Genomic DNA, 109,929 nt, shown 5'->3' with positions numbered 1-109,929 from the left:
AGCGCGGAGCGCACCGCCTCCTCCGTGATCCCGAGGATCCCGGCGATCGCCTCCACGTCGTGCCGACCCGTGTGCCGCAGCAGCCAGCACCGACGCTCGATCGCGGGCAGCGCGTGCAGGCGGCGGTGGAACCCCGAGCGGAGGAGGTCCTCCTCCCGCAGGCGCGGCGCGCCGGAGACCGCGTAGGAGCCCGCTCGCCGCGCTCCAGGCTCGCCCGGCCGATCTCGGTGCGCGCGAGCTCGAGCGCCGACGCCTCGTCGGCGACCTTCGGGGAGCCGCTGCGGAGTGTGACCCGCGGCGTTCTGCAGGGCAGCACCCGCCGCCTCCTCCGACGGGGTGAGCCGGTACGCGTAGGCGGCGTAGAGCACCGGCGCCGCGCGAGCGCGAAGGGCGCGTCCGGCGAGCATCTCGCGCTGCTGCTGGGCCTGCGTCGTGCCGACGGCGCCTACGGGCTTCCCCGTACGTGCTCACGGTCACCTCCTCGGATGAGATGGCCCTCATGGGGTCACGAGCACCGAGAGCAGGGCGGTGAGAACGCGCGCCTCTACCCTTTGACTTCTGTGAATCCTTCCATGCGGCTGCATGGAGAAACGGTTGCTTTCTGCAGCGGGGGCCGCCGCTGGTCGCGAGCGCTGAGGGATGCAAGTGAGCTCGTTCCCTCTCGGGGTCGGCGAGCACCACCCACGACTGCTCGCCTCTGACCCACGTCGACGCGGGTGGCGCCCTTCCTCGAGCAGTCGCTCGACCTCGGCGTCCTCGTCGTCCGGCACGAAGTCCAGGCGCAGGCGGTTCTTCACGCTCTTCGTGCTCGGGCACGCCGAGGAACAGCAGACTCGGTCCTCGGCGACCACGGCGGGCGAGGCGCAGCTCGATCCCCTCGCCGGCCCCGTCCACGACGTCCCAGCCGAGCGCCTCCTGCCACCAGTGGCCGAGCGTGCGGAAGTCGGTGCTGTCGATGATGATCTCCCTTCGAGTCGGAGGCCCATGACTCGACGCTATTCGCCGCTCCGGCCGTCGCGGAAGCCTTGCCCCGCTGCGGCCCCCCGACCCCGGGGATGCCGTCGCTGCATTCACCGTCGTGCCGTTCCGGCATCGGGACTCGCCCCGTGCGCCGGCGCGCGGCATCCTCGTCTCCGAGGAAGGGACCGCCGTGACCACTGCACGCGACCACTGGGAGGCCCGCTACGCCGACTCCGACCGCATCTGGTCGGGCCGGCCCAACGCCTCGCTCGTCGACCTCGTCCACGCGCTGCCCCGGGCCGCGCCCTCGACCTCGGCTGCGGCGAGGGCGGCGACGCGCTCTGGCTCGCCGAGCAGGGCTGGAGCGTCAGCGGACTCGACCTCTCCGAGACGGCGCTCCGGCGCGGTCGGGCGGAGGCGGAGCGCCGCGGCCTGGTCGTCGACCTCCGCCAGGCCGACCTCGGCGCCGAGTGGCCCGTCGACGGCCTGTTCGACCTGGTCTGCGCGAGCTTCCTGCATTCGGGATGGTGGTCGAGCTGCGCGCACCGCGATCCTCCGTCGCGCGGCGACGCAGGTCGCTCCCGGCGGCCGGCTCGCGATCGTGACGCACGCCGCTCCACCGCCGTGGAGCGCACCGGCACGCGCTGCAGCACCTGCCCGCGCCCCGGGAGGAGCTCGCCGAGCTCGCCCTCGACGCGGCCGACCGGATCGAGCGCGAAGTCGGCACCCGCGAGCGCTCCGTCACCGGCCCCGAGGGTCATGACGGAGTCCTGCTCGACGGGGTGATCCTGCTGGAGCGCCGCGCTCGGTAGCGTGGCGGGACACCCACCACCAGGAGGCACCGTTGCCGCTCGACCCGTACCTCGCCGCCCGCGTGCCGCTGCTCGAGGGCGTCCTCGACCCGGGCGACCCGGAGCAGGCGGCCCGCCTCGCCGAGTTCGCCGTCGATCCCGCGCCCTGGACGCTCCCCGAGGGAGTGGTCGTGTCGGACACCGCGATCGACGGCCCGCACGGACCCGTCCCGCTCCGCGTCTACGAGCCCGCCGAGCCGACCGAGCGCGCGCTGCTCTGGGTGCACGGCGGCGGATTCGGGGCGGGCGACCTCGACATGCAGGAGTCGCACGTCGTGTCGGCCGAGCTGGTCGGCCGCTCCGGAGCCCGCGTGGTCTCGGTCGGCTACCGGCTGGCGAGCGCGAGCGTCCGCTACCCCGTGCCGCTCGACGACGTGCACGCCGCCTGGCGGTGGCTGCGGAGCGGGACCCCGAGGCGCACCCTGTCGCGATCGGCGGAGCCAGCGCCGGCGCCGCGCTCGCCCTCGCCACGGCCCTGCGCGAGCGCGACGCCGGAGCGACGCCGCCGGACCACGTGCTGCTCGCCTACCCCTTCGCGCACTTCCCGAACCCGGCCGTCGACGATGACGTGGCCCGCGAGCTCCGTGGCGCTGCCCGCCGCGATGCGCTTCCCGACCTCGAGCATCGAGTCGATGGTGCGCAACTACGTCGGCCGGATCTCGGACCTCCCTGTCGACGCGCTGCCCGGCGCCGCACCGCTGGCCGGCCTCCCTCCGGTCACCGTGATGGTGAGCGAGTTCGACGAGCTGCGCGGCTCGGCCGAGCTCCTCCTGCGCCAGCTGGCGGAGGCGGGCGTCGCCGCGACCGGGTACCTCGCGGCGGGCATGCCCCACGGCCACCTGAACCGCACCCTCGCTGCCCGAGGTCGACCGCTCGCTCGCGGTCTTCGCGGCGCGCTGCGCGCTCGGCTGAACGTCGGCGTCATCGCCCGCGCGGTCGCCCGTCGGCGCGATGAGGTCCCCGAACCCGCCCTCGGCGACCGGCCAGCACATGGTGATGAGATGTCCTGCCTGCACGGTCACCGGTCCTGGGTGCTGGGCTGAGGAGTGACGGCCGGAGCCGTGACGCTGCCCACCGCGTCGACAGAGGGCCGGATGAACCGCCGGCCCGACGGTGCGTGCTCGCTCCGGGTGCGCCTACCGACTCACCGCGCTGCGTGTCAGAGGATCAGCTCGGCCTCCCAGTTGGTGCGCTGGATCGAGGCGTCGAGGTCGCGCAGCTCCCGCGCGATCTCGTCGGCCCGCGCCCGCAGCTCCTTCACGGGCAGGGCCGACAGCCGACGCAGCTCGCTGCGCATCTGCCGGTTCCCCCAGGACCCGGCCGCCGCATCGGCGGCTCGGACGAGGATGCCGTGGTGCGCGCGCAGGGTCTCGCGCCGGGCGAGGGCGGCGGTGACGGTCGCTCCGTCGGGCGTCGGCGTCGTCGTGTTGGTGATGTTGATCGCCGTGACGAGCCTCTCCAGAGCCGCCAGCGCGCGAGTGCACTCGTCGAGCAGCTCGGCCGGGTCCTCGGACGGCGCCTCTCCCTCCTGGTAGGACGCGTTCGCGACGATCCGCGACTGGAGGGCCTCGATCCGCTTCTGCAGGTCGGCGCGCTCGAGGAGGGCTTCGGCGAGTCTCATGCTCGAAGCGTCCCACGGGGGCCGACATCCGTCCCGACCCCGATCCGCTCCGGCGTCTAGGCTGCGACCGTGCCGCTGCAGAATCACCCGGGTGATGTCGAGTTCCCCGTCCGTCCCCGACTGCGGTTCGCGCGGCTCGCGGAGCAGCGCCGTCGCTCACGGGGCGGGGGAGCGGACGGCGCGCCCTCCTCCTCACCGCCGGGGCCGTGCCGTTCGGCGTCGTCGGGTTCGTGGTCGGACTGCTGCAGAGCTCGGACGACGACCCGGCCTTCCCCTTCTTCACCTTCGCGGTCGGCCTCGCGCTCGGCCTGGCCGCCGGCTCGATCGTCGGCACGATCCGCGACGCGGGCGCTCCCCGCCGCGAGCAGCTGTCGTACCTCGCCCAGGCGGGAACCGCCGCGCCGACCCCGCGGCAGCAGCAGCTGCTCGCGCTCGACGCGATCAGCGACTTCTCGTTCGGCAGGTGGAACTCGTCGCTCGCCTTCCAGCCGAGCTGGGCCGAGCTTCCTCAGCCGCTCCGGGCCCGCTTCTCGGACGGCGCGAAGGGATCCCCGTGGAGCGAGCTGCCGATCCCGCCGTTGAGCGAGCAGCGCGCCGCGCTCGACCGCGACTTCCGCATCGCGTCGGCCGAGGACGTCGAGCTGTTCGTCGCCGACGTGCTCGCCACCGGCCCGCTCTCGGCCCGCTTCGCCGAGGTGTCGGCGTCGGAGGAGGCCGAGCGGATGCGCTCCCGCGTCTCGGCGCTCACCGGCGAGAGCGAGTTCCACCTGCTCGAGCGGGCTCAGCCGATCGGCGGGCGAGCGCCGGTGCTGCTGCTGGCGGGCGACGCCGAGCGCACGATCGAGGCGATCCGCTACGCCTACGTCGCCGGCTACCTGCCCGCCGAGCGGGCCTGGCAGCTCCTCGCGAGCATCGGCGACCGCGTCTTCGAGCAGTACGACGGCTGGGACGACTACCGCCGCGACGCCGCGGTGGCGATCGCCTTCCGCACCGACTCGCTCAGCGCCGTGCAGCAGTACCACCGGCTGCGCTCGGAGCTCGCCGCGTCGTCGTGGCCCGCCGCCTCGCTGCCGTACCCGGGCTGACCCGACCCGGGCCGGGCCGCGCGGACCCGACCGCTCACGCCTCCGATCGCGGCGCGCGGACCCCGTCGAGGGCCGCCGCGAGCTCGGAGCGGGAGCGCACGCCCAGCCGCCGGTAGACGGTGCGCAGCTGCGTCTTCACGGTGTTCACGCTGACACCCCGCTCGTCGGCGATGTCCGCGAGGGTGGCGCCCTGCGCCGCCGAGAACGCGATCTCGCGGTGCACAGGGCTGAGATCCGATGCCCGGGGCGCGTCGGAGTCGCGGAGGATCCGCGCGATGCCGTGGTCGCCGAGCGAGGCGAGCTCGTCGGCGACCCGGCGTCTGCGGTCGGGGGGCAGGAGCGCGAGCACGCCGAAGCTGTCGTGGGCGTGCGCGAGGGCCGCCGCCTCCTCGAGCGTGCGCGTGGGGTGCGCGGAGGAGGCGAGCAGCGCGGTGATCAGCACGCGCGGCGACTCCCCGCTGTCGAGGAGGGGACCGGCGAGCCGCCGGGCGGTCGATTCGTCGCCGCGCAGGTTCGCGGCGAGGGCCTCGGTCGCGGCGGCGATCCTCGCGACGAGCGGGACGGTGTCGTCGATCGGCTCGGCCTCGGCGGGTCCGCCGGTGAACGCGTGGATCGCGCGGACCAGGTCGGACTGCCCGCGTCCGCTCAGGGCCCCCGTCGCCGCGAGGGTCGCGTCGATGCGGCGCCGGACCAGGTGCGAGGAGAACGGCCGCCCCGCCGCCGCGAACGCCCGGACGAAGTCGACCGCCGGTCCGCGCTCGCCCGCCGCCGCCCCGTCGAGCCCGTCGAGGAGGGACACGGCGCCCTCGGGGTCGAGGTGGTCGATCCTGAGCAGCGCCTCGGCCAGCACTCCGGCGACGTCGGATCCCGGCGCCCGCAGGATCCCCTCGGTGTCCGGGACCCGGGCGAGCCACTCCGCCGCCGACATGTTGCGACCGGCGACCGCGTGGAGGTAGGCGGCCGATCCGGCCGTCGCGGCCGCCATGCCCCGGTGCCCGATGACCGCCGACCACTCGTGGGCCGAGAGATGCAGGGCCAGCGCGTCCTCGGAGTCGGGAGTCCTGCTCGCAGGTCAGCGCCCACTCCTGCAGGATCTCGGGCAGACCGGCCGAGATCGACGCCTCCTCGATCGGCGGGAGGCGCCGCAGCAGGTCCTGCCCGGACTCCATCAACCGGAAGGCGTCGTCGAGCCGTCCCTTCGCCCGGGCGGCGGAGCCGCGCGCCGCCCACACGCCGAGCTGATCGGCGGGGCCCATCGGCAGGGGAGGGGCCGCCGCCCGGGCGCGGGGTCGATCCACGCGTCGCCGTGCAGGGTGCGACCGAGGTGCACCATCGCGATCCGCAGCCGCGGTGACCGGTCCATCACCTCCTCCGGCATCCGCTCGAGCGCGTCGAGGAGCCCGGCGGGCTCGCTCTGCGCCAGGTGCGTCCAGGAGGAGCGGAGCAGCTCCTGGACGGCGACCCAGTCGCCCGCCTCCACGGCCCTCGTCAGCCGGGCCCCGCGGACGCCGGTCGTCACGAGGACCGCTCGGCTCGGTCGGCGCCGTCACGGCCGACGCTCTGCAGCACCGCGAGGAGCTCGTGCCGCGAGGAGACGCCGAGCTTGCGGTAGACGCTGCGCAGCTGCGACTTGACCGTGTTCGCGCTGACGTGCAGCGCCGCGGCGATGCCGACGACCGAGTCGCCCAGGGCGGCGTGCTCGGCGACCTCGCGCTCGCGCGCGGTGAGCAGCGAGAGGGCCCTCTCCTCGGCGGGCTCGATGGCGCGCGGGACGACGACGCCTCGACCGCCGAGGAGCCGGGCGACCTCGTGGCGGTCCTCGCTCGGGAGCTCCGGCAGGAGCCAGAGGAGGCGGTGCTCCGCGAGGAGCTCGGTGATGCGCTCGAGGTCTCCGCACGAGCGCTCGGGGGCCGCCGCGAGGGCCAGGACCTCAGCGCGGGGCGCCGTCGTCCGCCCGCGCAGCGGCGCAGGAGCACGCGGGCCTCCGCGCGCCGCCCGCGCTGCACCAGGTCGTGCGCGCGGAGGGCGGCGGTGAACTGCTCGAGGAGGGTCCTCGTCGGGGAGTCGGGCCCCAGCGCATCGCGCGCCTGCTCCCTCCGTCCGTCCGCGGCGAAGAGGAGGTAGCGGATGATGCGCAGGTGCTCGGTCTGCGCGTCCGTCGCGGCCTCGGGCGGCAGGGCGGCGAGGTGGGTCTCGGAGCTCGACGGCGAGCCGGCGCGTCCCCTGCTGCTCCCACTCGACGGCGGCCCGGAGGTGGAAGTACGGCGCCCAGCGGTGCCCGATCGCCGCCCGGTCGATGCTCGCGATCAGCCGACGCGCCTCGGCCCGGTCGAGCTCGTCGAAGCGGAGGAACCCCTCGGCGAGGGTCGCCGACACGGCGCCCGCGAGCGGATCCTCCGCACCACTGCCCGTCGCGGCGTCGGCGAGGCCCTCACCGCCCGGGCGCGCTCACCGCGGAGGGCCGCGAGGAGCGCCGCCGCACCGCCGGCGAGCGACAGCATCCGCGGGGCGGAGCCGGACAGTGGTGCCGACCGCACCGCGGCCTCGTACTCGTCGAGGGCGTCCTCCGTCGCTCCGGCCTCCTCGGAGAGCACAGCCCCACTGGTAGTGCAGCTCCGCGCGGACGGCGTCGACGACGGCGCTCGACCCGCAGGGATCGAGCCGAGCAGCTCGCGCGCGTCCTGCAGAGCGGGGAGAGCCTCCGCGCCCGGTTCGCGCGCCGGAGCTCCGCGATGCGTGCCGTCGTCCGGAGGAGCCCGGCCGGCTGCTCCTGCGCCCCGACGGGACGCGCCTCCGGTGACCGGCTCCGCAGGAAGTCGCGGGCGCGGATCCAGCGCGGACGCTCGTCCAGGACGCTGTCCGGCACGCGATCGAGCGCGGCGAGCAGGACGGGCGCGTACTCGTGGACGGAGCGGGACCAGTGTCTGTCGAGGAGTTCGACGACGGCACTCCAGTGCTGCTCGTCGAGTGCCGCGGCGAGGCGGTCGAGAGCGTCGGCGGTGATCACGGGCAGATGCTTCCTCGGTGGATCGTCCTCGCGGGACCGACGTCCCCGGGGTCGGTGCGAGGAGAAGGGACGGCAGGCGCCCCAGAGTACGGCTGTGAATCCTTTCCAGTGCGCGGTGGCGCTCATCACTGCTCCCGCTGCTCCGGCTCGAGGCGGCGCAGGTCGCGCTGGAGGCGCTGGGAGCGCAGGTAGCCGCTGAGCGCGTGCCCGTGCGCGGGCGGAGTGGAGAGGTCGCCGAGGACCGCGCGGGCCGTGGCGAGCCGCGCCCGCCGGATCTCGTTGAAGACCGTCGTGCCGTTCGCCGCGAACACCCGCTGAAGCGTGCGCTTGGGCACGCCGAGGCGTTCCGAGACCTCGTGCACCGACAGCCCGGCGTCGGTCGACATCGCCGCGATCAGGGCGAGGGCGCGCGTGTGCACCGTCTCGGTCCGCTCCCGCGGGAGGGAGGTGGCGAGCACCGCTCCCGTGAGCTGCTCGACCGCTGCGCGCACGAGGGGAAGGCGGGCGACTCGGCGTCGAGCGCCGATCCGAACGATGGCGTTGACGGTCGAGAGCAGGATGCCGCGACCCGCGCCGTCCGCCTCCGTGACGAGAGCGCCCGTGTCGTCCCAGTCGAGGAGGCCGAGCAGCGGGCTCTCGGAGGCGATCTCGATGCGCGCGCTCGGGGCATCGGTCACGATCGTGAAGGAGTGGCTGCGGCGGAGGAGACGCGATGCATCCGACGCGCACGAGCACCTCGAGCGCCGACGGGTCGTCGGGCTGCACGACGATCTCGCCCTCGAGGGGGATGAGGAGGCGCACTCCCGATCCCGCGGGAGCGGCGCGGTGGAGCCGGCCGGGGGTGTGCCAGAGTCGCACGACGTCGAAGGAGCCGCTCCGGAGCACGTCGGCGACGACGCGCAGCAGACCGGAGGGCCTCGCCTCCAGCCCCATGCGACCGAGCCAGATCCTCGCGTCCTGGTCTCGGCGGGTCACGCCCCGCTCGATGGACGTCCGTTCGATCGGCATGCTGTTCACGGTGGTGCCTTCCTGTCGGCCGTTCGGGCGGCGCGACAGGCGCAACACTGCACCCGGAGGAGCAGGTGCCGTGGGGATTTCACCCGTCGCGGCCCGGGAAATCACCCGCTCGCCGCGCCGAGCCGGTCCTTCGAGTCGAAGGGCCCTCCCTTCGGGTCACAGCAGGAACAGCGCGGTCACCGGACCTGCGGCGGCCGCTCCCGCGCCACCGTGACGCGCACCTGGGCGTGCCCGCTGACGGGGGCGCCGTCCGCTCCGGTTGCCCCGCACGACGATCGTGTTGAGGAGGGTCCTCGCGCGCGGGAGCACTCTCGCCGTGTACCGCGCCACGGCCACGAAGCCGGCGCCCGGCTCCATGCGCTCGTCCGGTCCGGCCAGGACGATGGGCGCTGCGTCGTACTCGAGGTCGGTGTCGACGTCGTCCGAGGCCGCCCTGCAGGAGGTGCAGGTCGTGCAGCGGCCCGGCGGTGTCGTTGCGGACGTGGAACCAGAAGGCCAGGACCAGCGCGTCCGCACGGCGGGCGGGACCCCGGCCGGAGTGCGAGACGGAGAGATCGAGGTGGAGGCGGGGTACGGAGCGACCGGGGGCGACCGTGCCGCCGGACGGCGCCGCGAGGATCGAGGTCAGGGGCATGGGGGTCTCCTCGGGGTGGACGGGCGGCGGCGGGACGATGATCGGCGGGCCCCGCACTCCGCGTCGCGCCGTCGGCGCGAAGCCCCGGATCCGGGGCGCGAGCGGGCGGGATCCGCGGCGGGTCGCGCCCCGACCCGCGCCGGACGTCGTGCGCCGGAACCACTGCGGATCGCGCCATCGCGTCATCAGGAGCGGGCGGCGGAGTCTCTTCACCGTGCCCCTTCCCCGACTCCTGCCGCTCCCCGCCCGCCGCCCCGCCCGCCGCCCCGTCCGCCGCCGCCCTCCGGCCCGCCGACCCGATCTGCTCGCCGTCGCCGCGGCCGCGCTCGTGAACGAGCGCTACGCCGATCGGCACTTCGGTCCGGCCGGCCTCGCCGCCGAGCTGCACGTGCCGGCGCTCACCCTGCGCGTGCGGTTCCGCCGCTTCTACGGCTTCCCGCTCGACGAGCTCCTCGCCCAGCGCCGCCTCGGGCTCGCGACCGTCCTGATGGCGAGCACTCCGCACCGCCTCGGCGCGCTCGAGGAGATCGCGCGCGCCTCCGGCTACCGCGGCGTCCCGGCCCTGGACCGCGACTTCCTCCGCTGGCGCGGGACGCCGGCGCTCGCCGCGTGGTTCCGGATGGGATCGAGTCGCGGCTCCGCCGCACGACTCGGGTAACGGCAGGCGCCGACCGGCGCGGTCAGATCCGGTCGCTCCGCCACTCCGTCGTGAGCTCCTCGCCGCGGTCGAAGGCGGCCTGCTCGCGCTCGCGCAGCTCGACCCGGCGGATCTTGCCCGAGATGGTCTTGGGGAGCTCCGCGAACTCGGGGCGCCGCACGCGCTCGAAGGACGAGAGCACCTCGCGGGTGTGGGCGAAGATCGAGGCGGCCGTCCCGGCGGTGGGCTCCCAGCCCTCGGCGAGCGCGACGTATGCCTTCACGATGCTCTGGCGCACGGCGTCCGGAGCGGGCACGACCGCCGACTCGGCGACGGCGGGGTGCTGCAGCAGCACGCTCTCGACCTCGAACGGCGAGATCTTGAAGTCGGAGGACTTGAAGATGTCGTCGGTGCGGCCGACGAAGGTGATGGTGCCGTCGACGGCGCGCACGGCGACGTCGCCGGTGTGGAAGTAGCCGTCGGCGCGGGCGAGCGCCGTGCGCTCCTCGTCGGCGTGGTACCCCGACATGAGGTTCACGGGCTCGGTCGAGAGGTCGAGGCAGATCTCGCCGGTCGACGCGCTCTCGCCCGTGAGCGGGTCGATCAGCGCGATCGCGACTCCGGGCAGCGGGCGGCCCATCGCCCCCGGCACGATCTCGGAGCCGGGCGGATTCGCGATGATCGCGGTGGTCTCGGTCTGGCCGTAGCCGTCGCGGATCCCGAGTCCCCACCCGCGCTCGATGGCGGCGATGACCTCGGGGTTCAGCGGCTCGCCGGCCGACAGGATCTCGGTCAGCGCACGCGGCTTCGCGCCGAGCTCGGACTGGATCAGCATCCGCCACACGGTCGGCGGGGCGCAGAAGGTGGTGACGCCGGCGCGGTCGAGCTGCTCGCGCAGCGCGGTGGCCGAAGCGGCTGTAGTTGTAGACGAAGACCGTCGCCTCGGCGTTCCACGGCGCGAAGAAGCAGCTCCACGCGTGCTTGCCCCAGCCGGGGAGCTGATCGCCGAGTGGACGTCGCCGGGCTGCACGCCCAGCCAGTACATGGTGCTCAGGTGCCCGACGGGGTAGGACTCGTGTGTGTGGACGACCATCTTGGGCCGGGAGGTCGTGCCCGAGGTGAAGTAGATCAGGCACGGGTCGGTGCTCTCGACGACCACCGCCGGGCTGATGCCGAAGGGCTCCGCGGAGTCGGCGAAGTCGAGCCAGCCGTCGACGGCCCCGCCGACCGAGATGCGGCCGAAGCCGCCCTCCACGTCGTCGAACTTCGCGGTCTCGGAGACGTCGGCGATCACATGCGCGACCTCGCCGCGCTCGGGGCGGTCGGCCAGGTCGGCCGGCGAGAGGAGCGTCGTGGTGGGCAGGATGACGGCGCCCAGCTTCATGATCGCGAGCATCGACTCCCAGAGCTCGACCCGGTTGCCCAGCATGAGCATCACGTGATCGCCCTGCTCCACGCCGACCGAGTGCAGCCAGGTGGCGACCTCGTCCGAGCGCCAGCGCATCTCGTCGAACGAGACCTTCTGCTCCGAGCCGTCCTCCTCGACGATCCACAGCGCGGTCCGCTCGTTGCCGATCGCGATCGCGTCGAACCAGTCGACGGCCCAGTTGAAGCGGGGGCCGACGTCGGGCCAGCGGAAGGCCTCGGTCGCGGCGGCCGCGTCGGTGCGGTGCTGGAGCAGGGTGTCGCGCGCGGCGCGGAAGCTCCCGGTGGGATTCATGGACTCATTCTCCCCCGACGCGCGGCGCACACCGCCTGCTCAGTACTTGATGGACTGGCCGCCGTCGATCGGGAGGACGACCGCGTTGACGTAGGCGGCGTCGTCCGACAGCAGGAACGCGACGACCGAGGCGATCTCGGCGGCCTCTCCGTAGCGCTTGGTCGGGTTGACCTGGATGAACTCCTCCGCCGCCTCGCGCGGGTTCTCGGGGTCGAGCTGCTTCATCGAGTTCTCGACCATGGGGGTCCAGATGGCGCCGGGGGCGATCGCGTTGATGCGGATGCCGTACTGCCCGTACTCGATGCCGGAGTTGCGGGTGAGGCCGACGACGCCGTGCTTGGCGGCCGCATAGCCGGACTGGTTGCCGATGCCGGTGATGCCGCCGACGCTCGCGGTGTTCACGACCATGCCGGAGCCCTGCTCGCGCATGACCTTCAGCACCTTCTCCGAGGCCGAGGAACACGCCGCGCAGGTTGATCGCGACGACCTTGTCGAACTCGGCGGCGGTGAAGTCCTCGGTGAGGTTCTGCCGGCCCTCGATGCCGGCGTTGTTGAAGAAGCCGTCGATGCGGCCGAAGCGCTCGAGGGTGGCGGCGACGTAGGCGTCGACGTCCTCCTCCTGCGACACGTCGGCGGTCACGGTGAGGACCTCCGCGTCGGGGACGACGGTGGTCACGGCCTCGACGGTGGCGGAGAGGCCCTCTTCGGAGATGTCGACGAGGGAGAGGCGCGCGCCCTCCTCGGCGAGGCGGACGGCACTGGCGCGGCCGAGTCCGGATCCGCCGCCGGTGATGAGGACGACGCGGTCGGTGAAGCGCTGGGCGGTGGACGGCTGGGTGGTGGACATGGTGACCTCCTGCTCGACGAGCGAAGGGGTCGGCGGGGCCGGCGAGTCCGGCTCCGTGCTCGTTCACGGACGCCCTTCGACTCGCTCCCAAGTGTTACTCGGTTTTCTGGGTGCCGGCTCCGTGCCGGGGTGCGGCGCCGCTCCGGCGGACCCTGGCAAGGGCCGCAGAGACCGTCCCGCCGGATGCCGACCTCGGGTAGACCGGAAGGACCGAGACGGACAGGGGGATCCGCGATGGTGATGAGAAGGACGACCGCGACGGGGGCCGCGACGGTGCTCGCGGTGCTCGCTGCTGGCGGGCTGCACGGCACCGGCCGAGGACGAGGCGGCGACGCCGACCGCGACGGCCACGGAGACGTCGACTCCGACTCCGGGTCCGATCGGACCGCTGGATCTGCCGGAAGGCCAGACCGCGGCGGTCACCTGGACCGACCAGGTCGGAGCACCGGAGCCGCAGACCGTCCGCCTGGTGGGCGAACCGCTCTCGATCCGGCTCGCCGTCGCCTGCGACACCGCGGACGCGGAGGTGACCGTCGAGATCGAGGGCCTGATGACCAGCGCACTCGAAGTGCTTCTCCGACGAGGGCATCACGCGCGGCGACCCCCACGAGGGCAACGGCGCAGGCATGCAGATCTCCGTCGACCAGGACGCCCGCATCGTCGTCACGACCGTACCGGCGGACGCCCGCTGGTCGAGGACCGTGTCGACCGGACCGCGGACGGTGCCGGGTCCGGGTCCGGGCTGAGGCGAACGCTCCGACGTAGTCGACCGCCGGTCAGCCCAGCGGCACGCCCAGCGCGCTCATGAACGGCACGGCGTCGACCGCCTCTCCGTCGACGCGGGTCTCGAAGTGCAGGTGGCAGCCGGAGGAGGCGCCCGTGCTCCCGAGGAGCGCGATCACGTCGCCGGCGGCGACCGTGTCGCCGACGTCGACGAGGACTCGCTGTTGTGGGCGTAGCCGGTCTCGATGCCGCCCCCGTTGTCGATCAGGATCCAGTTGCCGTAGGTGCCGAAGTACGTCGACTCCTCGACGACTCCGCCCGACGCCGCGACGATCGGGGTGCCGCACGAGGCGGCGAGGTCGGTGCCCTTGTGGAACAGGTTGACGCCCGAGACCGGAGCGTCGGGGCGTGGGCCGTAGCTGCTGCTGATGCGACCGGACACCGGGATCATCCAGCTGCCGGACGCGCCGTCCGCGGCGGCGGTCGACTCTCCCGCTCCGGCGGTGATCGCGTCGAGCGACTCGGTGGGCACGAGGACCTCGGGCTTCGCCTCGGCGGCGAAGGCGTCGCGGGTGACGGTGTGCTGCACGGCGCCGGCCGCGACGAAGCTCTGCGGACGCGCGGCCGCCACGGCGCTCGTCGTGTCGCGCACGACCTCGGGGTCGGAGGCACCCTCGACGGCGAAGGCCGGCATGGTCGTGGTGACCGCGATGCCGACGACGAACGCGTCATGGCCGCCATGGCGGAGGCGCGGGGCTTCGACGGTCGGCGGGAGGCGCGACGTCCGGCGGTCCGCTGGGCCTCCTGCTGGGCGCGCAGCAGGCGCCGGGTCGGCAGAGCGGTGGAGCTGTCGGTCTGCCCGACTCCCCGGGGGGAAGGGGTCGGGGCGAGATCCTCGTGGTGCACTGCAGTCAGAGTTTCCGGGTCGTTCGCAGCGCGGGGGCGGGGCGCTGCTGGGGCTGGGAACCGTCACGGCCGCGGTCTTCCGCGCCGTACGACCCTCCAGATTGCCCGAGGTGCTCGGGATTCGACCTGGGAGAGTGCTCAGCAGTCAAGCCCCTCCTCGGAGAGGCCTCGCCTTCGGACCCGTTCTGCGGGCCCGGTCTAGTACGACCCGCCGGTGAACACCAGCAGGGCGATCAGCCCGCCGACGGTGGCGGCGACGCCCGCGCCCAGGCGCCACCACATCCAGCGGTCGCGCCGGGGGCCGCGCATCGGGCGCCGCTGACCGTGCGTGCCGAGGAAGCCGGTGGGGTCGGAGGAGAAGACCATGCGTCCAGACTGCCGTGCTCACTCCGAGCGCGCGCGACTCTCGAACGCGACTCCCAGACGCCCGCGGGTTCCAGCTCAGTCGCCCTACTCGCTGTCGTCGCGCCAGGGAGCCACGTCGACCTCGTTGCCCTCGGGGTCGGCGAGCGTCCACCGCTCGGGCGCGTGGTCCCCGTTCGCGATGCGGCCTCCTGCGGCGAGTGCGGCGGCGATCCTCGACTCGACGACGTCGCGGGGGACGTAGAGGTCCAGGTGGATCGTGTTGCGCTCGGGGCGCGGGGCGGCGATCCGCTGGATCCAGACGTTCAGGCTCAGGGCCCGGGGGTCGGTGAGGTCGGCGTCCTCGACGGGGGAGTAGCCGAGCACGGCCCGCCAGAACGGACGCACCGCCTCCACGTCGACCGCGTCGATCGCGATCTGCAGACTCTGCACGAGGGACGGGGCGCCGCTGAGTCCGAGCTCGCGGGCGGCGGCAGAGATGCGGACGGCCAGTGCGGCGTCGCGGCCGCTGATGTCGCCGACGTCGTGGCTGATCAGGCGCACGGCGACGCCTCCATAGCGCAGATCGACGTCGGGGTGGTGGTCCGCGGCCTCGGCGATCTCCGCGACGGCGGCGACGAGGGCCGCCGTCGGCGAGGAGCGTGTCGGGAACCAGGCTCGCGCTCCGTCGCCGGCGAGCGCGCCGGTCTCGGTCCAGGGACGGCGCGGAACGCGCGGGCGAGAGTCGATCGGTCATGCCGCAGTTGTACGCCGGATCCGACGCGGCGCGCCACCGTCACCCGCGGACTCGTGCAGGCGCCGTACGGGACCGGCTCGGTACCGTGGGGGAGGACGGCCCGTCGAGGCCGACGAGCAGGACGACCATGGCGCAGACCAAGGGCGGCAAGGCCGGCAGCGACAAGGCGGTCGAGAAGCGGGCGAAGAAGGCTCTGAAGAAGGCCGAGAAGTCGGTCCGCGCGGCGCACGAAGCGGTGCGCGACTCCAGCAAGAAGCTGCGCAAGAAGGCGCGGAAGCTCGCCGAGCAGACCGAGAAGCTGCAGCGCAAGCAGGCCAAGGCCGCGAAGAAGGCGGAGTCGGCCGAGCAGGGCGTCCACCAACGAGCCGAAGCACGCGGCACCGGTCGCGGTCGCGGCGCCGAACACCGATCCGGAGCGGACCCCCGACCTCACTCCGCCGCTGCCGAGCGCGCCGCACGAGGACGAGCCGTCGTCGACTCCGACCCCGAGCACACTCCGGACCTGACTCCGCCGCTGCCGTCCGGGCACCGGCCTCCGCGGGTCTCTGCAGAACCTCGGCCGGGAGTGCTCGTCAGCCACAGTCGTGCGCGACGACCCCTCCTGGCCGAGGTTCTGCGCCACGCCGCCGGCGAAAGTGAATAGCCGGTAAATACATCCGGTGAGGTCGCCACGCGGCCCTCCGGCAGGCGCATCATTCCTGCGTGGATCCCTTCGTTCTGCTCGTCCTGGTCGTCGTCACCGCTCTCGCGTTCGACTTCACCAACGGCTTCCACGACACCGCCAACGCGATGGCCACGTCCATCGCGACCGGTCGCCGAAGCCGAAGGTCGCCGTCGCACTTTCCGCGTCCCTCAACCTGGTGGGTGCGTTCCTCAGCATCGGGGTGGCGCTGACCGTCACCAACGCGGTGGTGAAGATCCAGGACTCGTCCGGCGCACCGGACCCGGCGCTGCTCGAGGGCGGCGGATCCGCTCTGCTGCTGATCGTGCTCGCCGGGCTCATCGGCGGCATCATCTGGAACCTGCTGACCTGGCTGCTGGGACTGCCGTCGAGCTCGTCCGCACGCCCTCTTCGGCGGGCTGATCGGCTCGACGCTCGCCGGCCTCGGCGTCGACGGGGTCAGCTGGGCCGGCGACGGCTCGAAGCTCGACGGTGTCGTCGGCGAGGTGATCCTGCCGGCGCTGATGTCGCCCGTGCTCGCCGGAGCCGGTCGCGGCGATCGGCACCTGGCTGGTCTTCAAGGTGGTCGGCAACCTGGCCTCGAAGAGCCTGGACCACGGCTTCCGCATCGGCCAGATCGGCAGCGCGTCCCTCGCCTCGCTCGCGCACGGCACGAACGACGCGCAGAAGACCATGGGAGTGATCACGCTGGCGCTGATCGCGGCCGGCGGCTGGAGCGACACCGGCTCGGTGCCGTTCTGGGTCAAGCTCAGCTGCGCCCTCGCCATCTCGCTCGGCACCTACATCGGCGGCTGGCGCATCATCCGGACCGTCGGCAAGGGCCTCGTCGAGATCGACACCCCGCAGGGAATGGCGGCCGAGAGCTCGTCGGCCGCGGTCATCCTCGCCTCCAGCCACCTCGGCTTCGCCCTCTCTCGACCACGCACGTCGCGACCGGCTCGATCCTCGGCTCCGGCGTCGGACGCCCCGGCGCCCAGGTGCGCTGGCGCGTGGCGCTGCGGATGGTGATCGCCTGGGTGATCACGCTGCCCGCCGCCGGGCTCGTCGGCGCGGTGATGGTGGGGATCGGCCACCTCGCGGGCGGGGCGCTGGGCGGCCTGCTGATGGCGGCGATCCTCGTCGCGGTGGCCGTGCTGATCTACGTCCGCTCGCGCCGCGACGCGATCGGCTCGCACAACGTCAACGACGAGTGGCAGGACTCCCGCCGCCCGTCGGCCGAGACCCTGAACGTCTGACCCCCCCGAGATCTGAGGAGTAGCACCGTGCTCGCACTGTTCTTCGAGGCCGCCGGTCAGGTGGCGCTCGTCGCCGTCCTCCTCGGGGCCGGCCTGCCCGTCCTCTTCGCGCTGGGCGTCCGCTCGTTCGCGGTCGCGGGCGGTGCCTCCGGCGAGCAGCCGCGCCTCCCATGCCGCTGCTGCGCGTGCTCGGAGTCGCCTGCTTCGCGATCGTCGTGCTCGCGGTGGTCGTGGGGCTGAGCATCATCCTCGCCACGGGCTTCGGCCAGGAGGTTGACTTCACGCACGTGATCCCCGTCTTCGTCCCGAAGGACTGAGCATGAGCGAGCAGGTGACCGAGGGCGGTCTCGTCGCCCGCGTCGTCGGCTGGCTGCGGGCGGCTACCCGGCCGGTGTCCCCGAGCAGGACTACGTGCCGCTGCTCGGCATCCTGCGCCGCAGCCTCACGCCCGAGGAGGTCGAGCAGGTCGTCGAGCGGCTGGTGCACGACGCGTCCCGAGCGTCCGCGGCGGGCGTGCCGCTGGATCGCGCGCGGCTCCGACTCCGCATCGAGGAGATGCTGCTGGGCCCCGCGCTGCCCGAGGATCTCGTGCGCGTCTCCGTCCGTCTCGCGAGTGCGGGATGGCCGCTCGGGCTGCCGGAGGCGGACGCGCCGCGGGTCGGACTCGTCACCCGGATCGTGCGCTGGCTGCGCGCCGGCTACCCGGCGGGGCTGCCCGAGCAGGACTTCGTGCCGCTCGTGGCGCTGCTGCGCCGGCGGCTGACCGACGAGGAGGTCGCGGAGGTCGCCGCGGGGCTCGACGCCGAGGGCGCGCTGCCCGCGAGTCGGATCGACGTGGCGGCGGCGATCGCCCGCGTCACCTCGGAGCTGCCGTCGGACGCCGACGTCGAGCGCGTGCGACGCTCGCTCGCGGAGCGCGGCTGGCCGGAGGACTTCCCGGGCTGAGCTGCGGCACGGCGATCCCGCCTCGAGGAGGAGCGCCGGAACGCGACTCTCGAACCCTCGAGGGGGACGGGCGCCGCTGAAGGTGTTCGCTGACGAGGAGGGAACCGCGGATCCGGCCTCCGAGGCACGCGTGAACAGCTCTCACCCTCGGTTGCGAACCGCTCTCCCCGCAGAAGCGAGGTCTGCAGCCTCGAGGTCCGGCTGATTTCTCCGGATCCGCGGGCGAGCGACGGGGGTGGGGATCATCCGGGCACGGTGCATCGGCACCGGCGCTCAGTCGAGCAGCACTCGCGACGGGTACGCGTCGTGGCTGAAACAGAGGGTGAGGCCCGACGCCTCGAGGCCGCAGCAGCTGCTCGGAGGTGCGGTGGTGGGCCGCGGGGTCGTCGCTGATGAGGCGGGGGAGCGGGCGCAGGCGGTCGGACCACTCCAGGAACTCGCGGCCCCAGGCGGCGTCGCCGGCGAGCAGGAACCGGCCCTCGACGAGCGCGCCGAGGTGGCCGAGGGCGTGGCCGGGCGCAGGGCCACCACGTACCGGCCGTCGCCGAAGAGGTCGGCGCCGCTCACTCCGGCGACGGTGACCACGGGCTGCTCGTCGACGACGAGGCGCTCGGAGTCGGCGAACCGGGGCGGGATCAGCGCCGAGAACACGCCGTCGGTGAGGCGGCTGCGCTCGATCCGCTCGAGCTGGCCGCGCGAGAGGACGAGCGTCGCGTTCGGGAAGTACCGCAGTCCGCCGAGATGGTCGGGGTGCAGGTGCGAGAGCACGACGACGTCGATGTCGTCGGGCTCGAGCCCCCTCGCAGCGCAGCCGGGCGTCGATCGTCTCGGCGGGAGTGACGCGCCGGCAGGATCCGCCGGTAGAGGGCGCCGACGGGGCCGGTGCCCTGCAGGGACGGCGGGTAGCCGGTGTCGAAGAGCACGCGGCGGCCGCCGGGGTGCGCGTACAGGAAGACCGACCGACGGGAAGGTGCGGCGGGGAGGCCCTCGCCGCGGAACACGCGGGCGAGAGGAAGGTGGTGTCTCCGCACGCGAAGACGCGCAGGGCGGGCTCGCGCTCAGGCACGGGACGCGGCCCGGTAGTGCTCGCCGACGCGGCGGATGCCCTCGGCCAGCGGCACGGTCGGCTCGTAGCCGAGCTCGGCGCGGGCGCGCGAGATGTCGAGCGTCTGCGCGTAGGCGAGGGTGGCGACGGTGTAGCGGGTGAAGGGCGGCTCGGCGCTGCCGGGCAGCCTCGCGTAAACCCGCTCGAGCACCTCGGCCAGAGCGGTCAGGAGGCGCAGATCGACGGTGAGGAAGCGCGGGTCCTCTCCCATCGCGGCGAAGAAGGCGCGGAGCAGGTCGCCGAACGGGGTCGGCTCTCCGTTGGTGATGTTGTAGACGCTGCCGCGGGCGTGCTCCGTGCCGGCGGCGAGGACCAGCGCCCGGGCGGCGTTCTCGACGCAGGTCACGTCGACGACGTTGCGGCCGCCGTCGAAGAGCGGGATGCCGCGGCGGCGGTTCGCGGCGACGAAGCGGGGGATCAGACTCGGGTCGCCGACGCCGATCAGGCCGCGCGGACGGAGGATCACGAGCTCCCGGATCCGCCCGGCCGCGAGAGCGTGCTGCAGCACCTGCTCCGCCTCGATCTTGCTGCGGATGTAGAGGCTCATCCGGCTCGCGGGATCGAACTGGTCCTCGCGCACCAGGTGCTGGTGCCGGCGGGCCGAGTAGATGCTCGGCGACGAGACGAAGACGATGCGCGGGATGCCGGCGCGCTCGGCGAGGCCCACCATCGCCTCCGTGCCCGCGACGTTCGCCTCGCGGAAGTCGCTCCAGCGGCCCCACGGGCTCGACAGGGCGGCGGAGTGGACGAGCACGTCGGCGCGTACGGGGAGCGTCGCGAGGTCGGCGAGGTCGGCGGCGATCGTCTCGGCTCCGGCGGCGGCGAGGCGCTCGAGGGCGGGGGCGTTCCGGCCGGAGGCGATGACCTCGTCGCCCTCGGCGAGGAACGCGCGCACGGCGTGGCCGCCGAGGAAGCCGGTGGCGCCGGTGACGAGGACGCGGCGGGGGCCTGGTGCACGCTCAGCGGACATCGACGACCTCCAGGCCCTTCTTGCGGCCCCAGTACCAGAGCAGGATCCCGAGGTAGCCGAGCGCCTTGCCCTTGCGGATCGAGCAGCGGACGATCGCGCGGCGGTTCAGCCTCGCCTGCGAGCCCGGGATCACCCGGCAGACCTTCAGGTGCAGCTCGAGGTCCTCGTCGGTGTCGTCGATGCTCGAGCGCGGGAAGCCGCCGACCTCGAGGTAGAGCTCGGCGTCGATGGCGAGGTTGAGGCCGGCGATCATGAACATCCGGTAGCGCTGGCCCGGTCGGCGGTAGACGACGCCGGGCGCCCGCTCGAGGATGCGGATGAGAGCGGTGCCGATCACTCCGTCGTACCAGCGGTAGTCGGGCTCGTCGGTGCGCGGCGCGACGCGTCCGCCGACGAAGCGGAAGCCGGCGCGGAAGTCGGCCTTCAGCAGCTCGACCCAGTGCTCGTCCGGCAGCGAGTCGGCGTCGGTGCGCGCGACGACCCTCGCGCCGTGCGCGATCGCGTGCCGGAAGCCGGTGTCGGAGGCGGCTCCGGTGCCCTTCTGCGGCTCGTCGATCGTGAGCACGGGCCGCTCCGGACGCTCGGCGGCGAACGCGGCGATGACCTCGCGCGAGCGGTCGGTGCTGCCGTTGTCGACGAGCAGCAGGGTGAAGTCCTGGTCGGTCTGCGCCGCGAGGGCGTCGAGGGTGCCCCGGAGCAGCTTCTCCTCGTCGAAGAGGGGCACGACGACCCAGAAATCCACTCGGACCCCCTCCTGCCGTGACCGCTCCACCCTAACGAGCACGGAGGGCGCATCCCCGCTATACAGGGGGAGCGGCGACCTCCGACGCGGCCGGCGCAGGAGGGACGCGATCGTGTCCGACGTGCTCCCCGTCCGGCTCCTGGGCACCGGAGGCGCTGCCTCGGCGCGTCGTGCCGACCGCCGAGATCGCCGGACTCTGCGGTCTGGACGTCGACGAGGCGATCCGCCGCACCGGAGTCGTGACGCGGCACTGGCTCGCGGACGACGAGGACCCGCTCGAACTGGGGCTGCTGGCGGCCCGCAGGGCGCTCGCCGCAGCCGAGCTCGAGCCGCGCGATATCGACGTGGTGCTGAACGCGTCGGGCACGCAGCTGCAGGCGATCCCCGACGGGGGCGCGCTGCTCGCCGCCGGACTGGGCATGACCGGCGTCTCGGCGTACTCGTTGAACGCCACCTGCCTCTCGTTTCTCTTCGCGCTGCAGGAGGCGGGGTTCCTGCTCGCCACGCACCGCGCCGAGCGCGTGCTGATCGTGTCGACGGAGGGCGGCAGTCGCGGCATCGACCTCGGCCAGCCCGAGAGCGCCCTGCTGATCGGCGATGCGGCCGCGGCGGTCGTCGTGGGGCGCGCAGCGACTCCGGGGCAGGGGATCACGACGTCGCGCTTCGCGACGCGCACGAGCGGGTGGCGCACGCCGAGATCCGCGGGTTCGGCTCGCGGATCCGGATCGAGGAGGCGGCGGACCGGCTCGGGGACTTCCGCTTCGACATGGACGGGATCCGGCTGCTGATCGACGCGCTGCGGCACTTCCCGGCGTTCCTCGAGACCGTGCGGCCGGGGCTCGGCTCGGGCCTCCCGGGCATCGACCGGGTGGTGCCGCACCAGACGAGCGGCGCGGGGCTCGAGGGCATGGCGCGGCTGTGGGGGCGCGAGCGGATGGTGGTCACGCTGCCCGAGGTCGGCAACACGATCGGCTCCGCTCTGCCGCTGGCGCTGCATCGCGCGCGGGCGCAGGAGGAGTCGCTGCTGCTGGTCGGGACGGGCGCGGGGACGCACTACGGCGCGGTGGTGCTCCAGTGCTGAGGCGCGAGGCGCTCGAGGGAGGTGCGACGTCGTGGATCTCGAGGTCGGCCGCGGTCTGACGATCCCGGCGTCGGAGCTGCAGTGGCGGTTCTCGCGGTCGTCGGGGCCGGGCGGGCAGCACGTGAACACGTCGGACAGCCGGGTGCAGCTGACGTGGGACGTGGCGGCATCCGCGGTGCTGGACGAGTCGCAGCGGGAGCGGATCCTCGAGCGGCTGGAGCGGCGGCTGGTCTCGGGGACGCTGACCGTGACGGTGTCGGAGCAGCGGTCGCAGCTGCGGAACCGCGAGGTGGCGCTCGAGCAGCTGCGGGGGCTGGTGAGCTCGGCACTGGCACCGCCGGCGGCTCCGCGCCGACCGACCAGGCCGACGCGGGGGTCGGCCCGGCGGCACGCCGCCGCCAAGCAGCAGCGGTCGGCGACGAAGAAGCAACGGCGGCGGCCGACGGGGGAGTAGCGGCTCGAGGGTGCCGTCGAACGCTGCGTGGTGGTGGTGGTGGTGCGGCGAGGGTGGCCGGGCGCGTCGAGGCAGCACGGAGCGATGGAGCAGCAGGGCGGAATGGAGCAGCAGGGCGGCGCGGAGTCGGAGGCGCCCGGCGATGCGCGAGCCGACGCGCCTCAGACCGGCGCCGGCGGGTCGACGAACCGCGGTCGAGGGGTCGGCTCGGGTGGTCCTCCGGGGAGAGGCGCCGGTCGGGTGGTGACCCGGCGGCCGGTGGGAGTGATCCAGTCGGCGACCCCGTCGGGATGGAGGACGTAGGTCCACCGGTCGCCGTGGCGGACGTGGTGGTGCGCGACGCACAGGGAGGCGAGGTTGTGCACGTCGGTCGTGCCGCCGTGGCGCCACTCGAGGGTGTGGTCGGCCTCGGCGGTGGACGCGGGACGTGTGCAGCCGGGGAACCGGCGGGTCCGGTCGCGCAGCTGCAGGAGCAGGCGCATGCGCGGAGGCGGAACCCGGAGGGTGCGCCCGACGTCCAGGACCGTGCCCGTGCCCGGTGCTGCCGTGACGCAGGTGAACGTCGTTCCCGGGCCCGCGAGCTGCTGAGCGACGGCGGCAGGCACGGGTCCGTAGCCGTCGAGGTAGGCGGGGTGGTCGTCGAGCCCGGCAGCGGTGCTCGCCGAGAGCGTCACCCGCACCTCCGCTCGGATCCCCGGCACAAAGGTCGGAACGGCGGACGAGTCGCCGTCGACGGGCGTGGTGCCCGAGACGTCTCCGTCGCAGAGCAGATCGATGAGAGCGTCGGCGCGCAGCTGGGCGAGAGTGCGCCCGTCTCCGCTGACGGAACCGTCGCCGTCGCGGAGGCTCCGGGCGATGCGGTCCAGGCGGTGGAACGCGCCGACGGCAGCGGCGGCCGGCAGGTACGCCGACAGCGTCGCCATGCCGTCCACCTCGGGCGTGATCCACACCGATCGGTCCTGGCGGGCCCGGGCGTGGCGGTCGGCGAGCGGTTGCTCGTGCAGCTCCTCGCGGAGCCGCGCCACCGCGCGCCGCAGCTGGGTCGGCGTCATCGACACCGCGACCTCCGCGGCGCGCTCGTCGAAGGCTGCGCGCGAGGCCACGGGCAGGGTGGCGGCGGCGGAGCAGATCACCTGCCCGGCCTCCCAGCGGATCCGCGCCGCAGCGAGAGCCGCACGTGTGCGGGGAAGATCCTCGGTGAGCAGCTGCGCCTGCTCCAACTCCCGCGAGGCGACGCGCTCGGAGACACCGAGCGCGACCGCGAACTCGGCGCGGATCGATCGCTCGACCAGGTCCGCCGCCTCGCTGCGGCTCGCGCCTGCGCCGGGACCGCCTGCACCGCCCCGCGCGAACGCCTCCGGACAGGCGAGGGCCGCCCGATACCCGGCGTACAGCGCCTCGGCGGCGGCCAGGAGCACGGGAGCCGCGGAGCGCTACGAGTCGGGACGCCTCGTCCCCGCACTCGTGCACCTGCGTGAGGGCCGCCTGCGCTGTTCCGATCTCTGCCATACGCGTATTGAATCAGGGACCACCGACACCAAGGGGGCGGTCTTCGCCCGTCGACGACGATCCGGCCTCCGGACCACCCTGTGGAGGAGACCCGCGTCGCGATCCGCGACGCGGCGGGATCGATCGTCCGGACCCGTCACCCTCGAGGACGTCGGGGCTCGGCCGTTCGTCGGCCTCTCGGCTGGAGCGCTTCGGGCGTCGGGTCCGATGCGAGTCCCGACAGTGCTACCGCCCGCCGAGGCCGACGCCGCTGTCCTCGCACGAGGCGGTCCCCGCGGCGTCCTCTCGGAGGCAGGCGCCGTCGACGAGCGCGCGCTGTCCGAGGGGTTCGCCGAGCTGAACGGTGACGGGAACGAGGTCGTTGGCGGGACAGGTCCCCCCGGACGTCCCGTTCCAGGACGCGTCCACACGGATGACGACGTCCGCCTCACCGAGGGAGACGACGGGCGGCAGGGTCGCTCCGGTGACTCCTGAGGCGCACTCGGGCGGCTGACGAGGAGATCCACCTGCTCGATCCGCGGCGACACTCCGGACGGATCGGCGAGCTCCCAGACCGCGGTCTCGCCGACCGGAGACTTCTCGACGACGGGATCGTCGCTCTCAGCCGGAAGCGAGCATCCGGCCGGTGAGAGCAGCGCCGCGAGGACTGCGGAGGAGAGCGGGATGCGCCGGCCGGGGAGTCACGGAGCCACCATCTCCCACTTCTCCGGCGAGCGCCAGAGCGGCGAGACGGCCGACGCTCGAGGTGGACGTCCGCTGCAGCGCTCCCGACCGCCCCGCTTCACCGGGGGCGCCCGCGAGCTCCTGCGCCCGCCGCGTCCACGCGGACACGAGCAGTCCGAACCCGACGAGGGGAAACGCCGAGAGGTCGCGCTCCGACGGCGCTCGGGCGGACGGGTCCGGCCCCTCCCTCGACCTCCTGCGGATCGGGTCGCCCGGCGCTTGTCGCTCTCTTCACCTCCGGCGAGCGGTTTCCTCCGATCGGCGGGACGAAGCCAGACCGATGAGCCCACTGATCACGCAAGGGGCGCGGTGCCGGACTTCTCGTTCCTCCGGCCGCGTCGCGCGGCGGGAAGCTCTGCTCTCCGGGCTCGCCGCGACCGCGAGGCCTGCGCCTCGACGGGCCCGACGTCCGAGGTGACCAGCGTCACCGTCAGCGATCGCGAGGTCGAGCCGGGCGGCCTGTTCGCCGCGCTGCCGGGCCGGGGCGCTCCACGGTGCCGACTTCGTCGAGCGGGCGCGGGCGGCGGGGGCCGTCGCGGTGCTCACCGACCGAGGACGGCCGGCGGCGGGTCGACGGTCTGCCCGTGCTCGTCGCTCCGGATCCGCGCCGGGTGCTGGGCCCCGTCGCCGCGCGGGTCTACGGCACCGACTCCGCCCGCCCGCCGCTCTTCGGCGTCACCGGGACCAACGGCAAGACGACGACCGTGCACCTGCTCACGGCGGTGCTCGAGCAGCTCGGGCTGCGCGTCGGGCACAGCTCGACGGCGACACGGCGCAGCGGCCCCGTCGAGATCGCCAGCCGGCTCACGTCGCCCGAGGCGCCCGAGGTGCACGCGCTGCTCGCGCGCATGGTCGAGGACGGGGTGGACGCCGCTGCGCTAGAGGTCAGCGCGCAGGCGCTCACGCGGCACCGCGTCGACGGGCTGCGCTTCGAGGTCGCAGGCTTCACGAACCTCAGCCACGACCACCTCGACGACTACGCGGACATGGACGAGTACCTGCGGGCGAAGGCGCGGCTGCTGCGTCCGGAGCTGTCGGAGCGCGCCGTGGTGCTGCTCGATTCGCCGGCGGGCGGGCGGATGCGCGACCTCGCCGAGGTGCCGGTGGTCACGGTCGCGTCCGTCCCGGGCGCGGACGCCGACTGGCGGGTCGAGGTGCTCGAGGCGACGACCGACCGGACCCTGTTCCGGCTCAGCGGGCCCGACGGGTCGCTGACCACCTCCGTCCCCCTGGTCGGCCGGCACATGGCGGCGGATGCGGGACTCGCCCTGGTGATGCTGCTGTCGGCCGGGCATCCGTTCGCGGCGCTCGCCGAGGCGGTGCGCGACGGCATCGACGCGCGCGTGCCGGGCCGGTCGCTCCTGGTGTCGGGCGAGCGCGGGCCGCGGGTGTGCCTCGACTTCTCGCACACGCCCGACTCGATCGAGAAGACCGTGGCGGCGCTGCGCGAAGTGACCCCGGGGCGCGTGATCGTGGTGCTCGGAGCCGACGGCGACCGGGATCCGTCCAAGCGCGGGCCGATGGGGCGGGCCGCGGCGGAGGGGGCCGACGTGGTCGTCGTCACCGATCACCACCCGCGGTCGGAGGACCCGGCGCGGATCCGGCGCGCGCTGCTCGACGGGGCGCGCGACGGGAGCGACGTGCGCGAGATCGCGGAGCCCGCGGAGGCGATCCGTGCGGCGCTGGGCTCGGCCACCGACTCCGACAGCGTGCTCTGGGTGGGGCCGGGCGACACGGACTACCGGCTGGTGCGGGGCGTCGAGGTGCCGTACTCGCCGCGCCGCGACGCACGGGAGGCGCTGGCCGAGCTCGGCTGGGGTGAGGGCGCCGCCTGGACGGGGTCCGGCGGGGCGTGATCCGTCAGGGACGGTGGTCCCCGGGGGTGCGAGGCCGCCGTTCGTGACGGATGGGGGCGGTCCGTGATCCGTGGCGGAGGAGCAGAGCGGAGGGACTCGACAGGAGCCCGACAGCGGGCCGGAACGGGTGGTCAGGCGGTCGCGCGGAGGAAGGCGACGGCGCGGAGGTCGGCGTCGAGCAGTGCCGCCGGGCCGGGCCCGGGATCGTCGGCGTCGACGACGTGGAGGTCGTCGCCGAGGAGGGTGATCGGTGCCGTGACCGTGGGGCCGAGGAAGCCGACGCGCGAACCCGCCCAGGACCCGAGCGAGTACGCGTCGATCGCGCCCGCCAGGAGCCTCCGGCACGCCGAGCGCAGCGCGAGGATCGCGGTCTCGTCGCTGCCCTCGACGAGATCAGGCTCTCCCGCTTCCGCGAATGCCGCGTTCAGGGCGTCGAGCACCTCCCAGACCGACGCGTCGGAGTAGAGGGAGGCGAGAGCCAGCAGCCGCTCGCCCGGAACCCCCGCCGCGACCCGTTCGACGGCCGCCGCGACGACCTGGCGGGGCCGGCAGCCGCCGAGGAGGAACTCGGCCGCGGCCTCGCGAACGGGGTCCGCGGAGGGTTCCGGCGCGAGGGCGATCGCCGCCCGCACCTCCGCCGTGATCCGCCCCGCGAGCTGATCGGCGACCTCGACGTCGAGCACCGTGTCGAACAGCGCCGCCCAGCAGGTCCGCACGTGCAGACCGAGGCAGGCGCCGTCCTGGAGCAGGAGCCGGGCGAGGTCGACCGCCTCGGGCAGGTATTCGTCGGCCGGCGCCTCCGGAAGCAGGCCCCAGAGGTCCTCCTCCGTCAGCACGGCGAGGACCGCGTCGCGCACCAGGTCCCACTCGGGATCGGCGAGCTCGGGGAGCGCCGGTGCAGCAGCTCGCGGTGCTGCCTCTGCAGCCGTCGCAGCTCGCGGCCGTCCACTCCGATCCCCACCCCTCGAGCATGCCAGGGCCGGCGGAGGCTCAGGCCGCCGGGCGCTCCTGGAACCAGCGGACCAGCTCGCGCAGGGCGGGCAGGGTCATGCTCGTGTCGCGGTCGCCGGCGAGGTCCTCGAACGTGGTGCGGAAGCCCTCGGGCTGGCCCTCGGCGTCGGGGACGGCGGCGTAGGCCATCGACCACTCGGGGAACAGGCGCTCGGTCGTGGACTCCTTCAGCAGGATGCGGATCGACTCGTGCCGGGGATCGTGGGCGATCGCGTCCATCCGCTCCTGCACCGCGTCGTCGGGCCCCTCGAGCACCTGGAGGAACCGGCCGTCGCGGTACAGGAGCATGCCGGTGAGATCGACGCGCCCGTTGTCGGCGCGGCTCTGCTGCAGGAGCGACGCGAGGTGCGCCTCGTCGAACGGGGCGGTGGCGCGGCTGGCGTACACGAGGGAGAGCATGGGACCGGCTTTCGAGCGGGGACGTGTCCGAGCAGTCGACCACGATCGCCCGCCCCGCGCAGGGACTGGCTGCGCGGGGCGGGTGCTGCTATCGCGGCGGGTGGGGCTCAGACGCCCTGGTCCGGCTCGTACGAGACCGAGTAGCGGCTGCTCATGCCGGGGGACGCGTGCTGGGCGGCGGTCGTGACGACGCCGTAGCCGTCGTCCTCGTACGGGTCGCTCCCGTCGACGGTGCCGCTCCCGTCGGGTGCATCGCCCTCCTCGGGCGCCTCGCCGCGCTCGCCCGGACTGCCGAGCAGCAGCCGCGTCAGCGACTCCGCCGACGAGAGCAGGGTGTCGAGCGCCGCCGCGAGGTCGTCGTCGGTCGGAGCCGCCCCGCGCAGGGCCGCCGCGAGCACGCTGCGGCGCATCAGCTCCTTGGCGAAGGAGCCGGTGGTCCCCTCCGCGCGCTCGGCCGCGGCGTCGAGGGCCGCCTCGCTGAACGGGAGGGAGGCGGCGTACCGGCGGAACAGGCGGCGGCGGGCGTCGGGACCCGGCAGCGGGATCTCGACGCCGAGGTCGACCCGGCCCGGTCGGGCGGCGAGAGCGCGCTCGAGGACCTGCACGCGGTTGGTGGTCATCACGAAGGCCACGTCGGCGTCCCCGTCGAGGCCGTCGAGGGCGTCGAGCACCTCGAAGAGCAGCGGCTGCAGGCTGTGCGCGCGCTCCATCGCGACGAGGTCGATGTCCTCGAGGACGACCAGCGCCGGCGGGAAGGTCCGCGCGATCTCGGCCGCGGCTCCGATGAACCGGATGCTCGATCCGGTGAGGACGACCGCGGTCGTGCCCGGGGTGCGGGAGAGCAGGTGGCGCACGGTCAGCGTCTTGCCGGTGCCGGGAGGGCCGTAGAGCAGCAGCCCGCGCTTGAGGTGCTGGCCCGCCGCGAGCAGCTCGTCGCGGTGCTCGCCGATGCCGACGACGTGGTCGACGACGGACTCGAGCACGCCGTCCTCGAGCACCACGTCGCCCGCCGCGACGTCGGGCCGCGGCAGGAAGGTCGCACCCGCGTGGCGCCCGAACTCGGAGCCGGCGAACGACAGCACCTGGCCGCGCAGCACGCTGTGCTCGACCATCAGGGCGTGCAGGCGCCGGACGAACGCGGGCACGGCGTCCTCGTCGGCCGCGAGGATCTCGAGCGACGCCGCCTCGCGCCCGGTCTGCGGCATCGCGTCGCGCTGCAGCACCGCGAACGGCACGCCCTCGACGCGGAGGAGCCGCACGCCGAACGCGATCACGCGGCGGTCGGTCAGGGGGCCGGTCGCGCGGGTGGCGTAGGTCACGGGGCCCGGGGCGAAGCGGGTGTGCGGGTTGCCGAGCATCTCGCCGATGGAGGAGTGGAACCGCTGCTCGCCGCCGCCGACGCCCAGGACCGACGCCTCGGCTCCTCCGAGCGCGTCGAGGGCGAGGTCGGCGTCGACCAGGCGGTGCGGCAGGACCTCCTCGGTGGTCACCGCGAGCGTCGTCGCATCGGTGCCGAGGTGCTCGCTCACCGCGTCGCCGAGCGGGGTGCGCTCGGCCGTCTGCTCGGTGGCGGCGAGCGCCTCGACGCGCTTCAGGTAGCGGGACACGACCCGCATCAGCTCCCGGTCGGACTCCTCGAGCATGCGGACCTTCCCCCTGGCGGTCCCCCGCCGTCAGGAGCGACGCTAGCGCGCCCGGCCGCGCGGTGAGGGAACCCCGGCCGGTCGAGGGAGCCCGCAGATGCGGGTTCCCTCGACGGTCGGGGGTTCCCTCGGCGCAGGCGCTCGGCGGCGGCGGCGGGACCGCGGGCGGAGCGTGCGCGGAGGAGGCGCGGAGGAGGCACGGAGGAGGCACGGAGGAACAGCGCAGACCCGTCCCCTACCGTGAGGAAGGACGCACAGGAGGAGACATCATGACCGAGCAGATCGGGATCCCCGAGGCCGCCGCACTCGAGCGGACGCGGCGCACCGTCGCGATCCTGGGCGCGGGAGGCGACCTCACCGAGCGGCTGCTGCTGCCGGGACTGGGCCGCGTCGCCGAGCTCGCTCGCGACTCGGAGGTCACCCTCATCGGAGCCGCCCGGACGCCGCAGAGCGACGAGGAGTGGCAGGCGCTCGTGCGCCGCAGCCTCGAGGACGCGGGGATCGCGGCGAGCACCGTCGACGACCTCTCCTCGCGGGCCCGCTTCGTCGCGACCGACGCCTCCGATCCCGAGCAGCTGACGGCCTTGCTCGACGCCTGCCCCACGACGCCCGTGCTCTACGTGGCCCTCCCGCCCGCGATGGGCCACGCCGTCGCGGAGTCGCTGGCCGCGATCGAGCTGCCCGAGGATCTCGTCGTCGCGATCGAGAAGCCGTTCGGCGAGGACCTCGACGACGCCGTCGCCCTGAACGCCGCACTCGCGGCCGTGATCCCGGAGGACCGGCTCTGGCGCGTCGACCACTTCCTCGGCAACGCCACCGTGATGGGGATGCTGGGCCTGCGCTTCGGCAACGCGCTGCTCGAGGCGGGCTGGAGCGCCGAGCACGTCGAGAAGGTCGAGATCGTCTACGACGAGACCCTCGGCATCGAGGGGCGTGCGAAGTTCTACGACGGCACCGGGGCGCTGCGGGACATGCTGCAGAGCCACCTGCTGATGGTGCTGGCGCTGACCGCGATGGAGCGCCCCGACGAGGTCTCGCCCGAGGACGTCCACGCGCGGATGGCCGAGGTCCTCGGGGCCGTCCGGCTCTGGCGCGACGACCCCGACACGGCCCGCCGTGCCCGCTACACGGAGGGGCGGATCGACGGCCGGCTCCTCCCCTCCTACGTCGACGAGCCCGACGTCGATCCCGACGCCGGCACCGAGACGCTCGCGCAGCTGCTGCTGCAGGTCGACACGCCGCGCTGGGCGGGCGTGCCGTTCGTCCTGCGCTCCGGCAAGGCGATCGGCGACCCGCGCTCCGAGGTCGCCGTGCACTTCCGCCCCTCGACGCCGCCCCGCGGCCTCCGCTCGACCGAGGCCGGCGCGGGGACGGTGCTCAGGATGTCGCTCACGGGCGGCGACGTCGCGCTCGACCTGCTCGTCAACAGCGCCGACGACCTGACCGGCCTCGAGCGCACGACGCTGCGGGCCGAGCCCGGCGCGGCGACCCTCGACGCCTACGCGCAGGTGCTCGCCGGCATCCTGCAGGGCGACACCCTGCTCTCGGTGCCGGGCGACGTGGCCGAGCAGTGCTGGCGCATCGTGACCCCGGTGCTCGCGCACTGGGCCGACGGCGCCGCTCCGCTCGAGGAGTACGCGGCGGGGAGCGCCGGTCCCGAGGGCTGGTGAGCGCCGACGTCCTGGCGGCTTCCTCGACGGTGATCGTCCGTCGCCGCCCCTCGGGCGGCGCGGCGCGCTGGCACTGTGGAGCGGTGCGGAGGATCCGCACGCCGGAGGACGGCCGACCTCGCGAGGGGGAGCGATGCGCAGGACCACGACGCCGGAGCGGCACGGGCGGACGCGAGGGGGACGCTCGTGATCACGATCCACCTGCGCTACCGGATCGATCCGGAGCAGATCGACGTCTTCACGGACTACGCGAATCGCTGGATGGTGCTGGTCGAGCGCTTCGGCGGACAGCACCACGGGTACTTCCTCCCGTCGGAGGGGGACAGCGACGAGGCCTTCACGCTCTTCACCTTCCCGTCCCTGGCCGACTACGAGCGGTACCGGATCGAGTCCCTCACCGATCCGGAGTGCCTCGCGGCCTACGAGCTGGCCCGCGACTCCCGGTGCATCCTGCGCTACGAGCGCCGCTTCCAGCGCCCGCTCTTCCCGGCCGGGGCCTGAGGCCCTCCCGCGCGGTGAGGGAACCCCGGAACGTCGAGGGACCCGCTGTTCCGGGCTGTCTCGACGGTCCGGGGTTCCCTCACGGAGGGGGGCGGGGGATCGGCGGGGGGAGCGCGGCGGGACGTCAAGTCCCCTCCGGACGAGGGGCGGGTGGGGTGGACTGGGAGCGACGGCCCGAGACCCGGCCGGGGAGCAGCAGGAGACCATGCCCGATCAGTACACCTTCACGAACCCCGCGACGCAGTACCCGAACACCACCCCTCCCGTGCAGCACCAGGAGGAGCCCGGCCTGCAGTCGCGGCTCGACCCGCGGCCCGACCTGGGCGAGGACAGCTACCGCGGCACCGGCCGGCTGACCGGGCGGCGCGCGCTGATCACGGGTGCCGACTCCGGCATCGGAGCGGCGGTCGCGATCGCTTTCGCGCGCGAGGGCGCCGACGTGGCGCTGGCCTACCTGCCCGAGGAGGAGGAGGACGCGCAGCACGTGATCGAGCTGATCCGCGCGGCGGGCCGCACCGCGGTGCCCCTCCCGGGTGATCTGCGCGACCAGGGCTACTGCACCGACCTCGTCGAGAAGGCCGTCGAGGGGCTCGGCGGGCTCGACGCGGTCGTGAACGTCGCGGGCAAGCAGGTGTGGCAGGAGGACGTGCTGCAGCTCAGCGACGAGCAGTTCCTCGAGACGTTCCAGGTCAACGTCCTCGCGATGTTCCGCATCGTGAAGGCGGCGGTCCCGCACCTCGCCCCCGGGTCCACGATCATCACGACCGCGTCGGCGGAGGCGCACACGCCCGCGCCCGACCGGCTCGACTACGCGATGACGAAGGGCGCGATCAACAACCTCTCGAAGGGGCTGGCGCAGCGGCTGGCGCCGAAGGGCATCCGGGTGAACGTCGTCGCGCCGGGTCCTACCTGGACCGTGCTGCAGGTGACGGACGGCGTGGACCCCGAGAGCCTGCCGGACTTCGGCTCGAGCGAGTCGCCGATGGGCCGTCCAGCCCAGCCGGCCGAGCTCGCGCCGGCCTACGTGTTCCTCGCGTCGGCCGAGTCGAGCTTCGTCGCGGGCGAGACGCTCAACGTGAACGGCGGCATGCCCACGCCCTGACGTCCCGGCACCGACCGCCCGTGCGCGTCCGCCGAGGCCGCCCTCCTGCTGCTGGTCGAGCAGCCCCGCAAGGGCGATGTCGAGACCCACCCGCTCCAGGCACGTGGATCTCGATACCGCGCGCTCCGCGCGCTACTCGATCAGCGAGGGGGGCGAGGCGTCCGCGCGCGCCGGGGGTGGGCCGTCGGCCGATCCGTCGCGAACGGCTCCTGCCGCTCGCTCGGAACGACCGTTCGCGACCGATCGAGGGCACGGGACGACCGTTCGTGACGAACGAGAGGCGGAGACGACCGATCGAGAGGCGGGGACGACCGTTCGCGACGGTTCAGCGGCCGGGGCCGCGCCCGCTCACACCGCGCGCGTCAGCACCAGCACCGTCACGTCGTCCTCGTTCGTCCCGTCCTCGGCCCCGGCGCTGATGCGCGCGACCGCGTCGGCCGCGTCCGTCGACTGCGCGACGAGCGCCGCGACGTGGCGGAGCGACTCCACCCGTCCGTCGTAGAGATCGAGGATGCCGTCGCTGCAGCTCACGAGCGAGTCTCCCGGCAGCAGGGTCAGCTGCGCGGTCGCCCACGGCTCGTCCGAGTCGATGCCCACCGGCAGGTTGTGCGAGGCGAGGCGATCCCAGGTGCCGTCGGCGCGCACGTGCAGGGTGAGGCCGTGCCCCGCGTCGAGGTAGCGGACCGTGCCGGTCGCCTCGTCGAGGCGCGCGTGGAACAGGGTGGCGAAGGAGGCGGTCTCGCCCAGGTCCGACGACAGGCTCTCGGAGGCGCGCGACGCGGCCACCGAGAGGTCGTCGTGGCCGCGCGCGCTGCGCACGACGGCACGGACGGTCGCGGCGATGATGCCGGCTCCGACTCCCTTGCCCATCACGTCGCCGACCGTGAAGGCGGCTCCGCCCTCGATGTCGTACCAGTCGAAGAAGTCGCCGCCGATGGCGCGCGAGGGCAGGCAGACGCCGGCGAAGGCGTAGCCGAGGACCTGCGTCCGCTCCTTGGGCAGCAGCGCCTGCTGCACGACCGAGGCCTGGGTCAGCTCGAGGTGGGTGAGCTTCTCGCGGGCGCTGATGTCGGCCACCCGCTCCCGCGCCATGCGGGCGAGGTCGTTGACGACCGCGGCGGCCAGCCCGAAAGCGCCCGCCGAGAAGAACCCGCGGGCGATCTCGTTGGGGTTGTCCTCGAGCGTGGATCCGAGGACGAACGGCAGCACCAGCCCGGCCCCGACGCCGAGGCAGGCGAGGGCGACGTGCCGTCGGCCCGGTCCCGCCGCGACCCACACGGTCGGCAGCACGGCGAGGGAGGCGAAGATCGACGCGTCTCGCCGGTCGCGAAGCGCAGCACGCCCACGACCAGGAAGTCGAGGGCGGGGATCAGCAGCGTCGCCCGCCCGAGCGGATCCACGCGCGGCAGCACGGCCGCGAGCACCGTCGCCCCCAGCATCATCACCACCGAGCCGATCAGCGCCGGCGCGCTCGTCACCTCGATCGTCGGCACCGTGACGCTGAGCACGACGGCGAGCGAGGAAGAGCCCGAGCACGGGCAGCTGCTTCACCAGCGGGATCTGCCGGTCGAAGCCGTTCGCGGTCAGGGCGACGGAGTCGACCGCGGGGAGCGTGCGTGCGCGCCGGTGCGCGGGGTCGGACTCACGACGCGGAGGAGGGCCGGTGCTTCGCGATGGTCCAGACGTTCCGGCCGTGCTCCCGCTCGTGGTCGAACGAGTCGACCAGGGCCTGGATGAAGGGGATCCCGCGTCCCGACTCGGCGAACTCGTCCGGCATCTCGACGACCGTGTCGGTGTCGACGAGCGGCGGGTCGGCGGTGTCGACCAGCACGGCGCGCAGGACGCTCTCGTCGGCCTCGAGGCGCAGCTGGCAGATGATCGTGGTGGTCGAGGAGGCGTGCTGCACCACGTTCGAGACGAGTTCGATGAGCGCGGTCTCGAACATCATCCGCTCCATCTCGTCGACGTCGGTGCGGTCCTGCCACAGCGTCTCGAGGGCGTCGTGCACGGCCTCGACACCGTCCGGAGGAGTCCGGAAGACGATGGAGCGCTCAGACACGGTAGGCGTCCTCGGCGCTCTCGAAGCTCGCCAGCACGCGGTCGAGGTTCGAGAGCTTGAGGACCATCGACACCTGCGGGCTCGGAGCGGCGATGCGGAGGTCGCCCCCGGCCTGGCGGGCGCTCTTGAGGCAGCCGACGAGGGCGCCGAGTCCGGAGGAGTCCATGAACTCGATGCCGCTGAGGTCGACGACGACGCGGTTCTCGCCCTCCTCGATCACGCGGAGCACGAGGTTGCGCAGCTCGGGGGCCGAGACCATGTTGAGCTTGCCCTCGCCGCGGACGACGGCGATGTCGGGCTCGATCTTCTCGGTGGTGAACGTCATGCGGACTCCTTCTCGGGAACGGGGGACTCCTCGGGGAGAAGCCCTGGTAGTGGACGGCCTGGAACAGGACGCTGAGCACGACCAGATCGTAGACGGCCCAGGCGATGTTGACTCCGGTGCCGATCGGCTCCGCCCCGTTCACGACGAGGTGGAAGACGCCGACCACGATCGCGATCACGAGCAGCACCATGACCACCAGCTGCACCTTGATCAGGCGCCACGGCGTGCCGGTCGACTCCTGCCGGGTCTTCAGGGTGACGGCGAAGCCGAGCGGGATGCGCAGGATCACGTTGTTGACCGCCGTCCGGCAGGCCTCGAGCCAGACCGGGAACAGCGCCAGGCTGTACTGCTGGCCGCGCCAGGTGGGCGTGCCCTTCGCCGAGACGAGGAAGAGCAGCTGGTTGGCGATCATGAACGGGATGAACCGGACGAAGAAGTCCGCCGCCAGCGAGGTGACCGGCAGGATCCCGAGCACCAGGAACACGATCGGCGCCGCGAAGTAGACGACCGCCGCGTAGCCGCTGAGGTAGCTCCACATCGTGGCGAAGTACATCAGGCGCTGCGGGATCGAGAGGGCCCGCTGCAGCAGCGGGTTCTCGCGGAGGAACACCTGCATGGTGCCCTGCGCCCAGCGCAGCCGCTGCACCAGCATGGTGCCCGCGTCCTCGGGGGCGAGGCCGTCGGCGAGCAGCTCGTGGTGGTAGACGGTCTTCCAGCCGAGGCCGTGCAGGCGCATGCAGGTCGCCATGTCCTCGGTGACCGAGATGGTGGCCAGCGGCATGATCGGCTGGGCCTCGTCGGGCCGGTCCACCGCGATGCCCTGCAGGACCGCCTGGACGGACTCGAGCGCGTTCAGCGGCGAGAGCTCGCGATCGGCGAGCGACGAGACGATCGCCTCGATGTCGACGATCGTGTCGCCGTCGCCTCCGTCGGCCCGCGCGAGCGCGCGGATCTCGGCGAGGTCGTTCTCGAGTCCGGCGACGTCGGAGGCGACGAGGGAGTAGCTGGCCTCGTCGACCGCGCGGTGCAGGTCGTAGGTGATCGAGCCGATCGGCTCCCCGGAGGCGAGGGCGGTGCGCCCGTGGGCGATCGCGGCCGACACGTCGTCCAGGGCCTTCGCCACGGCGGCGTCGCGGGCGGCGGGGTGGCTGCGGGCCTTGGCCACGGCGCGGGAGGCGGTGCGCAGGGCCCGGGCGATGCTCCGGTCGAGCTCGCGGATGTAGCCGGTGATGCCGAGCTGCATCAGCGCCTCGCGGCGGAGGATCGCGTTGGAGCCGCAGAAGAAGGCGGCGTTCCAGCCGTCCTTGCCCTGCTGGATCGGCCCGTAGAAGAGCGGCGCCTGGCTGCCGAGCGGGTCCCCGGTGGCGACGTTCGAGAAGACCTGCGGAGTCTGGACCAGCGCCACCTCCGGGTCGCGGAAGTAGCCGAGCGTGTGCTCGAGGATCTCGGGCCGGGGGATCTGGTCGGCGTCGAGGATCAGGAGGAACTCGCCCACCGTCTGCTCGAGCGCGTTGTTGAGGTTGCCCGCCTTGGCGTGCCGGGGCATGTCCTTCCACGCCTGCGACCGGGTGATGTAGCCCAGCCCGGCTCCCTCGGCGGCCGCGCGCATCTCGGGCCGGTCGCCGTCGTCGAGCACCCAGGTCGAGTGTGGGATCCGCGCGGCCTGCGCCGCCAGCGCCGTCTCCATGACGAGCTCGATCGGCTCGTTGTAGGTCGTGATGAAGATGTCGACCGTGGCCTCGGGGTCGGGCTCGGGGGGCGCCGGCCGGCCCCGCGCGCGCCACATGGTCATGCCGTAGAGGCAGACGTCGATGAGGCTGTAGGTCTCGGCCGCGATCAGCGGCACGGCGATCCACCAGGCGTCCCAGTTCAGGGACGCGACCCAGCGCCAGGCGACGTAGTTCACGCCGAGCGCGATCGTGAGCAGCACGATGATGCGCAGGAGCAGCATGCGCCCCGGCGAGACGAGCGTGCTCTCGGTGCCCGGCCCCGTCACTCCGCTCTTCTTCTTCTTCCCGCGGGCGCTCATCGCGGCACGATCCCGAACAGGAACCGCGTCTTGACCATGACCCAGAGCAGGGCGAGGACGACGACATAGGCGAGCGTGTCGATCACGATGCTCCCTCGATCGAGGAACGGGACGTTGGCGACGATCAGCACGAAGAGCACGTGCATCACGAACACGTAGAGGGTGGCCTGGCCGAGCGGGATGAGGAACCACCCGAGGACCCGGTGGATCGGCTTCCACAGGACGCTGAGCAGCGCGTAGCCCGTGATCGTCACGAGGAGCACGTTGAGCACGCGGCCGAGGTCGAGCGTGGTGCGCTCGAACGCGAACGAGTAGATCGACGTGAACGTGTTGGCCGGCACGAGTCCGAGCCGCAGGTCGTAGGCGCTGGAGAGGTACGGGTTGTTCCACGAGAACAGCGCGAGCGCGACCGTCGCGATCACCGAGACGGCCAGCACGACGCGGCCGGCGCGGGTGGCGAACCAGCCGAGGATCTCGCGCCGGTAGAAGCCCGCCACCATGCCCGTCACGAACAGGGCCTGCCAGGTCAGCAGCGGGAACGAGTCCTCGAACTGCGAGGGCAGCAGGCGCAGGCTCAGCAGCGACTGCACGGCGTAGAGGCCCCAGCTCACGGCGAGGACGAGGATCCAGCGGCGCCGCGACAGGGCCCACAGGATCAGCGGGGCGATCACGAGCATGACGACGTAGAGGCCCAGGACGTTGACCTGCCACGGGCCGATCCGCAGGAGCGCGATGTCGACGATCGTCTGCGGATCGACGGGGTAGCGCAGGAGGGAGTCGAAGCCGGTGTACAGGTCGTAGACGCGACCGGTCGCCTCGCTGCCCGCGGCTCCGGTGCCCTCGTCGACGTAGGTCGTGGCCGGCACCGCGTTCACGAACGGCACCAGGCTGGCGAAGCCGACGATCAGGGTCACGACGACCGCTGTGACGTAGAGCTTCCAGGCCCGCGCCCCGGTGCGCAGGGTGACCTCGCCGAGGCCCCCGCCGACGATCTTGGGGCGGTGCACCAGGCCGAGCACCGCGCCCGAGAGCAGCACGAACAGCTCCGCTCCCGAGACCATGCCGATCGCCTCCTGCGTCGCGTTCTGGAAGAACGAGACGAGAGCGAGGTGGTTGATGACGACGAACACGATGGCGCCGCCGCGCAGCAGGTCGATGCGCAGATCGCGCGAGGGCGAGGCCGGAGTAGGCGAGACGGCTCGTGCGGCCGCGCAGGAGCCCCAGAGCGTGAGCGCGACGGCCGCGAGCAGCACGCCGGCGACGACGATCCAGGCCGCCGCGCCGTCGAGGGTGCCGCCGTCGGTGCGCACCGGACCCGCCGTGCCGTACGGCGAGTAGAGCGGGCCGAACACCAGTCCGCTGCCGGCCGCGTCGGCACGGAACGCCGCGGCGGTCTCGGCGTCGGTCGAGATGCTCCAGTCGATGACGACCTCGCCGACGACCGCGCGGGCCGACGAGGAGTCGCGCCACAGCACGACGTCCAGGAGCGGGTACTGCGGCCCGGACACCGCGGCGATGACCTGCCGCCACCACTCCTGCTTGATCTCGAGCGCACCGGGTCCGCCCGCTCCGGGGCTGAAGAACGCCGCGGTCTCGAGCAGCATCGGGGTGCCGGTCGCCTCCGAGAAGCGCTGGTAGAAGTCGAGGTCGCCGCCGCCGGCGAGGGCGGTGTCGAGCGCGCCGGGCCGGGGGACCTCGTTCAGCGGCTGTCCGCCGCCGCTGGGGTCGTGGTAGGCCGAGAGCCCTACCCGGTCGACGTACTCGTCGCCCGGGTAGTAGGGGCCGTAGGGGTCGTCACCCGAGGCGACCAGTCCGTCGCCGTCGGTGTCGAGGGCGGGGTCGGTGCCGCCGCGCGCCGCCTGGAACGGGTATGCGGCACCGGCGACCGGCGACCACACCACGGCGGCGTCGGGCAGGTCCGAGTGCACGGCGTCCGAGAACGCGCGGAAGGCGCCGATGTACGCCTCCGGAGCCTGGCCCCACTGCACCCAGTCCGCGTTCATGTCGGGGGCGAAGCGGAGGTAGAGCGGGAGCGCGTCGTCCTGGCGGGCGTCCGCGAGAGCGGCCACCGCCTCCTCGGCATCGCTCTCGTCGAACCCGACGAGGTCTCCGGAGGGGCGCAGCGTGATCGCGGCGAGCGATCCCTCGCCCTGGGCCTGGCGCAGGAACTGCGCGAGGTAGGTCGTCTCGGCGCTGGAGAGCGGGAGGGTCGCGGAGTGCTCGAGGACCGCGGCGGGCGCTCCGAGGCGCTCGCTCTGCTGCGCGGCGCTGTCGATGCTCCAGTCCAGGCTGGCGCCGAAGTACGCGCCCGACTCGGGCGTGAGCACGTCGGGGGACGGCGCCCGGTCCGCGGCGGCCGCGGCGGGGGCTCCGAGGAGCGCGAGGGCGACGGCCGACGCGGCGACCAGGAGCGCGCGTGCTCGGTGGGGCTTCCCGCGCCTCACGTGCGGGTCACCACCAGGACCGTGATGTCGTCCAGCGCCTTGCCGGAGTCGGCGAGCGCGCGGATCGCGGCGAAGAACTCCTCCGTGCTGCCGCCACGAGCGGGCCAGCTCGGTCGCCTCGGTGAGGGAGTCGAGCGTGCCGTCGTACAGGTCGAGCAGCCCGTCGGTGAACGAGACGAGGGAGTCGCCGGGCGCGAGCTCGACGGTCTGGTCGACCCAGCCGCCCTCGGCCGCGATGCCCAGAGGCAGGCCGAGCGAGGCCAGGCGCTGGAACGAGCCGTCCGGGCGCAGGAGCACCGACAGGCCGTGACCGGCGTCGACGAAGGAGAGGCGCCCCGTCTCGGTCTCGAGGCGCGCGTGGAAGAGCGTGGCGAACGTGCCGGTCGCGGCGAAGTCGTCGAGCAGCTGCTCGTTGACGGCCGACACGGCGTCGGTGGCGGAGGACCCGGTGCGCGCGTGGAAGGCCGAGCGGACCCCTGCTCCGACGATCGCCGCCGCGGTGCCCTTGCCCATGACGTCGACGAGGGTCAGGTCGACGACGTCGCCGCCGCGCCAGCTGTAGAAGTCGCCCGCGAGACCGCGCATCGGGATCGAGAGGCCCGAGAACTCGTAGCCGGCCGGGTGGGTCTCGTCGGCCGGAGCCAGTCGCAGCTGCACGTCCGCGGCGCGGTCGCGCTCGAGCCGGTCGCGCAGCTCCCGCTCCACCCAGTCGCCCAGCTCGTCGAGCAGCGCCTCCTGGTCGGCGGTCAGCTCGCGCGGCACGAAGTCGAGGAGGCACAGCGTGCCGACCGCGAGGTCGGCCTCGACGATCAGCGGACGGCCGGCGTAGAAGCGCACGTGGGGTGCTCCCGCGACGTTCTCGTGCGCGGCGAACTCGCCGTCGGTCTCGAGATCGGGGATGACGAGCATCCGCTGCTCGCGCAGCGTCGCATCGCAGAACGTGCCGGCCCTCGGATACTGGAGCGGCCAGCCCGGCACCTGCGGCGACTTCGTGAAGAGCGTGGTCTCGTCGAGGAAGTGGATCTCGGCCAGCGCGACCCCGAAGAGGTCCTTCGCCATGCGGGTGATGCGGTCGAAGCGCTCCTCGGGCGGCGTGCCCATGATGTCCAGCTCGCCGAGCGCGGCGAGCCGCGGATCCGGTGCGAGGTCTCCGAGCATGGCTGACTCCTCCGGTCGTCGTTCCCGAGCACGGGCGATCGGCACCGGCGTACCGGTGCACTCCCGACTCTGCACGGGTGTTCGGTGCCGGACGAGGAATAGACGGGAATCCGCACAGAAACCCCCACAGACGGGGGGATCGGCTGCGACGGCGCCGGAGCCGTCACGCGGAGACCGGTCCCGTCACTCCACGCGCGGCCACTCGCTCGTCAGGGATGCCTCGATCGCGCGGTGCCGGAACCCGTAGGGCTTGCCGCGGTCGATGATCCCCCGCACGGTGTCGAGGCGCTGCGCGGTCGTCCCGGCCTCGGTGGCGCGGGACAGCCCGATCGCCTTCGCGATCCGGGTGAGGGTGCGGTCTGGGGCGGGCAGGGCCGCCATCGCCTCGAGGAAGTCCCGTTCCCGCGCGGGCAGGCGACCCAGGATCCGCTCGACGTGGGCCGCCGCCTCCTCTGCGCCCCTCGCCAGCCGGCGAGCACCTGCTGCCGGGTGATGGTGGAGCCCGTGCCGGCGTACCAGGCGCTCTCGCCGGCCAGTTGGAACAGGAACGGCTCGCCGCGGCAGAGATCGACGATCGTCGAGACGGCATCGGTCTCCATGCGGATCCGCTCCGTTCCTCCGCGGTCGTCGGCGACCTCCCAGCCCGGCAGCACGAAGTCCTGCAGCGCAGCGACGATGTCGTCGTCGTCGATCGCCGTGAGGATCGTCGTCTTGAATCGGCGCGCGAACGTGGCGCCCTTCTGCGCACCCGCCCGATCCTCGAAGTCGGGGAGGCCCGAGAGGTAGACCGCGAGCGGGAGGAACCGGGTCACCCGCGCCCCGCCGGGCAGCTCGACGGTCTCCTCGTGGGTGATCGCGTCGCCGAGGGCGATGAGGAGCTGCGAGAGGGCGCTCTCGTCGACGATGTTCTGCACCTCGTCGAGGTGGACGAGAACGACGACGTCGTGGGCGATCGCCGCGCGACCCACCTCGACGAGCAGCTCGGTCAGTACGGCGTGCGGCTCGGGCCCCTCCTTCCCGCGGAGGGTCAGCGAGAGCCCCGATGCCGCAACAGCCTGGACGCGATCGATCAGGCTCGCGATCCGCTTCTCGCGGGCTGTCGAGAGCCCTGCCGACTCGGCCAGCGCGAGCAGGGCGGCCGCGAGGAGCTTCAACGGATCAGCGCCGGACGGGATCCGCAGCTGCGGTGTCACCCAGTCGCCTCCCGCGGCGGCGTCCCGCGCGATGCGCCTGACGAGCGACGACTTGCCGAGCCCGGGCTCGCCGAGGACCGTGCGACCGCGCTCCGGAAGGCCCCGGTTCAGTCGGGGCCGGAGGACGTCGCGCCAGTCGCTGAGCTGCGAGGTCCGACCGGCCCAGATCTCGGGAACGGCGTCGGACCCGGGGCTGAACGGATTGTCGAGGGCGTCGCGCATGCTGATAACTTTACCGTCTGATGCGGATGTCGATAAAGTTATCAGCTCCGATTGAGCGGCCCCACTCTGCGGGAGCGGGGGATCCGGAGACGGCCGCCGGGCGGCCTGCTCGATCGGCGGAGGCGGAGAAGGGGCGTGCCCGGCTCGCTCGCGCGGGCGGCACGGGGACGAGCCCGCTCAGCGGGTCGGCGGAGGCGGCCCCGTCGTCGCGCGCTGCACCAGCTGCGTCGGCAGCCGCACGTGGAGCGAGCGCGGGGTCTCGCCCGCCATCAGCGCCGTCAGCATCTCGGCGGCGGTCGAGCCCAGCGTCTGCATGGGCTGCCGGACGGTCGTCAGCGGCGGATCCAGTCGCGACGCCTCCGGCACGTCGTCGAAGCCGACCACCGAGAGGTCCCGGGGCACGTCGAGCCCGATCCGCGCCGCGATCTCGATGATGGCGATGGCCGAGACGTCGTTCGCGGCGAAGACGGCGGTCGGCCGGTCCGGGAGCGACAGCAGTGCCGAGGCGGGGCGGCGCGCGGTGTCGTGCTGGTACAGGCCCACGTGCACGAGCCGCTCGTCGAACGCGATGCCCGCCTCCGAGAGTGCGGCGCGGTAGCCGGCCTCGCGCAGTCGGGCGGAGCGGAGGTCGGGGCGGCCCGCGACGAAGCCGATGCGGCGGTGTCCGAGCTCGACCAGGTGGCGCGTCGCCTGCAGGGCCCCGCCGTAGCTGTCCGCCTCGACGGTCGGCAGGTCGGCGCGGCCGGTGTGCGGGTCGATCGCGACGAGCGGGATGTCCGAGGCCGCGGTGAGCACCGTCGGCGTGACCATGATCGCGCCGTCGATCAGCGTGCCGCTCAGACGGCTCAGCGAGCGCCGCTCCCAGCCCTCGCCCTCGCCCTGGTGCGAGCCGCTGTAGGCGAGCAGGTCGAAGCGCGAGCCGCGCAGCTCGGCGCCGACGCCCTTCAGGATCTCGGCGCTGAACGGCTCGAAGTCGGCGACGAGCACGCCGATCACCCCGGTCCGGCGCGAGCGCATGCTGCTGGCGACGAGGCTCGACTCGTAGCCGAGCTCGCGCACCACGTCGAGCACGCGCGTGGCCGTCGCGGCGGCGATGCCGTACCGGCCGTTGACCGCCTTCGAGACCGTCGCGACCGAGACTCCGGCCGCAGCGGCGACGTCGTGGATGGTCGGACGGTGACTCACAGGACCGACCGTAACCCTCCGCAGGGCTGTTTGGAAAATGATTTCGAAAACGTTTGACGCTCCCGCCGAGCAGTACGGAGACTGACCTCGCCCACCGGATGAACGGCGGGTGCACCTCGGCGCCGCCTCCCCTGGCGGCGCCCACTCGATGAAGAGAACAGGTCGAACGATGAAGTTCAGAAAGATCGCAGTGGCCACCGTCGCCCTGCTCGGCGCGGCCGCGGCCCTGAGCGGCTGCTCCGCCCAGGAGTCCGGCTCCTCCGACGGCACCGTCTCGATGACCCTCTGGCAGAACTCCACCACGGGCCCCGGCCAGGAGTTCTGGGACAAGACGGTCGCCGACTTCGAGGCCGCGAACCCCGGAGTCACCATCACCCCGCAGGCCATCCAGAACGAGGACCTGGACGGCAAGCTGCAGACCGCGCTCAACTCCGGCGACGCGCCGGACATCTTCCTCCAGCGCGGCGGCGGCAAGATGGCGGCCATGGTCGCCGGCGGCCAGCCTGATGGACCTGACCGACAAGATCTCGGACGAGGCCAAGAGCGAGATCACCGAGGGCTCCTTCGGCGCCAACACCCTCGACGACAAGGTCTGGGCGATGCCGGTCGCGGTGCTGCCCGGCGGCGTCTTCTACAGCCAGGACCTCTTCACCGCGGCGGGCATCAGCACCCCGCCGTCGACCCTCGAGGAGCTCGACTCGGCCGTCACCGCCCTCAAGGGCAGCGGCACCCAGGCGATCGCGCTCGGCGGCAAGGACGCCTGGCCCGCCGCGCACTGGTACTACTTCTTCGCGCTCCGCGAGTGCAGCCCCGAGACGATGGCCGAGGCGGCCGACTCGAAGGACTTCTCGGACGAGTGCTGGGTCAAGGCCGGCGAGGACCTCCAGACCTTCTCCGAGACCGAGCCCTTCAACGAGGGCTTCCTCACCACCGCCGCCCAGCAGGGCGCCGGCAGCTCGGCGGGCCTGCTCGCCAACCGCCAGGCCGCCATGGAGCTCATGGGCGCCTGGAACCCCGGCGTCATCGCCTCCCTCACCCCCGACGAGAAGCCCCTGCCCGACCTGGGCTGGTTCCCCTTCCCCGAGGTGGACGGCGGAGAGGGCGAGCCCGGCTCGATAATGGGCGGCGTCGACGGCTACTCCTGCTCGGTCGACGCTCCCGCCGAGTGCGTGGACTTCCTGAACTACCTCGCGACCGCCGACGTGCAGAAGGAGTACTACGCCGCCTTCAACGCGCCTCCGGTCAACCAGGTCGCCCAGGAGGCCGTCACCGAGCCCTACCTGCAGGACATCCTGGCCGCTTACAACTCGGCGCCCTACGTCTCGCAGTGGCTCGACACCGTCTACGGCCTCAACGTCGGCAACGCGCTGAACGTCGGAGTCGTCGACCTGCTCGCCGGCAAGAGCGACCCGGAGCAGCTGGTCGAGGCCGTCAACGCCGCTGCGAAGAAGGCGTAACCATGGCGCTTCGCGAGAGCCCGCTCCTCGGAGCGGATGCGCCCCGCGATCGCGAGAACACCGGGGTGCTGCGGTCGTCGCAGCACCCCGGTGCGCCGGCACCGCCGCAGCCTCGGCTGGGCGGGCCGGCTCGAGGTCGCGATCCTGGTCGGCCCCGCGCTGATCGTGTTCCTCGCCTTCGTGATCTTCCCGGTCGTGATGGCCGCCTACTACGGCTTCTTCAGTTGGCAGGGCTACGGAGTGCCGACGGATTTCGTCGGCTTCCGCAACTACCTCACGATCCTCCAGGACCCCACCTTCCACGAGGCGCTGTCCCACAACGGCACGATCGTGATCCTCTCGCTCGTGCTCCAGGGCCCGGCCGCGATCCTGATCGCGCTCCTGCTCAACCGCAAGCTGCGCGGCCAGTCGTTCATCCGCGTGCTGATCTTCGTGCCCTACGTCATCTCGGAGGTCGTCGTCGGCACCGGCTGGAGCCTCATGCTCCAGACCCGCGGCGCCGTCAACGGCATGCTCGAGAACATCGGACTGGGAGCGCTGCAGCAGGACTGGCTGGCGAACCCGGCGATCGCGATGTGGACGCTGATGCTGATCATCACGTGGAAGTACATCGGCTTCGCCGTGATCCTCTTCCTCGCGGGTCTCCAGGGCATCCCCGAGGAGCTGTCCGAGGCCGCGGCCATCGACGGCGCGTCCTACTGGCAGGTCCAGCGGCGCATCACCCTGCCGCTGCTCGCCCCGACCCTGCGCATCTGGGCGTTCCTGTCGATCATCGGCGCCCTGCAGCTGTTCGACCTCGTCTACATCATCTGGGGCCAGTACGTCTCGTCGACCGCCGGCACCTCGACGATGGCGACCTACCTCGTCACCAACGGCCGCAATGCCGGCAACTACGGGTACGGGAACGCCGTCGCGGTGATCCTGTTCCTGATCTCGCTCGTGGTCGCCCTGCTCTACCAGCGCTTCGTGCTGCGGCGGGACACCGAGGGCGCACTCACCGGAGGCAAGCGATGACCACCACGATGACGGCCCCGCCGATCACCCCCGAGACTCCCCGGCCCTCGCCGTGAAGCGCCGCCGCCCACCGGCGGGCCGCGGCACGATGATCGCCTACGTCGTCGCGGTCGTCGTGATCGCGCTGATGCTCGCCCCGGTCGCGTACATCATCATCGGCGGCTTCCGCACGAACGCGCAGATCACCACCGACCCGGCCGGGTTCCCGTCGCCGTGGAACGTGCAGAACTACATCGACGTCATCACGGGCGGCATCTTCTGGCGCGAGGTGGGCAACTCCACGATCGCGGCGCTCGCCACCACCCTCGGCGTCGTCGTGCTCGGCCTCATGGCCAGCTACGTGCTCGCCCGGTACGACTTCTCCAGGCCGCGGAGTGTTCTACGCGCTCTTCGCGGCGGGACTGATGTTCCCGATGACCGTGGCGATCACTCCGCTCTACCTGGTGATCAAGAGCCTCGGCCTGATGAACTCGCTCGCCGGAGTGGTGCTGCCGCAGATCGCGTTCGGCCTGCCGACCACGATCATCATCCTGGTCCCGTTCCTGCGGGCCATCCCGGACGAGATCCAGGAGGCGGCCTTCATCGACGGCTGCAGCCGGATCGGCTTCTTCTTCCGCATGGTGGTGCGCCTGGCGATGCCCGGCGTGATCACGACCGGCATCCTCGCGTTCATCGCGAGCTGGAACAGCTACCTCCTGCCGCTGTTCATCCTCAACGACGAGTCGAGCTTCACGCTCCCGCTCGGGGTCCAGGCCTTCTCGTCGCAGTACTCCGTCGACACCGCCAAGGTGCTCGCGTTCGTCTCGCTGTCGATGATCCCCGCGCTCATCTTCTTCAGCGTCTTCGAGCGCCGCATCGTGGGCGGCCTCACCGGGGCGGTGAAGGGATGACCTCCACCCCGCCGCCCGCTTCCAGCAGAGAGGGTCACGCCGTGGCCGAACCGCACGTCCCCTCGGCCCGCGTCGCCGAGCTCCTGGAGCGCCATGACGCTCGAGGAGAAGCTCGCCCAGCTCGTCGGCTACTGGGTCGACCAGGGCGGGGAGGTCGTCGCGCCGCTGGCCGGCGAGATGGCCACCTCCACCCGCTACGAGGACGCGACGACGCACGGGCTCGGGCACCTGACCCGCGTGTACGGCACGCGCCCCGTCGATCCGATCGAGCGGGCGCAGTGGCTATGGGCCGAGCAGCGCCGCCTCGTCGAGGAGACCCGGCTGGGCATCCCGGCGATCGTGCACGAGGAGTGCCTGACCGGGCTCGCGGCGTGGAAGGCCGCGACGTTCCCCACTCCGCTGGCCTGGGGCGCGTCGTTCGACGCCGAGCTGGTCGAGGAGATGGGCCGCCTGATCGGCTCGTCTATGCGCGAGCTCGGGATCCACCAGGGCCTCGCGCCCGTGCTCGACGTGATCCGCGACCCCCGCTGGGGCCGCGTCGACGAGTGCATCGCCGAGGACCCGTACGTCGTCGGCACGCTCGGCACCGCCTACGTGCGCGGCATGCAGTCGGAGGGGGTCGACGCGACGCTGAAGCACTTCATCGGCTACTCCGCCTCCCGCGGCGGCCGCAACCACGCGCCGGTCCACGCCGGTCCGCGCGAGATCGCGGACGTGCTGCTGCCTCCGTTCGAGATGGCGATCCGCGACGGCGGCGCTCGCTCGGTGATGAACTCGTACGCCGAGATCGACGGCGACCCCGTCGGCGCGACCCCCGCCTACCTCACCGACATCCTGCGCGGCGACTGGGGCTTCGACGGAGTGGTGGTCTCGGACTACTTCTCGGTCGCGTTCCTGCACCTCATGCACGCGGTCGCCGCCGACCTCGGCGAGGCCGCCGAGCTCGCGCTCGAGGCCGGGATCGACGTGGAGCTGCCCACGGGCGACGCGTTCCTCGCGCCGCTCGCCGCCCGCATCGCCTCGGGGGAGATGAGCGAGGAGCTCGTCGACCGCGCGGTGCTGCGCCTGCTCGCGCAGAAGGAGCGCCTCGGGCTGCTCGACGCCCGCTTCGACGACGTGCCTGAATCGATCGACCTCGACTCGCCCGCGCACCGCGACGTCGCCCGCCGCCTCGCGGAGGAGTCGCTCGTGCTGCTCTCGAACGACGGCGTCCTGCCGCTCGCGGCGCCGCGCCGGATCGCGCTGATCGGCCCGAACGCCGACAGCGCGCAGGCGCTGATGGGCTGCTACTCCTTCGCCAACCACGTGCTCGCCCACCACGAGGGCGTGCCGCTGGGCTTCGAGATCCCGACCCTGCGCGAGGCCCTCGCCGACGAGTTCGCGGGCGAGATCCTCGTGGCCGAGGGCTGCGCGGTCGAGGGCGACGACGACTCCGGGATCGCCCCCGCCGCCGACGTCGCACGGACCGCCGACGTGGCCGTGGTGGTCGTCGGCGACCGCGCCGGGCTGTTCGGCCGCGGAACCGTGGGCGAGGGGAACGACGTCGAGAGCCTCGAGCTGCCGGGCCGCCAGCGCGAACTGGTGGAGGCGGTCGTCGCCACCGGAACGCCCGTGGTGCTCGTGCTGCTCACCGGTCGCCCCTACGCGATCGACTGGGCCCTCTCGGGCGCCTCGGCCGTGCTGCAGGCCTTCTTCCCCGGCGAGGAGGGCGCCGGCGCGATCGCCGGCGTCGTCTCGGGCCGCGTCGTGCCGTCGGGGCATCTGCCGGTGTCGCTGCCGCGCTCGGCCGGGGCGCAGCCGTTCTCGTACCTGCACCCGATCCTGGGCGGCCCGTCGGACGTGACGAGCGCCGACAGCACCCCGGTGCTGCCGTTCGGCCACGGTCTCTCGTACACGACGTTCTCGCGGAGCGAGCTCTCGGTGGGATCGGACGAGGTGGCGACCGACGGAGTGATCACCGCCTCGGTCCGCGTGCGCAACACGGGCGACCGCAGCGGCGTGGATCTGGTGCAGCTCTACGCGCGCGACGTGTACGCGAGCGTCACCCGGCCCGTCGCCCAGCTGCTCGGCTACGCCCGGGTCGAGCTGGCCGCGGGCGAGGAGGCGCAGGTGCGCTTCGAGGTGCCGGCCGCCCGGCTGGCCTTCACCGGCCGCTCCGGCGACCGCATCGTGGAGCCCGGCGCTCTCGAGCTGTGGGTCGGGCCGGACTGCGCGTCGAAGGAGACGACCGCGTCGCTGGCGCTGGCCGGTCCGGTGTCCGTGGTGACGGCCGCCTCCGAGCGCCTGGTGCGCACGAGCGTGCTGCTCGAGGAGACGACACTGGCGTGACCCGCCCTCCTGCTGGTCGAGCAACCCCGGAGGGGCGTCTCGAGACCCGCCGACTCCGGATCTCGTGGATCTCGATACGCGCGCTCCGCGCGCTACTCGATCAGCAGGGAGGCGCTCCGGGCCCCGCCGGGAGGGCGGCTGCCGCAGAACCTCAGCCAGGAGCACCCCTCAGCCACCGTCGCGGCTGAGCAGCGCTCCCACTGAGGTTCTGCATCCTCCCTGCTGGTCGAGTAGCCCCGCAGGGGCGTCTCGAGACCCACCGACTCCGGACATCGCGGATCTTGATCGCTCCGTGCGCTACTCGATCAGTGGAGGAGCGCCCCGATCCGTCGCAGACGGCCGCTCGCGCTCTCGTGCGGCGACCGTTCGCGCCGGATCGCGCCGCCCGCAAGGGGTTGCCGCTCCCGGCCGCCGGGCGTGGGATGGACGCAGGAGAAAGGAGTCCCATGACTCAGACCTTCCCCGCATGGCTGCGGGACCAGAGCACGCGCGACGACGAGGTGGGCACGATCGCCCAGGAGTTCGCCGCACGCACCGACCTGCCCGAGCACGGCGGCCGTTCCATCTACGAGGGCTACTTCGCGAGCGAGCCCGCCGAGGCGCAGTCCGGCTTCGACCGGGCCTGGTCCGAGTTCGAGGCCGACGTGCAGCCGTCGCCCGCCTCCGACGACCCGGACGGCCTCCGATGAGCGACACGACGTCCCCGGTCCAGGACCCGGACGACCAGTCCGACAAGCCGTCGCAGGCCGAGGGCGAGGACTCGCGCGACACCCCCGTCGAGGTCCAGCCCGCCGATGGGAAGCCGTCGAAGGCCGAGGGCTGACACCACTCGCGTGCACAACGAAGGAAGGATCCGCCCCGACCTCCCGATCCGCGCGGATCCGGAGCCGCGGGAGCGGATCCTTCCTTCGTTGTGCACAGGAGTCGCACCGGAGCGGGGACTCACCGCGGCGCGACGACCACCCGGCCGACGCCCCGCGACACGCACGGCATCACCGCCGACTCCCGCTCCTCGGACGTCAGGACCAGGTCGCGGTGGTCCACGTCGCCCTCGACGAGCCGCAGCCGGCACGTCCCGCAGGTGCCGCTGCCGCAGGAGCTCGGCACGTCGATCCCCGCGTCCTCGAGCGCGTCGAGCATCGTCCGTGACGCGGGCACCGCGATCTCGTCGCCGGTCGGCCGCCACTCCACGGTGAACGGCGCGGTCAGCCCGCCGAACGCCGGTACTCCGCGAAGTCCTCCGCGTGCACCCGGCTCGGCCGCCAGTGCATGGTGAGCGCGCAGATCTCGTCCTGCAGCGCCTCGGGCCCGCAGACGTAGAGGTGCCGCTCGCCCGGCTCGGCGAGCAGCGACCACCAGTCGACCGGCCCGAGCTCGCGGCGGTGGTGGACCCTCAGCGCCGGCAGTGCGGCGGTCAGCTCGTCCAGGTACGGGGACTCCTCGCGGGAGCGGGTCAGGTAGAGCAGCTCCACCTGCGGCGCCCCGCGGTGTCCCAGCTCCGTCAGCATCGCCCGGATCGGCGTGACGCCGATCCCCGCCGCGATCAGCAGGTAGGCGGGTGCCTCGACCAGCTCGAAGGAGTTGCGCGGGCCCTCGACCTCGAGCGCGTCGCCGGCGGCCACGGAGTCGACGAGGCTGCGCGATCCGCCGCGACCGTCCTCGGAGCGCCGCACCGCGATCACGTACCGGGACCGGTCGCGGAGGTCGCCGGTGAGGGAGTAGCTGCGCTTCGCTCCCGAGGGCGTCGCGACTGCGAGGTGCGCGCCCGGCTCGGCGGCCGGCAGCGGGGAGCCGTCCGGGTGCCGGAGCACGAGCTCGCAGACGTCCGCCGTCAGCATCCGCCGCGTGGCGACGACGAGCCTCACGCGGCGACCCCCGGGTCGGCCGCGGCCACAGGGTCACCCGGAACGACCGCATCGCCCGGCCGCAGCACGCCGCCCGAGAGGACCTCCGCGAAGACCCCGACGTTCTCGTGCCCGCAGTGCTCGTGCAGCAGGCGCACCACCGGCACGTCGCGCCGCGCGGTCGTCGGATCGACCTCCGTCGCCGCGCAGCGCCCCGTCTCCTCCAGGACGCGCACGCGCACCTCGCCCAGCTGCAGCTCGCGCCCGACCCAGTCCCGCTCCGCCCACGGCTCGAGGCCGTCGAGGTACACGTTCGAGCGGAAGCGCAGCGGATCGAGGTCGTGCCCGATGCGCTCCGACAGGTCGCGGACCGAGGCGAGCGACACGAGCGAGATCGCGTGCATCATCCGCGGCCCGTTCTTCGCGTTGTCGGTGAAGTTGTAGCCGGCCTGCTCGGCGAGGACCGGCCGCACCCCGTCGGGCAGATCGGCGACCCGCGCGTACAGCTCGACGAACGCCTCGCGCCCGTCGGCCGTCGTGAGGTCGGCCTCGAGCACCCGATGGCCCTGCACGGTGACCTCGACGGTCCTCGCGTCGTCGTCGAAGCGGGTGCGCAGCCCCGCGAGGCGCTCGGTGTTCAGCAGCACGAAGTACTCGCGCTTGGACAGCGGCGCGAACGCGTCGGCCCGGTAGGCCCCGTCCGGCTTCGCGAGGGCGTACCGGCGGTCGGTCGGGACGCCGCGTCCGGGCTGCAGCGCAATGCTCTCGAGACGCTCCGGCGTCAGCCCCTTCACCGGGTAGCGGTAGAGGGAGTCGAGTGTCGTCGGCACCGTGCGAGAGTACCCCGCGCCTCCCGCGGCCCGAGCGGTCCGCCCGTCAGCGCGCGGCCTGCGCCACCCGCTCGGTCAGGAGGGCGGCTCCGTCGTCGTCGAGGTGGTCGATCGCGTACGACGTCGGCCAGAGCCCGCCCTCGTCGTCGAGCGCAGCATCGACGCTGAACCCGAACGTCGAGTACCGCGCCTTGTCGACGAGGCCGCTGCGGAAGAACACGATGATCCGGCCGTCCTTCGCCCAGCCCGGCTGCCCGTAGTACAGCTTCGGGCGCAACTCCGGAGCCGCCTCCGTCACGAGCGCGTGCAGCCGCTCGGCGAGCGCGCGGTCCGGCTCCGGCATCTCGGCGATCTTGTCCTCCTGCGCCGTCCGCTCGGCCTCGGCCTTCTCGGCCGCCTTGCCGGCGCGCGCTTCGGCCCGCAGCTCGGCGGCCCGCGCCTTCATCGCCGCTCTCTCCTGGGCCGAGAAGCCCGTGTCGTCGCCCATGGTCCGTCCCCTCGTCGTCCCCGCCACGCTAGGCCGTCGGGCGTCCGCGCCGGAAGAGGACCTCGGTGGGGTGGCCGCCGCGCGGGCACCTCCGGCTCGCAGAAACCGGTTCGGCTCGCACGATCCGGCGATTCCTGCGAGCCGAACGCGATTCGACGAGCCCGAGGTCACCGGAGCCGCGCGGCCCGCGTCACTCCTCCCGCACGCGCACCGTCCGCCGCACGTCCACCGCGATCACCGCGCCCGTGATCACCAGCGAGAGCGCGACCGAGCCGGCCGTGTCGCTCAGCCAGTGGTACCCGAGGTAGAGGCGGCTGACGATCTGCACGACGATCAGCGTCACCGCCACGGCGATCGCGGTCACGGTGAACCAGCGCCGCTGCAGCCTGCTGGCCAGCAGGTAGGTCGTGATCAGGAGGAAGTCGGCCGTGCCGAGCACGTGCCCCGACGGGAACGAGAACGTGTGGTCGGGCCCGAAGAGCATCTCGGCGACCGGCGGGCGCGGGTGCTGCACGAGCGGCGCGATCACCTGGGCGAGGATCACGCCGGTCGCCATGCCGACCATCAGCAGCAGGGGCCGCCAGAGGTGCTTGGCCAGGATGATCCACGCGATCAGCACGACGAGGACGACGATCGGCAGCACCACCGGCCCGAACAGCACGGCGAGCACGATCATGGGTCGGTCCGGTCGCGCTCGACGCGGGCGTCGAAGAAGTCCTCGACCGGCCCGTCGAGGCGCTCGACCCCGGTCTGGGTGAGGACGCCCAGGAGGATCGCGACGAACGCGATCCCGCCGAGCAGCATCAGCAGGCCCGCGGTGATCAGGAGGCGCCGCCGGTCGGCCGCGGTGAGCGTCCGCTCCTCGACGACGAACTTCTCGTGCCAGGCCGAGAGCCGGGCCGTCTTCGAGCCGCTCACTGTCGGGCCCGAGCGGTCGGGAACGGGGCGGTGCAGGTGGTCATCGGCGGGCTCCCTCATCGGCGCTCGCGGCGGTGCGGGCACGAAAGTATGGCGCGCCCCGACCGCGCCGGTCGGGAGGCTTGCGCGGGGGCACCGGGGTGCTGTCCCGACGGTGCGGCCTGGTGGCGACGCGCACCGCGCGTCATCCTGGACCGATGATCGACGAGAAGCAGACCCTCCTCCTGTACCTGCAGGAGGGCCGCGACGCCCTGCTGTCGAAGCTCGAAGGAGTGTCGGAGTACGACGCGAGAAGGCCGCTGGTCGCCACGGGCACCAACCTGCTCGGCCTCGTGAAGCACATCGCGGGTACCGAAGCCGGGTACCTCGGCCTCGTGTTCGGACGCCCGTTCCCCGAGCCGCTGCCCTGGATGGAGGAGGACTCGGAGCCCAACGCCGACATGTGGGCCACCGCCGAGGAGTCGCGCGACGGCATCGTCGCGCTCTACCGCCGGGTGCACGCCCACTCCGACGCCACCGTCGCCGCGCTGCCGCTGGACGCGCCCGGCGTCGTGCCGTGGTGGACGAACCGCGACACCACTCTTCACCGGATCCTCGTCCACATCGCGGTCGAGACGCACCGGCACGCGGGGCACGCCGACATCGTCCGCGAGCTGATCGACGGCCGCGTCGGCCTGCGGCGCGAGGGCGACAACCTGCCCGAGGGCGACGCCGCCTGGTGGGAGGCGTACCGCGCCCGCCTGGAGTCGGTGGCGCGGGACGCGCAGTCGCGGACGGCCGATCCGCAGACGTGAGACCCCTCCTGGTGATCGAGCAGGCCGTGCAGCGGCCGTCTCGAGATCCGTCCCGGTCGATCGCGGATCGCCCCGGTTCGCACCCGCGTCACCGCCGCGTCGCCCGCCCGTCACCCGAGTGGGCGACACTGCCGGGATGGGGCGCGGACCGACGGCACGACTGACGGCGGCGCTCGGCCTCCTGCTCGGGCTCTCCGGAGCAGCGCTGCTCCCGGCCGTCGCGCGTGCGTGGCGGGTCTGCTTCGAGGCGAGGGCGTTCGGCGGGCGCGAGTGCGGAGCGCTCCAGTCCGATTTCGACTACACCCTCGTGCTGTCGGTGTGGGGAGTCGCGCTGCTCCTCGTGATCGCAGGCCTCGTCCTCGCTCGCTCGCGGCGCAGCCCGTTCGCGTGGGCGCTGCTGCCGCTCCTGCTCGGCAACGGCATGACCGACTACGCCGCGGCTCCGCTGCTCAACGGCGGCTACTCGTCGTGGGACTTCCCGCCGGGGATGGGCTTCTGGGCGGCGGGCTGCCTGCTGGCGACGGGCGCGATCCTCATCGTCGGGGCGCTCTGGCCCCGGCGCGCTCGGCCGAGTACGAGCCGGAGTCGGTCGCCGCCTGACCGCCGACGCCGCTCAGCGCTCCGGCTGCTCGTCCTCCGCGGCGGCGATCGCCGCCCGGCCGCCCACCGCCGCGCCGTAGAGCGCGAGCGCGAGCATCGCGAGGCAGCCGACGAGGACCGAGACGAGCAGCGCCTCGATCGGCACGGGCAGCACCGCCGGCACCGCCGACGCGATCGCGACCGCCCCGCCCCCACCGTCGGCCTCTCGGCCCGCCGGTGCGCGGCCAGCCAAGCGGCGTCGCTCGCCAGAGTCGACGGCAGCCGGATCCCGGCGACCGGATTCCGGCCGAGGCGACCGCCCGCCGTGGCCCGCGCCATCCAGACGAGCAGCACGCCCGATCCCGCCATCACGGCGCCCAGCACGATCCGTCCGATCACGTCCTCCATCCCTCGAGACTACGGACGACCCGGCTCCGTCCCGCGCAGGCGTCCCGCCGTCAAGGGGTGGGGCCCGATACGGCCTCGCCTTAGCGTCGACAGCGACGGATGCGGGGACCCCGCGTCGCGCGGGATCGGGAGGACACCATGCAGAAGCTCTACTACGCCAGCGGATACGTGCTCCTCGGCGACGCCATCTGCACCGCGGTCGTGGAGTACGCGCAGGCGCTCGCGAACGTCGGCAAGTCGGATCTCGTCGTCGTGCCGTCGTTGTCGGACGAGGGCATGCTCGGCGAGACGCGCCTGCTGCTGGGGCCGGCGAGTCAGCTCTTCGCGAGCCCTGCGCTCGACCGCGGCGTCGACCTCGACGATCCCGCGGCCGTCGAGTCGATGCGCGAGAAGACCCGCCACCTGCAGCCCGCCCGACCGCAGGCGCAGCCGGCGGAACCCGACGAGGACGACTTCCTCTGAGCCCGACCTGCTCGTCGAGGCCTACTTCTCGAGCGTCGTGCTCGGGCTCTCGCCGAAGCGGTGCGCGTACGACGCCGAGAAGCGCCCGAGGTGCGCGAAGCCCCAGCGGTGCGCGACCTCGGTCACGGTGACCGCTCCGGAGTCTCCCCGCGCAACTCCTTCTGCACCGCGTCGAGGCGGATGCGCCGCAGGTAGTCGAGCGCGGTCATGTCGAACTCGCGGCGGAACTCGCTCTGCAGGGTGCGCAGGCTCATGTCGGCGGCCTGAGCGATCTCCTCCGTGCGGATCGGCAGGTGCGCGTTCGAGTACATGAACTCCACGGCGGAGCGGAGCCGTCCGCTGCGCGGCACGAGGAGGTCGTTCTGCGCGGTGAGGACCGCGTGCGGGAACGTCTCGAGCAGGGCGACGGCCGCGGCGCGGTTCGCCTCGCTGCGCAGGAGAGGCGTGCTCTCGTCGGAGTAGATGACGCGCGCGATCGCCGCGACGGTCGCCGACCAGCGGCGCAGTCTCTCCCCGGTGGGGCGCGCCGTCGAGTCGAAGAGCAGCGGACCGGGCTCGACGTTCTCGACGTCCTGAGCGATGCCCTCGAGGTAGGCGCCGTCGAAGTGGATGAGGTTCTGCCGGTAGTCGTGGAACTCGAACGCCGTCGGCCGGTCGTTCACGAACATCGCGGGCTGCCCGAGCTGCAGCGCGACCGGGTCGCCGTCGATGTCGGTGACCCCGGTGCCCGATGTCAGCCACGAGACGACGTACTCGCCCTCGGTCTGGATGCGGCCCTGCACGGATCCGGCGAAGTAGCTCCCCGGAGCGTCACGTCGGCGTCGCCGACCGAGGTGTAGCGGTAGGCGAAGTCGTCGCCGGGTTCGACGGCGAAGCGGTGGCCGTTGTAGGCCCCCTCGAACATCAGGCGGGCCTCGTCGATGTCGTGGCCGCTGATGTCGGAGCGGACGACCTCGGGGGAGGAGTCGTTCATTCCGATCAGCGTCCCACGCGCAAGGCGCCTGCGTCGACGCCGGATCCCACGAGTTCGTTAAGCGGATAAACGATTCAGGGGGCCGTACGCCCGCGTCATCGCGTGCACCGTCGCACTGCGGAACTCCGAGAGCAGGACGACCGAGTGGCGGTGCCTCCCCTGCACGGCCAGCGAGAAGGCGTCGCCCGAGGTCGAGTCCCACCAGGCGTCGACCTCTGCGGCCGGGATGCGGACGGTCCCGTCGTCCTCGCTGAGCACGAGCGCATCGGGCAGCACGAGGAGCGTGCCGGTCACTCCGTGCACGCGGGAGGAGCAGGTGAAGACCGACTCGGGGTCCTCGCGGCCGGCGAGCCCCAGGAAGTCGGTGATCCCGTCGAGCGGCGAGTGGTCGGTCACGTCGTCCCTCCCCGCCCCGGGGGCTCCGCCGACGTCGCGGTCGGCGTCACCGGTGGAGTTCATCGTGTCTCAGGCCGCGTGCGTCAGGCCGACGCTCTCGGGCTGGGGAGCCGGCTCCGGGATGACGCGCAGGCCGCGGCCGCTGTTGGCCTCCTCCATCAGCGATCGGACCCACGTGGGGTTGATCGCCGGCATGCGGCTCCCGTTGAACGAGAACTGCAGCGGGATGGCGGGGTGCAGCCAGAGGGTCTGACGACCGGTGCCGTGGGTGTTCGACGCCTCGATCTGGAAGGCGAACGCCTCGTTGCGGCGGAACTTGTTGATCATGACGATCTGCAGGTGCGCGAGCGCGCGGTCGTCGATGTCGTGGGCGGTGGCGGGAGTGCCGTAGAGGAGGGAACCCATGTGCGGAGTCCGTTCTGTGAGATCGCCGCGGTGTCGGCCGCGACTCGTGCAGGGCGTCCCGACGGATCCGTCGGGGGTGGGGAGTTCGGGGGCGGTGCCCGCTGGGGGAGCGGCATCCGTAGGTCGCCCGGGTTCCGGAGTGCGGAGTCGCGGGGCGGTGGCAGGCCGGCGGGGACCACTCGTCCTGCCGTGACACCAAAGTAGGGGAGGCGCTGCGGACGCCCCCGATTCGTATCCGTTTTGCGAAACGCGCACCCGGGGCCGGGTGGAGGCTCGCGTGCTGCGGCTCAGCGCGGCCGTCGGACGGTGACCGCGAACCAGGTGACGACGGCGGCGAGGCCGAGCAGCGCCAGGGCGGTCATGTCCCAGCCGGTGTGCTCGACGAACAGGAGGTCGCCCGAGTTCGCACCGCGGTGCTCGCAGCGGACGCCGAGCGGCCACCACGTCGGTGCACCGCTGACGACGTCGCCGGTCGGCCCGCGGGACGGGAAGTCCTCGACGCAGACGTCTCGCCAGCCGCGTCGGCCCGAGGCGTAGACGCTGAAGAAGGCGGAGACGATGCAGACGAGGCCGATGATCAGCAGGGCCCCCGGTACCGGGTCCCGGCGTCCGCGTCCGTGCATCCGCCCATCCTGGTGCACCGCCCCCTGGACGCGGCGATGGGGTCGAGAGCGCGCAGAGGACGCGGCGACGGGGTCGGAGCGCGCAGAGGACGCGGCGATCGGGTCAGAACGCGTAGCGGACGCGGCAGTAGGGCAGCTCCTGCCCGAGCAGGGCGAGGAAGCGCTCGAGGGCGGCGCGCTTGAGATCGCGGCGGTAGCGGATGTTGACCGCCCCGTTCTCGGAGACCTTCGACTCCTGCATCCCCGGCGTCCAGAGCAGCTCCTCGGCCTTCGGGTGCCAGCCGGTGTTGACCTCGTGCAGGCGCTCGTTGTGGGTCAGGAGGATCACCTCGGCCGCGAGCTGCGCCTTCGCTCGCGGGTGGAGGGCGGCATCGAGCTGCTGGAAGAGCTCGGCCCAGTCGCGCTGCCAGGTGGGGGTGAGGATCACGGGTGAGAAGTTGACGTGCACCTCGTAGCCGGCGTCGACGAAGTCGTTGATCGCGGCGATCCGCTCGGCGACGGGCGAGGTGCGGATGTCGGTGACCTTGGCCGTCTCGGCGGGCATGAGGGAGAAGCGGATGCGGGTGCGGCCGAGCGGATCCCACTCGAGCAGCTCGCGGTTGACGTACTTGGTCGCGAACGAGGCCTTGGCCGTGGGGGACATGCGGAACAGCTCGCAGAGGTCGCGCACGTTCCCGCTGAGCATCGCGTCGACGGAGCAGTCGCTGTTCTCGCCGATGTCGTAGACCCAGGAGTCGGGGTCGCACTGGTTCGCCTCGGTCTTGGGGCCCTGCTTGGCGATGTGGCGGGCGAGGTGCCGCTGGATCTGCTCGATGTTCGTGAACACGGTGACCGGGTTGCTGTAGCCCTTCCTCCGCGGCACGTAGCAGTAGACGCACGCCATCGCGCAGCCGTTGGCGTGCGAGGGGGCGATGAAGTCGGCCGAGCGCCCGTTGGGCCGGGTGACCAGCGACTTCTTCACTCCCAGCACGAGCGCCTCGGTCTTGATGCGCACCCACCGCGAGACGTTCGTCTCGTCGCCGTGCACCTCGGGGATCATCCAGTGCGAGTCGACCGGCACGATCTCGGCTCCGGGCCAGCGCGCCACGATCTCCTGCCCACGCGGCAGCTCGAGCGCCGCCTGCTCGGCGTAGATGCGCCGCACGTCGAGGAGCGTGCGTTCCCGGGTGTCGGACATGAGTCCGTTCTACCGGCGACCACCGACATCGGCGTGCCCGGGCCGTCCCGCAGGATGGGGGCATGGACTCCACCGCCGACCGGTACCGCCGCGCCGCCCGCGAGCTCGCGCAGACCTCCGAGCTGCAGGTGCGCCGGGCCCTCGCGGTGGCCGGGAGCGACGCGCTGCTCGCGCGGATCGACGAGCTGCCGAGCGCGCACCGGCAGCCGTCGCTCCTGTTCTCGGTCGCGCGGTACCTGGGCTCGCCGCGGGACCCCGAGGAGTTCGTGGCCTGGATGCTGGCGGAGTGGCCGCGCGTCGCCCCGGTCGCCGCCGAGCGCCTGACGCAGACGAACGAGGCGCTGCGCTGCGCCCCGCTGGTCGCGGCCCTCGAGCGGATCACCGAGCCGGACGAGCCGATCGCGCTGATCGAGATCGGCGCGTCCGCGGGGCTGTGCCTTGCACCGGAGCGGTACGCCTACTCCTTCCCGACGGCGGGCGGTGACGGGAGCGCGGGCGGTGGCGGGAGCGCGGTCGCCTCGCGGCTCGGCTCGGGCGGACCGCTTCTCGAGTGCGTCGTGACGGGCGGAGCCTCGCCCATGCGACTCCCGCGCATCGCCTGGCGGCGAGGCCTGGACCTGCGGCCCCTCGACGCCCGCTCGGCCGAGGACCGCGCGTGGCTCGAGGCGCTGCTGCCCGAGGACCGCCCGGAGCGGACGGCCCGTCTGCGCGAGGCCGTCGCGGTGCTGCGGGAGGACCCTCCGCTGATCGTCGCGGGCGACGCCGCCGAAGCGCTGCCGGCGCTGCTCGCGGAGGTGCCGCATGGGATGCGCGTCGTCGTCGTCTCGCTCGGGACGCTCGTCTACCTGCCGCGGGCCTCCCGCGAGCGGGTGCTGGCCGCGGTCGGCGCCGCCGGCGCGAGCCTCGTGACCCTGGAGGCGGAGTCGCTGCTCGCGCACCTCGTGGCGCCGCGCGCCGCTCTGTCGGCGCCGGAGCCGACCCCGTTCCTGCTCGCCGCCGACGGCGTCCCCTCGCCTGCGCGACGCCGCACGGCGGCCGCCTGTCCTGGCTCGCCTGAGTCGCCGCTGCTCGAGTGTCTCCACTCCGCGGAAGTCGTCGTACTCGAGCGCGAGTACGACGACTTCTGAGGACTCGAGCGCATCGCGCCTCAGGGACGCGCGCACGCGGAGCGCGAGTGTCCACACGTTGGCGTACTGGGCTTCGAGTACGACGACTTCTGAGGAGTCGAGCCGCCCCTACAGCTCGTCGACGAACATCTGCGTCGCCTGCGGCACGTACGACTCGTTCGTCGCGGGGTCCCAGCCCACCAGCGCGACCACGTTGCCGCCGACCCGCGCCGTGATGCCCACCAGGGTGAAGGGGCTGCCGCCCACGTCGCCCGTGACCGTCCAGCCGACCGCGTCGTCCGTCCCGGTCAGCGCCGGCTCCGTCTGCTCCACCGTCGTCCGCACCGGCTCGCCCTGCATCGCGAAGAGGTCGGAGCTTTCGGCGCAGCGCTCGAGCGCGTCCTCCGCGTCGGCGACCAGCGAGGACGCGACGTCGGCGTCGCCCGTGCTGGCCACGACCGACGTCATCGAGCGGTCGTTGCTCGTGCCGAACTCGACCTCGGAGTCGTCCAGCGTCTCGTCCTCGTCCCAGCCCAGCCCGAACGGGGCGAGGCAGCTCGCGTCGGTGGCGGTGAGCCCCGGGTAGATCGAGTCGAGCATCTCCTGCGTGCCGTCGTACTGGTCCGGCACGAACTGGATCCCGGTCAGCACCGCCGACAGCTCGTCCTCGCTCAGCTGCGGAACCGCCTCGGACGTGGCCTCGGGCTCGCCGCCTCCCGTGCATCCCGTCAGCGCGAGCAGCAGTGCTGCCGCCGCCCAGGCTCCGGCCGTCGTCGTGCGCGTCATCGTGTCCCCGTCCCCCTCCGCCGCGGCGGGGAGCCGGACGGACCCTCCGACGCTAACAGCTGCCTCCGACCCGGTCCGCGCCGGGCCGGAGGCTCGACGTGCGGCCGCCGATCAGGTAGCGGCGTAGGGGGCGGAGACGCTCGCCCGCGACGATCCCGAGACGGCCGTGAACGTCGCCGTGCCCGCCGGGATCGACGTCTTCCCGGTCCGGAACGCCTTCGACACGGTGGCGCCCGGAGCGACCGCGAGGGCGGTCGCGGATCCGTAGGCGGTGACGACGGTGATGTCGGCCGGAGCCGGCCCGGTGTTGGTCGCCGTCGCCGTGAGGACGACGCGCCCCGAGACCAGTCGGGTCGTCGCCTTCGCGGTGAGGGAGGCGCCGGCGGTGACCGTCGCCCCGGCGAGCCTCGCCGTGGCCGCGTCGGCGCGCGCCGTGATCGCGACGGTCCCGGAGGAGGAGCCGGTGCGGATCCGCGGCAGCGCCGCCATCCCGTCGGCTCCCGAGAGCACCGCGGCGGTCGTCGCTCCGCTCTCGAACGTCGCCGGCCCGGTGAGCGCGAAGCCCACGCTGCGCCCCGCCAGGGGCGCCCCGCCGCGTCGCGCACCACGACGGACTGCGCGAGATCCCGCGTCGTCGAGGCGGGCACGCTCGACGCGGCCCCGCGCGCCTCGAGCGACGCGGCGACGGCCACGCCGTTCACGGCGAGCTCGGCGACACCCGTCGATCCGCCGTACTCGGCGGCGCCCCAGGCCGTGAAGACCAGGCGCAGCGCCGTCGTGGTCACCGGAGCGAACGACGCGGTGTTCAGCACGTCGCGGGCCCGCCCGGGCGCCGCTCCGCTCACGGGGGTCCAGGCGCCGCCGACGAGGTGCTCGACGCGCCACGACCGGGCGGGGATCAGGCCGCGCCCGTCGGCGTCGGCCGCGTCGCTCGCGAAGCGCACCGAGGCGCTGTCGACGGTGACGGCGGAGGGCCACTGCAGCTCGACGGACTGCTCGCCGACCCGGGGCCAGGTGCCCCAGATCGTGCCGGTGTCGCCGTCCACGGCGGCGCCGACCGAGGTCCACGGCGAGCTGTACGAGGCGGTCGTCGACGAGGCGAGCGGAGCGATGTCGCCGACGTACTGCGTGCACGGCACGGTCACCGTGACGGTCGCGCGACGCGTCACCGCGTCGATCCGGTCGACCCGGAGCGACATCCCGGTGTTGAGCGAGGCGGTCTCGCCCGCGAGGACGAACTCGTTCGCCTCGCTCGCGTCGCCCGGCCGCTCGAGCAGGTCGCCCGCGTACGGCTGGCCCGGGTTCGACCGCAGGATCTGCACGCCCGAGACGTCGCGGCGCACCTGGAAGGGGCTGCTGTACGCCCCGCCGTCCGACGTGGTGTCGGCCTCGTCGTTGTACTGCGCCCAGTAGCGGATCGTCGCGTCCTGCGGGTCGGTCCACGTCAGAGCGCGCTGCGCGGCGACTCCGGCCCCGAGCGTGTCGATCGTCGCGGTGCGGGGAGCGCCGCAGACCGGCTGGCGGGTGTTGGGCAGCGTCCCCAGTCGCGCGAGCGACGGAGCAGAGAGGGCAGGAACGACCACGAGTCGCCCATCACGTCGGTCCGGTTGCCGTACTCCTCGCGGCGGCAGTCGGCCGGCAGCGGGGTCGAGTAGTCGCGGGTCGTGCCGCAGTGCACGCTGTACGCGTGCGGCAGCGACAGGTTGTGGCCGAGCTCGTGCGCGAGGAAGTACGCGTCGGGCCCCGGCTGGAAGGTGCGCCCGCCGTCGTCGGGGTCGCCCGGCTGCTCGCCGTTGGCCCAGTTCGGGCACGGGTCGCCCTCGGGCACCATCGCGACCAGGTGCCGGGCGGGGCCTGGCTGCCAGCCGTTCGTCCGGCTGATCCAGTCCTGCAGCCCGCCGGTGTTCGTGCAGCCGATCGGCTCGTCGACCACCTGCCAGTCGATCACGCGCTCGAGCTCGAAGCGGATCGCGCCGCCCGTCTCCCGCGCGTAGAAGTCGTCGACGAGCTCGAGCGAGCGCACGGCGTCGGCCGTCGTGAAGGCGCCGGGAGTCGTGCCCTGCGGAGCGACGAGCGCGATCGTCACGCGGTGCGTCCGCACCTCGGCGCGGGCGGGGATCTCGACCCCCACGAAGTCGGCGTCGAGGGCGAGCGCTGCCTGCTGGGAGGTGGCGTCGGCCTGCGGCTCGACCAGGGTCGGCTCGGTGTCCGGAGCCGCGACCGGGCGATCGGGAGCGGGAGCCGGGGCCGGAGCGGCGGCGGTCGGGGCAGTGGCGGCCGGCGCCGCCGCGGCGGCCCTCCGGCGGCGAGGCCGGTGAGCAGGAGGAGTCCGGTGAGTGCACCGGGGAGCAGGGCCTGGCGTCGCATGGGGTCCTTCCGAGGAGGTCGCGCCCCGAGCGGCCGCGGGGGCGCGAGGAGCACCTTCCGCGGACCTTCTCCGCTGAAGGGTCGCCCGCACGTTACCGTGAACATCCGCGCCGCGACGGGCGGATGTCCTCCCGATGCGGCCCCCTTCAGGGTGCCGAGATCCTCCCTGCACGGACGACGGAGGCCGGGTGCCCGCAGCACGCGGTCACCCGGCCTCGGCGGGAGTGTCAGACCTCGGTGTGCCCGAGGTCGGCGGTGGCGAGCAGCCGGATCTCGGGCTCGGCGAGCCCCTCCAGCTCGAGCACCACGACCTCGTTCCGCCCGGCGCGGGTCACCGGCGACGGCACGATCAGCGTGCGCTGCGGACCCCGGCGCCAGTAGCGGCCGAGCAGGAACCCGTTCACCCAGACCAGGCCCTTGCCCCAGTGCAGCGTGTCGAGGAAGAGGTCGGCCGGCTCGTCGAGCTCGATCGATCCGGAGGCGAGCGACGGCCCGGCCGCGACGCCCTCGGCCGGCGACGCGAGCGACGGGACCCGCGACAGGTCCAGCGGCCGGGCCGTCCATCCGGTGAGCTCGGCGCCGTCGAGGGCGACGCCGCCGATCAGGCCCTTGTGCTCGCCGATGCGCACGCCGTAGTTCACTCGCCCCTGGTTCTCGACCAGGATCGCCAGCGATCCGCGGCCGCGCGGGAGCGTCAGCGCACGCTCGTGGTGATCGCGCGCCAGCACGCCGACGGGCACGCCGTCCAGCAGCACCCAGGCGCGGTCGCGCACCTCGTCGCCGACGACCAGGCGGGCGAGGAGTCGGAGCCGACGAGCTCGGTCTCGAACAGCACGAAGCCGTCGTCGTGGCCCAGTTCGTCGAACGACGCCATGCCCTCGAGCCCGGCGGCGGCGCCGAACGCGTCCAGGCCCAGCAGGGCGGGCCCCGGCAGCAGCGGCGCCGTCAGCGCGGGCGACGGAGCGCGCGGGGCGGGCGACGCCTCCGGAACCGGCGCGTAGCGCGCGATGACCTCGCGGAACGCCCAGAACTTCTCGGTCGGATGCCCGGCCTCGTCCAGCGGCGCGTCGTAGTCGTAGCTGGTGGTGATCGCGGCGTAGCGGCCCTTGTCGTTCGCTCCGCTGGTCAGGCCGAAGTTGGTGCCGCCGTGGAACATGTAGACGTTGACGGAGCCGCCCACCGCCAGCAGCGCGTCGAGCTCGCGGGCCGAGGCGGCCGCGTCCGTCGTGGTGGTGCTGGGTGCCCCAGTCGTCGAACCAGCCGCACCAGAACTCCATGCACATCAGCGGGCCGGTGGGCTGGAACTCGCGCAGGGTCGCGAGGCGCTCGGGGGTGCGCGAGCCGAACGAGCCGGTGAGGGTGGAGGCCGGGCAGGCTGCCGTCGGCGAGCATCTGCGGAGTCGGCTGGTCGATGGTCGTGAGCGGCACGGTGATGCCGGCGTCGCGGGTCACCCGGACGAGCTCGGCGAGGTACTCCTTGTCGGAGCCGTACGCTCCGTACTCGTTCTCGATCTGCACGAGGACGACCGGGCCGCCGGCGTCGATCTGGCGCGGAGCGACGATCGCGTAGACCTCGCGGAGGTAGTCGCTGACCGCGGCCACGTAGTGCGGCTCCCACCGGCGCACGCCCACCTCGGGGTCGCGGAACAGCCAGGCCGGGAGCCCGCCGTTGTCCCACTCCGCGCAGATGTAGGGCCCGGGGCGCACGATCGCGTGCATGCCCTCGGCCGCCACGAGGTCGAGGAAGCGGCCGAGATCGAGGCCGCCGTCGGCGCGGAAGGAGCCGCGGACCGGCTCGTGCGCGTTCCACGCGACGTAGGTCTCGATGGTGTTCAGGCCCATCAGCCTCGCCTTGCGGATGCGGTCGGCCCAGAGGTCCGGGTGCACCCGGAAGTAGTGCAGCGCGCCGGACAGGATCCGGTGCGGCCGCCCGTCGAGCTCGAAGTCGGTGGCGCCGATGGCGAAGCGGCTCTCGGGTGCGGTGGTCATGATCATCCCTCGGATCAGGAGAAGCGGGTGGTACGCGAGGAGGCCGGCCGGAGCGATCCGGCCGGCCTCCTCAAGGTGTCGGATCTACTCGGAGACCGTGAAGCCCTGCTCGTTGCCGTACTGCACGAGCTTGCTCTGCCAGCTCTGCAAGTCCGTCGTCGAGGCTGGTGCCGTTCGCGTAGGCCTGTCCGACGGTGTCGCCGAAGACGCTGTTCGCGTAGACCTGGTAGGGCAGGTAGGACCAGCCAGGGCGGACGTCCTCGGAGGCCTGGGTCAGCACCTCGTTGATCTTCTGGCCGCCGAAGTACTCGGACTCGGCTCCGACGAACTCGGGGTCGGTCAGATCCGCGGTGGTCGACGGGAATCCGCCGCTCTCGAGGAAGACGTCGACCGAGGCCGGGTCGCTGTTCAGCCAGCGCAGGAACGCGGCGGCCAGGGCCGGGTTCTCGCTCTGCGAGGTGACCGACTGGCCGCCTCCGCCGTTCTCGGCGCTGACGGGGGTGCCGTCGTAGGTCGGGATGGGCGCGACGGCCCAGTCACCGGCCGCGTCCGTGACGCTGGACTCGAGCACGCCGGGCATCCATGCGCCGGTGATCAGCGAGGCGATCGATCCGTCGCCCAGGCCCTTGTACCACTCGTCTCCCCAGCCGGGGGTGTCCGAGAGCAGACCCTTCTCGACGAGCTGGTTCCAGACGCCGGTCCACTTCTTCGTGCCCTCGTCCGCGACGTCGACGGTGATGTCCTCGCCCTCGAACTGGAACGGCTGTCCGCCGGCCTGCCAGATCATGCTGGTCGCGAAGCCCGCGTCGCCGGTGTCGGCGGTGATGTACTTCGAGGGGTCGGCGGTGTGCAGCTTCTCGGCCGCGGCGACGTACTCGTCCCAGGTGGTCGGCACGGCGATGCCGTACTGGTCGAAGACGGCCTTGTTGTAGAACATCGCCATGGGGCCCGAGTCCTGGGGGAGACCGACGAGCTTGCCGTCGACGTTCACGCTGCCCCACGTGGAGGCGCTGAACGTGTCCTCCAGGTCGCCGAGGCCGTACTGCGAGAGGTCCAGGAGCGAGTCCGACAGCGCGAACTGCGGCATGGCGTAGTACTCGATCTGCACGACGTCGGGGGCGCCCGAGCCGGCCTTGATCGCGTTCTGGAGCTTGGTGTACTCGTCGGTGTTCGTGCCGGCGTTGACCAGCTCGACGTCGACCTCGGGGTACGCCTCCTCGAACGCGGCGACCTGCGCCTCGGCGCTGGGGGTCCAGCTCCAGTAGGTGAGCTTGCCGCCCGCCTCGAGGGCGGCGTCGAGGTCGGCGGCGCTGCCGCCGGCGCTCGCTCCGCCGCCGGCGGAGGGGGAGGAGCAGGCGGCCAGGGAGCCGGCGGCGAGGGCGGCCGCGGCGGCCACGGTCAGGGTCCGCCGGAGGGCGGAGCTCGTGAACTTCATAGGGGGATCCTTCACTTCTTCGTGCTGCGGGTGGTGGCGACCGGCGCGGGTGCTCCGGTGCAGGGGAGGTCGAGGGCGTCAGCCCTTGACGCTGCCGGCGCTCAGACCGGACTGCCAGAAGCGCTGGAGTCCGAGGAAGGCGACGACGATGGGGATGATCGTGAGCAGCGAGCCCGTGATCACCAGGTTGTAGATCGGCTGCGCACTGACGCCGGTGGCCTGGGCGTTCCACTGGTTCAGACCCACGGTGAGCGGGTACCACGAGGGGTCGCTCAGCATGATCAGCGGCAGGAAGTAGTTGTTCCAGGTGGCGACGACCGAGAACAGCAGCACGGTCACGATGCCCGGGGCCAGGAGCCGGATGGAGATCGTGAAGAACGTGCGGAACTCGCCCGCCCCGTCCATCCGCGCCGCCTCGAGCAGCTCGGTGGGCACCGACTCGACCGCGTACACCCAGACCAGGTACAGCCCGAAGGGGCTGATCAGCGAGGATGATGATCGCCCACGGGGTGTTGGTGAGGCCGAGCTGGCTGAACATGAGGAACGTCGGGACGGCCAGGGCCGTGCCGGGGACGGCGATCGCTCCGAGGACCACCGCGAAGACCGCCTTGCGGCCGGCGAAGCGGAACTTCGCGAGGCCGTAGCCGGCGAGCGTGGCGAGCAGCGTCGCTCCTCCTGCGCCGACGACGACGTAGAGGAGGGTGTTGCCGAGCCAGCGGAGGAAGATGCCGTCGCGGTAGGTGAGCGTCTCGGCGATGTTCTGGAAGAGGACGAAGTCGCCGTCGAACCAGAGGCCGAAGCTCGAGAGCAGTCCGGCCTGCGTCTTGGTCGCGTTGATGACGAGCCACGCCAGCGGCACGAGGCTGTAGAGGATGAACGCCGACATCAGCAGGGTGAAGGCGATCGACTTCTTCGGGTGGACGGAGGATCCGCGGCGGGGAGCGCGGCGGGACCTGGTCGGGCGGGAGGCGGTCGTGACGGCCATCAGTTCTCCTTGCGCGCGCCGCGGAGCTGGACCACGTAGGCGATCACCGCGGTGATCACGCCCATCACGATCGCGACCGTGGCCGACGCGTTGTACTGCTGACCCGCGAAGGACAGGTTGTAGGCGTACATGTTCGGGGTGAAGTAGGTGGTGATGATGTTCGGCGCCAGCGTCCGGAGGATGTTGGGCTCGTTGAACAGCTGGAAGCTGCCGATGATCGAGAAGATCGTGGCGATGACGATCGCACCGCGCAGGGCGGGCAGCTTGATCGAGCGGATGACGCGCATCGGGCCGGCTCCGTCGATCTCGGCGGCCTCGTAGAGCTCGCCGGGGATCGTCTTCAGTGCGGAGTAGAAGATGAGCATGTTGTAGCCCACGAACTCCCAGGTCACGATGTTGCCGATCGAGACGAGGATCCAGTCGCGCGAGAACGGAGCGACGAGGTCCGAGCCGAGCAGGTCGTTGACGTTGGCCGCGAGGCCGAAGTTGTCGCCGTAGATGAAGCCCCACATCAGCACGGCGACGACGGCGGGGACCGCGTAGGGGAGGAACACCACGATGCGGAAGAAGCCGGTGGCGTGCAGCCGGCCGCTGTCGATCGCGAGCGCCGCGACGAGGGCGAGGACCAGCATCACCGGGACCTGGACGGCCAGGAACAGGACGACGCGGACGAAGCCCTCCCAGAAGTTGGGGTCCCCGAACAGCGTCAGGTAGTTGTCGAACCCGACGAAGGCGGTGCCTCCGACGAGCTGCTCGCGGAACAGGCTGAGGTAGATCGAGTAGATCACCGGCGCGATGAACACGAGCAGGAACACGACCAGGAAGGGCGCCACGAAGGCGAGGCCCTTCCACTCGCTCTTCGCTCGCGAGCGCGGCACCTGCTTCAGCGGCGCCAGGGGAGGGTCGACCTCGCGCAGGGGGACGGGTGGAGACGTCGTCGTCATCAGTGACTTCCGTTCGATTTCGGCCACGGTGGGGGAGGCGGAGTGTTCACGTCAACATGGCAGATCGCCACCGTACCATGTTCACGTCAACACGTTCAGTATCGATCGGATCACGGTGGTTTCCCGTACGGGGGCCCCTGGTCGCCCCGATTATGTTCGAGGACGCGCTATAAACGAGGGACCATGGCTGCCGACGCGACTCCGACGACGAGCGCCGCCCCGCGTCGCCGCGGGCCCTCCATGGCCGACGTCGCCCGGCTCGCGAAGGTGTCGGGTCAGACCGTCTCGCGCGTGTCGAACGGGCGGTCGAACGTCGACGGCGAGACCCGCGAACGGGTCCTCCAGGCGATGCGGCAGGTCGGCTACCGCCCCAACAGCGCCGCCCGCGCCCTGCGGACCGGCCGGTTCCACAGCATCGGCGTGATCATGTTCACGCTGTCCTCGTTCGGCAACATGCGCACCCTCGACGCGATCGCCGTCTCAGCGGCCGACGCCGGCTACTCGATCACCCTCATCCCGGTGCCGCACCCGACGCAGGGCGAGGTCTCGGTGGCGTTCCACCGCCTGAGCGAGGAGGCGGTCGACGGCGTCATCATCATCGTCGAGGCGCACCTGCTCGACGAGGCCGACATCGTGCTGCCGCCCGATCTGCCGGTCGTCGTGGTCGACTCCGCCGGAGACGACACCCACGCGGTCATCGACACCGACCAGATGTCGGGAGCGCGCCAGGCCGTCGAGCACCTGCTCGACCTCGGGCACCGCACTGGTCCACCACATCGCCGGTCCGCCCCGCTCCTACTCCGCCGAACGGCGCCGCGAGGCCTGGGAGGCGACCCTGCGCTCCTGGGGCGCCGAGGTGCCCGAGGTCCTCGTCGGCGACTGGTCGAGCGCCTCCGGCCACCGCCTGGGCGCCGAGCTGGCCGCCGATCCGACGGTGACCGCGATCTTCGCCGCGAACGACCAGATGGCCCTCGGCGTGCTGCGCGCGCTGCACGAGGCCGGCCGCGCCGTCCCCGGCGAGGTCAGCGTCGTCGGCTTCGACGACATGGAGGAGTCGGCGAGCTTCTGGCCGCCGCTCACCACCGTGCAGCAGTCGTTCGCCGACACCGGTCGCCACTCCGTCGAGATGCTGCTGCACGAGCTCGAGACGGGCGAGCGCACCGGAGCGGTGCTCGTCCCGACGGGCCTCGTCGTGCGGGCGAGCACGGGGCCGGCCCCGGCCTGACGGCTGCGGGTCGACCGACTCGGGTCGCCTCGCCGAGTCGCCCGGAAAGCCGTGCTCCTACGGCGTGTCGGGAGCCTTCCGGGCGACTCAGTGGGCCGGCGCGGAGAAGAGGCTCAGGGCGCGGCGGAACGACGCGCTGTCGGCGCGGGTGGCGGCGGTCGTGAGGAGGCAGCCCGTCCCGATCCGGCGCGACCACTCGCCCCGGCACGGCACGGTGACGATCGTCGTGAGGCCCGCCCGCCAGGCCGGGACCAGCGCGATCAGGTCGCGTCGCTCCGGGTGGTCCTCGAGAGCGGTCGGCATCTCCGGGACCTGGGCGGCCCTCCACTGCTCGAAGGGCTCGCCGAGGACTTCCGTCCCGAAGCGGTCGCCCCAGCGCGGGCCGATCAGCCGGGCGAGGAGGTCGGCGCGCTCGGCCGACCCGTCCTCGGTCAGGATCAGCCGGTCGAACAGGGTGGGATCCTGACCGGCCGCGGCGTGCTCGAGGGCGCTCCGCCAGAGGCCGGCCCAGGCGTCCTGCTGGAGGATCCGGTCCGGGAGCCATGATCGTCGCCGGAGGATCCACGAGCAGCGGAGGCAGGTCGTCGCCGACCGGCGCCAGTCCGAACCGCTCGCGGACCCAGAGGAGCTCGAGCAGCGCCGCCGAGGACTCCTCGACGCGGATCGTCATGTCGTGCGGCCAGGGGTCGCCGGGGATCGGCCGATCGGATCTCATGCTCCAGCGAAGCACGCGCAGCGGTGCCGCGCACGGATCCGCCCGGAACGCACCCCCTCGGCGCGACCCCGCCCGGTGGTGTGCGCGTCGGTACTGTGGACGTCGTCCCGGTCGAGCGGCCGGGCGAGACGATACGGGAGAAGAACATGTCGGTCGGTCTGCTCGCGGTGGTCGATGACATCCTCACCGCCGCCCTGAAAGCCAGCGCGAAGACGGCGGGAGTCGTCATCGACGACGCGGCCGTCACTCCGCAGTACGTCCAGGGCCTGACGCCGGCGCGCGAGCTGCCCGTCGTGTGGAAGATCTCGCTGGGCAGCCTGTTCAACAAGTTCATCATCATTATCCCGCTGGCGCTGCTGCTGTCGGCCTTCGCGCCCGCGGTGCTGCCGTTCCTGCTGATCATCGGAGGCACGTTCCTCTGCTTCGAGGGCGCCGAGAAGGTGTCGGAGTGGTTCGGACTGCACCACGCGGCCGCCGAGACCGAGGCGCGGGACGAGAAGAAGCTGGTGTTCGGGGCGATCCGCACCGACCTCATCCTCAGCACCGAGATCATGCTGATCGCGCTCGACGGGCTCGACCCCGACTTCGGCTTCGGTCCGACGCTGGGCGCGCTCGCGATCATCGGCCTCGGCATGACCGCGCTGGTCTACGGCGCCGTGGCGCTGCTGGTCAAGATCGACGACGTGGGCCTGGGGATGATGAAGAACTCCTCGCGCGGGGTGCGCCGCGCGGGCGTGCGCATCGTCGCGTCGATGCCGGTCGTGTTCCGGGTCATCAGCATCATCGGCACGCTCGCGATGCTCTGGGTCGGCGGGCATCTCGTGATCTCGAACCTCGCCGAGACCTTCTGGCACCTGCCGTACGACCTCGTGCACGTCGTGACCCACGCGGTCGAGGCGGCCGGCCCGGTCGTGGTGTGGCTGGCGGACACGTTCGTGTCGATGATCTTCGGCCTCGTGCTCGGAGCGATCGTGGTCGCGATCGTCACCGGTGCTCGTCGCTGCGCCGCAAGGGCGAGCCGGCGTCGTCGGGGCACTGACCTCGGCCTCCCGCTGACCGGGCCTCCGCGCCTTGCTGATCGAGTAGCCCGCGCAGCGCGTCTCCGAGATCCCCGTCCTCCAGGGCGGCGGTCTCGATACGCGGCATGCCGCCGCTACTCGACCAGCAGGGGGACGGGTGGGCCCGTGTGCTGAGGTTGCGCGCCCCGCTCCCTCCTTCTGCTGATCGAGTAGCCCGCGCAGCTTCGCGGCTATCGAGATCCACGTCCTCCGAGCGTGGGTGGGTCTCGATACGCCCCTTCGGGGCTATCGACCAGCGAGGCCGGCCGGGCGGTGAGGTGCGGAACGTCAGCGGGGTGCGGCTCAGCGACGATGGTGGCTGACGCGAGCTCTCGGCTGAGATTGTGCAGCTCTCTGCTGATCGAGTGGCCCGCGTTGCGGGCGTCTCGAGATCCCCGTCCTCCGGGCGATGGTGGGTCTCGATACGCCCCTTCGGGGCTACCTCGACCAGCAAGACGGGGGTGAGACGACGCGACCGCCCCCGCCCCGAGGGGCGGAGGCGGTCACTAGGGGAGCGGACAGGAGGTCGGCAGGAGCGCGCCGTGTACGGCGCCGTGACGACCGTGGTCACGGTCTTCCCGTCGACCGTGCCCGTCGCGGTGACCGAGACCTCGCCCGCGGCGACCGAGGCCGCACGGGTCGAGAACGCGGCCGTCGCGGACTTGCCGGGGGCGACTCCGGTGAACTGCTTCGAGCCGAACGCCGAGGCGACCGTCATGCCCACCGGCACCGCGGAGTCGTTCCGCGCCGTCGCGGTCAGCGTCACCTTGCCGCCGATGCAGCGGGTCGACGCCGTCACCGTCAGGGCGAGCGCGACGGGCGGCCGCAGCTCGACCGTCACCCGGGTCGTGGTGGTGCTCGACCCGTCGGCGGAGGTCACGGCCACCGTGCCGACTCCGCCGTTCGCGGTGGTGGGCTGGGTGACGCGCACCTGGGCGGCCGAGTCGGTGGCGACGGCGCCGAGCACCGGCATCCGCGTGCCCTCGACGACGACCGCGTACTCGGTGCGGGCCGGATCGAACCCGGCCACGCCGACTCCGTCGACGCGCAGGGCGCCGAGGGTGCTCACCGCGGCGGGGGAGGCCGTCGAGTCGAACAGCTGCACCTCCGACACGATCATGTGCGTGTTGGCGTAGGCGTTCATCGACGCGGAAGCCGGTCGCGGTGATCGGGGCGAACGTCGCAGGTAGGTCGGCGCGGTGCCGTCGGCGGGGAGGGCGACGGGCTGCGCCGTCCCCAGCCGGGGACCGAGGTCCACGTGCCGTCGGTGCCGCGGGCCTGCGGCTGGATCGACTGCGCCCGGCTGTTCGTGCCGTCGCGGTAGAACTGCACGCTCGCCTTCTCGACCTGCTTCGCCGCCGGGAAGGTGTAGGTCAGCGTGCTCTGGGTCGCCTTGTTCGACGAGACCCAGTTCGACCAGCCCTTGTCGCCGAGCACGCCGTTGCGGGTGCGCTCGGGACCGTAGCCCGACTCGGACGAGGACGCGGTGGCGGTGATGCCGGCGTCGGGGGCGAAGTTGCGCAGCGTCCCCGCGGTGACCAGCACCGTGAGGGTCGCGGGCAGCGTCGCTCCGTCGGCGGTCGCCGTGCCCGTGATGCGGACCGACCCGGTCCTGCGCGAGCGAGGCGGTGGTCAGCGGCGTCCAGTCCACGTGACCGGCACGGCGAACGTGCTGGTCGAGGCCCCGACGCGAGCCGGGACCGTGGTGGGTGCGGCGGCGCGGACGGCGGTGGTGGAGGCTCCGCTCGCGACCCGTGACCGATACGGGGTCGGTCGCGGTGAGTCCGCCCACATCGACGAGCGCGGTGACCGGGATCGACTGACCGTAGAGGTCGGTCGCGGTGCCGGGCACGTCGACGCGACCGGCGGTGCCCCACGCGGAGGACGCCGGCTGCTGCCAGGTCACCGCGACGGGAGCGCCCGCGCCCCACTGGTACTGCGGCGTGATCGAGGCGGGCAGGGTCGGCGCGACGCCGACCGTGGTCCGCACCGGGACCGTCTGGGCGGCGAGCGGCGCGAGGTCGCGCAGCTGCCACGACTGGTTCGCTCCGCCGTTGGAGCCGTAGACGCCCACGGTGGTGTTCTCGGCGGTCGACTGGCCGTTGACGTCGAGCGAGAGCGCGAGCGCCTCGTTCACGAGGGTGTAGCGGGCGCCGTCGGTGGTGCTCACGATCCAGCGGGTCGCGGCGGTGCCCTTCGCGGAGTCGGCGGAGACGCTGCGCAGGTCGGTGCCGGCGCTGGTCGCTCGAGCACCCGGCCGTCGCCGTTCTCGAGGACGACTCGGCGGGTGGCCTCGCGCTCGCCGGCCGGCACCTCGTGCGCGGTCCAGGTCTGCTTGGCGGCCGTGGCGGAGTCGGTGTGGCGAGCGTGGTGATCGCGGTCGGCGAGGTCGTCGCCGTCAGCGCCTTGCCGCTCTGGGTGCCGACCAGCTGGTAGTCGTGGCCGTCGCGGAACGCGAGGCCGTGTCGGCGACTCCCGAGACTCCGTCGATCGAGAACGTGGTGACCGACTTGGCGGGCACCGTCACGGTCGCGGTGCGCGACTCGCGGTCGATGACGACGGGCACCTTCTCGACGAGTGCGTTGCCGGAGGGGCTGCGGCCGAGGCGGCCTGGGTCGTGACGAACGGAGTGACGTCGGCGCCCGCGGCGATCGTGCCGAAGCGCGAGAGGTCGAGGGTGACGGTGCGCTCGGCGGTGGCGGTGTTGGTGTGCACGACGGTCGCTCCGGAGCCGTCCGCGCGGGTGGCGGCGGTGGTCGCGGCGTCGTCGACGGCGATCAGGTGGTCGCCCTCGTGGATGAACTTGGTGAAGTTGCGGATGGTGTTGAACTTCGAGTTCGTCTCGACGCCGCAGACGGGCGCCTTGGTCGAGTCGCCGCCGGCGTCCGCGACGCGGCGCACCGACTTCCAGACCTCGGCCCCGCCCTCCTGGTACGGCTTGCAGTCGAGGTCGATGAAGACGGAGCCCCAGTTGAGGTTCTCGCCCTGGGGCTTGGGCTTCTCCATGTTGTAGAAGTCCTCGACGGGCTGCCAGAGCACCCACGCCTTCGGCTCGAGCTCGCGGAGGTCGTCGGTGATGCGGCCGGCGATGCCGAGGCCGTTCTCGATGCTGGTGGGGTTCCAGCCCTGCACCCAGTTGCCCTCGATCTCGCTCATCCACAGGTCCTTGTCGGCCTGCGTTGGCGAGGTCGCGGACCACGCGAGGCGGTCGCCGGTGCCGTAGGTGTGGACGTTCATCCGGTCGACGAGATCGCGGGCCGACTGCGGGTACGCGGCCCAGTTCGTCTTGAAGATGCTGGGGTTGGTCTCGTCCATCGCGGCGATGCCGGCGTCGGAGTCCGAGGCGGCCAGCGCGGTGGCGACGTCGGGGAGCAGGCTCACCTGGGCGGCGGGGCCCATGTGCATGCCCTCCTGAGCGGCCGCCGGTGGGGACGCCGTTGGTGAGGGTGGTGCCCCAGTAGTTCGTGTTCGGCTCGTTGAACGGGTCGAGGGTGTCGAACTGGATGCCGTACTCGGCCTCCATCCGCTCGGTGACGGTCGCGAGGTACTCGGCGAACTTCGCCTCGGCGGCGGGCTTGAGCTGCTCGGCCGTCGAGCTGAACCCGCCCGAGACGTAGCCGCTCTCGGTCATGAAGTAGGGGGCGGAGTTGGCGAACGACTCCCAGTGCGTGATCTGCTGCTCGGCGGCGAGCTTCTCGACCCACCAGCGCTGCGTCTCGTCGGCGGTGAAGTCGTAGGAGGCGGGGTCGGAGGGGTCCCACTTCGCCAGCAGCGCGTCGCGGTCGGCGAGGTTCGTGGAGGTGCCGCCGTAGACGGACGGATCGCCGGTGGGGTTCTTCGCCCACCAGCCCTCGACCGCGCCGCCGGGGCGGAGGTAGTCCTTCACGTCGGAGGCGTTGCCGCCGCCGATGTTGTAGCGGGCGATGTTGAGGTCGAGGCCCTCCTCGCCGAACACCTTCTGGTACAGGTCCTCGCGGAGGGCCTCGGGGTAGTTCCCGGTGGCGTTGGCGAACCAGACGAGGCTGGTGCCCCAGCCCTCGTACGCCTCGCCCGAGTAGGCGGGATTGGGGGTGATGCGGACCCCGTCCGCGGCCTCGGCGGGGGCTGCCGCCGTGGGGAGGGCGAGCACCGCCCCGGCGGCCAGTGCGGCGCTCGTGCGGCGAGCGCGGCCAGTCGTCTAACGGACATCGACATTGATGCTGTCTCTCTTCCGCCGGTGAGAAGAGATGCGCGTTCACGTGAACACGCTCGAGCGCCACGGTACATGTTGACGTCACCATTGTGAAGGACGGTGCTCGGAGGAGTGCTCGCGGAGGAGTGCTCGCGGAGGGGCGCCGCGGGCGGAGTGCCGTCCGTCAGGGGTGCGCGGGCGGGTCGCACGCCTCCGCGGCGGCGTCGACGCGGTGGACCAGCACGGTGTGGCCGACGTGGGCGAGGCCGAGCTCGAGGAAGTCGCGCACGTGCGCGTCGGCCAGCGCGTACGAGGCGGTGCGCCCCTCGCGCTGCACCTCGACGACCCGGTGGGAGCGGAGCAGCCGCAGGGCGTGCGAGGTCGCGGACGGGCTGAGTCCGCTGCGCTCGGAGAGCTCGCCGACGCGGAGCGGGCCGGGGAGCAGGGCCAGCAGGATCCGCATCCGCCCCGGGTCGCCCAGCAGGCCGAAGACGTCGGCGAGGTCGGCGACGGCCGCGTCGGACGGGAGGCCGTGCGCGTCGGCGGGGGCGTCGGGTGCCATGGCTGCTCCGGAGGGACGAGGGAGGTCGGAGGGGGCGCGTGCGGGTCAGATCGCATGGGTCTGCTCCGGGAACTCCTCCGGCTCGCACTGGATCGTCGCGTGGGCGACACCGTGATCCTCCCGCAGAACCGCGAGGACCGCGCCGAGCACGTCGCGGTAGTCGACCTCGGGAGCGACGACGATGTGCCCGCTCGCGCTCTCCAGGCCCGAGGTGATGGTCCAGACGTGGAGGTCGTGCAGGGCGAGCACCCCGGGCACGGCGCGGACGTCGCGCTCGATCGCGGCGACGTCGAGGTGCGCGGGCGCCGACTCCATCAGGATCGCCAGGGCCTGGCGGGTCAGCGACCAGGTGCGCGGCAGGATCAGGAGGCCGATCAGCACGCCTGCCACGGGATCCGCCCACGCCCACCCGGTGGTGAGGAGGAGGATCGCGGCCACGATCACGCCGACCGAGCCGAGCGCGTCGCCGAGGACCTCGAGCGAGGCCCCGCGCAGGGTGATGCTCTCCTTCGCGCCGACCGACAGCAGGCGCAGGCTCACCAGGTTGACCAGCAGTCCGGCGACGGCGGTCAGCAGGAGGGGGAGGCCCGGGACCGCGGGCGGCTCCGCGAAGCGGCGCACCGCCTCGACGATGACGAACGCGGCGACTCCGAACAGCAGGAGCCCGTTGGCGAGGGCGGCCAGGACCTCGAGGCGGTAGGAGCCGTAGGTGCGGGCGCGGGCGGCGGGGCGCGCGGCGAGCGAGATCGCCGCCAGCGACATCCCGAGGGCGAGGACGTCGGTGCCCATGTGGGCGGCGTCCGAGAGGAGGGCGAGCGAGCCGGTGCTGATGCCGACCGCGAACTCGACGATCATGAACGCCGCGGTCAGGACGAAGGCGGCGAGCAGGGGGCGGCGGTGCCGCGCGGCGGCGGATCCGCTCGGGCCGTGCGCGTGTCCGGCGCCCACGGTCAGTCCACTCCTGAAAGCCTGTTCATATGAACAGTCTTGCACATGTCGCCGCCGATGAGGCCGGCGGTCAGAGGGGCGGGGCGTCCCAGAGCGTCTCGAGCGGGTCCTCGACATCGAGGCCCTCGAGGTTCTCGCGGTGCCGGCGCTCCGCCTCGGCCGGCAGGATCTCGCCGAGGTCCTCCGACGCGCGGAGGGCGGCCGCGCGACCGCCGTCTCGGGTGAGGAACGGGTCGTCGGGGGTGGCGCGCCGGACTCCGTCGCGGCTGTCGAAGGACTGCGCGGTGATCGCGGTGACGCCGGGCGAGGAGGCGAGCAGTCCGAGGGCGACCCGGTCGGCTGCGCGCCACGCGGCGGCGCTCGAACGGCGCTCGACGGCGACGGGGCCGTCGACGGTCTCGATCGTGAGCTGCTCGATCTCGGGCAGCAGGTGCAGGATCCGGACCGCGGCGTCGAGGGTCTCGGGAGCGACGGAGTCGACGGAACCGGAGTAGCGGAGCGACCACTCGTCGGTCGGGGGTGGCGGCGCCACTCGTCCATCTCGGGGTCCTCTCCGCACCGCACCTCGGGAGAGGGCGCGCACCGGGGTCTGGGGTGCTCGATACGATCGAATGTATCCGAACGGTTCACCGAAGTCACGATCGGTCCTGCGATCAGGGGTTTTTCACCCCCAGCTGGGGCGACCCGACCGGGGGGCACCTCACTCGGGGGTGAGTGCACCGGGTGGAGCGGTTCAGCCGATGAGCTCGGCGACCGTGTAGCCGAAGACGGCTCCGAGGGTCTCCTCGTCGCGGATGCCCGCGTAGACGAAGCCGAACGGGTTCTCGCCGCCGACGAGAGCGTTGTAGACGCCCGTCACCGAGAACCGGCCGGTCGCGGGGTCGACCGGCACGAGGCCGCCGGCATCGCGGCGGAGGTCGACGCGCGTCGGCGAGACGTCGGAGTAGCGCAGGAAGACGGAGGTGGGCAGGGGCCCGCTCGAGACGGTCACGACGCCGGTGAGGGCGGGGAACTCGACGCGGTCGCCGACCCGCGCGCCGTGGTAGGTGGCGGGGGAGAACGCGATGGTCCCCGTCCGCGTCGCGGGCCGGGCCGGGGTGGAGGCCGCGGCGCTGGGGGCGGCGATCGCGACGGCGATCACGGGGGCGGCCCAGGCGGCGCCGGTGAGGACGGAGCGGCGTCGGAGCGCGCTGGAGGAGGGAGTGCGGTCGTTCATCAGGGAGGGGTCCTTCGGGGGTGGGGGCGCGGCCGTTCTCGGGTGGCCGGGCGGTTCGTCGACGCTCGTCGCCGGCGATTCGGGTGGCCGACGAGGTGCGGGCGGGAGCGCGTCGATTCGGGCGACGCTCGGGATGCTCCTGCCGTCGCTCCGTCCGGCCCGGGGGCACGGCGGCGCGACTCGATCACGCTACCGAAAGTCGATGCATATGCATAGAGCGGGAGAAGGCGAGTCGCAGATCGACGGACGGCCGCCCAGGTCGTCCGGACTCAGCGGCCGTCGCGGCGGAAGCGGGCCTCGCGGAACGCGAGGTGGATCCCGAGCCCCGTCACTCCCAGGGCGAACGCCGCCAGGAGTGGGAAGAAGGCGATCTCGGTGCCGGCCCCGTAGGCGAACGCCGAGACCAGGAGGAGGAGGACGGCGACGGCGATGACGACTCCGCCCGCGATCTCCCCGGTGCTCGCGGTCGAGGGTGCTCCATCGGTCATGGGGCCAGCATGCGCGCCCGGATCCGCGGCGGCAAGCGTGCGATGACGGAGGCGGGTGACGCTCCGGTGAACATCCCGCCCGGGCCTCGGCGCGGCGGACACTCGTGCCTACGGTGGGAGGGAGTCGAGGCGAGGAGCGGGTATGGAGCGCTGGACGCGGGCCGAGCGGCCGAGCAGTCTCCCGGCGGTGGTCGCGGCGCTCGCCGTGGCGGTGCTCCTCTGGCCGTTCACCGCGGCGCCGGCCACGGGAGGGCCGGTCGCGTTCCCCCGGCAGGTGGCCTCGTACTCGTGGTGGACGCCGATGCTCGAGGAGTCGGAGGTCGGGACCGCGACGATGCTCTACCAGAACGGGTTCGGCGTCGAGTTCCTCGACCTCCCGCAGTCGGTCGTCCTCGGCGCCGATGCCTCGACGTACCGGCGGCTCGGTGCCGCGGAGCGGCGCTCGACCGGCGCTGATCAGGGCGATCCGGCGTCGAGCGTGCTCTCGGCCGACGGCTCCTTCGTCGTGATCAGCGGGCCGGGGCGCGACGGCGGCGTCGAGATCGTCGACCTGGGCACGGACGAGCGGCGCGGCCTGCCGATCGGGGACGGGCGCAGCGCTGTCGCGCTCAGCATCGACTCCGCCGGCGAGAGCGTGCTGCTGCTGACAAGCGACGACGAGATGAGCCGGTACCGCGACGCGCAGTTCCTCCTGAACGGCGATCTCGCGGTGCTCGACCTCTCCACCGGCGAGGTGCGCGATCTGCCGCTCGACGGGCCCGTGCACTCGGCCGCGCTCTCCCCGGACGGCACGGTGATCGCCGCCGAGACGAGCGACGCGCTGGTGATCCTCGACGCGGGCAGCGGCGGGGTGCTGTCCTCGCGCGCGCCGGTCGGCGGCGGTCTCGACGGCGACGCGTTCTCTCCGGACGGGCGCCGCCTCGCCGTGCCGGAGGCGGAAGGGCTGAGGATCGTCGAGTGGGCGGGGACGGCGGAGGACCGGCTGCTCCCGCTGCCCGCCGACTCGTGGTCGAGCGCGGTCGGCTGGCGCGACGACGGGACCGTGTTGCTGCACGTGTCGGACTCCGACGGCGGCAACGGCTCGATGTTCGCGTGGGCGGACGTCGGGAGCGGGGAGCTGGACGTGTTCTCGCGCTACTCGGCGGACGCGTTCACGGGGGCGGCGCTGGGCAGCGCGGACGTGGCGCGCGATCTGGTCGCGGAGTGGGCGGTCGTGGAGTCGCGGCGCGGGTCCGGGGCGCCGCTGGGCGTGCCGCACGTGCTGGTGGCGGGGCTGCTGGCGGGGCTCGTGGTGCGGTCGGTGTCGGTCGCGGTCGCGGGGGTGCGGCGGGTGGTGTGAGGGGGGCTCGCGGGTGAACCGTCGCGCAGGGGGTCGCGGCTTCCGAGTCAGCGGGAGATCCGCTGATCGAGTAAGCCCGCGGAGCGGGCGTATCGAGATCCACCGGTCCGGAACGCCGACCCGCTGGCGGTGGCGGGTCTCGATACGCCCCTTCGGGGCTACTCGACCAGCAAGGGGTGGTGCGGGTCCCGATACGCCCCTTCGGGGCTACTCGACCAGCAAGGGGGTGGTGCGGGTCTCGATACGCCCCTTCGGGGCTACTCGACCAGCAAGGGGTGGTGCGGGTCTCAATACCGCCCCTGCGGGGCTACTCGACCAGCAGGGGATCGAGCGGGTGGGCGGAGTCGGTGGGCTCCGGACCGCTGGACGGCGCGCGGGGGTGCCGCGAGGATGAGCGCATGCGGAGGCGAGGAGCGGGGGCGGCGATCGGGGCGGCGGTCGCGACCGCGGTGCTCGCCGGCTGCGCACCGTCCCCGGCGTGCCCCGGGTGGAGCACGACGCTCACGGTCAGCGTGGAGGGGCCGGGGGAGCGGCTCCGTCGCGGACGTGCGGTTGTGCTCGGGCGGCGTGTGCTCGCGGCCCGACGCGGTGACTCCGGACGGGGCGCCCTCGTACCCGGTCGCGCGGGACGAGGACGGCGGCTGGGTGTTCGAGGTGGGCACCGCGCCTCCGGACGACGCGACGGTGACGATCGCGGACCGCGAGGGCGAGGTCCTGATCGAGCGGCAGCAGCCGCTGTCGTGGCGGTTGCTCGGCGAGCCGGAGGGGCCGGAGTGCGGGTGGCGCGCGCAGTCCCGGACGCTCGTGATCGCCGTGCCGGAACCGCGCGGCTCGGTGTTCGGCACCCGGTAGAGCGCTCCCACACCAGCCAGGCGCGGGTGCTAGCGTCGCCGGGACGACCTGTGCGCATCGAGGCGGCGCCCCCACGAGAAGGCGACCCATGACCGTGACGCTCCCCGCCCCGCGACCGATCGATCCCGGCTCCGAGCCGGCGCTGCGCTGGGGCGTGATCGGCACGGGCATCGCCGCCCGCTTCGTGCACGCGATCCACGAGCACACCGCCCAGCGCGCGGTCGCGGTCACCGCGCGCGACGCCGCGAAGACCCGGGCGTTCGCCGACGAGCACGGCATCGGGACCGTCCACGACTCGGTCGAGGCGCTGCTCGAGGACGACACCGTCGACGTCGTGTACGTCGCCACTCCGCACCCGCTGCACCACGACCAGGCGCTCGCCGCGATCGCGGCCGGCAAGCACGTGCTGATCGAGAAGCCGATCGCCATGTCCGAGCGGGAGGCGCGCGCGATCACCGACGCGGAGCGCGCGGCCGGAGTGCTCGTGATGGAGGCGATGTGGACGCGCTACCTGCCGCAGGCCGACGTGATCCGCCAGGTGCTCGAGAGCGGGGTGCTCGGCGAGGTGCGCCTGGTGCGCGCAGACTTCGGATTCCTGATGCCCTTCCTCCCGGAGCACCGCCTGTGGAACCGCGAGCTCGGCGGAGGCGCGCTGCTGGACGCCGGCGTGTACCCGATCTCGTTCGCCTCATCGGTGATCGGAGCGCCGTCGCGGATCACCGCCTCCGGCACGATCGAGCAGCAGACGGGCGTCGACGCGAGCGCCGACCTGCTGCTCGAGACGGAGTCGGGCGCGCGGGCGCTGCTGTCGACGTCGCTCGAGGCGTCGTTGCCCGTCGAGGCGCTCATCGTCGGATCCCGGGGCCGCCTGCTCGTGCACAGCCCCTTCTTCGGCCCGAGCGGTCTCACCCTCACGCTCGGCGGCCTCGGCGGCGACGAGTCGGCGACCTGGATCGACGAGAGCCACGCCGAGGTGCACGACGGACTCGCGCACCAGGCCACCGCCTTCGCCTCCTACGTCGCGCAGGGGCTCGTCGAGTCGCCCGCGCATCCGCACCACGAGGTCGTCCAGGTGATGGCGACGATCGACGACGCCCGCCGGCAGGTGTCCGAGGGGATCGCGCCCGGCGCGGCGCTGCGGCACACCGTCGCGTTCTCGCTCGTGCACCCAGCGGGCTCCGCCGAGGAGGCGGAGTTCCTCGCGAGCGCGCGGCGCATCCTCACCGGGATCCCCGGAGTCGAGGACTTCACCGTGAGCAGGCAGGTCAGCCCGAAGAGCGATCTGGCGTGGCAGTTCTCGATGGTCTTCGCCGACCGGGCGGCGTTCGCGGCGTACGACGCGCATCCGGACCACGTCGCCTTCGTGCAGGAGCGCTGGCTGAGCGAGGTCGCCGACTTCCAGGAGCTCGACCTCGAGGCTCAGGCGGGCTGACCCGCCAGCACGCGCGCGTACACCCCGAGGTAGTCGTCGACCATCCGCTCCACGGCGAAGCGGCGGCGCGCCACCGCCCGGATCGCGTCGCGGTCGAGCCGCGCCGCCCGCTCGAGGGCGGCGACGGCCTCGGCGGCCGAGTCGACCACGAAGCCGGTCACCCCGTCGTCGACGACTTCGGGCATCGAGCCGCGCCGGTAGGCGATCACCGGGGTGCCGCACGCCAGGGCCTCGACGACCGACAGCCCGAAGGGCTCGTCGAAGCCGATCGGATGCAGCAGGGCCGCGGCTCCGGAGAGCACGCGGGCGCGCTCCTCGGGGCCGACGGAGCCGCGGTACTCGACCCGGTCGCCGTCGACGAAGGGCTCGACCTCCTCGCGCCAGTAGCGCTCGTCCTGCACGAGGCCGCAGATCACGAGCCTCCGCCCCGCGCTCGCCGCGATCCGCACCGCCTCGGCGGTCCCCTTGTCGGGATGGATGCGCCCGAGGATCACCAGGTCGTCGCGGACGTGCGCGCCCGGCTCCGGGAACGCGTCGACGTCGATCCCGTGGTGCACGGTGGCGGTGTAGTCGAGCTCGGGCGAGCGGTCGCTGTCCGAGATCGAGACGAGGTGCGCGGTCAGCGGATACCGGAGGGCCTCGCGGTAGGCCGGCAGGATCCCCGAGCCGGAGAAGCCGTGGACGGTCGTGACCAGCGGCACCGTCCACCGCGCGGCCAGCGACAGCGGCAGCCAGTCGAGGTGGTTGTGCACGAGATCCAGGCCCAGCTCCCGCGAGCGGGCGAGCACGTGCGCGATGTGCAGCGACTCCGAGACGCGGCCGTCGACCGGCTCGACCGACTCGGCGTAGCCGACAGGAGTGCGCGACTCGGAGCCGGGCGCGGGTGACGGAGTCGCCGGTGGCGAAGAGCGTCACGTCGACTCCGTGCCGCACGAGTCCCTCGGTGAGCAGGCTCGTCACCTGCTCCCACGGTCCGTAGTGGCGCGGAGGGTCCGCCAGGCGATCGGGGCGAGCATGCCGATCCGGAGCGGAGCGGTCACCCCGCGTCCGCCACGAGCCGGGTGATCGGGGCGAGCGGCGCTCCGGTGCGGGTCGGCAGCACCGCGGCGCGGCGCACCACGAGCGAGGTGTGCAGGGCCGCGACGGTCGACTCGGCTCCGCGGTTCTCGTTGCGGCCGCGGCGCTCGAGGCCGTCGAAGCCCGCTCCGGCAGCCGCATCGAGCATCACGGCGCCGGAGTCGTTCACTCCCTGGAACCAGGCCCAGCACGAGGCGAGGCCGTCCCGCCACCGCGGATCCTCCTCGAGGGTCAGCGCGCGGGCGCAGGCCGCCGCGATCGCCGCCACCTCGATCGGCTGCTGATCGAAGAGCGGCTCGTGCTCGGACGGGCCGCGTCCGGCGACTCCGGCGACCGAGGGCGGCCGTCGCGCGACTCCACGCCGAGGAGGAACCGCAGCGAACGGAAGCCCTGCTCGAGGAGCACAGGATCGCCCAGTGCGGCTCCCGCGGCGAGGAGCGCCTCCGGGATGCAGCCGTTGGCGTAGCGGAGGCGCGGCTCGGGCCACGGCCAGTGCTCGCCCGAGCCTCGCGCCAGCATCGGGGCGGCGTCGGCCAGCAGCAGGGTCGCCGCGGCCGAGTGCGGGCGCACCTCGCAGACCTCGGCCGCGCCGAGCACGGCGAAGGTCATCGCGCGGAGGTGGGGCGAGCGCCGCTCGGAGAGACGGAGGAAGAGCCGCATCGCCCGCCGGCGCGTGAGGGGCAGCTCGGCGTGCACCGCGGTGACGCCCGCGGCCCAGACGCTCCGGCCCCACCAGTCGCCGACCGACGCCTCGTCCGTGAGGACGCCGTCGGAGCTCATGCGGTTCTGGACCGAGCCGTCGGCGGCGGTGGCGTGCTCGAGGAACCGCAGGTACTGCTCCGTCAGCCGCCGGGTGAGGAACGACTGCTCCGGCTCCTGCACCACGACGATCAGGGCGCGCGAGACGTCGTCGACGCAGTAGCCGTGCTCGGCGCGGGGCACGTCGAGCAGCGCGTGCTCGAAGAGGCCCCGCTCGTCGGTCAGCGCATCGAGATGGGCGTAGGGGAGGGCGGTCCGGTCACGCCGCACGCTCGACGCGGAGGCGGCCGATCAGGTCGAGGTAGCGACCGCCGGCCTCGGGCCAGGTGAGGGCGGTGGACCGGGCGGGGGCGGTGCCGGCGGCGGGCACTCCGCGAGCGCGTGCGCCATCGCGGAGGGGTCCTCGTGCGCGACCGCGCGGCCCTGCGGTCCGCCGAGCAGCCTCGAGGGCGTGCGGGAACGCCGTCGCGACGACGGGCTTCCCCGCCGAGAGCGCCTCGACGAGCACGCCCGACGTGACCTGGTTGCGCGAGTCGTAGGGGAGGAGGACCGCGTCGGCCTCGGCGACGGCCGCGGCGAGCTCGGCGGGGTCGAGGTAGCGGCCGTCGAGGACCACGTCGTTCTCGAGTCCGAGCTCGGCGACGAGGGCCGTGAGGGAGTCGCGGTAGGCCTCGCCGTGCGACGCGAGCACCTTGGGGTGGGTCTGCCCGTAGACCGTGTAGTGCGCCGTCACTCCCGCCGCCCGGAGCTCGGCGATGGCGCGGACGCCCCACTCGGGGCCCTTGCCCGGGCCGATGAGCCCCCAGGTGATGATCCGGGGACGGTCGCGGTGGACCGGGCGCTCGGCCGCGCTCCACACCGGCACGCCGTGCGCGATCACGGCGACGCGCTCGGAGTCGACCTCGTAGCAGCGCTCGAGGATCTCCGCGGCGACGGTCGTCATGACGACGACGGCGTCCGCGAGGAGAGGCCACGCGCTCGAGGACGCGGCGCTGCGACGGGCTCGGAGTCCTCGAGGACCGTGTGCAGGACGACCACCGCGGGGACGGTCAGCTGCTCCATCACCTCGATCACCTCGGCCCCGTCGGGTCCGCCGTAGATGCCGTACTCGTGCTGGATCACCGCGACTTCGGTGCGGCTGAGGGCGCGGGCAGCCTGCGCGATGCTCGCGACGTCGCCGGCGACGAGGCTCGGCCACCACCTCCTGCCCGCGGGCGGGCGGGGTGGAGCCGGGGACGGCCAGCTCGTCCATCACGCGCACCGTGCGGATCGACGCTCCGTGCGCCTCGACGAGCGCGGCCGCGAGCGACTGCGAGAAGGTCGCGAGTCCGCAGCGCGTGGGCGGGAACGTCGAGAGCAGTCCGATCGTCGCGCCGCTGGGGCGGTGCCCGAAGGAGTGGGGGTGGTCCATGCTGGGCTCCGGCCGCAGAGGCGGCCCCCGGGTGGCGGAACCGCGAACGGGCGAGGCGTCTGCCGGTCGGCATCCCTCGCGGGATCGCCGAGGGCGGATCCGGTCCACGACCGGCGAGCCGGGGTGAGTGGGTACACCTTAGGGGGGACATATGGACGGCAGGGGTCGGACGGACGGGCCCTTGCGCTCCGGGGCGAGAGGTGCGAGAGCGAGGTCGGCGCGGCGGCGCGGCAGTCCGCTCCGGTCGTCGATCCGCGCCGACGCGTCTGGCGCGGATCGACGGGTTGCCCATCAGTGCGCATCCGTCCACAGGGTTGCATCCTGGGAGCCCCTGAGTAGCTTCGAAGGTGCGCGGGCGTCCACGACTCCGCCCGAGCAGCGGTCCGGCGGGGATCGCGAGCGGCGGCAGAGGACGGCCATGGGCAGGATGATCTACGACTCGACGACCGAGGCGGACTTCGACGATCGGCTGCTCGCGCACCTGCAGATCGTGATCGGCACCAAGCTCGGCAAGGGCGAGTCCTTCTACTTCTCCTGGCGCGATGCGGGAGCCGCGGGCGACGGACGCACGTCGCTGTGGCTGCACCCGTCGATCCCGCTGCGCTTCACGTACTTCGGCGGGCGGGCGCCGTCCATCAACCCGGAGTGGGTGCGGACTGCTGATGGACTCGTACAGCGCGCAGGGTCTGCGCATCTCGCCCGAGCCCGAGCACGCCGTGCACGGCGGCGATCCCGACGGTGTAGCGGCTCCGCAGCAGCGGGACGGCGCACCAGCGGGACGTCGGGCTCAGCGCACGCGGTCGGCCAGCCGGCCGATGATCCACTCGCCCGCGGCACCGCGCGCCCGGACGAGCAGGCGCGTGACGGACGCGACGTCCGGCTCCGTCGCGTCGGCGCTGTCGTACTCGATGACCATCGGCGTCGACTCCGACAGTGCGACGGTGGCGAACGACGTCGGCGTGCCCTCGGCGACCCAGATGAGCAGCCCGGAGTCGCCGTCGCGCCGGAGGATCGCCGTGGCGTACTCGGGGCGGGTGAGGGCGACGTCGTCGACCTGGAGGGGCGGGACGAGGCGAGCTTCAGGAAGCCCATGTCGCCTCCCACTGCGGTGCGAGTACCGGTTCCATGGATCCCCCTGCCCACTGAGGCCTGATCAGGCCGAGCATCGGGGTCCGGGATGCGTAGGCCACCCTACGCCCCGGATCGCGCGAGCGAGAGCGGGGTTGCGCTCAGGGGCCCGCGGGCGGGGAGGTCGCGTGCCGCGTCACGGAGCTCGCCCGGTTCGGTGGATCGACGGCGTCGGAGTCCGGAGCGGCGCGGTGCTTGCTCCGGCGGGAACGGACGTCGCCGAGGCGGAGGAGCGACCGATGAAGACGGATCGGCGGGTCGTGCGCCGGGTCCGCCCCGAGCGAGGACCGGGGCGTCGTGCGGCGGGCGACCGCCCTCGACCTCGGGCTGCCGCGGGACGAGCTGCGGAGGATCGCGGGGTCCCCGTGCCCGGACGCTCGGACGGCGGCGCGCGCTCGGATGCAGGCGATCTCGGCCGCGCCACGGGGCGCTCCGGGGTGGAGGCGGCGACCGGGCCGTCACGCCGTGCTCGCGACGGCGATCTCTCGTTCGACAGGCCCTAGAGCGTGGTGGTCGTCGAGACCACTCCGTGCGCCACGTCGCGGAGCTTCGCGCCCGTGCGACGGGCGTGCCCCGAGCAGGGTGAACGCCTTGTCCACGCTGATGTTCTGCCGCTCGGCGAGCACGCCCTTGGCCTGCTCGATGACGACGCGGGAGTCGAGGGCCCGCTACGGCTGGGCGGCGATGTCGTTCTGCTCCCGCAGCGTCTCGCTGAACACGAGGCCGAGGGTCGCGACGTCGGCGAGCGCCTGCACCACGGCGATGTCGTTGTCGCCGAAGGGGCCGGGCTCCTTGGTGAAGAGGTTGATCGCGCCCAGGGTGCGGTCGCGGTGGCGCAGCCAGTCGCGTGCACGGCGCGGAATCCGCGCTCGAGGGCGGTGCGGGAGAAGTCGGGCCAGCGGTCGGTCGCGGCGAGGTCGGCCGGGTCCCGGCCGCTCTCCGCCGTGGAACGCCTCGGGCTGCGGGCCCTCCGGGGTCGTTGCCCAGCTGCTCCTCCTCGAGCTCGGCGGCGCGCTCGCTGGTCGAGGCCGCGGCGTGCAGCACTCCGTCGGCGTCGGCGAGCACGATGCCGGCGTCGGCCGCCGCGGTGAAGCGCGTCGCGGCCTGCACGAAGCGTGTCGATGCGTGTCGATGACGTCGTGCTCGGGGCGCGGGGCGTCGGCGAGCGCGGCGAAGACGTCGGCGAGGCGGGCTTCGCGATCGGAGGAGGTCATGCATCGAGGGGTAGGGACGGCGGCGCTGGGAGGGGGAACCCCGGTTCCGCGACCGCTTCGCTTCCCGTCCGAGCGGCCGCGTCCGCGCGAGTGCGGACGGGGTGGCAGTGCCAGACGATCGTCGTGGAGTCAGCGGTCTCCACACATCTGAGGACCCCGATTTACAGTCCTCACATCCCCGGTGGAGAGCGCGCGACCGGCTCGGAGCGCGAGGCCCGCCGGAGGACGGGGAGTCGATCATGTCGAGGGGACGACGTAGCGCCGGGGCGGTTCGCGCGATTCGTGAAGTGGGTGCCGCGCGCCGACGGCTGGGAGCCCCAGTACCTGCGCGGCCGGGTCCTGGCAAAGAAGGACGGCGAGTGGATCGTCTCGGTCGACGGCCAGGAGACCCGCGTGATCAAGAGGGGTGGAGCGTCTACCGCTGACGCTCCCGGGCGAGGACGGAGGGGGGGGCGTGATGCTGCCCGATCGGCGCAGCCCGAGGTCCGCGAGGACGCGGCCGGGACTGTTCGTGCTGGAGCTGCGGCGCACGCTGACGCGGCCGGCGGAGGAGCTGGGCGTCGTGGTGCGGACCGGCGGGACCTGGACGGCGCTGAGCCTGGAGGGCGTGGCGGCGGGCGTGGACACGTTCCACGAGGCGGTGTCGGCGCTGGCGCGGCCTTGACGCCGTCCTGCAGCCGAGGTCGGGAAGCGCGGAGAGCGCCCGGACGACGGATTCCGAAGCCCTGCCGACCTCGGTCGCGTACTCGAACGTGGCGGCCCGGCCGCTGCACGCCGATGACGGTGAGCGCGATCGATCCGCTGGTGCCCTGCGCGGCGGTCGGCGACGACTCCGGGAGCCGCAGGGTCAGGCGGAGGTGATCCGTCGCTCCGACCGCGAAGGCGGGGGGCGGGCGGGTCGATCCGGGCGGTGGCGGGCCGGTCCGGCGCGATCGGAGTGATCGTGCCGCCGCAGGTCGCGCCGTCGGTCGACCAGGAGCTGGGAGCAGCGGTCGAGCGCGATCTGCAGGCCGTCGGAGCTGCTCGCCCCCACGACGGGGGCCGAGGACTCGAGCTGCGGGGCCGCGACCGCGACGGTGCCCGTGTTGGTGACGTCGACGAGGCGGCGCGCGGTGCCTCCGGGGACGAGCCCGGTCACGGCGACGGGGACGGTCGTGGTGGCGGTGGCGCTGAACGAGACGGTGACGACTCCGGCCGCGCGCCCGCGACGGCCGTGTCGCGCGCGTCGAAGAGGGCGGTGGCCGTGGCGGCGCCGCCGAGGACGAGGGCGGCGGCGAGACCGGCGGCGAGCAGCATCCGGCGGCGGGGGCGCTGGGCGCGGTGGGCGGCGCGGCTCACGAGGAGGCCTCGGCGGCGGGCTCGGGCTGAGCGGCCGCTCCGGCTGCGGGAGCGGATGCCGACGCGCTCGGCCTCCGCCAGATGACCACCAGCACGGCCGTGACGACCAGCGCCCCGCCCGCCGCGAACAGCGCGGCGCGCCTCCGGTGTCGTCAGCGCGATTCCCGGCCAGCCGAGCAGCGGCACGACGGCCTCCTCGCGCCAGACGCGGTCGTCGGCGATCGTGAGGATCAGGTCGGCGGCGGCGTTGTTGTCGCCCTTCGTGGTCAGGGCGAGCTCTCCGGCGTCGTGGTCGCGCAGCTGCGCCGCCTCCTCCTCGGAGTAGACGGAGGTCACCCGGTGGATCACACGGCGCGAGGAGGCGGTGGGGTCGGTGAAGACGACCACGTCGCCCGCGCGGATCTCGGACTGCGCGGCGGGCATCGTGACGGCGAGCGAGCCCACGGGCATGCCGGGGGCCATGGAGTTCGAGAGCACGGGCACGAGGCGGATCACTCCGAGGGCCGAGAGGGCGAACGCGCGACGCCCGCGAGGGCGAGCAGGACGACGAGCACGCCGGCGAGGGCGCCGAGCAGACGGCGGATCACGCGGACTCCTCCCGGCGGCGGCGGACGAGCGGAACACCGGCGCCGAGCGCGAGCAGCGCGCCGAGCAGGGCGGCGCCGAGGTCGCGGCCGGTCACGGCCAGGCCGCCGGGGGAGGCGGGCTCGGCGCCGGGGATCGGATCGGCGATCGGCGCGCCGGATTCCGCCTCCGCTCCCGCCACCGAGAACACGACCCGGAGCGACCCGGCCGCGTTCTCGAGCGCGTTCCCCGCCGACTCCGGGAACGCGACCCGCACTCGGACGCCCACGGTCGCGCCCTCGGCGATCGGCCGGGCGGTCTCGGGCGGCCGAGGGCTGCGGCGGGGCCGGAGCCCAGGGGCACGTCACCCGACGCGCAGGTGAAGCGCTCGACGGTGCGGCCCTCGGGAGTCACCTGGGGCACGGCGTCGAAGGGGAAGTCGCAGAGGTCGACGGCGAGGCGGAGGCCGTCCTCGTCGGTGAGCAGCGGGCCGTCGAGGTCGAAACCGACCGCGAGCGCGTGCGCGGTGCTGTCGGTGTTGGTCACCTCGGCGGCCCACTCCGAGGAGTCGCCCGGGGCGAGGTCGGCGAGGGCGAGCGTGGAGGAGGAGCGCTCGCGCACGTCGAGGACGTCGCGCTGCTCGGCCGCTCGCCGCGGGCGCGAGGAGGACCGTCGCGAGGACGGCTCCGAGTGCGCGGGCGGCGTGCATGGTGACTCCGGGGGAAGAAGGGGGTCCGCGCCCGACCGGGGAGGCCGGGCGCGGACAGGAGGATGACTGCTGGATGCCGTCGCGCTGGATCGCGGCAGCGGTGTACTCGATGGTCGCTGCGGCGTTCTCGTAGTCGTTGTCGGCCTCGGTCGGAAGGACGAGCTCGACGAGCGAGTTCAGGGTCGCGCCGTTGCCGGTGTCGACGGGGAACGTGCCCTCGGTGGTCGCGGTCAGGCCGAAGTCGGCCGGGGTGAAGTCGATCGCGTTCGCGAGGCCGTCGAGGGTCGACAGCTTGCCCGTGGACGTGACCGTCGTGGTGCCGGCGCAGTCGTACGGGCCGGCCTCCGGCGGCGTCGTCGTTGGTCCAGGCGACGGAGCAGGTGAGCAGGCGGTAGTCGAGGCCGTCCGCCCCGTCGACGAGCGACTCGCCCGCGCCGGCGAGATCCGGGTCGTCGGTGCCGAGGGTCTCGGCCGTGACGTCCTGGTAGAAGCGGACGGACTCGACGAGGTCGCCGTCGTTCGTCGCGTTCGGCAGCTCGATCAGGAGCGGGCGCTGCACCGTGTCGCCGGGGGCGATGTCCTCGATCTCCCAGTCGCCGGTGGCGACGATGTCGAGCTGACCCGCGTCCACGGTCGTGACGGCGGTGTCGGAGTCGGTGAACACGGCGAACGCGCCGGCGCCGGCGAGCGCTCCCGGCGAGCAGGACACCTCCGGTGAGGGCGATCTTCTTCCACGGGGTGGTGCGGGTGGGTCGGGGTGCTGCGGAGGTCATGGCGACCGTTCCTCTCTGGTCAGTGCCCGGTGCGGGCGTGGTCTCCTTTCGCAGGACTGCGCAGAGGGAAGCTGTGGGGGCGGGCGGGCATCAGCAGCCCCTCGCCGAGACGACGGCCGGAGTGGTCACGGCGGTCGAGGCGGGTGAGGCGACGCCGAGCCAGCGCTGCAGGTCGGGGCGGATCCGCCACTGGTAGCCGCGGCCCTCGCCGACCCGGTCGTCGGTGAACGAGGTGGCGGAGGCGGCGGGAGTGGCGACCACGGTCCACGCGCCGGGCGTCGTGCCCGAGGGTGCGGCGCTCGAGCGTCCAGCCCGTGGTGCCGGCGACGGCGCCCACGAGACGAGCACCGTGGGCCGGTTGGCCGTGCAGCTCGCGACGGGGGTCGCGACGACGGCCGAGCGCGTCCGGGTGCCCAGGCCCCACCAGCCCCGCTCGTGGCGTCGGTGTCGTGGAACCCGCGGCGGGTGAGGGGCAGCGGATCCACGGACACGGTGATCGTGGACGCCGCCGTGAGCGCGCCGTCGCTGAGCGTGTAGGCGATCGAGACGGTCCCGGTCCAGCCGTCGGTCGAGAGTGTAGGGGTGGGCTGCCGCACGGCGCTGCCGCGGGCGGCGGCCTGGGCCGTGAAGGAGAGGGTGGTTCCCGCGTCCTCGTCGGTGTCGTTCGCGAGCGGCGAGATCGCGACGGGCGCGCCTCCGGCGGTCGCGACCGCGCGGTCGGCACGGGCGATCGGCGCGTGGTTCACCGCGGTGACCGTCACCGTGACGCGCACGTTCCAGGTGCCGTAGGTGCTCTGCAGCGCGTAGTCGAAGACGTCGGTGCCGACGAAGGCGGCGATCGGGCGGTACGTGCACTGTCCGCGCGTCGCTCCGGTGTCGACGCAGGTGACCGACCCCTGCACGGGAGTGGCGGGCGCGGGCGACGCCGCGCCTCCGATGCTCTTGGGTGTCGCCGAGAGCTGCGCCCGCGAGAACGTCGCGCCGGTGGCGACCGCCCCGTCGTTGGCCAGCACGTCGATCACGACCGAGCCGCCCTGCACCACCGTGGCGGAGTCGGCGACCGGGTCGGGCACGACCGTGATCGCCACGGAGGCGGTGCGGGTGAACGCGGGTCCCGTGGGCGGAGTGGCGGTGGCGGTCGCCGTGTTCGCGATGGTGCCGGCCGTGACGTCGGCCGCGGTGGTCGTGTAGGTCGCGGTGGCGCTGACGACCTGGCCCGGAGTGAGGCGGCCGGCGGTGCCCGGCCACGTGAAGGCTCAGCGCCGAGAGCCCGGCCTTCGGGTCGCTGATGCCGACGCTCGTGAGGGTGGTGTTGCCGGTGTTCGTGGCGCGGAACGTGTAGGTGACGACGGTGCCGGCCGCGCTGATGAACGAGGGGTTCGCCGTCTTGGTGAAGGCGAGGTCGTTCGCGCGGGTGAGCACGACGGTCTTCGAGGCGGTGGACGTGACGGCCGCCCCGCTCGGCGGCGTGCCCGTCGCGGTCGCGGTGTTGAGCACGCTGCCCGCGTCGATGTCGGCCTGCGTGATCGCGTAGCTCGCCGTCGCGGTGACCGGACTTGCCCGACTCCGAGCGAGCCGGCGGTCCCCGGCCACGCGCCGTAGGTCACGGCCGCCCGCGGGTCCGCGATGGCGACCGCGGTGAGCGGGGTGTTGCCGGAGTTGGTCAGGGTGAAGGAGTAGGTGATCCGCGCCCCGACGACGGCGGTGCCGCTGAGCGTCCCGTCCTTGGTGAGCGTGAGCCCGGGGGCGTAGCGGATGGGCGTGGTGGCGGGTGCTGGTCGCCGCTCACAGTCGCCGGAGTCGCCGCGAGCGTCCGCCCGCTGACCGTCGCCGTGTTGGTGAGCGCCGTGTTCGCGTTGATGTCGGCCTGCGTCACCGTGTACGGAGCGGAGGTGAAGGTCGCCTGCCCGCCCGGCGCGATCTGCGCGGTGGTCGGCGTGATGCCGGCGACCTTCGGGTCGGTAGACCGCGACTCGGTCAGCGCAATTGCCGGTGTTGCGGGCGACGAGGTAGGTGACCGTCTCGCCGACGTCGGCCCGGGTGTTGCCGTTGGTGTCGGCCAGCGCACCGGTCTTGGCGAGGGTGATCGCGGGGGCGGGGGTGGTGATCGGGGCGGTGACGGTGGTAGGTGTTCTCGTGATGGTGGTGGTGCCGGAGCCGCGGTGGCGGTCGCCGTGTTCACGAGTGGACCGGCCACCGCGTCGGCCGCCGTGACGACCCTGCTGCCGGTGCGGGTCATGGAGCCGAGCGGGAGGAGCGTCGTCGACGGACGTCACCACGGGGATCCTCGGGTCGCTCACTGCGACGTTCGTGAGCGAGACGAGCGTGGCGGTGTTGGTGACGACGAACTGGTCGGATCGTCTGGCCCTCGCCGTAACTCGCAGGCTGGGTGGTCGTCCGGTCGATCTGCTTGACCAGGTTGAGCGTGCCGAGGTCGCTGATCGTCGAGACCGAGACGCTGCGGATCAGGTGCGTGTCGCTGGACCCGCCCGTGGAGGCGGTGAAGCCGAGCTTGTAGGTGGCGGGTGCCGCGGTGGTCATCGTGAACTGGAGCACCTGCCTCAGCTGCGCGGCGGTCTGCCCGGCCGCCGTCCCGACGTAGACGGTGACCACGGGGAACGCGGCGGGTGACACGGTGACGCGGACCGTGCCGTCCGTAGCTCAGCGGATTGCCGAGGTTCAGGTTGATGCCGGTGCGGAGCGAGCCGCCGTCGGGGAAGACCGCTCCGCCGAGGTAGCAGTAGCCGGTGATGCCCTGCCCGGGGCCTCGGGCGACGATCGAGTTGGCGATCCGTCCCGGCGCGGCGGGCGTCGACGTGCAGCCGTCGCCCAGACCTCCGCCCGAGCTCGAGGAAGTTGCCGAAGGCGTCGAGCCCGATCCCCAGGTAGCCGCCGTTCACGCCGTTGACCGAAGTGACGGGGTTGGTGCTCCGGTCGACCGACTGGCCGTAGCCGAGGGAGCCGCCGGGAGCGCCCGACGCGGTGAGGTTCCAGAGCCGTCCGTCAAGAAGAAGCCGATGCCGTCGGCTCCGTTCAATCCGAGGGCGGAGCCGTACTGGTACTGGTCGAAGAGCACGTCGAGCCCGCCCGCGGCCGGGATCGCCTTGTTGAAGACCGCGCCGCCCTTGGCGTTGGTGCGGTTGTCGGTCAGCTGCAGGAAGCCGTTGGTCGCTCCCGTCGTCGGCGAGTTCACGCGGTTCGTGCAGACCCCGAGGTTCGACGACCCCGCGGGCGGGGCGGTAGTCGCCTTCGTGAGGCAGGCGGCATCGAGTGCCTGCCACGCCGGGTCGGGCACGCTCGTGCCGCCGAACGACTCCTGGACGAGGAGGGTGGCGGCGTCGGCTCGTTCTGCCGCGGTCGGGCCTATGACGAGGACGGCGGCGAGGAGCGCGAGGACGAGGGTGAGGGCGGTGCTGCGATGGGTGGTTCCGCGGTGCCGAAGGCGGCGCCGTGATGCGCGCACTGCCGTCATGACCCGACCCCTTCTCGCGGCTCACCGGACCGTCCGAGCTGAGCTGGATCAAGATACGGTCGCGGCAGGAGGGGCCTTGTCCCCCTAATGCGGCACGTAGGGGAGGGTGTGAGCGGTGGTTTCTCGGGGCGGAATCAGGCGGTGGTCAACCGGTGCCCACAGAGTTCTCAGGATCCGCGGCGCGACGTGTCATCGCGGCAGTGACTTCCGCGCCATTACGGGGATCGGGGCGACTGGCTGGCGCGTTGCTCGATTGGCGACGAGGGGCACCCTCTTCGACGTATGGCGGAGAACGGCAGTGCCCTGACGCGCAGATCGCGACCGCCGCTAGGGCCGCTCCTGCGCCTCGTCGGAGTGTCGGCGGGAGGCGACGGGACGCTGGAGGATCGAGCCGCCCGAGAAGGTCCTAGCTCGCGGGTGGGAATGAGTCTCTTCGGGCGAGAGTGGACGGCTGTGTCAGTCGAGGAAGTAGGACTGGATCTTCTCGTCCGTGTCGAGAATCGCTTCCGAGACGATTCCGACGTCCCGCGCCAGTTCGACCGACCCCCGCCAGCGCCACCGCGACGTCCGGGGACCATGCCCTCTCCAGCAGTGTGATGTAGCGCAGCATGCTCGTATCGAGGTCGACCAGGAGATCGCGGTGCTGACCTGCCCAGGTGCTCATCGAGTGCACGCTGGTCGTCACGGTAGCTCTCGAGCAGGGCCGCTTCGCGATTCGAGAGCGCCACCGAGACCGTGTTGTGCATAACGGTGCCGACAGTGGTGCCGATCACCGCGCCGAGCATCGGAATCGGGATGAGCGCTTGCCCGAGGAGAGATGACAGGGCGCTCACGCCGGCTTCGAGAGTGACGAGCTCGGCGTTCTCTAGGAACTCCACTTCAGAGATATCCCCTCGCCGCAGCCGGTGTGCTTGCTCTGCAACACCGAATGCGGCAGTGACCATCAAGTTGGCCGAGGCCGCGGACGTCGCTGCGAGATTCGTGAGCGAGTAGATGGTGATACCCCGAACACCGCCATCGAAGAAGCCTGACTCTCGGGAATCACGCGCTACGTCGATCCAGTCCTCGCTCGTGAGAACCACCTCTTCTTGCCGCTCCGCCGCTTCTTCCCACGGCGAGAACGAAGGCCGTCGCGCTCTCCACTCCGGCGGCCATCAAAGTTGCTCGAGCGGCTTCCGTCGCTGTGGGGCGGTTCTCCTGCAGGGCTCTGTCCCTCACCGACTGGTCGACGGCTCCGAGTGCTTGCTGTTCCGCCTCCAATGTCTCGCGATAACTCCCGCGCTGCACTTGCCTGTACTTCGAGGTGCGCCGGCTCGAGGGCTTCGATGTCGATGGATCCTGCTGAGAAGAAGGAGGTGCACCCTCTTCCAGTCCCTGTAGGAGGGTCCCTCACCGCTTCGAAGCAGAAACGCACCTGCGTCCTCGGCTGAGGTCTCGTTCAGCGTTCGGATGAGCTCGTAGTGGATCACGAGGGAGCTGGTACTTCCCGCCGTTCTTGACGAAGTCGGGGTATCTCTGCAGGTGCTCGGCGACTGCCCCGAGCCCCAAGCGGCCTCCAGCCGCAACGAACTTCTGCTGAATCCGCACGCCGCTGCGGAGGAGATCCACTGGTCCGTTGTCGTTGACCCATCGATAGGAGGGTCTTCCCCGAGGATGGCGCTACGCGCGTTGCCGATCCCGACCTCGGCGACCTCGGCGATGAAGCCGTGCATACCGTGCTCGCCTCCGCGGTTGGTACCCACCACTTCTTCCGCGATCTGGCTGAGCGCACCGCTGATGCTGTCGAGAGCGTTTCGGAGGTTCTCGTCTTGTCGGTTCAGGGCGCTCAGCACGTTCTCGAACCTGATCCGCTTGAGGTGATCGATCCAGGCGGCGACCGCTTGCTCCTGAATCCTCTTCGCGGACGCAGCGGCGTCACTCACCGACTGGGTCCTGATCGACGCGTCTATTCAAGAGTGCGGCGCAGGTTCTCGTGTTGTTGACCAGCGCGGCGAGCTGGGACTGCTGCGACACGTTCAGGGATCGGGAAGTCGACGCCGAACGTCGGTACAGCGTCGCTGTAGGCGGTCATGAGCAGTTCGCGCATGGATATGGTGCGCTGAAGGAGCTCTCCGATCTGGGCGTCGATCCGCCTCACGCGAGCAACGTTGTACTGGAGCGCGGTGATGGTCTGCTTCTTCGCCTCGCGAGTCTCGAACTTCTTCCTCGTGAAGAGAGTGACGGACGTCAAGAGAGCCGCGCCGGCGACGTGTCCAACCAACGGGGCCGGCGAGCGCGAGCAGCGGCTCCTCCAGCTGCTGTTCCGCCGCCGCCGGCCGCGAGCGCACCGCCTCCGAGCCACGCGAGAGCAGCCTGGCTGGCTGCGGCTCCGGAGAGAGTCGAGATGGCCGCACCGGTGGAGGCGGTGCCGAATGTCGTCGCGATCCATATCGCGGCGGTCGGTGCCACGCCCGCGATGGCTGTCCCGGCAGTGACCCCGACTCCGGCGCCGGTCGCCGACTTTCGTGCCGCTGCTAGATCCTGTCGAGCGAACTCCTCCTCGCCCAGGAACTCTGCCCGGTGAAGATCGATCTCTTCGAAGTCGACCTCAAACGATTTCGGGGTATTGGCGATGCTGTTCAGCAGTAGTTCCACCAGGCCGATCAGATCCGTCGCCCGCTCGCGTTGGCGAAGGAGGGACATGCCCTTGTCCGCTCATCGCCGTAAACGCTTCGTTGTACTCCGCAGTCAGCTCCTCGTACGAGTGCAGATGCCGTGCCCCGATCTTGTCCACCGCGGAGTGCTTCAGCCCGTCGGCCTGTTCGGTTAGATGTGCGGAGGTGGTCCGTGCGAGGGCGCCGATCTCGTCCGCAGCCTTGGCGAACCTTTCTCTGGCTCTGCCCAACCCGGCGCGCTCGTTGATCACCCTGTACCGCATTCCGTCCATGTCTGTACCTGAGACGACCATACCGACCACCTCGGACGCTACGGCCGAAGGGTGCGGGAAATAGTCTTTCCCGGTCGCGCCGAGCGCTTCTCCTGTCGAACCGATGCAGTTCAGGTTCCGTCGGTTCGAAGCACGATTTCGGCACGGAGAAGTCCAGCTGGAACGGCGGGGACGGAGGCATACAGCGAGCGAGTCGTGGGCGGGCACGCGGGTTCGGTGCCACGGCATCAGGGAGCGACGGGCTCCCAGGTCACATTGACGTCACTTGGCGCGACCTCCTGCAGATCCGCGAGGAAGGCGCTCCGTCAGGGTGCCGCCGAGTCGCGGCACGATCCACGTGCCCTCGCTGTCGGTCAGATCCAGATCGAACCAGTAGTGATTGCCGCGTGAGGGGTGCTCGCGTCGGAATGCCTGCTCCGGTGTCTCGTGCTCCTCGGGGGACACCGGGATCCACCTGTTGGGAAAGAGGACCTGCCGGAGCGATTGGACAGCGACGCCCCTTCGGGAGAGTTCCTCGATGACCGTGCGCACCGCGCTCTGCTTGCTGAGCGTGGAGTAGCGGCGCTCCTCCACGGTGATGTCGTACTTCGTGTAGTCGCGGCCGCCGGCCGCGCTTCCTTCGCAGCGGATGCCGCTCCCTTGGCCCGTTGCTGGATCTGGAAGTCGGTGGCTTCGGGCAAAGGGATGATCCGCTGGACATCGAGGAGTGTTTCCCCGCCGAGGACGTAGGGCACGAGCCGGAAACAGGAGATGTCGACCCCGTACTCCTGTAAGAGCCAGAGGACGGTTGCTGTGATCTCGGTGCTGAAGTCGGCTGAGGCGAGGACGATGCGAACGCGGCTCGAGAGGGTGATCAGCTCGCCTTCGTCCACCCATTCCTCTAGAGTTCTCGGGCCTCGTCCGCGGCGACGGAGTGCGTCGTCGCGTACGTCTCGACGAGATGCTCGACGGTCATGGTCGAGACCATCGCCGCGTAACGCAGGGACTGCAGTTCCATGTGGCCGCCATCGGCGGTGCGCTTCCAGCTCGATGACGACGAGACGAGCGGCACGATCGACCGCGAGCAGGTCGATCCGGCGCTGCGATCCCTCGAAGCTCCCGTACTCCTCCGCGACCAGGAGGAGGCCGTCATCCAGAACTCCGAGGTTCGAACAGGAGGAGCTTCTGGAGATCGTCTCGCTCCCGCAGGGCCAGGTCCGAGAAAGTGGTCTTAGCGACCGACTCCAGGGCGTCGTTCGATACTCGATAGAGCGCCATCGTGTTACTCCTGCGTGATCTGTGGCGTATCGGCACTGCCGCAGAACACGGCCGTTCGAGGGTCATCCGCTCACCATAGAGGCGGCACTGCGAAGAGAACAGCGCGTCATCCGCCGGCCCGCCCGGGGCAGCTGGGCTTGCCTGGGTTGCGCCGAGCGCGAGGGTCCGGGCCTTCCTGGCGTATCGGCCGCCGGGCGCCCAGCAGTGCACTCCGAAGGCGGTGTGGACTATGCCACCACGAGCGCCTTCCTCCCAGGGAAGGTTTGCCTTACTAAGCACACCCTAAGTAAGGTGAGGCGACCCTAACCCAGCCCTCAGAGAGGACCTTCATCCGTGGATCCACTACGACCCCGAGCCGCCCGCGCGTCCGCCGCGCTGCTCGCCACGATCGCCCTGGCCGGCGGGGCGCTCGCGTTCGCGCCCAGCGCCTCCGCCGCGGCCTCGCCCGGCACCATCACCGACGCCTCCTTCACCTGGGGACTCAGCAATGAGGCCGGGGGCGGCGCGTTCTTCGGCGGCTGCAACTTCCTCAGCGCGGGGACGGCCGGCGACACCGGCAGCTCGCGCGTGTGGACCGAGGCCGACGGCTTCTACAAGCAGTCCGAGGGGAACGTCTCGGTCGTGAAGCCGAACGCGTCGGGCGCGCTCGTGCCCACCAGCTGGGCGACCAAGTGCCAGACGCCGGCGGGCACGCCCGTCACGGCCGCCTCCGCAACCTCGCTCACCAAGAACGCGGTCGTCTTCGACAACGGCACCGGCACCGTCGCGGCCGACGGATCCACCGAGATCGAGTGGGACGGCTCCTTCACGGTCGCGTTCTACGGCGGACTCACCTACTGGAGCGCCAGCGACCCCGTGCTCGAGATCGACGGCTCCGGCAACGGGCAGCTCACCGCCACGGCGAGCGGCTACGGCACCGACATGAACGACCAGACCAAGTGGGTGCCGGTCGCTCCGCAGACCATCGTGCTCGCCGACATCTCGAACGCCTCGGCCGACGACGACGGCTTCACGGTCACTCCCGACTACCTGGGCGTCGCGGTCACCACGGCGGGCACTCCGCAGACGACGACCGGAGCGACCTGGGGCTCGTTCCCGCAGAGCTTCGTCGACTTCCAGAACCTGACCGGTCAGAGCAGCTACTGGTACAGCTCGGGCGGATCGCGCGACGCGGCGAAGCCCGCCGCCCCGCTGACCGTGGACTACAGCCTGACGCCGGCGACGACTCCGACCACGCCGCCCACCACGCCTCCGACGACTCCTCCGACCACCCCGCCGACGACGCCCACCGAGCCCGCGCCCGGTGAGCAGGACATCACGGTGCAGGTGCCGGCGGTGACGGCTCCGCCCGCCACCGGCAGCTTCGGCTGGGCGTTCGAGAGCACCGACGCGGTCAGCCTCGGCACGGCCACCCAGGCCGGATCGACGTTCGTCGCCACCGGCGCGCTCAACACCATCGCGGTGACCGACACGCGCTCCGGCGGCACGACTCCGTTCGGCTGGAGCATCTCGGGCTCGGTCAGCGACTTCGCGTCGGCCTCGGGCGGCTTCGACGCCGGCTACCTCGGCTGGACTCCGTCGGTCGGCAACGCGGGCAGCGGAGTGGTCGCGGGAGCGGCCGTCGGCTCGACCCTCGAGAGCGGCGCGGGCCTGTCGGACGCGGCGACGCTCGCCTCCAGCACCGCCGCGGCCAGCGCCGACGTCGACGCGGCGCTGCGCCTCGTGATCCCGACGACGACGCCCGCGGGCGACTACTCGGCGACGCTCACCGTCACGGCGCTGGGCTGATCCTGCGCTGATGGCGCGGGGTGACCCGCGCTGATCCTCCGGTGCGGGGTGACCCGCGCCGACGATCCGGTGCGGGGCCAGCCGCGCTGACTCCCGCCCGGGGCGGGCCGTCCTCTCGACACGGAGGGCGGTCCGCCCCGTTCCCGCGCCCGCCTCGACGACGAGCGCGCCGCGGGACCGGGCTTCCGAGTCCGCCCACTCCTTCCTTCCGCCGTTCCGGCATCGACACTGCAGAGACGACCCATGCGCCGATTCCCCGCCCTCCTCGCCGCCGCCTCCCTGAGCGCCGCGGCCTGCCGTGCTCCCGCTCGCCCCGGCCTTTGCCGCCGACGGCCCCGCATGGAGCGTCGGTCCGACCGCGGACGCCTCCGGTACCACCCGCGCGAACTTCGACTACTCCCTCGACCCCGGCGCCGTGGTCGAGGACTCGATCTCGGTGCGCAAGCGACTGGAGCGATCGAGCTGGTCCTCGACGTCTACCCGGCCGACGCGTTCACCACCCGCGAGGGCGGCATCGACGTGCTGACCGCGGGCACCGCCTCCGAGGACGCGGGCACCTGGATCACTCTCGCGACCTCCTCCGTGATCCTCGTGCCGGGGCAGGAGGCGGCGGTGCCGTTCACGGTCACGGTGCCGGCGGATGCGCGGCCCGGCGATCATCCGGCGGGCATCGTCACGTCGCTCCGCGTCGAGGACCCGGACTCGCAGGTTCAGATCGACCGGCGCCTCGGCACCCGTCTGCAACTTCGCGTCTCGGGCGAGCTCGTGCCCTCGCTCGAGCTGTCGGATCCGGTGGTCGCGTTCTCGGGGGTCTGGAACCCGTTCGCAACCGGATTCGTGACCGTCGACTACTCGGTGGGCAACACCGGCAACACGCGGGTGACCGCGCTGGCCGACACGGCGGTCGCCGGTCCGCTGGGGGTCGCGGGGGTGTCGGCGCAGAGGCAGCTGCCGGAGGTGATGCCCGGGTCGACGATCGACGTGCGCGAGGAGCTCGGCGGAGTGGGCGCGCTGCTGTGGCTGTCGGGTTCGGTGAGTCTGCAGCCGACGAGCGTGGGCTTCGGCGCGGCGACTCTGGACCCGGTGACGGCGGACTTCGCGCTGGCCGCGGTGCCGGTGGCGACGCTGCTGATCGTGCTGGTGCTGGCGGCGGGAGTGGTGACGGTGGTGCTGCTGGTGCGGCGGCGACGGCGGGGTGCGCGGGCCGCGTGACGGGCGCGGGTCGTCGGCGGCGCGAGCCGCGGGTGGGGTCGGAGTCCTCAGAAGTCGTCGTAGTCGGGTGCCGAGTACGACGACTTCTGCGTAGTCGGGGCGGGGCGAGCGGAGGGTGTCCCGCGGGCCCGGCAGCGCGGCGTCGAGTCCGCGAGAGTTGTCGTAGTCGGCGTCGAGTACGACGACTTCTGCGGAGTGGGTGAGGCGGAGGGTGCCCGAGCACCACGAGGGACGCGGGCACGGGTTCCGCGGAAGTTGCGGTATCCGCTCGCACTTCCCGCAACTTGTGGAGGCGGGAGGCGCGGGCCCGGGAGGCGTCGGTTCCGCAGAAGCTGCGGTGACTGCTCGCGCTTACCGCAACTTCTGGACAGTGGGGGCGGGCAGCCGGGCGAACCGTCACTCCGGAGGCGCGGGGCGGCGCCAGGGCAGCACGCGGCGGCCCGAGAGGTGCAGGACGGCGAGCGCGGCGATCAACACCGCCAGCGCGAGGGCGCCGATCAGCAGCGGCAGGAGTCCGGAGCTCGCGACCGCCTCGGGGACGAGTCCGCCGCCGTCGCGGACGACGGTGCTCGTCTCGGCGACGAGCCCCGCGGCAGCCTGCGCGGCCGGAGCGGCAGCGGCACCCGCACCCGCCCCGGCACCCGCCGCGGCCCCCGCTCCCGCCGGCCGCTGCGCCGCCTCGTTCACCGGCCCCGCCGCATCCGCCCGCCCCCGACTCCGGAGCCGCCACCACCGCCGGAGCCGACGCGTCGAAGTTCACGAGCAGCGCGGTCGCCGGCTTCGCCGCGTCCCGCGTCCCACCGGTCGTCAGCCAATACCCGGCCTGCCCCGTCTGCACCTGGAACTGCAGGAAGCTCGCCGGGAACGACCCCCAGTGCGCCGTGTTCTCGGCGGTTCGCGGGGCCTGGCCGCCGGTCTGGCTCGCGACGCCGAGGTACTCGGGCACCGCGCTGAAGCCGCCGTCGCCGAGCGGAGCGCCGCGCACCTCCGCGAGCACGATCTCGGTCGCGGGCAGCGGGCGCCAGAGCGAGGTGTCCTCCATCGAGGTGCCGTAGCCGCTCGCAGTCGCGGTCAGCCGGCCGTTCCCCGCGGCGTCGAGCGAGAGCACGGGGTCGCTCGCGCTCCAGTAGGTCATGCCGCCGTAGAAGGCGACGGTGAAGGAGCCGCTCCAGCGCAGTGTGAGAGCCGTCGGCCGAGACGGAGCCCGCGCCCGCCGTCGACGACGACCTGCGACTGGGTGCTCGGGCGAGCGAGGACGCGGTGACGGGTACGCCGGAGGGATCGGTGCAGCGGGTCGCGAAGGAGGCGCGCGTCCATCCGCTGGCCGCGGTCGCCTTCTCGATCGAGACGGCCCCGGCCTCGGCGGCGTACAGCCCGTCGGACTCGGACCAGACGCGCGCGCCTCCGCTGTTCCCGGCGACGCCGGCGCTGAGGAAGTTGCAGCCGCCGGCGAAGGCGCCGCCCGAGGACTCGCGGTTGAGGCCCCAGCGCAGCTCGGCGTTGGTGATGTCGCCGAAGCCGGCGGAGGTGCCGCTCGGCACGGACACGTCGATGTCGACTCCCTCCTCGGCTGCCGCGGCTGGGGCGAGCCCGAGCGTCAGGGCGGCGGCGGAGGAGGATCCGAGCCGCTTCATCGCGCGTCCGCCGTCTCGCGGGCCGGCAGACGGCGGGCGGTGGAGAGCTCCTCGGTGGGGGCGTCCGGGGGAGAGAGGAGGGGCGGCGCCATCCGGTTCCGGAGTCGCCTCCACGGGAGTCGCGCTCGACGCAGCGATCCGGGTATCCGGCGCCACCGCCGCGCCCCCACCGGCCGTCTCCGACGACCCACCCGCACCCGCTCGCTTCCGCGCCCGCCGTCGACGAACCCCCCTCACGATCCCCACCACGACACTCGCCAGCACGAGCCCCGCCGCGATCAGCAGCGCGATCCCGAGCGCCACGTACAGCCACACCGGCACCTCCGGCTCCGCCGCCGCGCTCGGCACCGACGCGGCCGACGCTCCCACCACGGTCAGCTCGCTCTCGGCGACCGCTCCGGAGGCGGCCCCGGTCAGCGTCAGCAGGTGCGTGCCTCCGCGCAGGTCGCCCGGCAGGAAGCACCCCGGCCACCTCGCCGCGGGTGCCGGCCGTGAGCGGGCCGACGGCCACGACTCCGTCGTCGAGGGTCGCGACGACCTGCTCGGACACGGCGAAGCCCTGGCCGGTGAAGGCGAGCGCGTTGCCGGCGACGGCGGAGGAGGCGGTGCTAGCCGACGCGCGCGGAGCCGGCTGCGGGCGCCTCGGTGGGCGACGCCTCCGAAGCACCCCGCGGCGGGGGCCGCGCCCGCCGCGGGATCGGGGGCCGCGCCGGCCGCCGGCGCCGCGAACGACACCGGCGTGAACGTCTCGTTGTTCGCGTTCTTCACCCCGTGCGCGCCGATCGTGATCACTCCGCACTGCACCTCGGGCAGTCGACGGTGGTGACCTCGCCCGCGCGGTCCTGCGCCTCGAAGCGCGCCGACGGGATCGTGAGGTCGACGCTGAAGGAGCCGTCGGCCGTGAGCACGCCGTTCGCGGCCGACTCCGTCTCGCTGCCCGGGAACGCGACGAAGCGCTCGAAGCCCGCGTTGTCCTTCGACTCGGAGTCGGGGACGTAGCGGTAGTCGGTGCCGACCTCGCCGCCGCTGCTCGGCCCCCAGCCGGCGCCCGACACCCAGCCGAACAGTACGTAGACGCCGCCGAAGCCGCCCTGGATCGACTGGAAGCCGCGGCCCGAGACCGTGATCGACGTGGCGTAGTCGGGGTCGGCGGCACTCGCCCCGTCGGCGAAGGACACCGACACCGAGCCGGCGGCCGACGCGGCGGGGGCGACGAGCGGAGTCGCGGCCACCGCGATGCCGAGGGCGGCGGCGAGGAGGAGGGTGCGCGGGGTGCGGGTCATCGAGGGTCTCCGATCGGGGGAGCGGGGAGGGGGACGCGAGGTCGGCGCCGGTCCGCAGCGCCCGCTCCGGCCGGATCGACACCGAGCCGTCGTCCTCGACGACCACCCGGATCGGATGCCGGTACACCTCGCTCAGCAGCTCGGTCGTCAGCGCGACCGCGGGCGGGCCGTCGGCGCGGACGCGTCCGCCCTCGAGCACGACGACGCGGTCGGCGTACGCGGCGGCGAGCCCCAGATCGTGGAGCACCACCACGGCCGAGCCGCCCGACTCGGTGTGTGCGCGGACCTGGCCGAGCAGCCGCTCCTGATGGCGGATGTCGAGGCTGGCGGTGGGCTCGTCGAGCAGCACGAGGTCGCACTCCTGCGCGCGGACGCGGGCGTAGGCCACGCGGGCCCGCTCGCCGCCCGACAGCTCGGGTATGCGGCGGTCGCGGAACGCGGCGACTTCGGCGTCCTCGAGCGCGCGCTCGATCACCGCGGTCCCGTCGCCGCTCCGGGGCGCCCGGCCCATCTCGACGACCTCGAGCACGGTGAAGGGGAACGACACGTCGTTCGACTGCGTCAGCACCGAGCGCAGTCGCGCGAGATCGGGGGCGCGGTAGGAGCGGGTGAGCGGCCGTCGAGGTCCAGCGTGCCGGTCTGCGGTGCGGAGTCACCCGCGAGCACCGAGAGGAGCGTCGACTTGCCGGCGCCGTTGGGTCCGACGAGCGCGACGAACTCGCCGCGGTGCAGGCGCAGGTCGACGCCATCGAGCACGAAGCGCGCGCCGTAGGAGAGGCCGACGCCGGTGGCGCGCATCCGCTCGCCGTGATCGGGGGCCGGAGCTGCGCCCCGCTCGACGGTCAGCGCCTGCACCCTCGACCCGGCTCGCGCTCGCGCCCGGACCCCCGCTCATGCCCACCCTCCCGACCGCACCCGCGCCCGGCGCAGCAGCCAGAAGAAGAAGGGACCGCCGACGATCGCGGTCAGCATGCCGATCGGCGGGTCGGCGTAGGGGACGGCCGTCCGCGCGACCGCGTCGGCGCAGACCAGCAGCAGCGCGCCTCCGATCGCACTCGTGCCGATCAGCGCGCGGTGCGCGGGGCCCAGCAGCATGCGCAGGAGGTGCGGCACGACGAGTCCGACGAACGCGATGATGCCGCAGAGGGCGACGGCGGCCGAGGGTGAGCGCAGCGACGACCACGATCGCGACGATGCGGGTGCGCTCGATCGGCACGCCGAGGTGCTGCGCCTGCTCGCCCAGGGCCAGCAGGTCGAGGCGGCGCGAGGGAGGGCGGCGGCGAAGACTCCCACCACGGTGATCGGCAGCACGATCGCCACGTCCTGCCAGCGCGTGCCGTTGAGCGAGCCGAGCTGCCAGAAGACGATCTGCTCGCGCTGCTGCGTGGTGCCGAGGAACGTCATCAGCGCGATGCCCGCGCCTCCGACCGCGTTCACCGCGATGCCCGTGAGCACGAGGGTGACGACCTCGGTGCGGCCGCCGGCGCGGGCGGTCAGGTAGACGAGGAGCGTCGCGGCGAGGCCTCCGACGAAGGCGAAGACAGGTGCGGTGAGCGGCCCGAAGACGTTCAGCCCGAAGACGATGACCGCGCTCGCCGCCAGGGCCGCTCCGGAGGAGACGCCCACGACACCGGGCTCGGCCAGCGGATTGCGGAACACACCCTGCATGACCGCGCCGCCGACCGCCAGCGCGGCGCCGACGACCGCCGCCATCGCGATCCGCGGGAACCGGATCGCCCACAGGGTCGCGTCGCCGTTGACGTGCGCAGGCAGCTCGAGCACCGGCAGCAGGCGCACGCCGAGCGCGTCGTTGAGGTGCTGCGCGATCGATCCGAGGATCTGCGCGGGCGGGACGGCCAGCTGCCCGAGACCTGCCGAGACGACGGCGACCACCACGAGGGCGCCGGTGAGCGCCGGCGGTGATGAGCGCCGGTCGACCGAGGCGGGCGGGAGCGGCGACCGCCGTCATCGGGTGCTGTCCGGCGCGTAGATCGCGACCGCCGAGCGCCTCGAGCGTGCGCGGGGTGTCGGGTCCGAAGCTCCAGGATCTGCGTGTCGGCCATGTCGACGATGCGGCGGTTCTGCCCGGCGGGGGTCTGCGCGAGCGCGGGCACGGCCTCGAGCAGCCCGTCGACTCCGTCGACCGATTCGAGCCCGCCGGTCATCATCAGCACGAGGTCGGGAGCGGCGGCCACGAGGCCCTCGTCGGTGAGCGGGCGCATGCCCTCCCAGCCTATCTCCGCGGCTACGTCGATCCCGCCGAGCGAGCGGACGAGGTCGTCGGCGCCGGAGCCCTCGCCGAAGAGGTAGTAGACCGCCGGACTGGCCGCGCACGTAGAGGAAGACGATGCGCAGGCGCTGGGCGGGGTCGGCAGGCGCGACGGCGTCGATCCGGGCGATCGTCTCGTCGACGGAGGCGCTGAGGCGCGCGGTGAGCTCGGCCCCGCGCTCGGCGACGCCCAGGGCCGCGGCGACCTCGCCGACCAGGGTCGGGATCGTGGCGATCGAGCGGTCGGAGCCGACGACGACCACCGGGATCCCCGCGTCGCGCATCTGCAGCACCGTGTCCCGCAGGCCCAGGCTCGAGGTCGGTGAGGATCACGGTGGGGGCCAGGTCGAGGATCGCCTCGGCGTTGAGGTCGTGCCCGTTCTGCGTGACGAGCGGGCGGTCGGCGATCTCGGCGAAGTCGCTCGAGACGTCGCGGCCGACGACAGGTCGCCCATGCCCAGCTCGAAGACGAGGCGGGAAGTGGAGCCGTAGAGGTCGAGGGCGAGGATCCGCGAGGTGTCGGTGACGGTGACGGCGGTGCCCTGGGCGTCGACGATGCTCGCGGGCAGGGCCTGGGTGCCTGTGGTGATCGGATCGGCGGACGCGGCGTCGATCCGCGCGGTCAGGGGCCGGTCGCGGTGCGCGGCTCGGCGAGCGGGGTGACGTCGGCCAGGCGCGGCGACGGGGCGCCGTCGGCGGCGGTGCTCGCCGAGGAGCAGCCGGCCAGGAGGGCGATCGCGGCGAGGACGGCGACGACGCGACCGGCGGAACGGCGGGGGAGGAGGGCACGGTCTCGCCTTCGCTGCGGGTGCCCCGTGCGGGGGCTGGGGTCAAAAGTTAGCTAATGCTAGCACCTAGCTTCGCCCGCTCGCCGCGGGACCTGGACCCCGACGAGACGAGCCGTTCGTGACCGCTGCCACCGCGACCTCCGCCCCTTCCGCGACCCCTGCGTCGGCGCCGCCTCGGCGTAGCCGCAGCGCTCCGCGAGGCGACGTCGGACGAGCACCGGCATGCAGAATCGCGCCGGCTACATCACCGCGCTGATGCAGGGCGGGCTCTCGCTCGACGAGTTCGCCCGCTACCTCGCGCAGCTCCTCCCCGTCTACGACGCGCTCGAGCGGCGCGTTCCGTCCGCCGCCGATCCGGCGCTGCTGCACGACACCGCGGTGCACCGGGTCACGGCACTTCGCGCCTCGCTCGACGCGCTCGGCGTCGATCCGTCGGCAGTCGTGCCTCTCGATGCGACGGCGCGGTACGCGGCGCGGATCGCCTCCTTCGGCGACGACGACGGGATGCTGCACCTCGCGCACCACTACACGCGCTACCTCGGCGACCTCTCGGGCGGCCAGGCGATCGCGACGATGATGGCGCGCCGTTACGGAGCGACCGCCGAGCAGCTGGCGTTCTTCCGCTTCGATGCGATCGAGAACGCCGTGCACTTCAAGCGCGCCTACCGCGCGCAGCTCGACGAGCTGCCGCTGCCGGCGCCTGCGCTCGATGCGATGGTGGCGGAGGCGCGCCTCGCGTTCGCGCTGAACGCCGCGGTCTTCGACGCCCTCGACGCGTCACGGCCTGCGGCCTGACGCGGGGCGTCCACCGCGCCTTCGGGTGGGCGCTCTCTGCTGGTCGAGCAGCCCGGAGGGGCTCGTCGAGACCCGGGTGATCGGAAGGCCGTTCTGCTGGCGGTGGGGATCTCGATCTGCCGCTGCGCGGGCTACTCGATCAGCAGGGGTCGGGTGCGTGCCTCTGCTGGATACGCCCGCTGTGCGGGCCAGGGTCGAGTGCGCGCCCTCTGCTGGATACGTCCGCGGTGCGGGCCAGGGGTCGGTGCGCGCGCCCTCTGCTGGTTACGCCCGCGGTGCGGGCGGGAGGTCGGGTGCGCGCCCTCTGCTGGTTACGCCCGCGGTGCGGGCGGGGGTCGGGTGCGCGCCCTCTGCTGGTTATGCCCGCGGTGCGGGCGGGGGTCGGGTGCGCGCCCTCTGCTGGTCGAGTAGCCCCGAAGGGGCGTATCGAGACCCACGTGATCGGGAGGCCGTTCTGCTGGCGGTGGAGGATCTCGATACGCCGCGCTGCGCGGGCTGCTCGATCAGCGAGGGTGGGTGCGAGCCTCTGCTCGCGTGCAGGGGCCCTTGTGCAGGCGAAGGGCCGGGGTCGCCACTTTCGGCGACCCCGGCCCTCGGCGCGGGTGACTCAATACCGCATCAGCGGCAGGCGGTCAGCGACGCGACTCCCTCGGACAGGGTGTTCGTGCCGCCGAGCAGCACGACCTTGGTCGCGCCCAGGGTCTCGATGTCGTCGAGCACGGCCTGCGGCACGCAGTCGGGCTTGACGGTGTAGAGCGGGTTCCGGGTGAAGCCGGCGGCGTTCGCTCCAGCGAGGGCGTCGGGGAACTTCTCGCCGGTGGCGAGGTAGACCGTCGACGCGGCGGTGAAGGCGTCGCGGTTGAGCAGGACCGACGTGTCGTAGCGGTCGACGCCTCCGATGCGGACGGGCGTGATGCCGAACGAGGTCTCGATGCCGGTGCTGACCGACAGCGGGTCGCCGGCGATCGTCAGCTTCTTG

The 109,929-nt window shown here is 72.9% G+C and carries 109 protein-coding genes and 18 pseudogenes (2 of these 127 cut by a window edge); 37 read left to right on the top strand and 90 right to left on the bottom strand.

The annotated features are described in order from the left end of the window. Positions 1-407, bottom strand: the 5' portion of a protein-coding gene (locus AC0CII_RS14000; RefSeq protein WP_465231112.1) for a hypothetical protein. The gene continues 277 nt to the left of window position 1, outside the view; 407 of the gene's 684 nt are visible here — the first part of the coding sequence; it begins with the start codon at positions 405-407; its stop codon lies beyond the left edge, outside the window. 265 nt (positions 408-672) lie between these two features. Further along, a pseudogene (locus AC0CII_RS13995) lies at positions 673-1,074 on the bottom strand (VOC family protein); the annotation flags it as partial. Between AC0CII_RS13995 and AC0CII_RS13990 the strand changes: the two are divergent. The 4 genes and pseudogenes from AC0CII_RS13990 (at position 985) to AC0CII_RS13975 (ending at position 2,854) form a co-directional block, all read left to right on the top strand. Then, positions 985-1,746: a class I SAM-dependent methyltransferase gene (locus AC0CII_RS13990; RefSeq protein ID WP_465229788.1), complete on the top strand. Its 762-nt coding sequence runs from the start codon at positions 985-987 to the stop codon at positions 1,744-1,746. The pseudogene AC0CII_RS13995 and the gene AC0CII_RS13990 sit on opposite strands and share 90 nt — an antisense overlap. A gap of 88 nt (positions 1,747-1,834) precedes the next feature. After that, a pseudogene (locus AC0CII_RS13985) lies at positions 1,835-2,206 on the top strand (alpha/beta hydrolase); the annotation flags it as partial. Further along, positions 2,203-2,301, top strand: a pseudogene (locus AC0CII_RS13980) (hypothetical protein); the annotation flags it as partial. The pseudogenes AC0CII_RS13985 and AC0CII_RS13980, both read left to right, overlap by 4 nt. A gap of 73 nt (positions 2,302-2,374) precedes the next feature. Further along, positions 2,375-2,854, top strand: a complete 480-nt coding sequence (locus tag AC0CII_RS13975) for an alpha/beta hydrolase (protein ID WP_465230917.1) — start codon at positions 2,375-2,377, stop codon at positions 2,852-2,854. 116 nt (positions 2,855-2,970) lie between these two features. On the opposite strand, the gene AC0CII_RS13970 is transcribed toward AC0CII_RS13975, so the two are convergent. Next, positions 2,971-3,432 (bottom strand): DIP1984 family protein, encoded by a 462-nt coding sequence (locus AC0CII_RS13970; RefSeq protein WP_465227346.1) that lies wholly within the window; start codon positions 3,430-3,432, stop codon positions 2,971-2,973. Between the two features lie 206 nt (positions 3,433-3,638). Between AC0CII_RS13970 and AC0CII_RS13965 the strand changes: the two genes are divergently transcribed. Further along, entirely contained in the window at positions 3,639-4,517 is an 879-nt protein-coding gene (locus AC0CII_RS13965; RefSeq protein ID WP_465229787.1) for a DUF1266 domain-containing protein, read from the top strand. 34 nt (positions 4,518-4,551) lie between these two features. On the opposite strand, the gene AC0CII_RS13960 is transcribed toward AC0CII_RS13965, so the two are convergent. The 6 genes from AC0CII_RS13960 to AC0CII_RS13935 form a co-directional block, all read right to left on the bottom strand. After that, positions 4,552-5,502, bottom strand: a complete 951-nt coding sequence (locus AC0CII_RS13960) for a helix-turn-helix transcriptional regulator (protein WP_465229786.1) — start codon at positions 5,500-5,502, stop codon at positions 4,552-4,554. 183 nt (positions 5,503-5,685) lie between these two features. After that, positions 5,686-6,036 carry a hypothetical protein gene (locus tag AC0CII_RS13955; RefSeq protein ID WP_465229785.1) on the bottom strand — a complete coding sequence of 117 codons (351 nt, stop codon included), beginning with the start codon at positions 6,034-6,036 and terminating at the stop codon, positions 5,686-5,688. Beyond that, the gene (locus tag AC0CII_RS13950; protein ID WP_465229784.1) at positions 6,033-6,893 is read right to left on the bottom strand and encodes a helix-turn-helix transcriptional regulator; all 861 of its coding nucleotides are present in this window, start codon (positions 6,891-6,893) and stop codon (positions 6,033-6,035) included. Before AC0CII_RS13950 ends, AC0CII_RS13955 begins: the two co-directional genes overlap by 4 nt. A gap of 55 nt (positions 6,894-6,948) precedes the next feature. Further along, complete coding sequence (locus tag AC0CII_RS13945; RefSeq protein WP_465229783.1) at positions 6,949-7,524, bottom strand: hypothetical protein; 576 nt, start codon at positions 7,522-7,524, stop codon at positions 6,949-6,951. 125 nt (positions 7,525-7,649) lie between these two features. After that, positions 7,650-8,201: a hypothetical protein gene (locus AC0CII_RS13940; protein ID WP_465229782.1), complete on the bottom strand. Its 552-nt coding sequence runs from the start codon at positions 8,199-8,201 to the stop codon at positions 7,650-7,652. A 496-nt stretch (positions 8,202-8,697) separates the two neighbouring features. Next, positions 8,698-9,057 carry a hypothetical protein gene (locus AC0CII_RS13935; protein ID WP_465229781.1) on the bottom strand — a complete coding sequence of 120 codons (360 nt, stop codon included), beginning with the start codon at positions 9,055-9,057 and terminating at the stop codon, positions 8,698-8,700. 116 nt (positions 9,058-9,173) lie between these two features. Between AC0CII_RS13935 and AC0CII_RS13930 the strand changes: the two genes are divergently transcribed. After that, positions 9,174-9,833: a hypothetical protein gene (locus tag AC0CII_RS13930; protein ID WP_465229780.1), complete on the top strand. Its 660-nt coding sequence runs from the start codon at positions 9,174-9,176 to the stop codon at positions 9,831-9,833. 22 nt (positions 9,834-9,855) lie between these two features. On the opposite strand, the gene AC0CII_RS13925 is transcribed toward AC0CII_RS13930, so the two are convergent. The 6 genes and pseudogenes from AC0CII_RS13925 to AC0CII_RS13900 form a co-directional block, all read right to left on the bottom strand. After that, positions 9,856-11,532: an AMP-binding protein gene (locus tag AC0CII_RS13925; RefSeq protein WP_465229779.1), complete on the bottom strand. Its 1,677-nt coding sequence runs from the start codon at positions 11,530-11,532 to the stop codon at positions 9,856-9,858. A gap of 39 nt (positions 11,533-11,571) precedes the next feature. Further along, positions 11,572-11,973: an SDR family oxidoreductase gene (locus AC0CII_RS13920; RefSeq protein WP_465229778.1), complete on the bottom strand. Its 402-nt coding sequence runs from the start codon at positions 11,971-11,973 to the stop codon at positions 11,572-11,574. A 76-nt stretch (positions 11,974-12,049) separates the two neighbouring features. Beyond that, positions 12,050-12,379: pseudogene (locus AC0CII_RS13915) on the bottom strand (SDR family NAD(P)-dependent oxidoreductase); the annotation flags it as partial. A 776-nt stretch (positions 12,380-13,155) separates the two neighbouring features. After that, positions 13,156-13,553, bottom strand: a pseudogene (locus tag AC0CII_RS13910) (M23 family metallopeptidase). A gap of 653 nt (positions 13,554-14,206) precedes the next feature. Further along, positions 14,207-14,374: a hypothetical protein gene (locus tag AC0CII_RS13905; RefSeq protein WP_207407402.1), complete on the bottom strand. Its 168-nt coding sequence runs from the start codon at positions 14,372-14,374 to the stop codon at positions 14,207-14,209. Between the two features lie 84 nt (positions 14,375-14,458). Next, positions 14,459-14,971, bottom strand: a complete 513-nt coding sequence (locus AC0CII_RS13900; protein ID WP_465230916.1) for a VOC family protein — start codon at positions 14,969-14,971, stop codon at positions 14,459-14,461. Between the two features lie 221 nt (positions 14,972-15,192). Between AC0CII_RS13900 and AC0CII_RS13895 the strand changes: the two genes are divergently transcribed. From AC0CII_RS13895 to AC0CII_RS13880, 4 genes and pseudogenes are all read left to right on the top strand, one after another. After that, a complete protein-coding gene (locus tag AC0CII_RS13895) occupies positions 15,193-15,750 on the top strand; it encodes a hypothetical protein (RefSeq protein ID WP_465229777.1) in 558 nt (185 codons plus the stop codon). Positions 15,751-15,809: 59 nt separating this feature from the next. Continuing rightward, a pseudogene (locus AC0CII_RS13890) lies at positions 15,810-17,024 on the top strand (anion permease). Positions 17,025-17,194: 170 nt separating this feature from the next. Further along, positions 17,195-17,341 carry a hypothetical protein gene (locus AC0CII_RS13885; RefSeq protein ID WP_465229776.1) on the top strand — a complete coding sequence of 49 codons (147 nt, stop codon included), beginning with the start codon at positions 17,195-17,197 and terminating at the stop codon, positions 17,339-17,341. Between the two features lie 94 nt (positions 17,342-17,435). After that, positions 17,436-17,969: a DUF3349 domain-containing protein gene (locus tag AC0CII_RS13880; protein ID WP_465229775.1), complete on the top strand. Its 534-nt coding sequence runs from the start codon at positions 17,436-17,438 to the stop codon at positions 17,967-17,969. A 273-nt stretch (positions 17,970-18,242) separates the two neighbouring features. Here AC0CII_RS13880 and AC0CII_RS13875 read toward each other — a convergent pair whose 3' ends face one another. Genes AC0CII_RS13875 through AC0CII_RS13865 form a run of 3 tightly spaced genes read right to left on the bottom strand, consistent with a single transcriptional unit; the run spans position 18,243 to position 20,768 of the window. Further along, a complete protein-coding gene (locus AC0CII_RS13875) occupies positions 18,243-19,031 on the bottom strand; it encodes an MBL fold metallo-hydrolase (protein WP_465230915.1) in 789 nt (262 codons plus the stop codon). Then, the gene (locus tag AC0CII_RS13870) at positions 19,028-20,044 is read right to left on the bottom strand and encodes an NAD-dependent epimerase/dehydratase family protein (protein WP_465227362.1); all 1,017 of its coding nucleotides are present in this window, start codon (positions 20,042-20,044) and stop codon (positions 19,028-19,030) included. Before AC0CII_RS13870 ends, AC0CII_RS13875 begins: the two co-directional genes overlap by 4 nt. Further along, complete coding sequence (locus AC0CII_RS13865) at positions 20,034-20,768, bottom strand: glycosyltransferase (RefSeq protein WP_465229774.1); 735 nt, start codon at positions 20,766-20,768, stop codon at positions 20,034-20,036. The genes AC0CII_RS13870 and AC0CII_RS13865 overlap by 11 nt, the downstream gene beginning before the upstream one ends. Before the next feature lie 188 nt (positions 20,769-20,956). Between AC0CII_RS13865 and AC0CII_RS13860 the strand changes: the two genes are divergently transcribed. From AC0CII_RS13860 to arfB, 3 genes are read left to right on the top strand one after another with little or no spacing between them, the layout of a single operon-like run. After that, complete coding sequence (locus tag AC0CII_RS13860) at positions 20,957-21,574, top strand: hypothetical protein (RefSeq protein ID WP_465229773.1); 618 nt, start codon at positions 20,957-20,959, stop codon at positions 21,572-21,574. Beyond that, positions 21,553-21,867: a 3-oxoacyl-[acyl-carrier-protein] synthase III C-terminal domain-containing protein gene (locus AC0CII_RS13855; protein ID WP_465229772.1), complete on the top strand. Its 315-nt coding sequence runs from the start codon at positions 21,553-21,555 to the stop codon at positions 21,865-21,867. The genes AC0CII_RS13860 and AC0CII_RS13855 overlap by 22 nt, the downstream gene beginning before the upstream one ends. Positions 21,868-21,898: 31 nt before the next feature. Beyond that, positions 21,899-22,321 carry an alternative ribosome rescue aminoacyl-tRNA hydrolase ArfB gene (gene arfB, locus AC0CII_RS13850; protein WP_207407409.1) on the top strand — a complete coding sequence of 141 codons (423 nt, stop codon included), beginning with the start codon at positions 21,899-21,901 and terminating at the stop codon, positions 22,319-22,321. Between the two features lie 161 nt (positions 22,322-22,482). Here the strand turns inward: arfB and AC0CII_RS13845 are convergent, their stop codons facing one another. Beyond that, positions 22,483-23,739, bottom strand: a complete 1,257-nt coding sequence (locus AC0CII_RS13845; protein WP_465229771.1) for an HNH endonuclease signature motif containing protein — start codon at positions 23,737-23,739, stop codon at positions 22,483-22,485. Positions 23,740-24,430: 691 nt separating this feature from the next. Then, positions 24,431-24,661, bottom strand: a complete 231-nt coding sequence (locus AC0CII_RS13840) for a hypothetical protein (RefSeq protein WP_465229770.1) — start codon at positions 24,659-24,661, stop codon at positions 24,431-24,433. 476 nt (positions 24,662-25,137) lie between these two features. On the opposite strand from AC0CII_RS13840, the gene AC0CII_RS13835 reads away from it, so the two are divergent. Continuing rightward, positions 25,138-26,409, top strand: a complete 1,272-nt coding sequence (locus AC0CII_RS13835) for a Mur ligase family protein (RefSeq protein ID WP_465229769.1) — start codon at positions 25,138-25,140, stop codon at positions 26,407-26,409. A 131-nt stretch (positions 26,410-26,540) separates the two neighbouring features. On the opposite strand, the gene AC0CII_RS13830 is transcribed toward AC0CII_RS13835, so the two are convergent. The 3 genes from AC0CII_RS13830 to AC0CII_RS13820 form a co-directional block, all read right to left on the bottom strand. After that, positions 26,541-27,266 (bottom strand): hypothetical protein, encoded by a 726-nt coding sequence (locus AC0CII_RS13830; RefSeq protein ID WP_465229768.1) that lies wholly within the window; start codon positions 27,264-27,266, stop codon positions 26,541-26,543. Positions 27,267-27,399: 133 nt separating this feature from the next. Beyond that, complete coding sequence (locus AC0CII_RS13825) at positions 27,400-27,819, bottom strand: BLUF domain-containing protein (protein WP_207407380.1); 420 nt, start codon at positions 27,817-27,819, stop codon at positions 27,400-27,402. A gap of 107 nt (positions 27,820-27,926) precedes the next feature. Beyond that, a complete protein-coding gene (locus tag AC0CII_RS13820) occupies positions 27,927-29,462 on the bottom strand; it encodes an AAA family ATPase (RefSeq protein WP_465229767.1) in 1,536 nt (511 codons plus the stop codon). Between the two features lie 269 nt (positions 29,463-29,731). Here AC0CII_RS13820 and AC0CII_RS13815 point away from each other — a divergent pair, with 269 nt between their 5' ends. From AC0CII_RS13815 to AC0CII_RS13805, 3 genes are all read left to right on the top strand, one after another. Next, entirely contained in the window at positions 29,732-31,132 is a 1,401-nt protein-coding gene (locus AC0CII_RS13815; RefSeq protein WP_465227369.1) for a glucose-6-phosphate dehydrogenase, read from the top strand. Between the two features lie 186 nt (positions 31,133-31,318). Next, complete coding sequence (locus tag AC0CII_RS13810) at positions 31,319-31,633, top strand: NIPSNAP family protein (protein ID WP_465227370.1); 315 nt, start codon at positions 31,319-31,321, stop codon at positions 31,631-31,633. A gap of 205 nt (positions 31,634-31,838) precedes the next feature. After that, positions 31,839-32,735: an SDR family oxidoreductase gene (locus AC0CII_RS13805; protein ID WP_465229766.1), complete on the top strand. Its 897-nt coding sequence runs from the start codon at positions 31,839-31,841 to the stop codon at positions 32,733-32,735. A 348-nt stretch (positions 32,736-33,083) separates the two neighbouring features. Here AC0CII_RS13805 and AC0CII_RS13800 read toward each other — a convergent pair whose 3' ends face one another. From AC0CII_RS13800 to AC0CII_RS13770, 7 genes and pseudogenes are all read right to left on the bottom strand, one after another. Then, positions 33,084-34,286, bottom strand: coding sequence for a PP2C family protein-serine/threonine phosphatase (locus AC0CII_RS13800; protein ID WP_465229765.1), 1,203 nt, complete (start codon positions 34,284-34,286; stop codon positions 33,084-33,086). A 91-nt stretch (positions 34,287-34,377) separates the two neighbouring features. Next, positions 34,378-34,743: an ATP-binding protein gene (locus AC0CII_RS13795; RefSeq protein ID WP_465229764.1), complete on the bottom strand. Its 366-nt coding sequence runs from the start codon at positions 34,741-34,743 to the stop codon at positions 34,378-34,380. 43 nt (positions 34,744-34,786) lie between these two features. After that, positions 34,787-35,119, bottom strand: a complete 333-nt coding sequence (locus AC0CII_RS13790; protein WP_465230914.1) for an STAS domain-containing protein — start codon at positions 35,117-35,119, stop codon at positions 34,787-34,789. A 31-nt stretch (positions 35,120-35,150) separates the two neighbouring features. Beyond that, a pseudogene (locus AC0CII_RS13785) lies at positions 35,151-37,070 on the bottom strand (glycosyltransferase family 2 protein); the annotation flags it as partial. 74 nt (positions 37,071-37,144) lie between these two features. Continuing rightward, positions 37,145-40,750 carry an OpgC domain-containing protein gene (gene opgC / locus AC0CII_RS13780; protein WP_465229763.1) on the bottom strand — a complete coding sequence of 1,202 codons (3,606 nt, stop codon included), beginning with the start codon at positions 40,748-40,750 and terminating at the stop codon, positions 37,145-37,147. A 209-nt stretch (positions 40,751-40,959) separates the two neighbouring features. Beyond that, the gene (locus AC0CII_RS13775; RefSeq protein WP_465229762.1) at positions 40,960-42,165 is read right to left on the bottom strand and encodes a P-loop NTPase family protein; all 1,206 of its coding nucleotides are present in this window, start codon (positions 42,163-42,165) and stop codon (positions 40,960-40,962) included. A 177-nt stretch (positions 42,166-42,342) separates the two neighbouring features. Then, complete coding sequence (locus AC0CII_RS13770) at positions 42,343-43,350, bottom strand: LacI family DNA-binding transcriptional regulator (RefSeq protein ID WP_251944656.1); 1,008 nt, start codon at positions 43,348-43,350, stop codon at positions 42,343-42,345. A gap of 169 nt (positions 43,351-43,519) precedes the next feature. Between AC0CII_RS13770 and AC0CII_RS13765 the strand changes: the two are divergent. The 6 genes and pseudogenes from AC0CII_RS13765 to AC0CII_RS13740 all read left to right on the top strand — a co-directional run bounded on the left by AC0CII_RS13765 (position 43,520) and on the right by AC0CII_RS13740 (position 49,862). Continuing rightward, positions 43,520-44,807: pseudogene (locus tag AC0CII_RS13765) on the top strand (extracellular solute-binding protein). A 36-nt stretch (positions 44,808-44,843) separates the two neighbouring features. Beyond that, the gene (locus AC0CII_RS13760) at positions 44,844-45,821 is read left to right on the top strand and encodes a carbohydrate ABC transporter permease (protein ID WP_465229761.1); all 978 of its coding nucleotides are present in this window, start codon (positions 44,844-44,846) and stop codon (positions 45,819-45,821) included. Positions 45,822-45,873: 52 nt separating this feature from the next. Further along, positions 45,874-46,711 (top strand): annotated as a pseudogene (locus AC0CII_RS13755) (carbohydrate ABC transporter permease). A gap of 93 nt (positions 46,712-46,804) precedes the next feature. Then, complete coding sequence (locus tag AC0CII_RS13750; protein WP_465229760.1) at positions 46,805-49,039, top strand: beta-xylosidase/alpha-l-arabinosidase; 2,235 nt, start codon at positions 46,805-46,807, stop codon at positions 49,037-49,039. A 446-nt stretch (positions 49,040-49,485) separates the two neighbouring features. Continuing rightward, the gene (locus AC0CII_RS13745; protein WP_207407165.1) at positions 49,486-49,728 is read left to right on the top strand and encodes a hypothetical protein; all 243 of its coding nucleotides are present in this window, start codon (positions 49,486-49,488) and stop codon (positions 49,726-49,728) included. Further along, complete coding sequence (locus tag AC0CII_RS13740) at positions 49,725-49,862, top strand: hypothetical protein (RefSeq protein ID WP_158078007.1); 138 nt, start codon at positions 49,725-49,727, stop codon at positions 49,860-49,862. The genes AC0CII_RS13745 and AC0CII_RS13740 overlap by 4 nt, the downstream gene beginning before the upstream one ends. A gap of 119 nt (positions 49,863-49,981) precedes the next feature. Here AC0CII_RS13740 and AC0CII_RS13735 read toward each other — a convergent pair whose 3' ends face one another. From AC0CII_RS13735 to AC0CII_RS13710, 6 genes are all read right to left on the bottom strand, one after another. After that, positions 49,982-50,230, bottom strand: coding sequence for a 2Fe-2S iron-sulfur cluster-binding protein (locus AC0CII_RS13735; RefSeq protein ID WP_465229759.1), 249 nt, complete (start codon positions 50,228-50,230; stop codon positions 49,982-49,984). A gap of 14 nt (positions 50,231-50,244) precedes the next feature. Then, a complete protein-coding gene (locus AC0CII_RS13730) occupies positions 50,245-50,904 on the bottom strand; it encodes a ferredoxin reductase (RefSeq protein WP_465229758.1) in 660 nt (219 codons plus the stop codon). Next, complete coding sequence (locus AC0CII_RS13725) at positions 50,901-51,713, bottom strand: MOSC domain-containing protein (protein WP_465227381.1); 813 nt, start codon at positions 51,711-51,713, stop codon at positions 50,901-50,903. Before AC0CII_RS13725 ends, AC0CII_RS13730 begins: the two co-directional genes overlap by 4 nt. Positions 51,714-51,759: 46 nt before the next feature. Then, positions 51,760-52,200: a DUF1801 domain-containing protein gene (locus AC0CII_RS13720; protein WP_207407162.1), complete on the bottom strand. Its 441-nt coding sequence runs from the start codon at positions 52,198-52,200 to the stop codon at positions 51,760-51,762. A gap of 190 nt (positions 52,201-52,390) precedes the next feature. Next, a complete protein-coding gene (locus tag AC0CII_RS13715; protein WP_465229757.1) occupies positions 52,391-52,876 on the bottom strand; it encodes a phosphatase PAP2 family protein in 486 nt (161 codons plus the stop codon). Further along, positions 52,873-53,118: a hypothetical protein gene (locus tag AC0CII_RS13710; protein ID WP_465229756.1), complete on the bottom strand. Its 246-nt coding sequence runs from the start codon at positions 53,116-53,118 to the stop codon at positions 52,873-52,875. The genes AC0CII_RS13715 and AC0CII_RS13710 overlap by 4 nt, the downstream gene beginning before the upstream one ends. 122 nt (positions 53,119-53,240) lie before the next feature. Here AC0CII_RS13710 and AC0CII_RS13705 point away from each other — a divergent pair, with 122 nt between their 5' ends. Further along, entirely contained in the window at positions 53,241-53,912 is a 672-nt protein-coding gene (locus tag AC0CII_RS13705; RefSeq protein ID WP_465229755.1) for a DinB family protein, read from the top strand. A 228-nt stretch (positions 53,913-54,140) separates the two neighbouring features. Beyond that, a complete protein-coding gene (locus tag AC0CII_RS13700; protein ID WP_465231111.1) occupies positions 54,141-54,512 on the top strand; it encodes a hypothetical protein in 372 nt (123 codons plus the stop codon). 13 nt (positions 54,513-54,525) lie between these two features. Here the strand turns inward: AC0CII_RS13700 and AC0CII_RS13695 are convergent, their stop codons facing one another. Together AC0CII_RS13695 and AC0CII_RS13690 are read right to left on the bottom strand one after the other, a co-directional pair. Beyond that, complete coding sequence (locus AC0CII_RS13695) at positions 54,526-54,675, bottom strand: hypothetical protein (protein ID WP_465231110.1); 150 nt, start codon at positions 54,673-54,675, stop codon at positions 54,526-54,528. Between the two features lie 32 nt (positions 54,676-54,707). Next, positions 54,708-54,830: pseudogene (locus AC0CII_RS13690) on the bottom strand (SdpI family protein); the annotation flags it as partial. A 207-nt stretch (positions 54,831-55,037) separates the two neighbouring features. Here AC0CII_RS13690 and AC0CII_RS13685 point away from each other — a divergent pair. Next, complete coding sequence (locus AC0CII_RS13685; RefSeq protein WP_207407155.1) at positions 55,038-55,361, top strand: hypothetical protein; 324 nt, start codon at positions 55,038-55,040, stop codon at positions 55,359-55,361. A 21-nt stretch (positions 55,362-55,382) separates the two neighbouring features. On the opposite strand, the gene AC0CII_RS13680 is transcribed toward AC0CII_RS13685, so the two are convergent. The 7 genes from AC0CII_RS13680 to AC0CII_RS13650 form a co-directional block, all read right to left on the bottom strand. Further along, a complete protein-coding gene (locus AC0CII_RS13680; RefSeq protein ID WP_465229754.1) occupies positions 55,383-55,487 on the bottom strand; it encodes a helix-turn-helix domain-containing protein in 105 nt (34 codons plus the stop codon). Beyond that, positions 55,484-56,143 carry a helix-turn-helix domain-containing protein gene (locus AC0CII_RS13675; RefSeq protein WP_465229753.1) on the bottom strand — a complete coding sequence of 220 codons (660 nt, stop codon included), beginning with the start codon at positions 56,141-56,143 and terminating at the stop codon, positions 55,484-55,486. Before AC0CII_RS13675 ends, AC0CII_RS13680 begins: the two co-directional genes overlap by 4 nt. Next, complete coding sequence (locus tag AC0CII_RS13670) at positions 56,095-56,334, bottom strand: hypothetical protein (protein ID WP_465227385.1); 240 nt, start codon at positions 56,332-56,334, stop codon at positions 56,095-56,097. Before AC0CII_RS13670 ends, AC0CII_RS13675 begins: the two co-directional genes overlap by 49 nt. 57 nt (positions 56,335-56,391) lie before the next feature. Next, positions 56,392-56,793, bottom strand: coding sequence for a hypothetical protein (locus AC0CII_RS13665; protein WP_465227386.1), 402 nt, complete (start codon positions 56,791-56,793; stop codon positions 56,392-56,394). A gap of 6 nt (positions 56,794-56,799) precedes the next feature. Continuing rightward, positions 56,800-57,135, bottom strand: a complete 336-nt coding sequence (locus AC0CII_RS13660) for a DUF7882 family protein (RefSeq protein WP_207407152.1) — start codon at positions 57,133-57,135, stop codon at positions 56,800-56,802. A gap of 287 nt (positions 57,136-57,422) precedes the next feature. Further along, positions 57,423-57,758, bottom strand: coding sequence for a hypothetical protein (locus AC0CII_RS13655; protein ID WP_465227387.1), 336 nt, complete (start codon positions 57,756-57,758; stop codon positions 57,423-57,425). Positions 57,759-57,861: 103 nt separating this feature from the next. Next, the gene (locus AC0CII_RS13650; protein ID WP_465227388.1) at positions 57,862-58,935 is read right to left on the bottom strand and encodes a spore photoproduct lyase family protein; all 1,074 of its coding nucleotides are present in this window, start codon (positions 58,933-58,935) and stop codon (positions 57,862-57,864) included. A 62-nt stretch (positions 58,936-58,997) separates the two neighbouring features. On the opposite strand from AC0CII_RS13650, the gene AC0CII_RS13645 reads away from it, so the two are divergent. After that, complete coding sequence (locus AC0CII_RS13645) at positions 58,998-60,062, top strand: DUF2332 family protein (RefSeq protein ID WP_465229752.1); 1,065 nt, start codon at positions 58,998-59,000, stop codon at positions 60,060-60,062. 108 nt (positions 60,063-60,170) lie between these two features. Here AC0CII_RS13645 and AC0CII_RS13640 read toward each other — a convergent pair whose 3' ends face one another. From AC0CII_RS13640 to AC0CII_RS13615, 6 genes and pseudogenes are all read right to left on the bottom strand, one after another. Beyond that, positions 60,171-60,827 carry a hypothetical protein gene (locus AC0CII_RS13640; RefSeq protein ID WP_465227390.1) on the bottom strand — a complete coding sequence of 219 codons (657 nt, stop codon included), beginning with the start codon at positions 60,825-60,827 and terminating at the stop codon, positions 60,171-60,173. Beyond that, positions 60,824-62,410 carry a hypothetical protein gene (locus AC0CII_RS13635; protein ID WP_465229751.1) on the bottom strand — a complete coding sequence of 529 codons (1,587 nt, stop codon included), beginning with the start codon at positions 62,408-62,410 and terminating at the stop codon, positions 60,824-60,826. The genes AC0CII_RS13640 and AC0CII_RS13635 overlap by 4 nt, the downstream gene beginning before the upstream one ends. A 1,011-nt stretch (positions 62,411-63,421) precedes the next feature. Beyond that, positions 63,422-65,189: pseudogene (locus tag AC0CII_RS13630) on the bottom strand (glycoside hydrolase family 35 protein). A 64-nt stretch (positions 65,190-65,253) separates the two neighbouring features. Next, positions 65,254-66,618 carry an ABC transporter substrate-binding protein gene (locus AC0CII_RS13625; RefSeq protein WP_465229750.1) on the bottom strand — a complete coding sequence of 455 codons (1,365 nt, stop codon included), beginning with the start codon at positions 66,616-66,618 and terminating at the stop codon, positions 65,254-65,256. A 78-nt stretch (positions 66,619-66,696) separates the two neighbouring features. Beyond that, positions 66,697-67,504: pseudogene (locus AC0CII_RS13620) on the bottom strand (carbohydrate ABC transporter permease). Between the two features lie 98 nt (positions 67,505-67,602). Beyond that, positions 67,603-68,547: a carbohydrate ABC transporter permease gene (locus AC0CII_RS13615; RefSeq protein WP_465227395.1), complete on the bottom strand. Its 945-nt coding sequence runs from the start codon at positions 68,545-68,547 to the stop codon at positions 67,603-67,605. Between the two features lie 183 nt (positions 68,548-68,730). On the opposite strand from AC0CII_RS13615, the pseudogene AC0CII_RS13610 reads away from it, so the two are divergent. Further along, positions 68,731-69,772, top strand: a pseudogene (locus tag AC0CII_RS13610) (LacI family DNA-binding transcriptional regulator). An 87-nt stretch (positions 69,773-69,859) separates the two neighbouring features. Here AC0CII_RS13610 and AC0CII_RS13605 read toward each other — a convergent pair. Next, positions 69,860-70,075 (bottom strand): hypothetical protein, encoded by a 216-nt coding sequence (locus tag AC0CII_RS13605; protein ID WP_465229749.1) that lies wholly within the window; start codon positions 70,073-70,075, stop codon positions 69,860-69,862. A gap of 558 nt (positions 70,076-70,633) precedes the next feature. Between AC0CII_RS13605 and AC0CII_RS13600 the strand changes: the two genes are divergently transcribed. Continuing rightward, positions 70,634-71,680, top strand: coding sequence for a DUF808 domain-containing protein (locus AC0CII_RS13600; protein ID WP_465230913.1), 1,047 nt, complete (start codon positions 70,634-70,636; stop codon positions 71,678-71,680). Between the two features lie 1,005 nt (positions 71,681-72,685). Here AC0CII_RS13600 and AC0CII_RS13595 read toward each other — a convergent pair. The 9 genes and pseudogenes from AC0CII_RS13595 to AC0CII_RS13555 form a co-directional block, all read right to left on the bottom strand. Beyond that, positions 72,686-72,982, bottom strand: coding sequence for a hypothetical protein (locus AC0CII_RS13595; protein ID WP_465230912.1), 297 nt, complete (start codon positions 72,980-72,982; stop codon positions 72,686-72,688). Positions 72,983-73,391: 409 nt separating this feature from the next. Beyond that, positions 73,392-73,682, bottom strand: a pseudogene (locus AC0CII_RS13590) (Ig-like domain-containing protein); the annotation flags it as partial. Positions 73,683-73,711: 29 nt separating this feature from the next. Further along, complete coding sequence (locus AC0CII_RS13585; protein WP_465229748.1) at positions 73,712-73,858, bottom strand: hypothetical protein; 147 nt, start codon at positions 73,856-73,858, stop codon at positions 73,712-73,714. Positions 73,859-73,943: 85 nt separating this feature from the next. Further along, positions 73,944-75,674, bottom strand: a complete 1,731-nt coding sequence (locus tag AC0CII_RS13580; RefSeq protein ID WP_465229747.1) for a glycoside hydrolase — start codon at positions 75,672-75,674, stop codon at positions 73,944-73,946. A gap of 226 nt (positions 75,675-75,900) precedes the next feature. Then, a complete protein-coding gene (locus AC0CII_RS13575; protein ID WP_207407446.1) occupies positions 75,901-76,278 on the bottom strand; it encodes an ArsR/SmtB family transcription factor in 378 nt (125 codons plus the stop codon). A gap of 45 nt (positions 76,279-76,323) precedes the next feature. Beyond that, the gene (locus AC0CII_RS13570; RefSeq protein WP_465227399.1) at positions 76,324-77,226 is read right to left on the bottom strand and encodes a cation diffusion facilitator family transporter; all 903 of its coding nucleotides are present in this window, start codon (positions 77,224-77,226) and stop codon (positions 76,324-76,326) included. A gap of 70 nt (positions 77,227-77,296) precedes the next feature. Further along, on the bottom strand, positions 77,297-77,809 hold the full coding sequence (locus AC0CII_RS13565; protein ID WP_465229746.1) for a hypothetical protein: 513 nt from the start codon (positions 77,807-77,809) through the stop codon (positions 77,297-77,299). Between the two features lie 150 nt (positions 77,810-77,959). Then, complete coding sequence (locus AC0CII_RS13560; RefSeq protein ID WP_465227401.1) at positions 77,960-78,442, bottom strand: hypothetical protein; 483 nt, start codon at positions 78,440-78,442, stop codon at positions 77,960-77,962. 269 nt (positions 78,443-78,711) lie between these two features. Further along, positions 78,712-78,930, bottom strand: coding sequence for a hypothetical protein (locus AC0CII_RS13555; protein WP_465227402.1), 219 nt, complete (start codon positions 78,928-78,930; stop codon positions 78,712-78,714). A gap of 142 nt (positions 78,931-79,072) precedes the next feature. On the opposite strand from AC0CII_RS13555, the gene AC0CII_RS13550 reads away from it, so the two are divergent. Then, positions 79,073-80,269, top strand: coding sequence for a WD40 repeat domain-containing protein (locus tag AC0CII_RS13550; RefSeq protein WP_465227403.1), 1,197 nt, complete (start codon positions 79,073-79,075; stop codon positions 80,267-80,269). Positions 80,270-80,576: 307 nt separating this feature from the next. On the opposite strand, the gene AC0CII_RS13545 is transcribed toward AC0CII_RS13550, so the two are convergent. After that, positions 80,577-80,774 carry a hypothetical protein gene (locus AC0CII_RS13545; protein WP_465229745.1) on the bottom strand — a complete coding sequence of 66 codons (198 nt, stop codon included), beginning with the start codon at positions 80,772-80,774 and terminating at the stop codon, positions 80,577-80,579. A gap of 83 nt (positions 80,775-80,857) precedes the next feature. On the opposite strand from AC0CII_RS13545, the gene AC0CII_RS13540 reads away from it, so the two are divergent. Further along, complete coding sequence (locus AC0CII_RS13540) at positions 80,858-81,121, top strand: hypothetical protein (RefSeq protein WP_465229744.1); 264 nt, start codon at positions 80,858-80,860, stop codon at positions 81,119-81,121. A gap of 88 nt (positions 81,122-81,209) precedes the next feature. After that, complete coding sequence (locus tag AC0CII_RS13535; RefSeq protein WP_465229743.1) at positions 81,210-82,553, top strand: Gfo/Idh/MocA family oxidoreductase; 1,344 nt, start codon at positions 81,210-81,212, stop codon at positions 82,551-82,553. Here AC0CII_RS13535 and AC0CII_RS13530 read toward each other — a convergent pair. The 4 genes from AC0CII_RS13530 to AC0CII_RS13515 all read right to left on the bottom strand — a co-directional run bounded on the left by AC0CII_RS13530 (position 82,541) and on the right by AC0CII_RS13515 (position 85,800). Next, positions 82,541-83,341: a glycosyltransferase family 4 protein gene (locus tag AC0CII_RS13530; RefSeq protein ID WP_465229742.1), complete on the bottom strand. Its 801-nt coding sequence runs from the start codon at positions 83,339-83,341 to the stop codon at positions 82,541-82,543. The genes AC0CII_RS13535 and AC0CII_RS13530 overlap by 13 nt on opposite strands. A 248-nt stretch (positions 83,342-83,589) precedes the next feature. Continuing rightward, complete coding sequence (locus tag AC0CII_RS13525; protein WP_465229741.1) at positions 83,590-83,898, bottom strand: hypothetical protein; 309 nt, start codon at positions 83,896-83,898, stop codon at positions 83,590-83,592. Beyond that, complete coding sequence (locus AC0CII_RS13520; RefSeq protein WP_465229740.1) at positions 83,862-84,659, bottom strand: hypothetical protein; 798 nt, start codon at positions 84,657-84,659, stop codon at positions 83,862-83,864. Before AC0CII_RS13520 ends, AC0CII_RS13525 begins: the two co-directional genes overlap by 37 nt. Further along, a complete protein-coding gene (locus tag AC0CII_RS13515) occupies positions 84,649-85,800 on the bottom strand; it encodes a glycosyltransferase (RefSeq protein ID WP_465229739.1) in 1,152 nt (383 codons plus the stop codon). The genes AC0CII_RS13520 and AC0CII_RS13515 overlap by 11 nt, the downstream gene beginning before the upstream one ends. Positions 85,801-86,218: 418 nt before the next feature. On the opposite strand from AC0CII_RS13515, the gene AC0CII_RS13510 reads away from it, so the two are divergent. Continuing rightward, positions 86,219-86,953 carry a DUF7882 family protein gene (locus AC0CII_RS13510; protein ID WP_465229738.1) on the top strand — a complete coding sequence of 245 codons (735 nt, stop codon included), beginning with the start codon at positions 86,219-86,221 and terminating at the stop codon, positions 86,951-86,953. 433 nt (positions 86,954-87,386) lie between these two features. On the opposite strand, the pseudogene AC0CII_RS13505 reads toward AC0CII_RS13510, so the two are convergent. Continuing rightward, positions 87,387-87,584 (bottom strand): annotated as a pseudogene (locus tag AC0CII_RS13505) (ANTAR domain-containing protein); the annotation flags it as partial. A gap of 12 nt (positions 87,585-87,596) precedes the next feature. Then, positions 87,597-88,142 carry a hypothetical protein gene (locus AC0CII_RS13500; protein ID WP_465229737.1) on the bottom strand — a complete coding sequence of 182 codons (546 nt, stop codon included), beginning with the start codon at positions 88,140-88,142 and terminating at the stop codon, positions 87,597-87,599. A gap of 454 nt (positions 88,143-88,596) precedes the next feature. Here AC0CII_RS13500 and AC0CII_RS13495 point away from each other — a divergent pair, with 454 nt between their 5' ends. After that, positions 88,597-88,806, top strand: a complete 210-nt coding sequence (locus tag AC0CII_RS13495; protein ID WP_465229736.1) for a hypothetical protein — start codon at positions 88,597-88,599, stop codon at positions 88,804-88,806. Positions 88,807-88,989: 183 nt separating this feature from the next. Here AC0CII_RS13495 and AC0CII_RS13490 read toward each other — a convergent pair whose 3' ends face one another. The 16 genes and pseudogenes from AC0CII_RS13490 to AC0CII_RS13415 form a co-directional block, all read right to left on the bottom strand. After that, positions 88,990-89,280: a hypothetical protein gene (locus AC0CII_RS13490; protein ID WP_465229735.1), complete on the bottom strand. Its 291-nt coding sequence runs from the start codon at positions 89,278-89,280 to the stop codon at positions 88,990-88,992. Further along, a complete protein-coding gene (locus AC0CII_RS13485; RefSeq protein WP_465229734.1) occupies positions 89,277-89,957 on the bottom strand; it encodes a signal peptidase I in 681 nt (226 codons plus the stop codon). The genes AC0CII_RS13490 and AC0CII_RS13485 overlap by 4 nt, the downstream gene beginning before the upstream one ends. 106 nt (positions 89,958-90,063) lie before the next feature. Next, positions 90,064-90,333 carry a hypothetical protein gene (locus tag AC0CII_RS13480; RefSeq protein WP_465229733.1) on the bottom strand — a complete coding sequence of 90 codons (270 nt, stop codon included), beginning with the start codon at positions 90,331-90,333 and terminating at the stop codon, positions 90,064-90,066. A 253-nt stretch (positions 90,334-90,586) separates the two neighbouring features. After that, positions 90,587-91,462 (bottom strand): TasA family protein, encoded by an 876-nt coding sequence (locus AC0CII_RS13475; RefSeq protein WP_465229732.1) that lies wholly within the window; start codon positions 91,460-91,462, stop codon positions 90,587-90,589. Between the two features lie 189 nt (positions 91,463-91,651). Beyond that, positions 91,652-92,599: an Ig-like domain-containing protein gene (locus tag AC0CII_RS13470; RefSeq protein WP_465229731.1), complete on the bottom strand. Its 948-nt coding sequence runs from the start codon at positions 92,597-92,599 to the stop codon at positions 91,652-91,654. 238 nt (positions 92,600-92,837) lie between these two features. Beyond that, a pseudogene (locus tag AC0CII_RS13465) lies at positions 92,838-93,119 on the bottom strand (DUF7507 domain-containing protein); the annotation flags it as partial. A gap of 23 nt (positions 93,120-93,142) precedes the next feature. Then, positions 93,143-93,214, bottom strand: a pseudogene (locus AC0CII_RS13460) (DUF7507 domain-containing protein); the annotation flags it as partial. Continuing rightward, complete coding sequence (locus tag AC0CII_RS13455) at positions 93,190-93,765, bottom strand: DUF7507 domain-containing protein (RefSeq protein WP_465230911.1); 576 nt, start codon at positions 93,763-93,765, stop codon at positions 93,190-93,192. The gene AC0CII_RS13455 and the pseudogene AC0CII_RS13460, both read right to left, overlap by 25 nt. After that, on the bottom strand, positions 93,762-94,139 hold the full coding sequence (locus AC0CII_RS13450) for a hypothetical protein (RefSeq protein WP_465229730.1): 378 nt from the start codon (positions 94,137-94,139) through the stop codon (positions 93,762-93,764). The genes AC0CII_RS13455 and AC0CII_RS13450 overlap by 4 nt, the downstream gene beginning before the upstream one ends. Further along, the gene (locus tag AC0CII_RS13445) at positions 94,088-94,426 is read right to left on the bottom strand and encodes a hypothetical protein (RefSeq protein ID WP_465229729.1); all 339 of its coding nucleotides are present in this window, start codon (positions 94,424-94,426) and stop codon (positions 94,088-94,090) included. The genes AC0CII_RS13450 and AC0CII_RS13445 overlap by 52 nt, the downstream gene beginning before the upstream one ends. After that, positions 94,423-94,998, bottom strand: coding sequence for a hypothetical protein (locus tag AC0CII_RS13440; RefSeq protein ID WP_465229728.1), 576 nt, complete (start codon positions 94,996-94,998; stop codon positions 94,423-94,425). The genes AC0CII_RS13445 and AC0CII_RS13440 overlap by 4 nt, the downstream gene beginning before the upstream one ends. A gap of 1,214 nt (positions 94,999-96,212) precedes the next feature. Further along, positions 96,213-96,920, bottom strand: a complete 708-nt coding sequence (locus tag AC0CII_RS13435) for a hypothetical protein (RefSeq protein ID WP_465229727.1) — start codon at positions 96,918-96,920, stop codon at positions 96,213-96,215. A gap of 23 nt (positions 96,921-96,943) precedes the next feature. Next, positions 96,944-97,228, bottom strand: coding sequence for a hypothetical protein (locus AC0CII_RS13430; protein WP_465229726.1), 285 nt, complete (start codon positions 97,226-97,228; stop codon positions 96,944-96,946). Then, positions 97,225-97,680 carry a hypothetical protein gene (locus AC0CII_RS13425; RefSeq protein WP_465229725.1) on the bottom strand — a complete coding sequence of 152 codons (456 nt, stop codon included), beginning with the start codon at positions 97,678-97,680 and terminating at the stop codon, positions 97,225-97,227. Before AC0CII_RS13425 ends, AC0CII_RS13430 begins: the two co-directional genes overlap by 4 nt. 505 nt (positions 97,681-98,185) lie before the next feature. Continuing rightward, a complete protein-coding gene (locus AC0CII_RS13420; RefSeq protein ID WP_465229724.1) occupies positions 98,186-98,368 on the bottom strand; it encodes a hypothetical protein in 183 nt (60 codons plus the stop codon). Positions 98,369-98,804: 436 nt separating this feature from the next. Beyond that, positions 98,805-99,056, bottom strand: coding sequence for a hypothetical protein (locus tag AC0CII_RS13415; RefSeq protein WP_465229723.1), 252 nt, complete (start codon positions 99,054-99,056; stop codon positions 98,805-98,807). 458 nt (positions 99,057-99,514) lie between these two features. On the opposite strand from AC0CII_RS13415, the gene AC0CII_RS13410 reads away from it, so the two are divergent. Both AC0CII_RS13410 and AC0CII_RS13405 read left to right on the top strand, forming a co-directional pair. Then, positions 99,515-100,969 carry a hypothetical protein gene (locus tag AC0CII_RS13410; RefSeq protein ID WP_465227421.1) on the top strand — a complete coding sequence of 485 codons (1,455 nt, stop codon included), beginning with the start codon at positions 99,515-99,517 and terminating at the stop codon, positions 100,967-100,969. A gap of 243 nt (positions 100,970-101,212) precedes the next feature. Next, a complete protein-coding gene (locus AC0CII_RS13405; protein WP_465229722.1) occupies positions 101,213-102,181 on the top strand; it encodes a DUF916 domain-containing protein in 969 nt (322 codons plus the stop codon). A 396-nt stretch (positions 102,182-102,577) separates the two neighbouring features. Here the strand turns inward: AC0CII_RS13405 and AC0CII_RS13400 are convergent, their stop codons facing one another. The 5 genes and pseudogenes from AC0CII_RS13400 to AC0CII_RS13380 all read right to left on the bottom strand — a co-directional run. Then, positions 102,578-102,868: a hypothetical protein gene (locus tag AC0CII_RS13400; RefSeq protein ID WP_465229721.1), complete on the bottom strand. Its 291-nt coding sequence runs from the start codon at positions 102,866-102,868 to the stop codon at positions 102,578-102,580. After that, positions 102,865-105,645, bottom strand: a complete 2,781-nt coding sequence (locus AC0CII_RS13395) for an ATP-binding cassette domain-containing protein (RefSeq protein ID WP_465229720.1) — start codon at positions 105,643-105,645, stop codon at positions 102,865-102,867. Before AC0CII_RS13395 ends, AC0CII_RS13400 begins: the two co-directional genes overlap by 4 nt. A 14-nt stretch (positions 105,646-105,659) precedes the next feature. Beyond that, positions 105,660-105,953, bottom strand: coding sequence for an ATP-binding cassette domain-containing protein (locus AC0CII_RS13390; RefSeq protein ID WP_465229719.1), 294 nt, complete (start codon positions 105,951-105,953; stop codon positions 105,660-105,662). A gap of 36 nt (positions 105,954-105,989) precedes the next feature. Further along, on the bottom strand, positions 105,990-106,994 hold the full coding sequence (locus AC0CII_RS13385; RefSeq protein WP_465229718.1) for a FecCD family ABC transporter permease: 1,005 nt from the start codon (positions 106,992-106,994) through the stop codon (positions 105,990-105,992). 224 nt (positions 106,995-107,218) lie between these two features. Next, positions 107,219-107,473 (bottom strand): annotated as a pseudogene (locus AC0CII_RS13380) (hypothetical protein); the annotation flags it as partial. A 904-nt stretch (positions 107,474-108,377) separates the two neighbouring features. Between AC0CII_RS13380 and AC0CII_RS13375 the strand changes: the two are divergent. Next, complete coding sequence (locus tag AC0CII_RS13375; RefSeq protein WP_465229717.1) at positions 108,378-108,950, top strand: biliverdin-producing heme oxygenase; 573 nt, start codon at positions 108,378-108,380, stop codon at positions 108,948-108,950. A 618-nt stretch (positions 108,951-109,568) separates the two neighbouring features. Here AC0CII_RS13375 and AC0CII_RS13370 read toward each other — a convergent pair. Beyond that, positions 109,569-109,929, bottom strand: partial view of a cell wall-binding repeat-containing protein gene (locus AC0CII_RS13370; protein ID WP_465230910.1) — the 3' portion only. Its footprint extends 230 nt past the window's final position; only the last 361 of its 591 coding nucleotides appear in the window; its start codon lies beyond the right edge, outside the window — the gene reads right to left on this strand; its stop codon occupies positions 109,569-109,571.

Source organism: Rathayibacter sp. AC182, from assembly GCF_979253875.1.
Note: the sequence above shows the minus strand (reverse complement) of the source record. Positions and strands in the feature narration are given on the sequence as shown.

Excerpts from the sequence above, each read along its gene's own strand:
- AC0CII_RS13990 (WP_465229788.1), top strand. The coding sequence starts at position 985 with ATGACTCGACGCTATTCGCCGCTCCGGCCGTCGCGGAAGCCTTGCCCC.
- AC0CII_RS13975 (WP_465230917.1), top strand. The coding sequence starts at position 2,375 with ATGACGTGGCCCGCGAGCTCCGTGGCGCTGCCCGCCGCGATGCGCTTC.
- AC0CII_RS13970 (WP_465227346.1), bottom strand. The coding sequence starts at position 3,432 with ATGAGACTCGCCGAAGCCCTCCTCGAGCGCGCCGACCTGCAGAAGCGG.
- AC0CII_RS13960 (WP_465229786.1), bottom strand. The coding sequence starts at position 5,502 with ATGGCGGCCGCGACGGCCGGATCGGCCGCCTACCTCCACGCGGTCGCC.
- AC0CII_RS13930 (WP_465229780.1), top strand. The coding sequence starts at position 9,174 with ATGGGGGTCTCCTCGGGGTGGACGGGCGGCGGCGGGACGATGATCGGC.
- AC0CII_RS13925 (WP_465229779.1), bottom strand. The coding sequence starts at position 11,532 with ATGAATCCCACCGGGAGCTTCCGCGCCGCGCGCGACACCCTGCTCCAG.
- AC0CII_RS13905 (WP_207407402.1), bottom strand. The coding sequence starts at position 14,374 with ATGGTCTTCTCCTCCGACCCCACCGGCTTCCTCGGCACGCACGGTCAG.
- AC0CII_RS13885 (WP_465229776.1), top strand. The coding sequence starts at position 17,195 with ATGCCGCTGCTGCGCGTGCTCGGAGTCGCCTGCTTCGCGATCGTCGTG.
- AC0CII_RS13870 (WP_465227362.1), bottom strand. The coding sequence starts at position 20,044 with ATGTCCGCTGAGCGTGCACCAGGCCCCCGCCGCGTCCTCGTCACCGGC.
- AC0CII_RS13855 (WP_465229772.1), top strand. The coding sequence starts at position 21,553 with ATGGACGGGATCCGGCTGCTGATCGACGCGCTGCGGCACTTCCCGGCG.
- AC0CII_RS13825 (WP_207407380.1), bottom strand. The coding sequence starts at position 27,819 with ATGCTCTCCCTCGTGTACGCCAGCCGCGCCACCGCCCCGTTCGACGAG.
- AC0CII_RS13820 (WP_465229767.1), bottom strand. The coding sequence starts at position 29,462 with ATGCTCGAGGAGTCCGACCGGGAGCTGATGCGGGTCGTGTCCCGCTAC.
- AC0CII_RS13815 (WP_465227369.1), top strand. The coding sequence starts at position 29,732 with ATGACCGAGCAGATCGGGATCCCCGAGGCCGCCGCACTCGAGCGGACG.
- AC0CII_RS13805 (WP_465229766.1), top strand. The coding sequence starts at position 31,839 with ATGCCCGATCAGTACACCTTCACGAACCCCGCGACGCAGTACCCGAAC.
- AC0CII_RS13790 (WP_465230914.1), bottom strand. The coding sequence starts at position 35,119 with ATGACGTTCACCACCGAGAAGATCGAGCCCGACATCGCCGTCGTCCGC.
- opgC (WP_465229763.1), bottom strand. The coding sequence starts at position 40,750 with ATGCTCGGAGACCTCGCACCGGATCCGCGGCTCGCCGCGCTCGGCGAG.
- AC0CII_RS13775 (WP_465229762.1), bottom strand. The coding sequence starts at position 42,165 with ATGCGCGACGCCCTCGACAATCCGTTCAGCCCCGGGTCCGACGCCGTT.
- AC0CII_RS13760 (WP_465229761.1), top strand. The coding sequence starts at position 44,844 with ATGCGCCCCGCGATCGCGAGAACACCGGGGTGCTGCGGTCGTCGCAGC.
- AC0CII_RS13750 (WP_465229760.1), top strand. The coding sequence starts at position 46,805 with ATGACGCTCGAGGAGAAGCTCGCCCAGCTCGTCGGCTACTGGGTCGAC.
- AC0CII_RS13745 (WP_207407165.1), top strand. The coding sequence starts at position 49,486 with ATGACTCAGACCTTCCCCGCATGGCTGCGGGACCAGAGCACGCGCGAC.
- AC0CII_RS13740 (WP_158078007.1), top strand. The coding sequence starts at position 49,725 with ATGAGCGACACGACGTCCCCGGTCCAGGACCCGGACGACCAGTCCGAC.
- AC0CII_RS13720 (WP_207407162.1), bottom strand. The coding sequence starts at position 52,200 with ATGGGCGACGACACGGGCTTCTCGGCCCAGGAGAGAGCGGCGATGAAG.
- AC0CII_RS13715 (WP_465229757.1), bottom strand. The coding sequence starts at position 52,876 with ATGATCGTGCTCGCCGTGCTGTTCGGGCCGGTGGTGCTGCCGATCGTC.
- AC0CII_RS13685 (WP_207407155.1), top strand. The coding sequence starts at position 55,038 with ATGCAGAAGCTCTACTACGCCAGCGGATACGTGCTCCTCGGCGACGCC.
- AC0CII_RS13670 (WP_465227385.1), bottom strand. The coding sequence starts at position 56,334 with ATGAACGACTCCTCCCCCGAGGTCGTCCGCTCCGACATCAGCGGCCAC.
- AC0CII_RS13665 (WP_465227386.1), bottom strand. The coding sequence starts at position 56,793 with ATGAACTCCACCGGTGACGCCGACCGCGACGTCGGCGGAGCCCCCGGG.
- AC0CII_RS13660 (WP_207407152.1), bottom strand. The coding sequence starts at position 57,135 with ATGGGTTCCCTCCTCTACGGCACTCCCGCCACCGCCCACGACATCGAC.
- AC0CII_RS13655 (WP_465227387.1), bottom strand. The coding sequence starts at position 57,758 with ATGCACGGACGCGGACGCCGGGACCCGGTACCGGGGGCCCTGCTGATC.
- AC0CII_RS13650 (WP_465227388.1), bottom strand. The coding sequence starts at position 58,935 with ATGTCCGACACCCGGGAACGCACGCTCCTCGACGTGCGGCGCATCTAC.
- AC0CII_RS13645 (WP_465229752.1), top strand. The coding sequence starts at position 58,998 with ATGGACTCCACCGCCGACCGGTACCGCCGCGCCGCCCGCGAGCTCGCG.
- AC0CII_RS13640 (WP_465227390.1), bottom strand. The coding sequence starts at position 60,827 with ATGACGCGCACGACGACGGCCGGAGCCTGGGCGGCGGCAGCACTGCTG.
- AC0CII_RS13625 (WP_465229750.1), bottom strand. The coding sequence starts at position 66,618 with ATGAAGTTCACGAGCTCCGCCCTCCGGCGGACCCTGACCGTGGCCGCC.
- AC0CII_RS13615 (WP_465227395.1), bottom strand. The coding sequence starts at position 68,547 with ATGACGACGACGTCTCCACCCGTCCCCCTGCGCGAGGTCGACCCTCCC.
- AC0CII_RS13605 (WP_465229749.1), bottom strand. The coding sequence starts at position 70,075 with ATGCCGACCGCTCTCGAGGACCACCCGGAGCGACGCGACCTGATCGCG.
- AC0CII_RS13600 (WP_465230913.1), top strand. The coding sequence starts at position 70,634 with ATGTCGGTCGGTCTGCTCGCGGTGGTCGATGACATCCTCACCGCCGCC.
- AC0CII_RS13575 (WP_207407446.1), bottom strand. The coding sequence starts at position 76,278 with ATGGCACCCGACGCCCCCGCCGACGCGCACGGCCTCCCGTCCGACGCG.
- AC0CII_RS13560 (WP_465227401.1), bottom strand. The coding sequence starts at position 78,442 with ATGAACGACCGCACTCCCTCCTCCAGCGCGCTCCGACGCCGCTCCGTC.
- AC0CII_RS13555 (WP_465227402.1), bottom strand. The coding sequence starts at position 78,930 with ATGACCGATGGAGCACCCTCGACCGCGAGCACCGGGGAGATCGCGGGC.
- AC0CII_RS13550 (WP_465227403.1), top strand. The coding sequence starts at position 79,073 with ATGGAGCGCTGGACGCGGGCCGAGCGGCCGAGCAGTCTCCCGGCGGTG.
- AC0CII_RS13535 (WP_465229743.1), top strand. The coding sequence starts at position 81,210 with ATGACCGTGACGCTCCCCGCCCCGCGACCGATCGATCCCGGCTCCGAG.
- AC0CII_RS13515 (WP_465229739.1), bottom strand. The coding sequence starts at position 85,800 with ATGGACCACCCCCACTCCTTCGGGCACCGCCCCAGCGGCGCGACGATC.
- AC0CII_RS13510 (WP_465229738.1), top strand. The coding sequence starts at position 86,219 with ATGGGCAGGATGATCTACGACTCGACGACCGAGGCGGACTTCGACGAT.
- AC0CII_RS13500 (WP_465229737.1), bottom strand. The coding sequence starts at position 88,142 with ATGACCTCCTCCGATCGCGAAGCCCGCCTCGCCGACGTCTTCGCCGCG.
- AC0CII_RS13455 (WP_465230911.1), bottom strand. The coding sequence starts at position 93,765 with ATGACCCGCACCGGCAGCAGGGTCGTCACGGCGGCCGACGCGGTGGCC.
- AC0CII_RS13440 (WP_465229728.1), bottom strand. The coding sequence starts at position 94,998 with ATGACGGCAGTGCGCGCATCACGGCGCCGCCTTCGGCACCGCGGAACC.
- AC0CII_RS13425 (WP_465229725.1), bottom strand. The coding sequence starts at position 97,680 with ATGTCCCTCCTTCGCCAACGCGAGCGGGCGACGGATCTGATCGGCCTG.
- AC0CII_RS13415 (WP_465229723.1), bottom strand. The coding sequence starts at position 99,056 with ATGACGGCCTCCTCCTGGTCGCGGAGGAGTACGGGAGCTTCGAGGGAT.
- AC0CII_RS13405 (WP_465229722.1), top strand. The coding sequence starts at position 101,213 with ATGCGCCGATTCCCCGCCCTCCTCGCCGCCGCCTCCCTGAGCGCCGCG.
- AC0CII_RS13375 (WP_465229717.1), top strand. The coding sequence starts at position 108,378 with ATGCAGAATCGCGCCGGCTACATCACCGCGCTGATGCAGGGCGGGCTC.